This is a genomic window from Mesorhizobium sp. B2-8-5 (assembly GCF_006440675.2).
Classification (GTDB): domain Bacteria; phylum Pseudomonadota; class Alphaproteobacteria; order Rhizobiales; family Rhizobiaceae; genus Mesorhizobium.
This window is the reverse complement of record NZ_CP083951.1, coordinates 845,963-958,373: the sequence shown is the minus strand read 5'-3', so window position 1 is coordinate 958,373 and position 112,411 is coordinate 845,963. Positions and strand designations below refer to the sequence as shown.

Below are 112,411 nucleotides of genomic sequence, written 5' to 3'. Positions count from 1 at the left end.
ACATGGTCGGCTCCGGCGTCCACATCAATGCCGTCGGCGGCGACTGCCCCGGCAAGACCGAGCTGCACCGCGACATCCTGCTGCGCTCCGACATCTTCGTCGAGTTCCCGCCGCAGACCCGCATCGAGGGCGAGATCCAGCAGCTCGACGCCGATCATCCGGTGACCGAGCTGTGGCAAGTGATGACCGGCCAGGCCGAGGGCCGCAAATCGGCCAAGCAGATCACGCTGTTCGATTCCGTCGGCTTCGCCACGGAAGATTTTTCCGCGCTCCGCTACGTCCGCGACCAGCTCCAGGCCACCGGCCTCTACGAGGAGCTCGACCTGCTCGCCGACCCCGACGAGCCGCGCGACCTGTTCGGGATGTTGTTGCGGGCCGCCATGCAGCCGGCGGCCTGAAGCCAATCGCATAGGGCGTCCCCCTCTCCGTCTTATGTAGCGCTGGTCGACCCCCACTCCGTCTCGGCTTCGCCGAGCCACCTCTCCCCCGTTCGACGGGGGAGAGGAAAGGCGCCAAGCTTCTTGCCGTCAACGCTCGTCCAGCAACGCTCCCTTCCTTTCCCTCCGGAGGGGGGAAAGGTGGCGCTGCGAAGCAGCGACGGATTGGGGGAACCACCTGGCAATCAAGCCTCCGCCTGATCAGTCACGCCAGTCACAGAAGGTGTGCATAGCAGTGGGGGGAGGTGGATCGGCGCGCAGCGCCGAGACGGAGCGCGGGCCAGCGCCAGCGTCGGCGATTGCCAGCACCTAGCGGCGCGCCGCGCAGCTTTCCCTTTCGACCAGCACCGGCGCCAGCACCTCGCGGCGCGAGGGCGCGGCCGGATCGCCGAGCCGCTCCAGCAGCAGGCTCACCGCCCGCGTGCCGATCTTTTCGACCGGCTGCGCGATCGTCGTCAGCGGCGGCCAGGTGGTGACGGCATAGGGGATGTCGTCGAAGCCGACCATCGACATGTCGTCGGGAACCCGCAATCCGCGCGAGCGCAGCACAGTCAGCGCGCCCATCGCCATCAGATCGTTGCAGGCAAACAGCGCCGTGATGTCGGGCGCCTGCGCCATCAGCTGCTCCATCGCCAGCCGGCCGCCGGCGAAATGATAGTCGGAATCGACGATCGAGGACGGCGGCAGCTCGAGGCCTGCCTCCTCGAGCGCGCGGACAAAGCCGCGCAGGCGGGCCGGGCTGGAGCTCGAATCCCGCGGCCCGCCGATGACGCCGATCTTCCTGTGGCCGAGCCCGGCCAGGTATTTCCCGGCGAGATAGCCGCCATGGTCGTGGTCGACCAGCACGGAATCAACATTGACCGACTGGATCTCGCGGTCGAGCAGCACCGCCGGCACGCTGGGCAGGAGGCGGGCGAAGACCCGCGCATGATCGGACGAGCCGGCGAAGATCAGCCCATCGATCTGCTTGGCCATCAGCACCGAGAGATAACGCTCCTCCTTCTCGGCATTGCCGTCGGAGTTGCACAGGATCACCGTGTAGCCGGAGACGAAGCCGGCATCCTCGATCTGCCGCGCGACGCTGGCGAAGAACGGATTGGAATTGTCCGGAAGCAGCAGGCCGATGGTCTTGGTCTCGCCGCGCCGCAGGCTCCGCGCCACCGAGTTCGGGCTGTAGCGCAGCGCCGCGATCGCGGCGCGCACGCGCTCTGCCGTTTCCGGCTCGACATGGCGGGTATGGTTCATCACATGCGAGACGGTAGCGACGGATACCCCCGCATGGCGCGCGACATCGGCGATCGTCGTCATGGCCCGTTCCCCTCAGCGGATCCTCCGCAACAGCCTCTCCCGGTACGCGTCTAGGATGACCGCGAGCACGATGACAAGGCCGATTACGATGGGTTTGAAATTGTCGCCGACGCCGAGCAGCTGCAATCCGGTGGAGAGCACCTGCAGGATACAGGCGCCGACCAGCGTGCCGATGATCGAGCCCTTGCCGCCGCTGAGGCTGGTGCCGCCGATGATGACGGCGGCGATCGCATTGAGCTCGTAGCCGACGCCGGCGATCGGACTGCCGATGTTGAGGCGCAGAAGATAGACCATGGCCGCGATGCCGGCGGTGAGCCCGCTGATGGTGAAGGCGGCGACCTTGTAGAAATCCGGGTTGTGGCCCGACAGCCGCACCGCCTCGTCATTGGTGCCGACGGCGAAGATCATGCGGCCGAAGACGGTGAAGCGCAGCACGAACCAGCCGGCCGCGATCACCAGCACCGCCACCAGAAAGATCGACGGCAGGAAGCCGCCGATGATCAGGTTGCCGAAATCGACGAAACTCTGCGGCAGACCGGTGATGGTGGAATTGTCGCTGACGACGCGGGCAGCGCCCGCGGCCATGTTGAGCATGCCGAGCGTGACGATGAAGGAAGGGATCTTCCAGCGCGTCGAGATCCAGCCGTTGAGGAAGCCGCACACCGCGCCCGTGGCCATGCAGGCGAGCAGCGCCAGCGTGATGGCGACGGCCGGCGACAGGCTCTCGTCGATCATCACGGTGGCGCCGACGACCGTGCACAGCGCCAGCACCGAGCCGACCGAAAGATCGATGCCGCCGGTCAGGATGACGAAGGTCATGCCGGCAGCCAGCACCGTGTTGATGGCGATCTGCACGAAGATCTTCAGCGCGTTGCCGGAGGTGGCGAAATAAGGCGCGGTCGCCGAGAAGAACAGCGTGATCAGCACCAGCGCCAGCAACACGCCTGCATCGCGCACGAGGAAGCGCAGGAATTTTGCCCTTGCGGGAGAAACCGGCGCCGCCACGGCTATCTCGGACGTCTCGCTCATGGTCGCACATACTCCTGATAGGCGAGCGACAGGATGCGCTCCTGGTCGAATTCGGATCGCGGCACTTCGCCGACGATCCTGTTCCTGGAAAAGACGACGATGCGGTGGCACATGCCCATCAGCTCGGGCAGGTCGGAAGACACCATGATGATGCCCTTCTGCTGCGCCGCCAGCATCCACAGCAGCTGGTAGATCTCGCGCCGCGCGCCGATGTCGACGCCGCGCGTCGGCTCGTCGAGGATCAGCGTCGAGGTGCCGCGGAACAGCCATTTGGCCAGAACCACCTTCTGCTGGTTGCCGCCGGAAAGGTTGCGCACCGCCTGCTCGATCGAGCTTGCCTTGACGCGCAGCTGCCCGACCAAATCGTTTGCCGCCGCGCTCTCCGCCCGGCGGTTGAGCAGCCCGTTGCGCGAGACCTTGGCGAGATCGGTGATGGTGATGTTCTTGTCGACGGCCATGTCGAGCAGCAGGCCCTGGCCCTTGCGGTCCTCGGTGAGCAGGCTCAAGCCGTGCCGCACCGCGTCCTTGGGCGCGGCGATCGCCACCGGCTTGCCGTCGATCTCGACGACGCCGTCGAGCTTGGGATCGGCGCCGAACAAGGCGCGCATGGCCTCGGTGCGGCCGCTGCCCACCAGGCCGGCGACGCCGAGGATCTCGCCATGGCGCACGGCGAAGGAGATGTCCGGCGTCGCGGCGTCGCGCTTCAGATTGGCGACGCTGAGCGCGACCTTGCCCGGCACGATCGAAGCGTCGAAACCGTATTCGTCGGCGATGTCGCGGCCGATCATCATGCGCACAAGGTCGGGCACGGTGAGACCCTCGAGATCGCGGGTCGCGACCAGCCTGCCATTGCGCAGCACCGTCACCCGGTTGCCGATCTCGAACACCTCGTGCAGCCGGTGCGAGATGTAGATGATGGTGACGCCCTTGGCCTTGAGCCGCCTGATGATGGAAAACAGCCGCTCGATCTCGGGCGGCGTCAGCGTCGCCGTCGGCTCGTCGAGCACCAAGAGCTTCGAGTCATAGCTCAGCGCCTTGGCGATCTCGACCAGCTGCATCTGCGCCACGCCCAAGGCCTCGACGCGCGTGCGCGGATCGATGTCGAGGCCGACTTCCTTCAGCAGCGCCACGGCGCGGCTGTTGAGCGCCCTGCGGTCGACGATGCCGAAGGCGCGGCGCGGCAGGCTTTCCAGCATCAAATTCTCGGCGATGCTGAGATAGGGCAGGAGGTTCAGCTCCTGATGCACGACGCGGATGCCGCTCTGTTGCGCGTCATGCGGTGTCTTCGGCCGGTAGGGCTGGCCATTGAAGGCGATCTTGCCCGAGTCCGGCTGGTAGATGCCGGCCAGGAGCTTGATCAGCGTCGACTTGCCGGCGCCGTTCTCGCCCAGGATGATATGGGTCTCGCCACGCGCGATCGACAGCGACACATCGCTCAGCGCGACGGCGCCGGGAAAGATCTTTCCGACCCCTTCAAGGGAAAGAATCACGTCGTTCATGCGGCAATCCTGAACAGCGCTCTTCTACCGCAACGGCGGTACGAGCGCGCGGTCATCGTCGCCGGCAGGTGGCCGGCGACGATGACGAGACGAGCAGAACACCGGAGGGAGTCCCGGCGGCGGCTCGCCTCAGGCGGTGATCAGCTTGATGTCGGTCTTGACCCAGCCGGAGAATTTCTCGCCGGCAAGCTCGCGCAGGCCGTAGTCGATGCCCATGGCGGCCATCTGGGCGCCATACTGCTCGACGGTGGCGAGCATCTTGCCGTCCTTCAGCAGCGGGCCGACGGCCGGGATGTTGTCGAAGCCGACGACCTTGATCTGGCCGGACTTGCCGGCCGCGTCGATCGCCTTGACGACGCCGAGCGCCATCGAGTCGTTGGCCGCCATCACGCCCTGGATATCCGGATGCTGGGTGAGGAAGTTGGTCATCAGCGTGTTGGCTTCCTCGGTCTCCCAATGCGCGGTCTTGGAATCGAGCAGGTCGAGGCCGTTTTCCTTCACCGCGTCGTCGAAGCCGAGCTTGCGTTCCTTGGCGTTGTCGGCCTCGGGATTGCCTTCGAGGATGACGACCTTGCCGCCCTTGCCCAGCGCCTTGCCGAGCGCGTCGCCGGCGAGTTTGGCGCCGGCGCGGTTGTCCGGCCCGAAGAAGGCGAGGTCGATGCCGGCCTTCTTCTTGGCCTCGGTGTCGAGCGAGACGTCGATGTTGATCACCTTGATGCCGGCCTTCAGCGCCTTGGCGATCGGCGTGACCATGGCCTTCGAATCGGCCGGCGCCACGACGATGATGTTGTAGTTCTGGGTGATGAAGTTCTCGATCGCGTCGACCTGGGCGGCGAAGTCGCGCTCGTCCTTCATGCCGACGGCGGCGAAATCGAACTTGTCCTTGTTTTTGGCCGCGTAGTCCTCCGCGCCGGCCTGCATCTGCTTGAAGAACTCGTTGGCCAGCGACTTCATGACCAGGCCGACCTTCGGCTTGTCGGCTGCAAGCGCCGGGCCGAGCGGCAGAGCGAGCGCGCCTGCAGCCAAGGCGCTGGTCTTCAGGAACTGGCGGCGTGAGAACGGGCCAAACCCGTGCGTGTCCGAAATCTTGCTCATTAGTCTCCTCCACTTGATTGAGCCGTAATCGGTTACGTAACCGATTACGCGACAAAGTAGATTGTTATTTTATCAGATGTCAACGTCGAGGGTAAGGACGGGAGGAGCGCCGGCGCCGAAGCTGCCGATCTCCCCACTTGCGGGGGAGATTACGCCTTTTGCGGTTTTCGCGACCTCACCGCCACCCCAGCGCCGGCGAGACGTGCTTCAGGATCGACTCGATGACATGGGCGTTGTAGTCGACGCCGAGCTGGTTGGGCACGGTGAGCAGCAGCGTGTCGGCCTCGGCGATCGCCTCGTCCGCCTTGAGCTGTTCCACCAGCTTGTCCGGCTCGTCGGCATAGGTGCGGCCGAACACGGCGCGCTTCTCCGGCTCGATATAGCCGAAATGGTCCTCGCCCTCGCTGCCGCCGAAATAGGCGCGGTCCATGTCGTTGACGAGGGCAAAAATGCTGCGGCTGACCGAGACGCGCGGCTCCCTTGTATGGCCGGCTTCCTTCCAGGCGGCGCGGTAGGCTCTTATCTGCTTGGCCTGCTGGACATGCAGCGGCTCACCGCTCTCATCGAATTTCAGCGTCGAGCTTTGCAGGTTCATGCCAAGCTTGGCCGCCCATACCGCGGTGGCGTCGGTGGCCGCGCCCCACCAGATGCGGTCGCGCAGGCCGGCCGAGAAGGGTTCCAGCCTGAGCAGGCCGGGCGGGTTGGGGAACATCGGCCGCGGATTGGGCTGGGCAAAGCCCTCGCCGCGCAACAGGTCGAGGAAGATCTCCGAATGCCGGCGCGCCATGTCGGCGTCGCTCTTGCCGTCTTCGGGCACGTAGCCGAAATGGCGCCAGCCATCGATCACCTGCTCGGGCGAGCCGCGGCTTATGCCCAACTGCAGACGCCCGCCGGCGATGAGGTCTGCAGCGCCCGCGTCCTCGGCCATGTAGAGCGGGTTCTCGTAGCGCATGTCAATGACGGCGGTGCCGAGCTCGATACGCCGGGTTTTGGCGCCCGCCGCGGCAAGCAACGGAAACGGTGAGGCGAGCTGCCGGGCAAAATGGTGGACGCGGTAATAGGCGCCGTCGGCGCCGAGCTCCTCGGCCGCGACCGCGAGGTCGATCGACTGCAGCAGCGCGTCGGCGCCCGAGCGCGTGCCCGATTGCGGCGAGGGCGACCAATGCCCGAACGACAGAAATCCGATCTTCTTCATGGTTCCATTCCTGCTGCAGCGGCCCATCGACCGCTCGAACTCCCTGTTGCTCCAGCACATAGCCAGGGCAGTGGCGCGATACAACGGACACCGAACGGATACAGACCGTCAACGGGTAAGGCCCTCCAGCGCGCCGATCGGTCCCGTCATCCACGACCGGCGTTGTCACACAGATGTGTCAGTGCCGTAGCGATTGCTACAGAACCTCTTGGCGAATGGCCGACCATCATGACATCCGACGATTCCGAAGACAGGCCGAGCGCTTTCGACGATCGCGTCGAGGCAGCCTTCGAAACCCTGCCGCCAGCCGAGCAGCGCATGGCGCGTTTCTTCGTCGGCCAGAAGCAGGCGGTGCTGCTAGGATCGGCGGCCGAGATCGCCGCCCTTGCCGGCGCCAGCGACGCAACCGTGGTGCGCACCGCCCGCTCGCTCGGCTTCGACAGCCTGTCGGCGCTGCGCCAGATGCTGCTCGCGGACCTGACCGGCACGGCCTCACCCGGCAGGCGGCTGGCCCGCACCTTGCAAGAGACCGGCGGCGACAGCGCCGCGGCGCTGCGCCATGTCGTCGGCCTCCATGAAAGCGCGCTCGAGGCGCTGAAGCGGCCGGAGATGGAAGCGGCCTTCGCCAACGCCGTCGATCTCCTGGCCGCCGCCCGTCGCCGCCACATCTTCGGCATCGGCCCCTCGGGCGCCATGGCCGAATACGCGGCCCTGCAATTCAACAGGATCGGCCTGCCGAGCAGCGCGCTTTCTGTGTCGGGCGTAGCGCTTGCCGACCGCCTTCTGTGGCTGGAAAGCGGCGATGCCGTGTTGATGATGGCCTACGCACCGCTTTACCGCGAGGTCGAGATCGTCCTCGAGCAGGCCGGCCTGCATGACGTGCCGGTGGTGCTGATCAGCGACAATCTGGGGCCGCTCGTCTCCGACAAGGTGGCTGCGACGCTGCCGGTCCCCCGCGGCAAGGCCGACCACCTCGCCACCCATGGCGGCACCATGGTGCTCATCGAGGCAATGATCATCGCCCTGGCCGCCAAGGCCGGCGAGACCGCGTTCGACAGCCTGGACCGGTTGAGCGGCCTGCGCGGCGCGATCGACAAGGCATGGATAAAACGCGGGACGCGCAAGAAGTAAATGCCACTGACATAAAAATGTCAGCCAAAGAGGTATAATATACAATTGGCATTACTTTGCCTTCTCGAAACAACAGGAGAGCGAGATGACTATAAAGACAACGCTTGGACTTGCGTTGAGTTTGACGGTTCTATCCATCGCCGCGCCGGCCTGCGCCGCGGATCTGGTGCTCTATGACGCGCTCGACTTTGCCGGCCCGGTCGCCAAGGCCTTCCAGGCCAAGACCGGGCTGACCGTCGACATCGTCGAGCCCGGCAGCACCGGCGAAACGCTGGGCAAGATCGCAGCTGAAGGCAATAACCCGCAATTCGACATCGTCTGGCTCGACGGCTCCGCCGTGATGGAGCGCATGGCGGCCGACCACGTGCTGCAGCCGGTGCCGACCGATGAATTCGACAAGATCGCCTGGACCGATCTCGGCAAGTCGCTGATCCCGCAGAGCCACGCCTTCCTGCCGACCGGCACCAGCACCACCGCGATCGAGGTCAACACCAAGAAGGTCAAGGCCGACAAGATGCCGAAATCCTGGGCCGACCTGCAGGGCTTCGCCGGCAGCGTCGCCGCCAAGGACCCGAACCTCTCCGGCCCGGCCTATCAGTGGCTTGCCGGCCTGTTCCAGACCAACGGCGTCGATGCCGGCAAGGAGCTGCTCGCCAAGACGCTGACCAACAAGTCGCTCTCGGGGCTCTCCAGCGGCGGCAAGGTCAACAAGGCGGTGCTGACCGGCGACGCCTCGGTCGGCATCAACCAGGACAGCGCCATCTTCTCCAAGATCGCCGCCGGCGAGCCTGTCGTCGCCGTCTATCCGAGCGAGGGTTCGGTCTCGCTGCCGCAGGGCCTCGGCATCAGCGCCAGGACGCAGCATATGGATGCCGCGCGCAAGTTCATCGAATTCGTCACCAGCGCCGATGGCCAGGCCGCGATGCAGAACGGCGACGACACCGACTTCTTCTACATTCCGATCGTCAAGGGCGTGAACCCCAAGCCCGGCCGCGAGACCAGCATCGCCTACACCCATCTCGACGACGCGACGGCCTCGGCGCACGAGACGGAGTGGAAGCAGTGGTACAAGGAAAAGTTCGTCCAGTGACCGCGCTCGCCTGGCAATGACGATGGTGCAGAAATTCGATGCCGCCGCCGGCGGCATCGGCTCGAGCGGGTGGGCGCGCGGACGCCTGCCCGCGCTGGCGCGCCTTGGCGGGCCGCTGGCGGTCTATGCCGTCTTCGCTCTGTTGATCGGCCTGCCGCTGGCGCTCGTGCTGCTGCAGGCCGTGGTGCCTGGGCTGTTCGCGGTCGACGGCGCGCAAGGCCTCTTCAGCGCCGAGCCGCTCGCGCGCGTCTTCTCCTCACCCTATGTCGCCGGCTCGATCCTGCATTCGCTGGAGCTCGGCTTGCTTGCGGCCCTGACGACGACCATGCTCGGCGGCGCCTTCGCCGTGCTGGTGCAGCGTTGCGACATCCCGCTGCGCGGCCCGCTTTCGCTGGTGCCCTGGCTGGTGTTCCTGACGCCGTCCTATCTGAAGGCGCTGGCCTGGGTGCTTTTGATGTCCTCCGGCGGCTACCTGGCGCAGCTTGGCCTTTTGCCGCCTTGGCTCGGCGCTTCCTTCTTCGGGCTGGCCGGCCTGGTCTTCGTGCACACGCTGAGCCTCTTCCCGCTCGCGGCTTTCATCATCGGCAGCGCGCTGGCGGGGCTCGGCAGCGAGCTGGAGGACGCGGCGCGCCTGTCGGGCGCCGGGCCGCTCAGGATTTGGCTGCGCGTCAACGGCCCCTTGCTGGCGCCGGCGATTGTGCTGAGCTTCATCGCCACCTTCGCCGAAGTGCTCTCCGATTTCGGCCTGGCCTCGACGATTGCCAGGATGTCGAGCTTCGGTGTGCTGACCTATGGCATCTATGCCGCCGCGAGCGACTATCCCGTCGACTTCCCGGCCGCCGGCGCGCAGGCGCTGGTGCTGCTGGCGCTGGTTCTGCTCGTCGTCGTGGCCGACAGGCTGCTGCGCCGCCGCGCCGATCCGCGGCTGATTTCCGGACGAGCCAGGCCGGCCCGGCGCTATCGGCTCGGCGCCTGGCGCTGGCTCGCTTTTGCGATGGCACTGCTGGTCGCCTTCCTCGCGCTCATATTGCCGCTCGGCGCCATCGCGGTGCGGGCGCTCACCAGCACGCTTGGCAACGGTCTGGCGCCGGACAATTTCACCCTCGCCAACCTCGGCGCGGCGCTTAGCCTGCACACGGCGGCCAATGAAGGGCTCATGCGCAGCCTCTTTTACGCCGGCTTTGCGGCGGTCATCGCCAGCACGCTGGCCTTGCTGCTTTCGGCCCAGCTCGATCGTTCGAGCCCGGTCATGCGCACCGCGGTGCTTGGCCTGTCGCTCGGCGCGGTCGCGATCCCCGGCATCGTGCTCGGCTTCGGCTACATCCTGGTCTGGAACCGCCTGCCCGGTTTCCGCAACTGGCCGTTCCCGCATTACGGCGACGGCTCGCTGCTGGTCATGGGCTATGTCGCGGCGGCGCTGCCCTATTGCCTGGTCGTCATCCTCTCGGCCGTCGGCCAATTGGCGCCGAGCCTGACCGACGCCGCGCGGATCTCCGGCGTCGGCGCGGTCCGGCGTCTCATCTCGGTGACCTTGCCGCTGATCCTGCTCAGCGTCGTCACGGCCTTCCTGCTTACCTTCATCCGCACTGTGTTCGAATTGCCGATGTCGCAGATGCTGATCCCGCAAAGCGGTCCGCCGGCCCCGACGCTCATCCTGAAATTGTTCAGCCATGACCGCGACGGGCTGGCCTGCGCCATCGCGCTCGCCGCCATGGCCGCCGCCGGCGGCGGCGCGGCGTTGATCTGGTATCCGCTCAAGCGCTTCATTGCATTTGGCCGGCCGCAAGGCACTCCGGCCGCGTCGGGAGAGCCGGCATGACCGCTTCGCTCCATTGCGCCGGCATCTCGAAGTCGCTCGGCGGGCGCGCCGTGCTCAGCAACCTCGACCTCGCCATCAGGGCCGGCGAGGTGGTCTCGCTGCTCGGCCCGAGCGGTTCCGGCAAGACCACGCTGCTGCGCAGCATTGCCGGGCTGGTCGACCCCGACAGCGGCACGATCGCGCTCGGCGACCGTGTCGTCTGGAGCGAACGATCCGTCCTGCCCGCTGAAAAGCGCAGGATCGGCATGGTGTTCCAGGACTACGCGCTGTGGCCGCATATGACGGTGGCGGGCAACCTGTCGTTCGGGCTGCGCGCGCAGCGGCTCGCCGAACCGGAGATCGCCGTCCGCGTCGGCCATGCGCTGGAGGTCGCGCGGCTCGCACCCTATCGCGATCGCTACCCCTCGGAACTGTCGGGCGGACAGCAGCAGCGCGTCGCCATCGCGCGCTGCCTTGCGGCGCGGCCGGCGCTGATGCTGTTCGACGAGCCGCTCAGCAATCTCGACGCAGCGCTTCGCGAGGACATGCGCATCGAGATGATGGAGCTGGTGCGGCGCGAGGCGGCCACCGTAATCTATGTGACGCATGACCAGGCCGAAGCCATGGCCGTTTCGGATCGCATCGCGGTGATGCGCGACGGCCGCATCGCCCAGTTCGACACGCCTCGGGCGATCTACGAGAAACCGGCCAATTCCTTCGTCGCCGGTTTCATCGGCGGCTTTTCGGTGGTGCCCGGCACCGTGCGCGACGGGCTGTTCAGCGTGCGGGGCGCCGCCACCGACAGCCTGCGCACGCCCGGGGCGAAATCCGGCGACGGCATGCTTGTGATCCGGCCGGAAGACGCACGGCCGGCCGAGGCGCATCCCGGCAACCGGCTGCAGGGCAAAGTGCTGTCGAGCGCCTTCCAGGGCCGCTGCTGGCGGCTGGCGGTGGAGCTCGGCCCGCAACGCGTCCGCCTCGACTGGCCGGAAGCGCCGCCGGTCGGCTCCTCGCTGGCGTTCTCGCTGCCGCCCGAACGCTGTATCGTTCTCGCCAACTGATGATTCCGAACTATAGGATGCCTGCATGCATGGCCTGACACCCATACTTTCCACCGTGACGGCCTCTTTCCTGGCCTCCTTCGTCGAAGTGGTCGAAGCCTTCACGATCGTGCTCGCCGTCGGCGTGACGCGCAGCTGGCGCCCGGCGCTGACCGGCGCGGCGCTGGCGCTTGCCGTGCTGGCGGCGCTGGTGCTGGCGTTCGGACCGCTGCTGGCGCTCGTCCCCATCACCGTCCTGCAATTCGTGGTCGGCGTGCTTTTGATCCTGTTCGGCATGCGTTGGCTGAGGAAGGCGATCCTGCGCAGCGTCGGCGTCATCGCGCTGCATGACGAGGAGCAGGCCTTTTCCAAGGAGACGGCGGCGCTGCAGCGGCAGGCCGACGACCGCCGCGCCGACTATCTGGCGGCCGTCGCGTCGTTCAAGGCGGTGCTCCTCGAAGGCGTCGAAGTGGTGTTCATCGTCATCGCCGTCGGCGCCGCGCATGGCCAGACGCTCTATGCCGGCCTCGGCGCGCTGGCCGCCTTCGTGCTGGTGATGCTGATCGGCCTCGCCGTGCACCGGCCTTTGGCGCGCGTGCCGGAAAACGCCCTGAAATTCGTCGTCGGGCTGATGCTGACCAGCTTCGGCGTGTTCTGGACCGGCGAAGGCCTTGGCGCCGAATGGCCAGGCGCCGACCTCGCTCTGCTCGCCATCTTCGCCATCATTGCCGCCGCATCCTTCGCCATCGTGCGCTGGCTGCGCGGCGCCTATCCGACGCCCGCCGAAGGAGTCGCCCGATGACCATGATCCGTCTTGTCTTCAAGGAGCTCGTCGGCATGTTCGTCGACGACGGCAGCCTGGCGCTGCTGGCGCTGATCCTCATTGCACTGGTCGCCGCCGCGGTGAAGTTCCTGGGGCTGCCGCCGCTCGCCGGCGGCTGGCTGCTTCTCGCCGGCTGCCTGGCAATTCTTCTGCAGAGCACGCGCCGCGCCGCGCGCGGCAGGCCGCGCTGATCGCGTAACGCTGGAGATTGGCGGAAGCTTCCCAGCTTCGTCATTCCAGGGCGGAGCAGCCGCGAAGCGGCGTCGCGGAGACCCTGGAATCCATGCCGTGCCCTCAGCCGTGGAATGCAGCGAGGCAGAATTCTGCACCGTTGTGACGCTTCAAAGTAATGGCATGGATCCTATGGTCTGCGCGCGTCGCTTCGCTCCTTGCTCCGCCATAGGATGACGATCGCGATGGGCGCTTCAGACAATCTCAAAGCATGCCGCCTGCCAAGGCAAAGCATAGCCGCCGGCCAAATCCGCGCCGGAGACCTAATAAACGGTGAAAAGCGTCGGCAGGTCGCCGCTGAGGCGGAAATACTCGACCGCCTCGATGACCGGGAACAGCGCCAGGAAATAGAGCCCGTCGCGGAACGTGTTCCGCAGCGCGCGCGTCGAAAACAGCCATTGCGCCTCGTCGCGGTAAAGCAGCGGATTCGGCCAGAAGTGCGGCGTGCGGTCGGCATAGGCCGCGTAAGCCGCACCGAACTTGCCGGCGAGGTATTCGGCCTCCTTGCGCGCGGTGAAGCGGAAGACGAGGAAGCTCGCCAGCCCGAGCATGACGGCCGCCAGCAGCGAGCCGAACATCAGGCCGATGCCGGCAGCGCCGACGGTCGAGAAGAAATAGAGCGGGTTGCGGGTCATCGAGAACGGGCCGGACATGATCAGCTCGTCATTCTTCCTGCCGCCGACGAAGAGGATGCTCCACAGCCGGCCAAGGAAACAGATCAGCACCATCGCGAACCCGATCGTCTCGACGATTTCGTGCCCGTCCGACCCTTCGGCCAGCGCCGGCTTGCTGAACAGGAGCAGGATGACGGCAAGCACGGCGGCCGCCTGCACGACGATCAGGCGCTTGTGCTGGTCGAACGCCTTCGGCGCCGATTTGAGGGACGTATAGGCCATTCTTCTCACGCTCCGGCGCCGACAGGGGCGCCGAGGCTTCTCTAGCTGTTCCGCCGCGGGAAGACGAGGCCCGATGGAGGTTTTCGGCCGACCTTACGAATTTGTAAGCGGGCGGACAGGCTGCGGTGAATTCACCTGCCTAGGCTGATGATCGCCGCCAAACGCGATTTCAGGCTGCGAATGGATCATCAACCTCGGGATAATGTCATGAACAAATTTGCCCTTGCCTTCGCGTTTGCCGCTACCGCGATCATCGTTCCCTTGGCTTCGGCCGTTGCCGCTCCGACGCCTTGCGAGACCGCGTTGAAGGACCTGCGCGCCGCCGAGGCCAAGGCGACACCCAACGATGCCGACAAGAACAAGGTTTCCGAACTGGAGACGAAGGGCATCGAGCGTTGCAACGCCGACGACGACAAGCGCGCCGACGACTTCTTCGCCCAGGCCATGAAGATTCTTGGCAAGTAAGCGGCGGAGGAACCGGAAATGGATATCGCCATGACCGTAGCAAGCCACGCACACGAGTCCGAATTGAACCGCGTCCCGGACGTCGCCATCGATTTCTGGCTGATCAAGATCATGGCGGTGACCATGGGCGAGACGGCGGCCGACTACCTGGCCGTCAATCTCGGCCTCGGCCTTACCGTCACATCCTTGATCATGAGCGGCATCCTGGTGGTCGCGCTTGTCCTGCAGTTCGCGCGCAAGCGCTACGTGCCCTGGGCCTATTGGCTCGCGGTCGTGCTGATCAGCGTCGTCGGCACCTTGGTCACCGACAACCTCGTCGACAATTTTGGCGTGCGGCTGGAGACGACGACGATCGTCTTCTCGGTCGCCCTCGCGCTGACTTTCGCGGCCTGGTACACCAGCGAAAAGACGCTCTCGATCCACACCATCTTCACCACCAGGCGCGAGATCTTCTATTGGCTGGCGATCCTGTTCACCTTCTCGCTCGGCACGGCCGCCGGCGATCTGGTCGCCGAGCGTTTCGACATGGGTTATCTCACCACCGGCGTGATCTTCGGCGGCGTGATCGCGGCGATCGCGCTCGCCTGGTTCTTCCTCGGCCTGAACTCTATCCTCGCCTTCTGGCTCGCCTATATCCTGACCCGGCCGTTCGGCGCCTCCTTCGGCGACCTGCTGTCGCAACCGGTCGAGTATGGCGGCATGGGCTTCGGCACCACCGCCACCAGCCTGACCTTTCTCGGCTGCATCGTGGTCATCGTTCTCTATATGACGCTGAGGAACCTGATCGACGAAGACGAACAGGCCCTCCTCGACTAAAACGCTTCTCGCAAAAATGTGTTGCGGCCTTCGCTCCGGCAGCGCTTAAAAACAGATGGTTAGAGCAATTCCAGCAACGGGTGGCGCGGGATTTCCGTCAGGAACCGCGTCAAACGAAGAGATACACCGGCCAAGAAAAAGCCGCAGCCGGCGCTACCATGCCGGTGAGGTTGAGGCGGCAAGGACAGCACGGGGCGATGCGACTTCTGCTTGTTGAAGACGATCCGAGAACCGCCGACTACATCGTCAGGGGACTGACCGAGGCCGGCCATGTCTGCGATCTGCTGCGCGACGGCCATGACGGCCTCTTCGCCGCGACCCGCAACGCCTATGACGTGATCGTCGCCGACCGCATGGTTCCCGGCCTCGACGGCCTGTCGATGATCAAGGCGGTGCGCGCCGCCGGCATCCGCACGCCGGCCATTTTCCTGACCTCCATCGGCGGCGTCGACGACCGCGTCGAGGGCCTCGAAGCGGGTGGCGACGACTATCTGGTCAAGCCCTTCGCCTTTTCCGAGCTGCTCGCCCGCATCCATGCGCTCGGCCGCCGGCCGGCGGCGCAGGAGCAGAAGACGGCGCTGCGCGTCGCCGACCTCGAAATGGACCTGATCCTGCGCCGCGTGACCAGGCAGGGCCAGCCGATCGACCTGCAGCCCCGCGAATTCAGCCTGCTCGAGGTGCTGATGCGCGGCGAGGGCCGCGTCATCACCCGCACCATGCTCCTGGAGCGCGTCTGGGATTTTCATTTCGACCCCAAGACCAGCGTCGTCGAGACGCATATCAGCCGGCTGCGGGCCAAGGTCGACAGGCCCTTCGACGTGCCGCTGATCCACACCGTGCGCAACACCGGCTACAGCCTGCATGTTCCGGCCTGATCTTGCGTCCACAGGGTGGCCAACCGCGCTCGCCATCGCATGAGCGAGACACGCTCCAGCCTGCTGCGCAGCACGCCGTTCAGGCTGGCGCTGACCTTTGCCTTCCTGTTCCTGCTGGCCTTCATCCTGTCCGGCGCGATCGTCTATCAACTGATGAGCGCCTCGCTCGCCAGGCAGCTCGATCAATCGATCAAGGAGACCTATGCGCTGATCGCCGCCACCTATGCCGAGAGCGACGAGGAGGATCTCGTCTCCACGGTCAGGGACCATGCCCAGTTCAGCCAGGACAAGGACGAGATCTTTTCCCTCACCGATCGGAACGGCAACCGCCTCGCCGGCGATTTCGCCGCCTCCGCGCTGCCGGATGGCTTTTCCATGTTCGCCGCCAATCTGCCGGGTGTGCCGCCCGACACCGAGTATCGGGCCTATTCGGGCAGGGTCGGCGACAACAATTTGACGGTCGCCTTCTCGCTTTCGGAAACCGAGGATCTGGAAAGGATCGTGCTGATGAGCTTCGGCTGGGCCACGCTTTTCATCACCGTCCTGGCGATCGTCGGCGGCGCCGTGCTTGCCTCGCGCGTCCAGCGGCGCCTCGACGGCATCGCCAGCACCATGGTCGATGTCTCGCATGGTCGCCTCGATGCGCGCATTCCGCTGATCGGCAGCGGCGACGACATCGACGCCGTCTCGGCCCAGGTGAATGCGGCGCTCGAGCGCCTGTCGGCGCTGGTCGACGGCATGCGCGAAGTGAGCGCCAACATCGCCCATGACCTCAAGACGCCGCTCAACCGGCTGCAGATGATCCTGGAATCGGCCGCCGACAAGACGGTGTCGGGCGAGGACGTCTCGACCGAGCTGACCGACGCCCGCGCTGAGAGCCAGCAGATCAACAGCACCTTCGACGCCTTGCTTCGCATCGCCCAGATCGAAGCCGGCGCCCGCAAGGCGCGCTTCGTCGACCTTGATGTCGGCCCGGTCGTCGAGACCATCGGCGAAGTCTATGCCGACGTCGCCGAGGACGACGGCAAGTCCTTGTCCACAGGGATTATTCCGGGTACGAAATGGTATATTCACGGTGACCGCGACCTGCTGATGCAGATGCTCGCCAATCTGGTCGAGAACGCGCTCAGGCATTGCCCACCGGGCACCGCGATCGAGCTCTCGGTGACCAGGGAAGGCAGCCATGTCCTCGTCCATGTCCGCGACAATGGTCCGGGCATCCCCGCCGAGGAGCGCGAAAAGGTGTTCCGCCGGCTCTACCGGCTGGATGCGAGCCGCACGACGCCGGGCAGCGGCCTGGGCTTGAGCCTGGTCAAGGCGGTGGCCGACCTGCATGGCGCGGCAATAACGCTCGAGGACCGCAACCCCGGTCTCGGCGTGACAATCAGCCTTCCGGCCGTGCGAGTTCCAGATGCCTGAGGCAGGCGGAGCCCGCGTCCCGGCCGCCTTACGCATTTGTATAGCCTCCGCCAGCCGCACGAAAACTCCGGTCTCTAGGCTTGTGCCGTTCCCGCCGGATCGGGAGCGCGGCCCGACGAGGTTCGGGCCAGCAACCTCACAGAAGAAAGGAAAGAAGATGAAAAAATCCGTCATCGCAGTCGCAGCGATCGTGGCTCTCGCCTCCGCGACCGGGGCCTATGCCAAGGCGGCCAGCGGCACCATCGCCAGCGTCGACAAGAAGGGCGATTCCTTCACGCTGAGCGACGGCAAGACCTTTGCCCTGCCCGAAGACATCGAGGTTGAGACCCTGAAGGTCGGCGAAAAGGTCACCGTCATCTATTCCGCCAAGGGCGGCAAGCTCATGGTTTCGGCCGTCCAACCGGCCAACTGAGCCGACAAGCACGACACGTCGGCAGGGTTCTCCCTGCCGGCGACGCCATTCGGCGATGCTACCGCGCGGCGCCCGCCCGGCGGAAATCGGAAGGCGACATGCCGGCGAGCTTGCGGAAGGATTTGTTGAAGGCGCTGAGCGAACCGAAGCCCGATTCCATGGCGACCCTCAGCACATTGGCGTCCTCATGCATCAACAGCGCCTGCGCGTAGCTCAGGCGCAGCAGATTGACATATTCGTTGAGCGTCATGCCGGTCGATTTCTTGAACAGGCTCATGGCGTATTTGGGATGGATGTCGGCGGCCGCGGCAATGGTCACGCAGTCGATGTCGTAGAGGAAATTCTCGGCGATGTAATCGCACATGCGCCCGACATTGCGCGAGGATTGCTGGTCGAAGGGATTGCCCGCCCCTTGCCCGGAGGCCGTTCCCGGCACCAGGCGGTAGGGCTCGAAGCGCACCCGCTCGAGCCTCAAGAGCAACTCGTTGACAGCGTGCTCGGCTCTGGCCGGATCGCCCGAGCGCGCATATTCGTTCCAGCGCCTGAAATTGTCGTTGTCCGACTGGTCGGTGGCGTTGGTCACCAGGGTCGCGCCGGTCATCAGCCGATGGCGTATATCGGCCGGCAGATGCAGGCGGAAGAAATGCACCAGCGGCAGATGCGCGCCGGCATAGACGGCGTCGTCGGAGAGGTCGTCCATCTGGTGCGGCAGGCCGCCCCAGAACAGGCACATCTCGCCGGCCGACAGCGCAATCTCGTGCTCGGCCATGCGGTAATGCACAGAGCCCTGGACGATGAAATTCACCTCGACCTGGGCGTGCCAGTGCGGCTTCAGCATCACCAACGGGTGGTTGTGGAACATCTGCAAAACAAGCGGCAGTCCTTCGACGCTGCTCGCGCCAGGCTGGTAGAATGGACGCCCCGGCATCTTACTTTCCGCCAACTTCTTATTCCCTCTGACGGCGACAAGCCTTCCGCGCCGCATAGTCTAGCCACGCTCACAGTGAGAGAGCAAATGAAATGGGAGGATTTCAATGCGCACTACACTGACCTGCGCCGCGCTTATGCTTGCCCTGGGCTCCGGCCCGGCGCTGGCGCAGTCCGGCGAGATCACCATCTGGAGCTGGAACATCGCCGCCTCGTCGTTGAAGGCGACGGTCGAGGGCTTCAACAAGAAGTACCCCGACATCAAGGTCACGGTTCAGGATCTCGGCAACCAGCCCACCTATGACAAATCGATCGCCGGCTGCGCCGCCGGCGGCGTCGGCCTGCCCGATATCGTCACGATCGAGAACGGCGAGGCGGAGAATTACTGGAGCCAGTTCCCGGACTGCTTCGTCGACCTGCACACGCTGGGTTACACGGCGGAAGACCAGAAGAAATTCCCCGACTTCAAGCGCACCGAGCTCGAAGTCGGCGACAAGGCCTATGCGATGCCTTGGGATTCCGGCCCGGTGGCCGTCTTCTACCGCCGCGACTTCTACGAGAAGGCAGGCGTCGACCCGGCCTCGATCAAGACCTGGGACGATTTCATCGCCGCCGGCAAGAAGATCCAGGACGCCAATCCGGGCGTGTCGATGACCAATGCCGATTTCAACGGCGACACCGAATTCTTCCGCATGATCTCCAACGAGCAGGGCTGCGCCTATTTCGCCGAGGATGGCCAGTCGATCACCGTGGCCGAGCCGAAATGCGTCGACGCCATGACCAAGGTCAAGGAGATGAAGGACGCCGGCATTGTGTCGTCGGCGGACTGGTCGACCAAGATCACCAACAACACCGCCGGCACCGTCGCCAGCCAGGTCTATGGCGGCTGGTATGAGGGCACGATCCGCACCGAATCGCCGAAGGAGAGCGGCAAGTGGGGCGTCTACCTGATGCCGAGCCTGACTGCCGACGGCCCGCGCGCGGCCAATCTCGGCGGCTCGTCCCTGGCCATCACCTCGGCTTCAAAGAACAAGGAAGCGGCCTACGCCTACCTGAAATACACGCTTGAGACCAATGACGGCCAGATCACCATGCTGAAGGATTTCGGCCTGGTGCCGTCGCTGATCTCGGCGCTCGACGATCCTTACGTCTCGCAGCCGCAGCCCTATTGGGGCGGCCAGGCGGTGTGGAAGGATATCCTGGCGACGCTGCCCAAGGTGGTGCCGAGCCGCGGCACGCAGTTCCAGAGCGATGCCGAGATCATCGTCCGCGCTGTGCAGACCAAATACCTGGCCAACGGCTATCCCGACGCCAAGGCCGCGCTCGACGACGCCGCCAAGCAGATCGCCGCCGCGACAGGTTTGCCGGTGAAGTAGGGCGACGCCTCACCTTCTCCCCTTGTGGGAGAAGGTGGATTGGCGCGCAGCGCCAAGACGGATGAGGGGTGTTGGACGGATTGCCGTCGTTGCCAAGCTGGAACACCCCTCATCCGGCCGCTTCGCGGCCACCTTCTCCCACAAGGGGAGAAGGGAAAGAAAGACGAAAGGAGGAAGCGAAATGCGCACCCAGAACGCCACCGCGTACCGCTTCCTCACGCCTTACCTCTTGATCTTCGCCATCTTCTGGATTTGGCCGATCATCTCGTCCTTCCTGATCTCCTTCCAGGCGACGCGCACCGTGCCGTGGCGCTTCGCGCCCGCCTTCAACTGGGGCCGCCTGATCGGCGACCCCGCCTTCTACAATGCGCTGAAGAACACGCTGCTGATCCTGGTCATCCAGGTGCCGGTGATGATTGCGCTGGCGATCGTCATGGCGGTGCTGCTGAACTCGCCGCTGCTCAAGGCGCGCGGCCTCTACCGCTTCGCCTTCTTCGCCCCGGTGGTGGTCGGTGAGGTCGCCTATTCGGCCGTCTTCCGGCTGATGTTCAGCCTCGATTTCGGCATCGTCAACAAGCTCTTGAACAGCGTCGGCCTGCCCAAGATCGACTGGTTCTCCAACGTCACGCCGGCCATGGCGCTGATCATGATCGCCGTGACCTGGCGCTGGGCCGGCTACAACGCCATCATCATCCTGGCCGGCCTGCAGTCTATCCCCGAGGATGTCTACGAGGCGGCGACACTCGACCGCGTCAGCCGGCTGAAGCAATTCTTCTACATCACCTTGCCATTGCTGAAGCCGGTCATCGTCTTTTGCGCCGTGCTGTCGATCATCGGCACCATGCAGCTCTTCACCGAGCCGTTCCTGATCACCGAGCGCGGCGGACCGGGCGGCGGCACCGAGACGCTCGGCCTGCTGCTCTACCGCCAAGGCTTCCGCTCGCTCAATTTCGGCTACGCTTCCGCCGTCGCCTACACCATGGCCGGGCTGGCCATCGCCATCACCCTGGTGCAGCTCTGGCTGATGAGGGAGCCGAAATGACCTCGCGCTCGCAAGCAAGGCTCGGGCGCGTCATTGCGCTGCATCTTTTCCTGACGCCGCTGGCGCTGGTCTGGCTGTTTCCGCTGTGGATGATGGTGGTGTTTTCCACCATGCCCGACAACGGCATCTTCAGCCCCGGCATCGAGCTTCTGCCGCACGACAATTTCCTCGACAATGTCGCCAACCTGCAGCGTGACACCAATTTCATCGGCGCCATCGGCATCTCGGTCTCGGTCGCGGTGACCTACACGATCCTCTCGGTGCTGCTCACCTCGATGGCCGGCTGGGCGCTGGCGCGCTACGAATTCCACGGCAAGGGCGCGGTGGTGGCGATCATCTTCGGCACCATCACGCTGCCCTACGCGGTGGTGCTCATCCCGCAATTCATCATGGTGGCGCGCGACTTCGCTCTGGCCAACACCTGGATCGCGCTGATCGTGCCGCCACTGTTCAATTCGCTGGGCGTGCTCTTCATGCGGCAGGCCTTCTCGATGATGCCGGCGGAGCTGTTCGACGCGGCGCGCGTCGAGGGCGTCAAGGAATGGCGCATCTTCCTGTTCGTGGCGCTGCCGCTGGCCCGCCCGATGCTCGCGGCGCTCGCGATCATTCTCTTCCTCGCCTCGTGGAACAACTATCTCTGGCCGCTGCTGATCAACAGCCAGCCGGGCGCGATGACGGCACCGGTGGCGCTCGGCACGCTGATCGGCCTGACCAAGGTTTCGTGGGGCGGCATCATGGCCGGCGCCGTCATGCTGACGGTGCCGATGCTCGTTGTCTTCGTGCTGTTGCAGCGTCATTTCATCGCCGGCATCGCCGCCGGCGCGGTCAAGTAGGAAGGAGCGCAATGGCGGCCGTCACCCTCACCAATGTCGTCAAACGCTTCGGCGTCTTCGAAGTCGTCCACGGCGCCAACATCGACATCGCCGACGGCGAGTTCGTCGTCTTCGTCGGCCCCTCCGGCTGCGGCAAGTCCACGCTTCTGAGGATGATCGCCGGGCTGGAGGACATCAGCGGCGGCGACATCGCCATCGGCGGCAAGGTGATCAACGATGTCGAGCCGGCCGAGCGCGGCATCGCCATGGTGTTCCAGTCCTACGCGCTCTACCCGCATATGACGGTCGAGCAGAACCTCTCCTTCGGCCTCAGGATGAACGGCAACCCGAAGGCCGACACCGAGCGCCGGGTCAGGAAAGCCGCCGAAATCCTGCGCATCGACGAATTGATGCAACGCCGGCCGAAGCAACTCTCCGGCGGCCAGCGCCAGCGCGTCGCCATCGGCCGCGCCATCGTGCGCGAGCCGCAGGTCTTCCTCTTCGACGAACCGCTCTCCAATCTCGACGCCGAGCTCCGGGTCCAGATGCGCGTCGAGATCTCGCGCCTGCACAAGGAGCTCGGCGTCACCATGATCTATGTGACGCACGACCAGACCGAAGCGATGACGCTGGCCGACCGGATCGTCGTGCTGAAGGCCGGCAATGTCGAGCAGATCGGCGCGCCGCTCGATCTTTATGACGACCCGGCAAACCGTTTCGTAGCCGGCTTCATCGGCTCGCCGAAGATGAATTTCCTCAGCGCCAAGGTCGTGGAGATCTCCAACAGCGCGGCAATCGTCGAGCTCGTCAATCATGGCGGCGCGCGGTTACGCAAACCGCTCGCCGAAGCGTTTCCCGCCCTTGATGCCGAGGTCGTGCTCGGCGTCAGGCCGGAGCATTTCTTCGAGGCCGGCGAGGGCGATTGCGACATACCGGTCAAGGCCGACGTCGCCGAGCATCTCGGCTCGGTGAGCTACGTCTACGCCAATGCCGGGCCGGAGGAGCTGATCGTCGAGCGCGAGGCCTCGCGCCAGCGCGCCAGCGGCGATCATTTCACGGTCTCGATCAAGGCGGAACGCGCGCTGCTCTTCGACAAGAAGGGCGCAAGGATCCGTTGACCCGCAAGTTTTCTTTGCCGGCATGCCAGGCGTGGCGGCGACCCATGGAGTATTTGATATGACATCCTCATCCAAGAAAATCCGCTGGGGCATCCTCGGGCCCGGCAGCATCGCCAAATCCTTTGCCGGCGGCGTGGCGCGGTCGCGCACCGGCGAACTGGTCGCGCTCGGCGCCCGCAATCCCGCCAAGCCCGGCCTTGCCGAGACCTTTCCGGGCGCACGCATCCTCGACGGCTATGACGCGCTGCTTGCCGACAAGGACGTCGACGCCGTCTACATTTCGATCCCGCATCCCGGTCATGCCGAATGGGCGATCAAGGCTGCCGAAGCCGGCAAGCATGTCTTATGCGAAAAGCCGCTGGCCCTGACCGCCTTCGAAGCCGACGCCATGATGCATGCGGCGCGCAAGGCCGGCACCTTCCTCGGCGAAGCCTTCATGTACCGGCTGCATCCGCAGACGCTGCAGCTGGTCGAGCTGATCAAGTCCGGCGCCATCGGCGAGGTGCGCATGATCAAGTCGAGCTTCGGCTTCGCCATGCCGGGCTTCATGCCGGAGCACCGGCTTTACGCCAACGAGCTCGCCGGCGGCGGCATCCTCGATGTTGGCGGCTATCCGGTGTCGATGGCGCGGCTGATCGCGGGCGCTGCAGCGGGGCAGCCTTTCCTCGAGCCCGACAAGGTGACGGGCACCGCTCATCTCGGCCAGTCCGGCGTCGACGAATGGGCCTCGGCGCTGCTGCACTTTCCCGGCGGCATCGTCGCCGAAATCTCCTGCAGCATCTCGCTCGACCAGGACAATGTGCTGCGTATCCTCGGCACCAAGGGCCGCATCGAGGTGCCCGATTTCTGGTTCGCCGGTGGCAACCGCGATGTCGGACCGGGCCGGATCGAGGTGATCCGGTCCGGGGCCGCTCGCGAGGTGATCAGCCTCGGCGAGACCCGCCACCTCTATTCCTTCGAGGTCGACGCCGCCGGCGAGGCGATCCTCGCCGGACGGCAGGAATTCGCCTGGCCCGGCATGTCCTGGGCCGACAGCCTCGGCACGCTGCGCGTCCTCGACAGATGGCGCGCCGCTGTCGGGCTCGAATACGAGATCGAGAAGCCCGCTAAGCGTGTCAACACCATTTCCGGCCGACCGCTCAGCACCAACGGCGCCGCCATCGGCAAGCGTGACATTCCCGGCCTGTCGATGCCCGTCTCGCGGCTGGCGCTCGGCTTCGAGGATTTCCGCAGCTTCTCCTCCGGCTCGATCCTGCTCGACGCCTATTTCGAGGCCGGCGGCAATCTGTTCGATACGGGCTTTGTCTATGGCGCCGGCTACACCGAGACGCTGCTTGGCCAATGGCTCGCCAATCGCGGCGTGCGTGCGCGATCGGTGATCATCGCCAAGGGCGCGCATTCGCCGCTCTGCTATCCCGACGTCATCGGCAAGCAGCTGGCACAGTCGCTCGACCGGCTGCAGACCGACCATGTCGACATCTATTTCATGCATCGCGACAATCCGGACGTGCCGGTCGGCGAATTCGTCGATGCGATGGACGCGGAGGCCAAGGCCGGCCGCATCCGCGGCCTGTTCGGCGGCTCCAACTGGACGATGGAGCGCATGGATGAAGCGATTGCCTATGCCGAAAAGCACGACAGGCAGAAGCCCGGCGCGCTGTCCAACAATTTCTCGCTGGCCGAGATGCTGGAGCCGATCTGGGCCGGCTGCGTCACCTCGTCGACCGACGCCTGGAAAGCCTGGCTGGCGGCGCGGCAGATGCCCAACTTCGCCTGGTCGAGCCAGGGCCGCGGCTTCTTCACCGACCGCGCCGGCCGCGACAAGCATGACAGCGAGGAGCTGGTGCGGGTCTGGTATTCGGAAAAGAATTTCGGCCGCCGCGACCGCGCCATCGAACTGGCCCGAAAGCTCGGCAAGAGCCCGATCCATGTCGCGCTGGCTTACGTGCTGGCGCAGCCCTTTCCCTCGGTGCCGCTGATCGGCCCGCGCACGCTGGACGAGTTGGAGGACAGCCTCAAGGCGCTGGATATCAAGCTGACGCCGGAGGATGTGGCGTGGCTGGACGAGGGGCCGGAAAGGCGCAGGGCGTAGGGGATAGACCACGAGCGAAATGACGGACGTCGCGTCCCTTCGCCCCCCTCTCTGCCCTGCCGGGCATCTCCCCCTCAAGGGGGGAGATCAGATGTCACGCCGGCTTTCGCCAATCACCAATGTTGCAGAAAAGGTGCCAGCGTCGAAGCTGCCAATCTCCCCCCTTGAGAGGGGGGCCTCGCGCCGGCGCCTCCTTCGTCATTCTAGGGCGGAGCAAGGAGCGAAGCGACGCGCGCAGACCCTAGAATCCATGCCGTGACGGTTGAGCGCCGCCACGGTCCAGAACGCTCACCAGCCAATTCCGCGAAACAGCTCGAACCATTCCGGATTGGTCTTCTCGATCAATTCGACCTTCCATTGGCGTGGCCAGCGCTTCAATGACGTCTCACGCTGGATGGCGTCGGTGAATGCTCTTCGTACCAGACGAGACGCTGCACGCCGTAACGGCCGGTGAAGCCGGAGCCTTGGCCGGTCTTGTGCTCGGGCATCCGACGAGCAAGATCATTGGTGACGCCGATATAGATCGTGCCGCCTTTCTGGCTCGCGGTCATGTAGACGTAGCCTGTCACGTGGCGATCTTACCTGGCGCTACTACCAACGGCTATTCTGGGCCGCTGCATTCTATGGCTAATGTCACGGCATGGATTCTAGGGTCTGCGCGCGTCGCTTCGCTCCTTGCTCCGCCCTAGAATGACGAAGGAGGCGTCGGCGCTCTACGGGAGGCGAACCCCCTCTGGCCTGCCGGCCATCTCCCCCGCAAGGGGGAAGATCGGCAGCTTCGCCGCCCCGCGAACATCTGAGGCGTTGCTACCGATCCACCCGCGTCGACAGGATGATCGACGACGAGGTCCGCTATCGCGCCGATCTTGTCGAGCAGCGCGTCGAGATCCCGGATCGACGGCGCGTCGACGATGACGATCATGTCGAAATTGCCGCTCACCGAATGCACCGTGCGGACCGGCGCCATCGCTTCCAGGCTGCGCACCACCTTGTCGGCGAGCTTCGGCGTCACGGTGAGCAGCACATGCGCCTTGACCAGCCCTTGCTCATAGTCGGGCGACAGCCTCACCCCATAGCCGGCGATGATGCCGCGCTGCTCCAGCCGCTCGATGCGGCTCTGCACCGTCGTGCGCGACACGCCGAGCTGTCTGGCCAGCTCAGCCGTCGAGGCGCGGGCGTTGGCGCGCAGCAGGGTGAGCAGGGCTTGTTCGGCTTCACTGATCATTTCGACGAAACCTTTCGGCATATCGCTTGAAGTTCGGCGTCATATTGCCAGATTCCACGCTTCCTTTCGACAGGCAAGTTGCGAAGATTCTCGCCAATCGAATTGGCCAAATCAGGATTGGCCCAAATCAGGATAGGCAGGGGATATTGATCATGAAGAACATCGTTGTCGTCGGCGCCGGTAAGATCGGCTCGACCATCGCCGAAATGCTGAGCGCCACGGGCGACTATCGCGTCACGCTCGTCGACCGCTCGGCCGCCCAGCTTGCCGCCGCCGAACTGCCGGCCGGCGTCGAGACGCAGGAGCTCGACATCGCCGCCGCGGGCGAGCTGGAAAAGGTGCTTGCCGGCAAATTCGCCGTGCTGAGCGCCGCGCCCTTCCACCTCACCACCCGCATCGCCGAGGCGGCCGCCGCCACCGGCGTGCATTATCTCGATCTCACCGAGGACGTGGTCTCGACCCGCCGGGTGAAGGAGCTGGCGCGCGGGGCGAAAAACGCCTTCATCCCGCAATGCGGCCTGGCGCCGGGCTTCATCTCGATCGTCGCCAACGATCTCGCCAGCCGCTTCGACACGCTGGAAAGCGTGCGCATGCGCGTCGGCGCGCTGCCGCAATATCCGTCCAACGCGCTGAACTACAACCTGACCTGGAGCACCGACGGCGTCATCAACGAATATTGCGAGCCCTGCGAGGCGATCGTCGAGGGCGAGCTGATCGAAGTGCCGCCGCTGGAGGAGCGCGAGGAATTCTCGCTCGACGGCGTTACCTACGAGGCCTTCAACACCTCCGGCGGCCTCGGCACGCTCGCCGAGACGCTGAAGGGCAAGGTGCGCACGCTGAACTACCGCACTATCCGCTACCCCGGCCACGCCGCGATCATGAAGGCGCTGCTCAACGATCTGGGGCTGCGCCATCGCCGTGATGTGCTGAAGGACATCTTTGAAAGCGCCCTGCCGGCGACGATGCAGGACGTGGTCATCGTCTTCGTCACCGTCTCGGGCCGCCGCAACGGCCGCCTGCTGCAGGAGACCTACGCCAACAAGATCTATTCCAAGCGCGTCGGCAACATCGTGCGCAGCGCCATCCAGATCACCACCGCTTCCGGCATCTGCGCCGTGCTCGATATGCTGGCCGACGGCTCGCTGCCGGCGAAGGGTTTCGTGCGCCAGGAAGACATCGCCCTCGACGCCTTCCTCGCCAACCGCTTCGGCCGCGCCTACGCCCAGCACGAGATGGCGAGCCGGCTCGCGAGCTGAGGGCGCCTTTCCTCTCCCCCGTCGATCGGGGGAGAGGTGTCGAGCGAAGCTCGACGGAGTGGGGGTCGACCGGCGCCGGACTCAAACATGCAGCGCGTGGCCGAGCGCCTTCAGCGCCGCTTCTTGGAAACCTTCGCCCTGCGTCGGATGCGCATGGATCGTGCCGGCGACGTCCTCCAGCCGCGCGCCCATCTCGAGCGCGAGACCAAAGGCTGCCGCCAGTTCCGACACGCCTTGCCCGACCGCCTGGATGCCCAGCACCAGGTGGTTGTCCGCGCGCGCCACGACCCGCACAAAACCGTCCTCGCCCTGCTTGGTCATCGCCCGGCCGTTGGCGGCGAAGGGGAACTGGCCGATCTTGACCTCGCCGGCGAGCGCCTTCGCCTCTTCCGGTGACAGGCCCACGGTGACCAGCTCCGGATCGGTGAAGCAGATCGCGGGAATGGCGCGCTTGTCCCAGCTTCTTTTGTGGCCGGCGACGATCTCGGCCACCATCTCGCCCTGCGCCATGGCGCGATGCGCCAGCATCGGCTCGCCGGTGACGTCGCCGATGGCAAAAATGCCGCGCATCGAGGTGCGGCACTGGTCGTCGATGCGGATGAATTTTCCCGCCCTGTCGAGGTCGATCTGCTCCAGGCCCCAGCCCTCGGTCAGCGGCTTGCGCCCGACCGTCACCAGGATGCTGTCGGCGGTGAGTTTGGCATTCTTGCCGTCTGATGTCTCGACCAGCAGCGCGTCGCCCTTGGTCGACAATCCGTTCGCCTTTGCTCCTGTAATCATCTCGACGCCGAGCTCGCCGAGCCGCTTCAGCACCGGCCGGGTCAACTCGGCATCATATTGCGCCAGCACGCGCGGCAAGGCCTCGACCACGGTGACCTTGGCGCCCATCTTGGCGAAAGCCATGCCGAGCTCGAGCCCGATATAGCCGCCGCCGACGACCGCGAGCTTCTTCGGCACGTCGGTCAGCGCCAGCGCCTCGGTGGACGAGATGACCGGCCCGCCGAAAGGCAGGAACGGCAATTCGACCGGCGCCGAGCCGGTGGCGATCACCACCGTCTCGGCGCGGATCACTTGCGTGCCCGTCTCGGTCTCGACCTCGACCGTCTTGCCGTCCCGGAACGTCGCCCAGCCTTGCACGGTCTTGACCTTGGCCTTCTTGAGCAATCCGGCAACGCCGCTATTCAGCCGGCTAACGATCCCGTCCTTCCAGGCGACGGTTTTTGCGAGTTCCAGCGTCGGCGCGGCGACCTTGATGCCCAGCGGATCCTTGCCGCCGGCCATATGCGCGACCTTCTCGAACTCTTCCGCCGCATGGATCAGCGCCTTGGACGGGATGCAGCCGACATTGAGGCAGGTGCCGCCCGGCTTGCCTGCCTCGACGATGACCGTGTCGACGCCGAGCTGTCCGGCGCGGATGGCGCAGACATAGCCGCCCGGACCGGCGCCGATGACCAGCAACTTGCAGGAGATTTCTTTCATGATGGCACCTTATGTTGCGGCCTGGGGAACATAGGTCGCGATCCTTCGCGCCCCCCTCTGTCCTGCCGGACATCTCCCCCACGAGGGGGCAGATCAGCAGCTTCGGAGCGCCGCCCATTCCTGCTGCGTCGGAGATTGGCGAAAGCCGCGGCAACGTCTGATCTCCCCCCTCGTGGGGGAGATGCCTGGCAAGGCAGAGGGGGGCGCTGTCCCGCCGGCATCTCGGTCGTTTCGCCCTAATCCACGAAGATCAGCGCCGGCGTCTCGAGCAGCGCCTTGATCCGCTGCACGAACACCGCGGCATCCCAGCCGTCGATGACGCGGTGGTCGAAGCTGGGCGACAGGTTCATCATCTTGCGCGGGATGAACTGCGTGCCGTCCCATACCGGCCGCACCATTATCTTGTTGACGCCGATGATCGCCACTTCCGGATAGTTGATGACCGGCGTGGTCGCGACGCCACCCATGGCGCCCAGCGAGGTGATGGTGATGGTCGAGCCTGAAAGCTCCTCGCGCGTCGCCGTGCCGGACTTCGCCGCGTCGGCCAGCCGGTTGACCTCGACAGCGCAGTCCCACAGATCGCGCGCCTCGGCATGCTTGATCACCGGCACCACAAGCCCGTTGGGCGTCTGGGCGGCGATGCCGATATGGATGCCTTCGTGCTGGTGGATGATGCCGGCATCGTCGTCGAACAGCGCGTTGAGATTGGGCTGCTCGGCGATCGCCTTGACCATCGCCCGCATCAGGAAAGGCAGCAGCGTCAGCTTGGGCCTTTCCGTCCCCTTGGCGCCGCGTTTCTCCTTGTTGAGGGTGGCGCGCAAGTCCTCCAACGCGGTGACGTCGATCTCCTCGACATAAGTGATATGCGGAATGCGCGATTTCGCCAGCGACATCTTTTCGGCGATCTTGCGCCTGAGGCCGACGACCTTGGTGTCCTCGACGCCGTCCTTCCGGGCAAGCCCGGTCGCGCGGGCCAGTTGCGGGCCGCGCGCGACGAACGCATCGATGTCCTCATGGCTGATGCGCCCCGCCGGACCACTGCCCGCGACCTGTCGCAGATCGATGCCGGCCTCCCTGGCGCGCAGCCGGACGGCCGGCGAGGCCAAGGGCTTTTCGCCTTCCGCGCGCGGCGCGGCTGAAACGGAGGCAGGGCGCGTGGCCTTCGGCGCGGGGGCGGTCGTCTTCGGCGCCTCTGTCGGCTTTGATGCCGCCTTCGGCGCGGCCGGCGCCGGCTTTGCCTCGGCCGGCTCAGCCGGCGCTTTCTCCCCGGATGGGGCCTCGCCGACCGCATTCACATTGCCCTCGCCGGCTACCTTCAACCGCACGATCGGCGAGCCGATCGCCACCGTGTCGCCGATCTCGGCGCCGAGCCAAAGGATTTCGCCATCGACCGGCGACGGAATCTCGACGGTCGCCTTGTCGGTCATGACGGCGGCGAGGACCGTGTCCTCGCGCACGAGGTCGCCGACCTTGACATGCCATTCGACGAGCTCGGCCTCGGCGACGCCTTCGCCGACATCGGGCAGCTTGATGATATGTTCGCCCAACCAGGCCTCCCCGCTCTAAGCTTCCAATGTTTCGATAAGCGCGCGCCCGACCCGCGCCGGGCCGGGGAAATAGTCCCATTCCTGCGCATGCGGATAGGGCGTGTCCCAGCCGGCGACCCGCGCCACCGGCGCTTCCAGATGATAGAAGCAGTTTTCCTGCACCAGCGAGACCAGCTCGGCGCCGAAACCGGAGGTGAGCGTCGCCTCGTGCACGACGACGCAGCGGCCGGTCTTCTTCACCGAGGCGACGATCGTGTCGAGGTCGAGCGGCAAAAGCGTTCTCAGATCGATCACCTCGGCGTCGATGCCGGTCTCCTCGGCCGCGGCCTGCGCGACATAGACCATGGTGCCGTAGGCAAGCACGGTGATCGCGCCTCCTTGCCTGCGTATCGCCGCCTTGCCGAGGGGGATCGTGTAATGGCCGTCGGCGACTTCGCCGAGCTCGTGTTTCGACCACGGCGTCACCGGCCGGTCGTGATGGCCGTCGAACGGTCCGTTGTAGAGCCGCTTCGGCTCAAGGAAGATCACCGGATCCGGATCCTCGATCGCCGCGATCAGCAGCCCCTTGGCGTCGTGCGGATTGGACGGCACCACCGTCTTCAGGCCGGAGACATGGGTGAACAGGGCTTCCGGGCTCTGGCTGTGCGTCTGGCCGCCAAAAATGCCGCCGCCGGTCGGCATGCGCACCACGATCGGGCAGGTGAAATCGCCGTTCGAGCGGTAGCGCAGCCGCGCCGCTTCCTGCGTCAGCTGGTCGTAGGCCGGATACATGTAGTCGGCAAACTGGATCTCGACGCAGGGCTTCAGCCCGTAGGCGGCCATGCCGATGGCCGAGCCGACGATGCCGGACTCGTTGATCGGCGCGTCGAAGCAGCGGCTGCGGCCATACTTCGCCTGCAGGCCCTGCGTAGCGCGGAACACACCGCCGAAGAAGCCGACATCCTCGCCATAGACGATGACTTTGTTGTCGCGCCCCATCGAGACGTCGAGCGCGTCGCGGATCGCCTCGATCATGGTCTTCCTGGGCATGATCAGACCCCCGCCTGCTGGCGCTGGCGCCTCAGATGCGGCGGCATCTCTTCGTAGAGCCCTTCGAACATGTCGCGGGTCGATGGTTTGCCACCGGCATGCAGCGTGCCGTGGCCCTCGGCCTCCTTCTGCGCGGCGATCACCATTTCGAGGATCTCGGCTTCGGCCTGGGTGTGACGATCCTCCGACCAGACGCCCTTGTGGATAAGATGGTTCTTCAGCCGGATGACCGGATCGCCGAGCGGCCAGGCATCCGATTCCGCCTTCGGCCGGTAGGCCGACGGATCGTCCGACGTCGAATGCGCGCCGGTGCGGTAGGTGACATATTCGACCAGCGTCGGCCCGAGATTGGCGCGCGCCCGCTCCGCCGCCCATTTCGCCACGGCGTGCACCGCGAGATAGTCATTGCCGTCGACGCGCAACGCCGGAATGCCGAAGCCAAGGCCGCGCGCTGCAAACGTGCCGGAGCCGCCGCGCGCGATGCCCTGGAAGGTCGAGATCGCCCACTGGTTGTTGACGACGTTGAGGATGACCGGCGCCTTGTAGGTCGAAGCGAAGACCAGCGCGGAATGGAAATCGGACTCGGCGGTCGAGCCGTCGCCGATCCAGGCGGCGGCGATGCGCGAATCGTTGGAGATCGCCGAGGCCATCGCCCAGCCGACCGCCTGGATATATTGCGTCGCCAGATTGCCGGAGATCGAGAAGAAGCCGTGCTCCTTCGAGGAATACATGATCGGCAGCTGTCGGCCCTTCAGCGGATCGGCCTCGTTGGAATAGATCTGGTTCATCATCGTGACCATCGGATAGCCGTCGGCGATCAAAAGGCCGGCCTGCCGGTAGGTCGGGAAGTTCATGTCGCCGGGCTTCAGCGCCTTGCGGAAAGCGCAGCTCACTGCCTCTTCGCCCAGATGCTGCATGTAGAAGGAGGTCTTGCCCTGGCGCTGCGCCATCTGCATGCGCGCATCGAAGGTTCTCAGCGTCATCATATGGCGCAGGCCTTCGAGCAGTTCCTGGTCGCTGAGCAGCCCGGCCCAGGGTCCGACCGCCTCGCCGGCGCGGTTCAGCACCCGGATGATGGAGAAAGCCATGTCGCGGATGGTGCGCGGATCGACGTCGATCTCCGGACGCGGCACCGAGCCCGCCTTGGGAATGGTCACATTCGAGAAATCGGGCGTGCCGCCGGGCCGAACCTCGGGCTCGGGCACATGGAAGCGCAACATTCCAGCATCGGCCATGAGCTCACATCCTCCAATGTTGCCGGTGCGATCTTTGCACATCCGCGCCGCCAGACCAGTGCCAATTCGCCGGGTCTGGGCACGGCCTTCCCCTTCGGCCGTCGGCTCGTGGCACCGATGCGGCACGCAAGCGCCAAGATGCAGATATGGCGGCGAAATTTCTTGTCGATGTTTTTGCGCTGCGCGCAATTTGGCGGAAGTTTATGGGGCGATTGCCGCCAGAAAAAGTAAGCGGGATATGGCGTCGGCCGTAGCAGCTAATCTCCCCCCTTGTGGGGGAGATGCCCGGCAGGGCAGAGGGGGGCGTGACAGAACGCCAACTCTCCGTAGTCATTCGTCGTCATAAGGCAACGGAGGGTGCAAACCCGGCTTCCGAAAGTCGACATTCGGTCAAGGCCAAGGATCAAACATCAAGACGCCGGCGGGACAGCGCCCCCCTCTGGCCTGCCGGCCATCTCCCCCACAAGGGGGGAGATCACGCTCTCTGCCCGCCGCTTCTCCGTTCACTCGGCCCCCGCCCCGTGCTAACCCACCCGCATGGCACAGAAGAAGGGATACGAGGTCGATTCGTGGCTGGCGAGGCCGGATCCGGCCATGGGAATCGTCCTGCTTTACGGCCCCGACCGCGGCCTCGTCGCCGAGCGGGCGAAGACCTTCGCCGCGAAAACCGGCCTGCCGCTCGACGACCCATTCTCCGTGGTCAGGCTGGACGGCGCGGAAGTCGACCGCGACGAGGGCCGGCTGCTCGACGAAGCCCGCACCGTGCCGATGTTTTCCGACCGGCGGCTGCTTTGGGTGCGCAATGCCAGCGGCCAGAAGGCGCTTGCCGACGACATCAAGGCGCTGACCGCCGAACCCGCGCGCGACGCCATCATCCTCATCGAAGCCGGCGACCTGAAGAAAGGCACCGGTCTCAGGGCCATCGTCGAGGCCGCCGGCAACGCCATCGCACTGCCCTGCTATGCCGACGAGGCCCGCGACCTCGATACGGTGATCGACGACGAACTGCGCAAGGCCGGCATGTCGATGACGCTCGACGCCCGCCAGGCGCTGCGCCGCAATCTCGGCGGCGATCGCCTCGCCTCGCGCGGCGAGATCGAGAAACTGGTGCTTTATGCGCACGGCCAAAAGGAGATCGACGTCGGCGACGTCAACGCCCTGTCCGGCGATGTCTCCGGCGCGTCTTTCGACGCCGCGGTCGACGCCATGCTGGACGGCAAGGTCGGCGACTTCGACATCGCCTTCAACCGCCATTGCCAGTCGGGCGGCCATCCCTTCCTGGTCCTGTCCTCGGCGATGCGGCAATTGCAGGCGATCCAGGCGATGCGCGGCCAGATGGAGACCGGCGGCCGCAACGCCGCCTCGGTCGTCGCCGGCGCCCGTCCGCCCGTCTTCTTCTCGCGCCGCAAGCTGGTGGAAAAGACGCTGGAGCGCTGGACTGTCGAGGCGCTCGGTCGCGCGCTCGGCCGGCTGCAGACGGCGGTGCTGCAGACGCGCAAGCGGCCGGATCTGTCGGAAGCGCTGGCGCGCCAGGCGCTGCTCGGGATCGCGATCGAAAGTGCGAGACTGGGGCAAAGGTAAACGCCGGCGATTGGCGACGGCCGGGCGACAGCTAACTCCCTCCTTGTAGCGGAGATGGCCGGCCCATCCTCCGGAGCTGCTGCGAAGGACGGGCAGGCCAAATGAGTGCTGTCCCACCAGCGTATCCTTCGTCATTCTAGGGCGGAGCAAGGAGCGAAGCGACGCGCGCAGACCCTAGAATGACGAAGGATACGTCCTGCAATATCGTTGCTCAATTCTCAATTCATCATCATCGCGTCCATCGGCTGGAAGGTCGGCAGCGCCTGTGGAAAGACCAGCACCGCCGCGCCGTAAAGGAGCAGAGCGATTCCCGAGACCTTGGCTATCCGCTCTCCCGACGGGAGGGTCTTTTCCGCAAAGATCAGCAAGGTGACCACGGCCATTGCGGCGACATTCATGATCCCGAGCGGAAAGAGGGCGAGAAACAGGAGCCAGCAGCAGCCAAGACAAAACGCCCCATGCTCGATGCCCATGCGTGCCGCGCCCCAACGACCGTCGCGCCATGAGGTCAGGATGAAACCGATGGGCGTGCGGCATTTGGCCAGGCAAATATCCTTCAATGGGGAGAGCTGATAGGCACCCGCAACGATCAGCAGCACGCCACCGATGCGCGCGGCCGTCGCGGCGGACATTCCCATCTGCCCGCCAAGCATCTCCGCGCCGGCCGCGCCGGCAAAGGCGAGAACGCCAATCGCGCCCCAAACCAGCATGTAGCCGGCCACGAACACCCAGGTGGAGACGAAGGTCTCGCCGCGCCCCCGCTTGGCCGCTTGAACCTGGTGAAACGTCAGGATCATCGGGGCGGCCGTCGGAAACATCATGGCAATCATCATGACGATCCAGACGGCAAGAAAGAGCGGCGCCGTCATGCCCATGGTGGGCGAGTAGATTTCCATGCGCATGTCCGCGGCCATGCCGATCTGCTGTCGGATGAGCACAGTCCACGACGCCGCGGCGCTCGCAATCAGCAGCGCGAGAACGATGTTTCGCTGCAGTGTCAGCGTCATGGGCGAGCCCGTCCGGCCATGCGGTCAAGGACTATTGCTGGCCGGACCAATTGATCGGCGCGTAGTGCGCGTTGCGGCGCGAATTATCCCAACTCATGCCATGGTCGCTGAACGTATTGCCTTCCACGCCCATCGCCAGGCCTAGCCAGTCTGGATTGACGGGATGGCCGGTGGCCGCCCACATCTCGCCGTCCTCGCGCATTGTCGGCAACGGTTCGACCGCCAGCTGCATCACGCTGGCAACCTCCACCGACCGCTTCTTGCCGTCGACCTGGTATTTGATCGGCGCCTTCTTCGCTCCGAGATTGGTGCTGATCATCGGCGCGAAGGCAGCCATCGGCCCACCCGCGGCGCCGGTGAAGATGGCGCCCAGCGCCTCTGTTTGCCGGTCATCCGCCCGTTCGTCGATATAGGCCGCCGCCGTCCAATTGCCGTCCGCCATCGGGCCTGGCGTGTGAGCAACCATCGCGACATTGAGCCCGTCCAGTCGAACGTCGCCGAAACTGCCCTTGTCGATATGAAAGACCAGGGCGACGTCGCAAACGCCTTTCGTCGGCTTCGACGTCAGCTGCGCCTGGGTGGACAGCAGACAGGGACATACGACATCGCAGCTGCAGTTCTCGAAGTAACTTCCAGACAATTGCCAACTGACCGCCATTTGCACCTCCCATTTGCGTCAGGCGCGTCGGGCATATCGCTTTGGCGAGGCGGTGCCGTTTCACGAACACGATCGGAACGGCAGAGAGCCCTCATCGCGACTGATCGGCACGCCGGGGCATAACTTAAGTTCGAGCTAATAGAAGGTACGCCGTTGCCCCGGACTGTCAAGCGGAGGGCGCCGGCGCTGGAACGTCGGGTCGCTCGGCCGCGTGCGGCTGCAGACAGCGGTGCTGCCGACGCGCAAACGGCAGACCTGTCCGATGCACTGGCGCGACAGGCTGTGTTTCGCGATTGTGCTGCAAAACGGCTGTGATTGGCGAAACCGACGCGCCGGCTGATCCCCCCGTGGGCCTTTGTGAGGGAGATGTCGGGGAGGACAGAGGGGGCGCGGAGGAACGCCGACGATCTCCGTCGTCATTCTAGGGCAGAGCAAGGAGCGGAGCGACGCGCGCAGACCCTGGAATCCATTCCGTGACGCTAAGGCATTGCAACGTTTACAGAATTTTGTACCGCTGAGCCCTTCGGCGTCGGTCACGGAATGGATCCTCGGGTCAAGCCCGAGGATAACGACGCGTCGGTTGCGGCTAGAGAAGCGCTGGTGCGCTAACCGGACAGCGTCCCTGCTGTCCTGCCGGGCACTCCCACCGCCTTCGCCAATGAGTGGCGCGCGACAAAAAGGGCCGGCATATCGCCCAAAGGCCTTCTGTCTATCACCGATATATCAGGCATAGCCAGCCTTAAGCCAAAACCTCAGGTTCCGGCAAATACCGTTGCACCGCAGCGGCCTACCGCTCGTCCTTCAGCCGCCGGCACAACTCGTCGAGCTGGTCCAGCGAGCGATAGTTGACCCTGAGCGTGCCGCCCTTGCCCTTGTGCTCGATGCTGACGATCATGCCGATCGTATCGGTCATCAGCTTCTCGAGCGCCAGCGTGTCGGGGTCCTTGTCCGGCGCGCCCGCCGTGGACTTGGTCTTGGCCGGCGTTGGGCCGGCGGGCATCTGCGCCAGCGCTTCCGCCTGGCGCACCGAAAGCCCTTCCTTGACGATGCGCTTGGCGAGCCCGGCCGGGTCCGCCGCGGTTACCAGCGTGCGGGCATGACCGGCCGAGAGATCGCCATCGACCAGCATGTCGTGAATGACATTGGGCAGCTTCAGAAGCCGCAGCGTGTTGGCGACATGGCTGCGGCTCTTGCCGATCACCTGGCCGAGATCGGCCTGGGTGTAGCCGTGCTCGTCGATCAGCTGCTGATAGCCTTGCGCCTCCTCGACCGGATTGAGGTCGGCGCGCTGCACGTTCTCGATGATCGCCAGCTCCAGCGCGGTGCGGTCGTTGACGTCGCGCACGATCAGCGGGATCTCGGTCAGGCCGGCGCGCTGCGCCGCCCGCCAACGCCGCTCGCCGGCGATGATCTCGTACCGGCCGGGCTGCGAAGGCGAGGGGCGCGCCACCACCGGCTGCACCACACCATGTTCGCGGATCGATTGCGCGAGGTCGGTGAGCTCGGCATCGCCGAAATGCCGGCGCGGATTCTTCGGGTTCGGGCTGACGAATTCGATCGGCACCTTGCCGTCCGCCGCGACCGCCGCGCTTGGCTTTTCCGGCGCCGCCGGACGGTCGATTTCGCCGATCAGCGCCGCGAGGCCACGGCCCAGTCTTTTTCTTGATTGGTCTTCGCTCATTGGTTTGTCCAGATCGTTTCGGAATCGAATTGGCTAATTAACCAAAGCTGCTGCCGCGCCTACGGCTCAGGCGGCGCGCAGCTTGCGCTCGCGGCGGATCACCTCGGAGGCGAGCTGCAGATAGGCCTGGCTGCCCGAGCATTTCAGGTCATAGAGGATCGCCGGCTTACCATAGGACGGCGCTTCGGAAACGCGAACATTGCGCGGAATGATCGTCTCATAGACCTTGTCGCCCATATGGGTGCGCACATCCTGCACCACCTGGTTGGCGAGGTTGTTGCGCCCGTCATACATGGTGAGCACGATGCCCTGGATGGTGAGATCCGGGTTGATGCTGCTGCGCACCTGCTCGACCGTCTCCAGCAATTGGCTCAGACCTTCGAGCGCAAAGAACTCGCATTGCAGCGGCACGAGAACGGAATCGGCCGCGGCCATTGAATTCAAAGTCAAAAGATTGAGCGAGGGCGGGCAGTCGATCAGCACATAGCCGAACGGCGCCGAGCGCTCGGCGGCGGCGCGCAGCGCGTTGCGCAGCCTGAGCACGCGGTCGGGCGCCGAGGCGATCTCCATCTCGATGCCGAGCAGGTCGAGCGTCGAGGGCACGATGGACAGACCCGGCACCGCCGTCGGCACCGCAGCCGCTTCCAGATCGAGTTCGCCGGTCAGCACGTCATAGGACGAGACGGTGCGGTCCTTTCGGTCGATGCCGAGGCCGGTGCTGGCATTGCCCTGCGGGTCAAGATCGACGATCAGCACGCGCTCGCCGATCGCGGCCAGCGCCGTGGCCAGGTTGATGGCCGTCGTCGTCTTGCCGACGCCGCCTTTCTGGTTGGCAACAGTGATGATACGCGGTGCTGTGCTCATGGGCCTATGCCAGTAATTCATTGCTGTTTCGCCGGGCGCAATTCGGTGATTTCAAGGATGACGCCGTGTGGGTCGGTCATGCTCGAATGTTCTACCAGATCGAAGCCCCAGCGGTGAGTGCTTTCTTCCACCTCGGCACGGTAATCCCGGCCTTTATGGAAAAGCGCGCGTGACCCTTTGGTCAGCCACGGCGCAGCCAGGTCGAGCAGATCCGGAAGGGCGGCCAGCGCTCTGGCGGTTACGATTTCCGGTGCGGAAACAAGCGCATAGCTGTCGTCGATGCGCTTGGCCAGGACCCGTGCCGGCAAATTGAACTGGCCGATGACCGATTGCAGAAACGAAGCCTTCTTGCGGTTGCTCTCGACCAGGTCGATCGACGCGCCGGCCCGCTCGGCCAGCAGAAAGCCGAGCACCAATCCCGGAAACCCGCCGCCCGAACCAAGGTCGACCCAGCGCGTGGCAGTGGGTGCGATTCGCGCGAGTTGGGCGCTATCCAGGATGTGGCGGCGCCAGACATCGTCCAGTGTCGACGGCGCCGCCAGATTGATGCTGCGGTTCCATTTCAGGAACAGCTCTTCGAAGGCCCGAAGCCGCTCGAATGTTTCACGTGAAACCGGACCTGCCGCCTTTTGCAGATCGTCCCAGTCGCTCACGCCACGTCCCTTCGCGCGGCGAGCTCGGCGTTGCGGACATGAGCCACGATGATGGCCAGCGCCGCGGGCGTCATACCTTCCATCCGCTGAGCATCGGCGATCGAACGCGGCTGGCGCGTCTTCATCTTCTGCTTCAACTCGTTCGAAAGTCCAGGAACATCAGAGAAATCGATCGCCTCGGGGATGAGCCGCGATTCCTCATGCCTGATCTGCGCGACATCGGCCTGCTGCCTATCAAGGTAAACCGAATATTTCGCTTCCGTTTCGAGCCGCTCCGCCGTCCTCGCGTCAAGCGCGGCAAAGCGCGGCTCGACGCGTGTTAGCCACGCCATGTCGACGCCCGGATGCGCCAAAAGCGCATAGGCCGAGCGGCGCACGCCGTCCTTGTTGATCTCCAACCCATGCCGCGCCGCTTCGTTCGGCGTCAGCGTCACCGACTTTGCCAGCGCGCGGGCCTGATCGAGTTTCAGCGCGATCTCGCCGAACCGCTGCATCCGCGGCGGGGCCACGATCCCGAGCTTGTCGGCCAGCGGCGTCAGCCGCTCATCGGCATTGTCGGCGCGCAGCGACAGCCGGAACTCCGCCCGCGAGGTGAACATCCGGTAAGGCTCGGCGATGCCGCGGCTGGTCAGGTCATCGACCATCACGCCGATATAGGCCTCGGTGCGGCTGAGCACGACCGGCTCGCTTGCCGAAGCCTTGCGCGCCGCGTTGATGCCGGCGAGCAGACCTTGCGCGCCGGCCTCTTCGTAACCCGTCGTGCCGTTGATCTGCCCGGCCAGGAATAGGCCGGCCACGCGCTTCGTCTCCAGCGTCGTCCTCAGTTCGCGCGGATCGACATGGTCGTATTCGATGGCATAGCCCGGCTGCAGCATCGTCGCCTTTTCCAACCCGGGAATGGTCTTCAGGATGTCGAGCTGCACATCCTCAGGCAGCGAGGTCGAGATCCCGTTCGGGTAGACGGTGTCGTCGTCGAGGCCTTCCGGCTCAAGGAAGATCTGATGACCCCCGCGGTCGCCGAACTTAACGATCTTGTCCTCGATCGAGGGACAATAGCGCGGCCCGACGCCTTCGATCGAGCCGGAATACATGGCCGAGCGGCCGAGATTGGCCCGGATCAGGTCATGCGTCGCCGGCATGGTCCGTGTGATGCCGCAATGGATCTGTGGATTAACGATTACGTCCGTCATCAGCGAGAACGGCACCGGATCCTCGTCCGCCGCCTGGCTTTGCAGCAACGCCCAATCGATGGTGCGGCCGTCGAGGCGAGGGGGCGTGCCGGTCTTCAGGCGCCCGAGCTTGAAGCCCGCACGCGCCATGGTGGCCGAAAGCCCATGGCTTGCCTGTTCGTTCATGCGGCCGGCGACGATCTTCCTCTCGCCGATATGGATCAGCCCGCGCAGGAAAGTGCCGGTGGTCAGCACGACCGCGCCGCAGGCCAAGTGCCGATCACCCGAGACCAGCACGGCCGCCACGTGCCCGTCTTCGATTGCGAGATCGAGAACCTCGCCCTCGACCACGTCGAGATTGGCCTGGTCGCCGATCGCGGCCTGCATGGCAAGTCGATAGAGCTTGCGGTCGGCCTGAGTGCGCGGACCGCGCACGGCCGGCCCTTTGCGGCGGTTGAGCAGGCGGAACTGGATGCCGGCGGCATCCGTGATGCGGCCCATGAGCCCGTCCATGGCATCGATCTCGCGCACGAGATGGCCCTTGCCGAGGCCGCCGATCGCCGGATTGCAGGACATGACGCCGATCGTATCGAAGCGCAGCGTCACCAGCGCGGTCCTGGCGCCAGCGCGCGCCGCAGCGCTCGCCGCCTCGCAGCCGGCATGGCCGCCGCCCACCACCACCACATCATAGTGATCGGTCATTTTTCCAAGAATCCGCTTTCAGAGATTGCCCGACACATGTCCCCGTCATCACGCGCTGTCAAGGACGAAGGCCCGACTCGTTTCACGTGAAACATGTATCCGAAGCCCGAATGTTTCACGTGAGTCATCTCCGCACAGATCCCGCGTCGTGTTTCACGTGAATCATTTACCGATGCAGAACTGCGAAAAGATGACGTCGAGCAGATCCTCGACATCGACCGCGCCGATGATCCGGCCGAGGCGATCCGCCGCCAATCGTAATTCCTCGGCCCTCAGTTCCTGGCTGTGTCCGGCCAACGCCGCTCGCAAGAAGTCCGTCGTCTCCTTGAGCAGCTCGACGTGCCGCAGCCTCGACGGGAGGACTTCACTCGCGTCCCCGGCTGTCTTGGCGGCACGGGCTCCGATCTCGTCGAGAAGAGCGCCGAGCCCGGTGCCGTCCCTGGAAGAGATCGCCAGATCATAAGCGCCAGCGCCGACACCGGCGATATCGGACTTCGTCCCGACACGCAGCAACGGCGCCCCGCTCGCAACATCGCCGACCGGAACAGGGTCAGCCATGTCCTCCAACAGCAGGATCAGGTCTGCCTCCCCGGCCCTGGTCCTGGCACGCTCGATGCCTATCGATTCGACCTTGCCCGCGGCGTCCCGCAGGCCGGCCGTGTCGACAATCCGCACCTTCAGCCCGTTGAGGTCCATGGAGACCTCGAGCAAATCGCGAGTCGTGCCCGGTTCGTCGGTGACGATCGCTGCGTCGCGCCTAGCCAGCGCGTTGAACAGGCTGGACTTGCCGGCATTCGGCGCGCCGAGGATCACAACCTCGAACCCGTCGCGGATGATCTCGGCTGCCTTGAAGCCTTCAACATGCCGATCGATCTCACCGATCATTGCCGACACGTCGGACCAGACCGCTCCCGAAACGGAACCCGGCACGTCTTCTTCGTCGGCGAAGTCTATTTCCGCCTCGATCATGGCGCGCGCATGGATCAGCCGGCGGCGCCAGCTCGAATAGAGCTCGCTCTGCGTGCCTTCCGCGTTGCGCAAGGCGAAGCGGCGCTGCGCTTCCGTCTCGGCATTGACCAGATCGGCGAGCGCCTCGGTCTCGACCAGGTCGAACTTGCCGTTGAGAAAAGCGCGCCGGGTGAATTCGCCAGGCTCGGCATGCCTCACGCCTTCGAAGCCCGTGATCGTCTCCAGCATCTTGGCCGCAACGGCGCGGCTGCCATGGACCTGGAACTCGGCGACATCCTCGCCGGTGAAGCTGCCGGGCCCTGGAAAGAACAGGACAAGCCCGTGATCGATGACCGAGCCGTCCGCGGCCTTGAGCTTGCGCAACGTGGTAAACCGGTCCTTAACGGCGCCCGCAATCGTTTCGACCACGAATCGAGTCTTCGGGCCAGAGACGCGGATGACGGCAAGCCCGGCAGGCAGGCGGCCGCTGGACAGCGCTACGATCGAATCCTTCGAAGCCATTGGGGAAACCATTTGCCGGACCTGCCGAACCGCCTAGATTAAAGGTAAGAGCATGTCGGCCGAAGACCGCCTCACGGTTTTCGGCATCATGCTTTGCCGCATCAAACCCAAATGCCGAGCCCGCCCATCGTGACCTTGCCCGCGCGAAACCTGCTTGCCAAAGAGGCCAGCCCCTATCTGCAGCAGCACAGCGACAATCCCGTGCATTGGCGCGGCTGGTCGCCCGCTGCCCTTGCCGAAGCCAAGCAACTCGGGCGGCCGATCCTGCTCTCCATCGGCTACGCCGCCTGCCACTGGTGCCATGTCATGGCGCATGAGAGCTTCGAGAACGACGCCGTGGCGGCCGTCATGAACCGGCTCTACGTGAATATCAAGGTCGATCGCGAGGAACGGCCGGACATCGACCAGATCTATATGGCCGCGCTCCATGCCATGGGCGAGCAGGGCGGCTGGCCGCTGACCATGTTCCTGACGCCCGATGGCAAGCCTTTCTGGGGCGGCACCTATTTCCCGCGCGAGGCGCGTTACGGAAGGCCGGGCTTCATCCAGGTGCTGGAGGCGGTCCACAAGGCCTGGCGCGAAAAACGGCAGAGCCTCGCCGAAAGCGCGGACGGGCTGACCGCCCATGTCGAGCAGCGCCTTGCCGGCGCGACGGGCAAGGCCGTGCTCGACCGCGGCACGCTGGCCGATCTCGCGACCCGCATCGACGGCATGATCGACCGCGAACTCGGCGGTTTGAAGGGCGCGCCAAAATTCCCCAACGCGCCGTTCATGCACGCGCTTTGGCTGTCCTGGCTGCGGAACGGCCAGGCGGAACATCGCGATGCCGTGCAGCTGAGCCTCGAAAAAATGCTCGCCGGCGGCATCTACGATCATGTCGGCGGCGGCCTAAGCCGCTACTCGACCGACGCCGAATGGCTGGTGCCGCATTTCGAGAAGATGCTTTACGACAACGCCCAGCTCATTCGCCTGTGCAACTGGGCCCATGCCGCCACCGGGAACGACTTGTTCCGGGTACGAATCGAAGAAACCGTCGGTTGGCTGCTGCGCGAGATGCTGGTCGAAGGCGGCGCCTTCGCCGCCAGCCTCGATGCCGACAGCGACGGGGAGGAGGGGCTTTTCTACACATGGAACCGCGAGGAGGTCGAAGCCGCGCTCGGCGACGATGCGTCGACCTTCTTCCGGTATTTCGAGCTGGCCGCCCCGCATGGCTGGGAAGGCAAGCCGATCATTCGCCAAACCGAAGCACAGCAAAGTCAGGGCATCGCCGACTATCGTCAGCTCGTGCCGCTGAAGGCCAAGCTGCTGGCCGTCCGCGAACAGCGGATCAGGCCTGGCCGCGACGGCAAGGCGCTCACCGACTGGAACGGCCTGATGATCGCGGCCCTCGCCGAGGCGGGCCGCTCACTTGGGCGCCGTGAGTGGATCGATGCCGCAGCCAAGGCTTTCGCCCATATCGTCAAGGCCAGCCAGGATGGCCGCCTGCCGCATTCCATGCTCGGCGCGAAGAGACTGTTCCCGGCGCTGTCCAGCGACTATGCCGCCATGACCAACGCGGCGATCGCGCTGTTCGAGGCGACCGGCGATCCGATCTATTCCGATCGCGCCAGGCAGTTCATCGGCGAACTCGAGCGCTGGCACCTGGATGACGAAAAGACCGGCTACTGGCTGACGGCGTCGGACAGCGGCGACGTTCCGATCCGCATCCGCGGCGATGTCGACGAGGCGATCCCGTCGGCCACCAGCCAGATCGTCGAGGCGCTGGTGCGGCTGTCGTCGCTCACCGGCGACCTCGATCTCTGGGAAAAGGCCTGGACGGCCGCCGAGCACGCCATGGGCCGCGCGTCCCAGCTGGCCTATGGCCAAGCCGGTATCGTCAACGCCTGCGCCCTGGCGCTCGAGCCATTGAAGCTCGTGATCATAGATAGGCAAGATTCCCCAAACCTCGTTCCGGTTGCGAATCGGAATCCCGATCCACGCCGGGTGGACATCGTCGTGCCGATCGGAACGGAAGCGAATCGACCGCTATTGCCGGGCGGCGTGCTGCCGCCGACGGACAAGACAGGCGCCTGGTTCTGCAGCGGGCAGGTGTGTCTGCCGGTGCTGACGGATGCGGGTGAGTTGGAGAAGTTGCTGCGGCGAAGCTAAAAAGCCAGCGAGGCCAAGACCGGTTTCTTCGTCATCCTCGGGCTTGACCGAGGATCCATGCCGTGACGCTCGCCGAAGAACGCAGCGGACCAGATTACTCTGCACCGCTGCAAGGCCCAAAAGTAACGGCATGGATTCTAGGGTCTACGCCGCGTCGCTCCGCTCCTTGCTCCGCCCTAGAATGACGAAGCCTAGACCGGCTCGGTATCCCGACTACGTATTCATCGAATCAAAGAAGTCCGCGTTGGTCTTGGTCTGCTTGAGCTTGTCGATGAGGAACTCGATCGCGTCGGTCGTGCCCATCGGCGCGAGGATGCGGCGCAGCACGAAGATCTTCTGCAGGTCCGCGCGCGGCACCAGCAGGTCCTCCTTGCGGGTACCCGACTTGAGGATGTCCATCGCCGGGTAGATGCGCTTGTCGGCCACCTTGCGGTCGAGCTGGATTTCGCAGTTGCCGGTGCCCTTGAACTCTTCGAAGATGACTTCGTCCATGCGGCTGCCCGTATCGATCAGCGCGGTGGCGATGATGGTCAGCGAGCCGCCTTCCTCGATGTTGCGGGCGGCGCCGAAGAAGCGCTTGGGGCGCTGCAGCGCGTTGGCGTCGACACCGCCGGTCAGCACCTTGCCGGATGACGGCACGACGGTGTTGTAGGCGCGGCCGAGACGCGTGATCGAATCGAGCAGAATGACCACGTCGCGGCCGTGCTCGACCAGGCGCTTGGCCTTCTCGATCACCATTTCGGCGACTTGCACGTGGCGCGCCGCCGGCTCGTCGAAGGTCGAGGAGATGACCTCGCCCTTAACCGAGCGCTGCATGTCGGTCACTTCCTCCGGACGCTCGTCGATCAAAAGCACGATCAGATAGCATTCCGGATGGTTGGCGGTGATCGAATGGGCGATGTTCTGCATCAGCACCGTCTTGCCGGTGCGCGGCTGCGCGTTGATCAGCGCGCGCTGGCCCTTGCCGATCGGCGCGACCAGGTCGATCACGCGCGGCGAGATGTCCTTGGAGGTCGAATTGTCGATCTCCATCTTCAGCCGCTTGGTCGGATAGAGCGGCGTCAGATTGTCGAAGTGGATCTTGTGACGGATCTTTTCGGGATCGTCGAAATTGATGGTGTTGACCTTGAGCAGCGCGAAATAGCGCTCGCCCTCTTTCGGGCTGCGGATCGGCCCTTCGACCGTATCGCCGGTCTTGAGCGAAAAGCGCCTGATCTGCGACGGCGAGATGTAGATGTCGTCGGGACCCGGCAGGTAGTTTGCGTTGGCGGAGCGCAGGAAGCCGAAACCGTCCTGCAGCACCTCGACCACGCCGTCGCCGATGATCTCGATGTCCTGGGCGGCGAGCTTCTTCAGGATCGCGAACATCAGCTCCTGCTTGCGCATGACGCTGGCGTTCTCCACCTCGAGCGATTCGGCATAGGCGATCAGCTCTGGCGGCTTCTTGTTCTTGAACTCTGCGAGTTTCATTTCTTGCATCAGATAGACTCTGGGTAGGCTTTGGGGAGGAAAATCGGCTGAATACGACAAATGCCGGGCGCGGCCGAAAGCGAGTGAAAGGGGCGGCGCATGACGGGAAGGAAGACCCGTCTTTTATCGTCGGTCGCCTGAAAGAGCAAGCCGCCTTTTGCTGGGCTTCTGCTGGATTGAAGGAAGCCTAGAGCATGATCCTCGGAAAGATCATGCTCCCGATCTAAAACGGCTTCACGATGACCAGGATGACGATGACGATCATCAGCAATGTGGGGATCTCGTTGACGATCCGCCAGTGCCGCGCTGGTTTTTCGTTCTTGTCCTCGGCGAATTTCCTGACCGCCGCGGCGAGATAGCCATGCAGCCCCGACAAGGCGAGCACCAGCGCGATCTTGGCGTGCAGCCAACCGCCCTGGAAGCCAAAGCCCTTCCAGGCCAGCCAAAGCCCGAACACCCAGGTCACGATCATCGCCGGATTGATGATGCCCCGCAGCAGCCGGCGTTCCATCACCTTGAAGGTCTCGGACTGCACCGAGCCTTTCTCGGCATCGACGTGATAGACGAAGAGCCGCGGCAGATAGAGCATGCCGGCCATCCAGGCGATGACGGCAATCACATGGATCGCCTTGGCCCAGGGGTAGAAGCCGTCGCCCGCCACGAAATAGAGCAGCGCGCTCAGCATGACGAGCACGGCAATGCCGATCGCCATGCGCTTCATCGCCTGGCCAGTGCTGTTCCCACTGCTCGCGCTGTTCTCGTTGCTCATCGGCGGCTCCTCACCATTTTCACCATCGCCTCGACATGCGCCACCGGCGTCTCCGGCGTGATGCCGTGGCCGAGATTGAAGATCAGCGGTCCACCACCCAACGTTCTTAGAATCGCATCGACGCCGTCGGCCAGCGCCTTGCCGCCGGCGACCAGGCGCAGCGGATCGAGATTGCCTTGCACCGCTCCGTCGCGTTGCAAGTCCTTCGCCATCGACAGCGGCACGGTCCAGTCGAGGCCGAGACCGGTGATGCCGGTCTTCCTCCTGTAGTCGCGATAGCGCTCGCCGGCGCCCTTCGGAAAGCCGATCACTGGCACGTTCGGGTGAGCCGCCTTCACCTGCCGGACGATCTCGGCCACCGGCTCGACGCAGAAGGCCTCGAAGGATGGTTCGTCCAGCACGCCCGACCACGAATCGAAAATCTGCACCGCATCGGCGCCGGCTTCGATCTGGCGAATGAGATAGGCGGCCGAGTGGTCGGCCAGAATCTTCAGAAGCCGTGCGAAGGCCTCGGGCTCGCGATAGGCGAAAAGCCGGGCAGGGCCCTGGTCGGGCGTGCCGTGCCCGGCAATCATATAGGTCGCCACCGTCCAGGGCGCTCCGCAGAAGCCGAGCAGCGTCGTCTCGTCGGGCAGTTTTACGCGCAACCGGCGCACCGTCTCGTAGACCGGTTCGAGATTCACGTGAAACATACCGCCGTCCAGCGCGGGAATCTCCGATGCCGAGATCGGCTTCAGGATCGGGCCGCGGCCCTCTTCGAAGCGGACATCCCGACCCAAGGCGTTGGGCACGACGAGAATGTCGGAGAACAGGATCGAGGCGTCGAAGCCGAAGCGTTCGATCGGCTGCAGCGTCACCTCGACGGCAAGGTCCGGGTCGTAGCAGAGATCGAGGAAGGATCCGGCCCGCTTCCTGGTCTCCCGGTATTCGGGAAGATAGCGGCCCGCCTGACGCATCATCCAGAGCGGCGGCGGTGCAACCGTCTCGCCCTTGAGGACGTCCAGCATGATCCGTTTCGCAGCCATTTGGCGCTGTCCCCTCCGGGTGTCTCTTAAATCAAATATCTATTTTAAAAGAGTCTTCTGATTCTAAGAGTCTGTTGGTTGTGATGATTGCGACCTGTCCAGCCTGCGGCTCGAAAAGGCCAGTCAGCATATTGTCGCGTACTCGCTTTCGCAATTTGGAGGGATCTGGGGACGAAGCGGATTCAGGCTTTCGAGTCAAAAGCTTGGCCTTTCGGGTCTGGACTTCCCGCTGTGGACGAAATCGGCCAAGAAAAATTGATCCCCAGTTTTGTCCCCAGCGCCGCGACAAAGCCTACAGCGGGTCGAATTGTGGACAAGCGGCCATCTGATACAGTCGCTTCCCGACCCGAGGCCTGCCCATCCAGCCTTGTCCACAATTGCCCACAGCCTGGACCCATCCCCTGTGAACAAACCTCAGAGCTTCTTCCACCTGCATCTGATCTCCGACGCCACCGGCGAGACGCTACTGGCGGCCGGCCGCGCGGCGTCGGCGCAATACAAGGATGCGCGCGCCATCGAGCACATCTATCCGCTGATCCGCACGGAAAAGCAGATCGCCAAGGTCTTCGAGGATATCGAGGAAGAGCCCGGCATCATTCTCTATACGGTGGTCGACCAGAAGCTGGCGCGCTCGATCGACGAGCGCTGCGCGGCGATGGGCCTGCCTTGCGTGTCGGTGCTGGAGCCGGTGCTGACGGTCTTCCAGTCCTATCTCGGCACGCCGGCCGGCCGGCGCGTCGGCGCCCAGCACGTGCTCGACGCCGAATATTTCCGCCGCATCGATGCCTTGAACTTCACCATGGAGCATGATGACGGCCAGCTGCCGGCCAATATGGACGATGCCGATATCGTGCTGATCGGCATATCGCGCACCTCGAAGACGCCGACCAGCATCTATCTTGCCAATCGCGGCATCAAGACCGCCAACATCCCGATCGTGCTCGGCGTGCCGCTGCCCGAAAGCCTGATCGCCGCCAGGACGCCCTTGGTCGTCGGCCTGATCGCCACGGCCGAACGCATCTCGCATGTGAGGCAAAATCGCATCCTCGGCAACAGCGCCGCCTTTGTGCCGACCGCCTATGTCGACCGCGCCGCCATCAACGAGGAGCTCGCCTATGCCCGCCAGCTCTGCACGCGGCATGGCTGGCCGATGATCGATGTCAGCCGCCGCTCCATCGAGGAAACGGCGGCCGCCATCGTTGCCCTGCGGGGAAAGACGCGCTAACTGGGATTTGCCGAGACGCCGGCCGCTTCGTCATCCTAGGGCGGAGCAAGGAGCAAAGCGACGCGGCGTAGACCCTAGGATCCATGCCGTGACGTCGAAGTGTTGCGACGGTGTAGAATTCTGCTCCGCTGCGCCCCTCGGCTGAGGTTATGGCATGGATCCTAGGGTCTTCGCGACGGAGCTTCGCTCCTGCTTCGCCCTAGGATGACGAAGTTCGTAAGGCTTTGGCCATTCTCCAAAGTTTGTGCTGGACCCCCAGACAAACGATGGGTCAACAGCGTCAGGGAGCTAGTTGGGCGAAAAATCATGGCCGAGAAAATCATCCTCGCTTCAGGCAGTCCCTACCGCAAGGCGGTGCTCGTCAATGCCGGCCTCGACATCGAGGCGGTGCCGGCAAATGTCGACGAGCGCGCGCTCGAGGCTCCGCTGAAGGACAGCGGCGCTTCGCCCGAGGATGTCGCGTCGATCCTGGCCGAGGCCAAGGCGACCGAGGTCAGCGAGCGCAAGCCAGGCGCCCTGGTGCTCGGCTGCGACCAGACCCTGTCGCTGGGCGACGAGGTCTTTCACAAGCCCGCCGACATGGAAAGCGCGCGGCGTCATCTCCTAACGTTGTCGGGTAAGACTCATCAGCTCAACAGCGCCGCCGTGCTTTGCCGCGACGGCGAGGTGCTGTGGCGCCATGTCGGCGTTGCCAGCCTCACCATGCGCAAGCTCGATCCCGCCTTCATCGGCCGGCATCTGGCGCTGGTCGGCGCCAAGGCGCTGTCCAGCGTCGGCGCCTACCAGATCGAGGGCGAGGGCATCCAGCTGTTCGAGAAGATCGAGGGCGATTATTTCACCATTGTCGGCCTGCCGCTTTTGCCGGTGCTGAAGGAGCTGCGCGCATTGGGAGCCATCGATGGCTGAGAAAAAGGCCTTCGTCGCGGGACATCCGATCGCGCATTCGCGCTCGCCGAAGATCCATGGCCATTGGCTGGCGCAATACGGCATCGACGGCAGCTATGAAGCGATCGACGTCGCGCCGGATGATTTCGCGTCCTTCCTGAAGGCGCTTGCCGACAATGGTTTTCGCGGCGGCAATGTCACCATCCCGCACAAGGAGGCGGCCTTCGCCAGCGTCGCCCGCCGCGATCATGCGGCCGACGCGATCGGCGCGGTCAACACCTTGTGGTTCGAGGATGGCATTCTGTGTGGCGGCAACACCGACGGCTACGGCTTTGCCGCCAACCTCGACCAATATGCGCCCGGCTGGGCGGCCAATGGCCCGGCCGTGGTGCTCGGCGCCGGCGGGGCTTCGCGCGCGGTCATCCATGCGCTGAAGGAGCGCGCGGTGAAGGATATCCGCATCGTCAACCGAACGCTCGCGAGAGCCGAGGAACTCGGGCGCCATTTTGGCGCCGGGATCTCGGCGCATGGCGCCGATGCGCTCGGCGAGCTGCTTGCCGATGCCGGCCTGCTCATCAACACCACTTCGCTCGGCATGCATGGCAATGAAACCTTGGCCGCCGATCCGGGCGCGTTGCCGGACCACGCCATCGTCACCGACATTGTCTATGTGCCGCTGGAGACGCCTTTGCTCGCCGCCGCCAGGGCGCGTGGCCTGAAGACCGTCGATGGTCTCGGCATGCTTCTGCATCAGGCGGTGCCCGGTTTCGAACGCTGGTTCGGCCGGAAACCCGACGTTACGTCCGAGCTGCGAAGCGTGATCGTCGCCGATATCGGGGGCCATTGATGATCGTGCTCGGCCTTACCGGATCGATCGGCATGGGAAAGTCGGCGACGGCGAAAATGTTCGCCGAGGCCGGCGTGCCGGTGCATGATTCCGACGAGACCGTGCATCGCCTCTATTCCGGCAAGGCCGCCCCCCTGGTCGAGGCGGCCTTCCCGGGCACGACGCAGGCAGGCGTGGTCGACCGCGTCAAGCTCGCCGGAAAAGTGCTCGCCGATCCGGACGCGCTGAAGAAGCTCGAGGCAATCGTCCATCCGCTGGTGCGCGCCGATGCCGACGCGTTCCTGGCCAAACACCGCGCCGCCGGCGCGCCGCTCGCCGTGCTCGACATCCCGCTTTTGTTCGAGACCGGCGGCCGCGGCCGCGTCGACAAGGTCGTGGTCGTCACCGCCTCGCCCGAAATCCAGCGTGAACGCGTGCTCGCCAGGCCGGGCATGAGCGCGGAGAAGTTTTCGTCGATCCTCGCCAAGCAGGTGCCCGACGCCGAAAAGCGCCGCCAGGCCGATTTCATCATCGACACTGGCCACGGCTTCGATGCCGCTCGAAAGGCGGTCGAGGCGATCGTCGCCGAACTGGCGGGGGATAAGAAGGAGACACCACCCTCCTGACTCTTGCTGTCAGCAGCCGCCATTGCCATTTTTCGCCGAAGCACGATGCTGCCCGTGCCAAGGACAACTGATTCGAATGCGTGAGATCATCTTCGATACGGAAACCACCGGCCTCGATTTGCGCGACGACCGCATCATCGAGCTCGGCGGCATCGAGCTGGTCAACCGCTTCCCGACTGGCCGCACCTTCCACAAATTCATCAATCCGCAAGGGCGCGCCATCCATGCCGAGGCGCAGGCCGTGCATGGCATCAGCGCCGCCGACCTTGTCGGCAAGCCGACCTTCGCCGAAATCGCGCAGGAATGGCTGGACTTCACCGACGGCGCCAAGTTGATCGCCCACAACGCCACCTTCGATATCGGCTTCCTCAATATCGAGTTCAGCCGGCTCGACCAGGCGGCCATCGATCCCGGCCGCATCGTCGACACGCTGGCGCTCGCGCGCCGCAAGCATCCGATGGGGCCGAACTCGCTCGATGCGCTTTGCCGTCGTTACGGCATCGACAACACCCGCCGCACCAAGCACGGCGCGCTGCTCGACTCCGAACTGCTGGCCGAGGTCTATATCGAACTGATCGGCGGCAAGCAGGCGGCGCTGGTGCTCGAGGCCGTGGCGGTGCGGATGAACGGCGCCGGCGAGGTGGCCGACATCGACATCTCGATCGGCGCCCGGCCGATCGCCCTGCCGTCGCGGTTGAGCGAAGCGGATCGCGCGGCGCATGCCGGGCTGGTTTCGACGCTGGGTGAAAAGGCGCTGTGGCTGAAAGTGGCGGTCGGTTGAGCGGGCGCGCTGGCGCTGACGTTGGAGATTGGCCGAAATCCCCCGTGACGTCGTCATACTCGGGCTTGACCCGAGTATCCATGCCGTGACCTCGGCCGTAAGATGCAACGGTGCAGAATTCCGTAACCGCCGCAACGCCTTGGCGTAACATGGTTTCCAGGGTCTGCGCGCGTCGCTTCGCTCCTTGCTCCGCCCTGGAATGACGAACGGGAAGGCGGCCACGGCCAATCGCGAAGGTTGGCAACTGCCGCTGGGCCCTGATCAAACAAAAAAGCCCGGCGCGAAGCCGGGCTCTCCATACGGTGTGGCGCCGATTCGCCTCAGCTCACCTGGATCTTGCTCGCCGCCGCCTGGTCCTCGGCTATGCGCTGCTGGAACATCTGCGCGAAATCGATCGGGTCGAGCATCAGCGGCGGGAAGCCGCCATTGCGGGTGGCGTCGGCGATGATCTGGCGGGCGAACGGGAACAAAAGCCGCGGGCATTCGATGAACAGCAGCGGCAGCATATGCTCCTGCGGGAAGCCGTTTATGGCGAAGACGCCGCCATAGACCAGCTCGACATTGAACAGCACTTCCTGGTCGAAGGAGGCCTTGGCGTTCAGCGTCAAATTGACGTCGAACTGCTTGTCCGAGAGCGGATTGGCGTTGACGTTGACATTGATCGCGATACCCGGAGCCTTGTCACGGCCGCGCAGCGAATTCGGCGCGCCGGGGCTCTCGAAGGACAGGTCCTTCACATATTGCGCAAGCACATTGAGCGAGGGCTGGTTCTGGGTGCCGTTGCCGTTGGCGGCGCCGGTCGCCGCGTCATCGTTGCTGGCCATTAGCCTTTAAGTCCTTTTGCCTGGGCAGCATTGCTGACCGGATTGAAATCGCGGGTTCGCTACCATGGTCGGCCGGACAAAACAAGTTTTGCCGCCCTTATCGGCAGGAGGAACAGGACAGCGCAAACGCTGGGGATTGGCTGAAGCTCCTCAACCTCGTCATTCCAGGGTCTTCGCGACGGAGCTCCGCTCCTGCTTCGCCCTGGAATGACGATCGCGATGGGCGTTTCGGCCAATCTCCAAGGCATGCCATCTGCCAGAGCCGGCCGGTCAAAGTCCCCGTCGAGGACTAGTCGTTCTTCAGCCGCCGCCAGGGTGAATTGTGGTCCGGCCGGTTCGGATAGTCGTCGCGCGAATAGTCTGTGTCGTCGAGGTCGATGACATTGTCGCGCCGGCGGGCCGAAAAGCCGCTGCTGAAGCTGGTCGCCATGACGATGCGGTTCTTGAGCGCGCGCCAGGCGAAGTCGCGCACCGGCGGCAGCAACAGAAGAATGGCGAAGATGTCGGTGATGAAGCCCGGGATGATCAGCAGGATCGCCGCCAGCACGATCATAGCGCCATGCGCGAGCTGGCGGCTGGGGTCGCGCCCGGCATCCATCTCCGTCCGCACCCGCGCCATGACGCCAAAACCCTGGTGCCGGAGCAACAGGCTGCCCGCGACGGTGGACAGGATGACCAGGCCGACCGTCGCCAAAGCGCCGATCTCGCGGCCGACAACGACGAAGCCGGCGATCTCCAGCAGCGGCAGCAGGAGCAGGAACAGCGGGATGAACGAAATGCGCAAGTCTCGACCGATCGCTTTCTTCTTTTGCGGCGCTGGCGGACAATCGCCGCTGGCCTTGGCGCCCTTAGATAGGTATGGCTGCCTTTGATTTGAATGATTGCGCCTGCCGTTCTATATGCTTTGGGTGTTGAACGCTATGCGACCGCGGTCCCGCAGGGGTTACGCCGGTCCGGCACGGACAGGGATCGGTTGGCGGAAAATATGGGTTTCTTCGACTTCGGCACGATTTTCTTCCTGATTGCGGCGGTTGTGATCTTTTTCCAGCTGCGCAACGTGCTTGGACGTCGCACCGGAAACGAGCGTCCGCCCTTCGATCCCTATTCGGCGAGCCGCACGCGCGAGGCCGATGCGGCGCAGAAGCCTGAAAATGTCGTGTCGCTGCCGCGCAAGCGCGCGCCGGGCGAAACCGCGCCCGAGACCTATGCCGATATCGACGCCTTCGCCAAACCCGACACCGATCTCAACAAGGGCCTGCGCTCCATCAAGGACAATGATGCGTCGTTCGAGCCGAAGGGCTTCGTCGACGGCGCCAAGATGGCCTACGAGATGATCGTCATGGCCTATGCCGATGGCGACCGTAAGACGCTGAAGAACCTGTTGTCGCGCGAAGTCTATGACGGTTTCGTCGCCGCGATCGGCGAACGCGAGGCCAAATCCGAAAAGATCCAGTCTTCCTTTGTCGGCATCGACAAGGCCGACATCGTCGCCGCCGAAATGAAGGGTTCGGAAGCGCATATCACGCTGCGCATCGTCTCCGAGCTGATCTCGGCGACCCGCGACAAGGCCGGCGCCGTCATCGACGGCGACCCGGAAACGGTGGCCGAGGTCAAGGATGTCTGGACCTTCGCCCGCGACACCCGCTCGCGCGACCCGAACTGGAAGCTCGTCGCCACCGAAGAAGAAGATTGAGATCAAGCGGCGGGGCCCCAGTCGTGCCGCTCTCTCCCGCATTCAGCGAAAAATCCTTTACCGACCTCCCGGGCTGGGGCGAAGACGACCACGCTGCGGCATTCGCCGCGTTCCGCCGCTCGGCCTTCCACGTGCCGATAAAACCTTACCGCACCGGATCGCTCGGCGTCGATTTCAATGCTTTTGCCGAGGCCTATGCCGAGGCGCGTGCCGTTTCGGCGCCGAGCAGGTCCGAGGCGCGATCCTTCTTCGAACGGCATTTCGTTCCCGCTCTGGTCGTACCCGACAATGGCGGCGCCGGCCTTGTCACCGGTTTTTACGAACCCGAGGTCGAGGCCTCGCCGGTCAGGACCGAGCGGTTCACCGTGCCGCTGCTGTCCCGCCCCGCCGACCTGATCGACATCGACGACGGCAACCGGCCGGCCGGCATGGATGCCTATCTGGCCTTCGCCCGCCGGACGGATGCTGCTCCGGTCGAATATTTCGACCGCGGCGCGATCGAGCGCGGCGCGCTCTCCGGCCGGAACCTCGAGATCGCCTGGCTCGCCGAAAAGGTCGATGCCTTCTTCATCCATGTGCAGGGCGCAGCTAGATTGAAGATGGCCGACGGCAGGCTCGCCCGCGTCACTTACGCCGCCAAGTCCGGCCAGCGCTTTTCTGGCCCCGGCAAAACCTTGAGCGATCTCGGCGAGATCCCGCTGGAAAAGGTGACGATGCAGTCGATCCGCGCCTGGTTCAAGGCGCATCCCGACCGCGTCGACGAGATCCTGTGGCGGAACCGCTCCTACATCTTCTTCCGCGAAGCCGCCGTCGACGATGCAGCGCTTGGGCCCATCGCCGCCGCCAAGGTGCCGCTGACGCCCGGGCGTTCGATCGCGGTCGACCGCCTGCTGCACACATTCGGCACGCCTTTCTATATCGACGCGCCGACGCTCACCGCCTTCGACCAAAAGCCGTTCCGGCGGCTGATGATCGCGCAGGACACCGGCTCGGCCATCACCGGCCCGGCCCGCGGCGATCTCTTCGCCGGCTCGGGCGACGCCGCCGGCGAGATCGCCGGCGTGGTGCGCAACGCCGCCGACTTCTACGCGCTGGTGCCCCGCGGCCTGTTCGATGGAGCGCGCCGGTGAGCCGCCGCGACGATCAACTCAGCGACGACGACCGCATCCTGTGGAACCTGGTGGCGCGTTCGGCCCGGCCGCTGAAAGGTAAGACCGCCGTCGAGATCCCCGACATCGTCGAGCCGAAACCGGCGCCGGCCGCCGCTCCGGTCAACGGCGTTCCGGCCGCTGCCGCAAAACCCAAGCCGCAGCATGTCTCGCACGCGCTCGACGACCAGACGCTGCACAAGCTGAAAAAAGGCCGGCTGCCGATCGAAGGCCGCGTCGACCTGCACGGCATGACGCAGGACGAGGCCTATTCGCTGCTGCTCACCTTCCTCAACCGGGCGCATGCCGGCGGCATCCGTTACGTGCTGATCATCACCGGCAAGGGCTCGTCCTCCGGCGGCGACGGCATCCTGCGCCGCGCCGTTCCGGCCTGGCTGTCGACGCCGGCCTTCCGGCATCTTGTGTCCAGCCACGATCACGCCGCCCGCAACCATGGCGGCTCGGGCGCGCTCTATGTGCGGCTGCGGCGGACGCGCCTATGAGGGACCTGGTATGACCCCGTTCGGCGAGAAGCTCAGGGCGCTGCGCGCCGAACGCGGCGTCAGCCAGAAGGCGATGGCCGAAGCCATCGGCGTCAGCGCCGCCTATCTGTCGGCGCTCGAGCACGGCCGCCGCGGCGCGCCGACCTGGACGCTGATCCAGAAGATCATCGGCTACTTCAACATCATCTGGGACGACGCCGAGGAACTTGCCCGCCTCGCCGAAAGCTCGCACCCAAGGGTCAGGATCGACACGTCCGGCCTGTCGCCGGCGGCCACCGAGCTGGCCAATCTTTTGGCCGAGAGCATCGAGAGGCTCGATGAAGCGGAACTGAGGAAGATCACGGCATTGGTCCGAGCTGCGCTGAGGGGATAGTTTGCCCGCATAAAACGGGATGCCGCTAGCCGAAGCCGCCCGAACTTCGTCATCCACGGGCGGAGCGGGAGCGAAGCGGACGCGGAGACCCGAGGATCCATTCCGTGACCTCGCGCGAAGGGTAAAGGCGGTGCAGAACAGAGGTTTTTCTGCACCGCCGCGACGCTCTTAGGTCACGGAATGGCAACTGTGTTCATGCGAATGCGGTTTTGTCGCGCATGATGGCGTTGAGGACGACCAGGAGCTTCCTTGCGACGGCGATGATGGCGAGCTTCTTGGAGCCGGAGCGGGCAGCAAGTGCGCTGTAGAAGGTCTTGAAGCGCTCACAGGTTCGAATGGCGGTGAGGGCTGCCATGTAGAGAGCGCGGCGCACGCGTGATCGCCCGCCCTGGATCTGGCTCCTGCGGTTGAGCTTGCCGCTTTTGTTGTCGAACGGGGCCAGGCCGACCAGTGCCGCGATCGCCTTGGGTGAGCGCTGGCCGAGCTCGGGCAGAAGCGCCAGCAGCGAGAATGCGCCGACCTTGGAGACACCGGGCACGGAGACCATGAGCGTGTAATCGCGGGCGGTGTCCTCGGCTTGACGAATGACTTCGGCAATCTGGCTCTCGATCGCCTTGATGCGCGTGTCGAGGTAGGCGATCGTTTCTTCCAGATCGGCAATGACGATCTCATTGAAGGCCTCGGCGAGGTGCTTCTTCGCCGTTGCCCGCATCTCGACCAGTTGATCGCGGTAGCGGGCAAGCGATTGAAGCCGCTCGACTTCTTCGCGCGGCGCCGGCTCGGCCTCAGGCTGATAGCGACGGCCGTAGTCGCTCAGCATCCTGGCGTCGAGAGGATCGGTCTTGGCCCGCCGTCTCGTCGACTTCGCATAGTGGTGGGTATGCGCTGGGTTGTGCCGCGAGAACGGCACGCCGGCCTTGGCCAGCGCATGGCGCAGAAGCCGGTCATGGACGCCCGTCGCCTCCATGACGACGAAGTCCCGACTGGGATCAAGGCCCGCCACATACGCCGCGATCGCGTCGGCCTGGTTGTCGATGCGCCGAAGACGGCCACTTGTCTCATCAAAAAAATCGAGCCACTGCTTTGAGATGTCGCAGCCGACATAGTTCTGGGCTATCATGTCCACGCCTCTTCCTGTGGTGCGGGGTCTGCTTAGAACAGCCCCGTGCAACTGTTCAGGTTGATGGTTCACCGGTGGGAAGGGACCGGGCCATGCCACGGCCTGTCCGAAAGGACGACCAGGATTCATTCGGTCTCCTTCCCACTTCAAACCATACACCAGAACCAACACACAGGATTCTATGGTCTGCGCTGCGTCGCTTCGCTCCTTGCTCCGCCCTGGAATGACGAAGGCGCGAAGCCAAGGCTTCCATGTGCGACGCTGTGGAAAGCCCTCACCTCTAAATTAGAGCTTGCCGGCGCCGTTCGTGCTGCCGCCATTGGTGCTGCCCCGGCCGCCATTGCCTTGATGGCCCTGATGATCACGGCCATTGCCGCCGCCCGGGCAGTTCGCGGAACCGACGCTGCAGCAGCGACCGCTCCACAAATCATTGAAGTTGGTCTTGGCGCAGCTTTTGACAGTCTCGTCCGCCAGGGCCGATCCGGTCAGGGCCGATACCGCGACGGCGGCAAGCAGGGTGTTCCGCAGAAAAGCAGTCATTTGAATTCTCCATGGTTTGGTTTCCGTCCACGGCCGTGTGTCGCCGTCCGGGAGGAAATGGTTCATGGAGCTGTGAGACTTCGTCATCCACGGGCGGAGCGGGAGCGAAGCGACGCGGCGCAGACCATAGAATGGTTTGAGGAGGATAGGGTAGTTTGGCGGCCGGGACCGCGGCGCATCGCTGCGCTCTGGCTTCGCCCTACAATATGACGAAACCGAAGTTGGCGCCTACTGCACCGAGCCGACCAGCACCGCCTGGCCGTCGCGGATCGAGACCCAGCGTCCGGTGTTGTCGATCGCCTGGCGCTTGAGGAAGCGGTAGCCGGTCGCGTCCCAGGCTTTGACCTTGTCGGTCAGGTTGTCGAGCACGTAGTCGCCCTTGTCGGTGCGCACCGTCAGCACCGAATGGCCTTCCCCGTCCTGCTTGCGTACGACGGTGATCAGAAGATCGGCGAGCGACATGCCCATGCGGTAGAGCTGGCGACGCTTTTCCAGCACATAGTCCTCGCAGTCGCCATAGCCGTCGTCCGGATAGGCCCAGACTTCGTCCTTGCCGTAGTGATCGAGATCGCTCAACGGCTTGACGGCGGCGTTGACCTTGGCGCTCACGCTGGTCAGCCGGCGCCACAGACCGTCGGTCATCCTGGCCGGATCGAGATTGGCCGGGCGGATGTTGCATTCGTTCGGATGCGATTTGCAGAAATCATAGTGGCCGATCGGCTGCGAGGTCAGCCCGCCCGTGGCCATCGCGCCCGCCGCCCAGGCAGGCACGGCCCAATGCGCAGAGATCGTCAGCCCTGCGACCCCACACAAACGCAGAATCCGCGTCATCGCTGAGGAAGTCATTGTCCCCGCCGCCCTGTTCTTTATTAACGAAACGTTAAAGGCGATTTACAGTCCGTGTCAATTGGAGACGACGGCCAGTTTGACGGCATGGTTACCTGGACGATCCCGTAGCGGCACTTTCGCAACAGAGGCGTGGGCGCAACACGGCCGGCCGCCGGGCGGCGGCAGGGCTGATCCGGGCTCCGGCGTTCAGCTTTTGGCTGAACGGACCAGCTTCGGCCTCACCGCCACCCGCTGCTGGCGGCCATAGCTGGAGATGAAGTCGGCGATGCGCGGCACGATCTCGGAGCGGAAGCGCGAGCCGTTGAAGACGCCGTAATGGCCGACGGCCGGCTGCATGTAATGGACATGCTTGTCGGCGGGAATGTTGACACACAGATCATGCGCGGCCTGGGTCTGGCCGAGCCCGGAAATGTCGTCGTTTTCGCCCTCGATGGTGAGCAGCGCCACGTTGCGGATCGCCTTCGGATCGACCGGCTCGCCGCGATGCGTCATCTCGCCTTTCGGCAGAGCATGGCGCACGAACACGGTGTCGACCGTCTGCAGGTAGAATTCCGCCGTCAGGTCCATCACCGCCAGATATTCGTCATAGAAGTCGCGGTGCTTTTCGGCGCTGTCGCCGTCATGCTTCACAAGGTGCATGAAGAAATCCTTGTGCGCGATGATGTGGCGGTCGAGATTCATGCTCATGAAGCCCGAGAGCTGCAGGAAGCCCGGATAGACCAGGCGGCCGAAGCCCGGCACCGGCCAGGGCGCCTGCATCACGACATTGTCGCGGAACCAGTCGATGCCCTTTTCCTTGGCCAGAAGATTGACCGCGGTCGGGTTGCGGCGCGTGTCGACCGGGCCGCCCATCAACGTCATGGTGGCGGGCACGAAGGGATCGCCGCGCTTTTCCATCAGCGCCACCGCCGCCAGCACCGGCACCGAAGGCTGGCACACGGCCATCACATGCGTGTCGGGGCCGAGCGCGTGGAACATCTCGATGACATAGTCGATGTAGTCGTCGAGATCGAAGCTGCCTTGCGCCGCCGGTACCATTCGGGCATCGACCCAGTCGGTGATGTGCACGTCGGCATAGGGCAGCATCGCCTCGACCGTGCCGCGCAGCAGCGTCGCGTAATGGCCAGACATCGGCGCCACGATCAAAAGCTTGGGGTCCGGCTTGCGGCCGGCGGGCAGCGCGCGCTCGAAACGGATCAGGTTGCAGAACGGCTTCGACCAGACCGTCTTTTCCGCGACGGCGACGCTTTTCCAGTCGACCACGGTCTTGTCCAGGCCGAATTGCGGCTTGCCGTAGCGGCGGGTGGTCCGCTCGAAGAGCTCCGCGGTCGCCGCGACCGAGCGGCCGAAGGGGGTGTGGGAAATCGGATTGAGCGGGTTGGAGTAGAAGAGCCGTACCGCGTCGGCATAGAGGCGAGCCGGCTGCAGCGCCGCATGGTTCATTTCATAGAGCTGGTAGAACATCGCGAACCCCGCTGCCGTCCAACGACCAAAAGGACGACGGACAGCGCCGAGCCTTGAATGTCTCCTGGCGAGGCTAACAAGATATTTTTGCGATGCAATACGTCATTTTGTCTGACGAATGCTTCTTTGGTTCAACCTGTTGAAAATCGGGCTTGAGCGGGCGAGCCGGCTCAATGTGCGCTGCGGAAATGTGAAGGATATGTGTCCGGCCCTCATGCCGGACACCGCCCATGATCCCGAACCACTTGGTCCGCATTGGATCATGGTCCGACGGACAATGCATGTCGCCCTAAAGTGTGCAGCGGTTTTGGGGCAACGACATGCATCAAAACAAAGCTCAGACGCGCGCCATGCAGACGGCGGTATGGCCCGAACCGATGAAGCCCAGCTGGCCGGCGGCGCCGCGGGAGAGATCGAGCATGCGTCCCTTCACGAACGGACCGCGATCGTTGATGCGCACGACGACGCTGCGGCCGTTGTTCTTGTTGGTGACCCTGAGCTTGGTGCCGAAGGGCAAGGAGCGATGGGCGGCAGTCAGTGCCGAGGGGTTCATGCGTTCCCCCGAGGCGGTTCTGGAATGCAGCGCATACCAGGAAGCGCGGCCGCACTGCGCGGCGGCGGAGGAGGCGGAAGAGGCGCCGGCCATCAGGCCAGCCGCGATCGTTACCGCGACAAGCGCGGTCTGGTTGGTTTTCTTCATGCTTTGGGGGTGGCTCCGTTAGAGGTAGGCCCCGCCGATATGTGCCGAATGAGGCGGGAAATGCGGCATTGATCTGGCGGTTCCATGGCGACGGCACACGTTTGGAGTCGCCGCGAAACAGTTTGTCATGATATTTCCGGCACCGGGAAGGCGTATTCTCAATGAATATCGGACCGATATCCGGATCGTTCCGGCCAACATCGGTCGTCAGGATGCAAGTACAGAGGAACGGAACTGCTTCGGTTCCTCCGCGTCTTTTGTTGCGTCCCCATTGCCGTTCAGGATCGACTTCCGGAGAGGGTCAAGCCGATGCGATTGATCAGGTTTGTGCTGGCGCTGATTGTGCTGGGGTTGGGTGCGCTGTGGTCGCTGCAAGGTCTCGGCCTCGTCACGGGCAGCTTCATGACCGGCCAGACGCAATGGCTCTATATCGGCCTCGTCACCATGCTGGTCGGCGTGGTCGGGCTGCGCTGGGCGAACCGCTCGCGCATCTGACCTTGCCGGCCGCGCGGAGACGGCTGGCGACAAAGGTTAGTCTGCGACCCGATCCTTGCGACCGGTACCTGCCAGGCCCGGTAGAAGCTCTCGCCGCGCGGCGGCAAGCGGTCGGGTTCGCCGGCAAGCACCACCCTTGCGCGTTGGCTGAGCGTCTCTCGTGTCGTCATTCTGAGGTCTACGCTCCGCTCCCGCGTCGCTCCGCCCTGGAATGACGAAGGCGCGCAAGGTGCCGGACGCCGATCGAACGAAAATCCTTCTGTCACGCCATCCGGGCAAATTCGTGCTTCAAAAGGCGCGGCAATTGGAACTCTGGTTTCGTGCCCGGCTCGGTTAGTATAGTAATCTTATCAACATTGGGAGTGAGAGAACGATGCGCGACCTTCAAAAGCCCGTTCCGGCGATCGTTCGTGGCTTGCGGCCAAGGCCGTTCGCGGCGCGCTGATCGCTCCGTTTCGGCGAGCAGTCATGGTTGGACGCGCCAATTCCATCATTATTGTCGGCGGCGGCGCCAGCGGCGTCGTGCTGGCCGCGCATCTGTTGAAATCGCCCAATCCGGACCTGCGCGTCACCTTGATCGAGAAGCGGCCGCATTTCGGCCAGGGCATGGCCTATTCGACGCTGCTTTCGGCGCATGTGCTCAACGTCAACGCCTCCGGCATGAGCGGCTATGCCGACGACCCGACGCATTTCGCGCGCTGGGTGCTGGAACGCGGCCTCGCCAGGCCGGACCAGGGGCCGTTCTATGCGCCGCGCAGCCTCTATGCCCGCTATCTGCAGGAATTGCTCGACGGCCTCGTGGAGCGCGAGCGCGACACCGGCCGGCTCAGGCTGATCCGCGAGGAGAGCCTGTCGATCGCGCCGACCGCGTCGGGCGTCGAGGTGGCCTTGGCCAACGGCACCAGCGTCGTCGCGCATCTTGCCGTCCTGGCCACCGGTCACGACGAGCAGCCCGGCGCCTTCCAGGGCCACGCCGTCCGGATGGGGACGGAGGCCGACACCACGCTCGATCCGCAAGCCCAGGTGCTGCTGCTCGGCACCGGCCTGAGCATGGTCGACGCGTTTCTCTCGCTGGAACAGCGCGGCCATCGCGGCGCCATCGTCGCGGTGTCGCGGCGCGGGCTGCTGCCGTCGCCGCACCGCAAGGGCAATCCGATCAAGCTCGATATCGCCGACATTCCGCTCGGCACGGAGCTTTCCTATTTCGTCGGCTGGTTCCGCAATCTGATCCGCGAGACCCAGAAGGCCGGCGGCGACTGGCGCGACGTCGTCGATGGCCTGAGGCCGTTCAACCAGACGATCTGGCAGAATTGGCCATCCTCGGCCAAACGCCGCTTCGTCGAGCACACCAAGGCCTGGTGGGACATCCACCGCCACCGCATGGCGCCGGAAATCTACGCGCGCGTCACCGAGGCGGTCAGGTCGGGCCGCATCCGCCTCGTCGCCGGAAGGGTCGTGAACGTCGAGGCGAACGGTGGCTTCGCCGTGAAAATCCAGCCGCGCGGCACGCAGGATGTCGAGACCCTGGATGTCGCCCGCATCTATGATTGCATGGGCATCGCCCGCGATATTTCGAGAACGTCGAACGGCGTCGTGCGCTCGCTGGTCGAGCGCGGCGTGGCGCGGCCCGATCCGCTGCGCCTCGGCCTCGATGTCACCGCCAAATGCGAGCTGATCGCGGCCGACGGCACGGTGTCGTCGAAGCTGCTCGCCGTCGGGCCGCTGACACGCGGCACCTTCTTCGAGATCGACGCCATTCCCGACATCCGCGTGCAATGCGCGAAGCTGAGCAAGCAATTGCTGGGGTGAATTTCTGCCGAGGTCGGCGCTCTACGGCGCCCCCCTCTGGCCTGCCGGCCATCTCCCCCACAAGTGGGGAGATTGGCTGTCGCCTCGGCTTTCGCCAATCGCCGACATTGCAGAAGAAGACGCTGCGGGCGGAGCTGCTGATCTCCCCCCAAGTGGGGGAGATGTCCGGCAGGACAGAGGGGGGCGCTGTCCCGCCAAGTTCAACAGGAGAGGCGATAGAGCGCGCACCCCGTGAAATTCCATTCCCCCACTCGCCGCGGGATTGGCACGATCTATCTTCTTTCCAGACGAAAAGGGCTTGAAAAGACGGTTCGCGCGATCCGCGAACCGGAATGGATTCCGGCGGCTAGAGCATGATCCCAAAAAGTGGGAACCGGTTTTTGGAAAAGATCATGATCCAACAAGGATGCGCGCAAGATTGCGAGCACCCGCATCGAACTGCTTTCATGGAGCATCTGAGATGAGCGAGCAGAGACAACCGGCGGCCGGCGGCGTGGACGCCAATCTGTCGAGATTGCGTCCGCCTTATGCCTCAGTGCTCGACCTGATCGGCCAGACGCCGGTCGTCGAGCTGACCAAATTCGACACCGGCAAGTGCCGGCTGTTCATCAAGCTCGAAAGCCAGAATCCCGGCGGCTCGATCAAGGACCGCATCGCGCTGTCGATGATCGCGGCGGCCGAGAAATCGGGCGTGCTGAAGCGTGGCGGCACCATCGTCGAAGCGACCGCCGGCAACACCGGCCTCGGCCTTGCCCAGGTCGGCATCCCGAAAGGCTACCGCATCGTCCTCGTCGTGCCCGACAAGATGTCGCGCGAAAAAATCCAGCATCTGCGCGCGCTCGGCGCCGAGGTGCGCATGACCCGCTCCGACGTCGGCAAGGGCCATCCCGAATATTACCAGGACATGGCCGAGAAGATCGCCGCCGAACTGCCCGGCGCCTTCTATGCCAACCAGTTCGCCAATCCCGCCAATCCGCTGGCGCATGAGACGACGACCGGACCGGAAATCCTTTCGCAGCTCGAAGGCGACGTCGACGCGGTGGTCGTCGGCGTCGGCTCCGGCGGCACGCTGACCGGCCTCGGCCGCTATTTTGCGAAACACTCGCCGAAGACCGAGATGGTGCTCGCCGATCCGGTTGGATCGGTGCTGGCGCCGCTGATCAAGACCGGCAAGATGGAAGAGGCCGGAAGCTGGACGGTCGAAGGCATCGGTGAGGATTTCGTGCCGCCCAATGCCGACCTGTCGCTGGTGAAAAAGGCCTATTCCATTCCCGACAAACAAAGCATGCTGGCGGTGCGCGATCTGTTGTCGCGCGAAGGCATCCTGGCCGGCTCGTCCTCCGGCACGCTGTTGTCGGCGGCACTTCGCTACTGCCGCGAGCAGACGGTGCCGAAGCGAGTCGCCACCTTCGTCTGCGATAGCGGCAACAAATACCTGTCGAAAGTCTTCGACGACATCTGGCTGGCCGAGCAGGGCCTCGCCGACCAGGAACAGCATGGCGATTTGCGCGACCTGGTCATGCGCTCGCCGCGCACCGGCGACATTGTGACCGTTGGTCCGGAAGAAACCCTGCTCAACGCTTATGGCCGCATGCGCCGCTCCGACGTCTCGCAGCTGCCGGTGCTGGACGAAGGCAGGCTGGTCGGCATCGTCGACGAGAGCGATATTTTAGCCAAGGTCGACGGCCCCTATGACGGTCGCTGGGACCGCTTCAACGGCCCGGTGCGATCGGCCATGACCTCCAACCTGCACACGCTGCAGGCCAGCCAGACGCTCGACACGCTGCTGCCGGTCTTCGACCGCAACGAGGTCGCCATCGTCTTCGATGGCGAAGAGTTCATCGGCCTGATAACCCGTATCGACCTGATCAACCATCTGAGGCGCCGCGCAAAATGACCTCGACCGGCAAGAACCGCCTGGCCTTTTCCACCCGCGCCATTCATGGCGGCCAGAGCCATGATCCGCTGACCGGCGCGGTGATGGTGCCGATCTACGCCACCTCCACTTACGGCCAGCAGTCGCCCGGGGTGCACAAGGGTTTTGAGTACGCCCGCAGCCAGAACCCGACGCGCTTCGCCTTCGAGCGCGCGGTCGCCGACCTCGAGAGCGGCAGCAAGGCTTTCGCCTTCGCCTCCGGCCTGGCCGCGATCGGCACCGTGCTGGAGCTCCTCGATTCCGGCGCCCATATCGTCGCCACCGACGACATCTATGGCGGCTCCTTCCGCCTGATGGAGCGGGTGCGCAAGCGCTCGGCAGGCCTGCAGGTGAGCTTTGCCGATTTCACCGACCTTGCCGCGGTCGAGGCGGCGATCCGTCCGGAGACCAAGCTGCTCTGGGTCGAGACGCCGACCAACCCGCTGCTGCGCATCGTGGATCTCGAAGCGGTGGCGGCGCTGGCGAAGCGCAAAGGCCTGCTCACCATCGCCGACAACACGTTTTGCAGCCCCTATATCCAGCGTCCGCTGGAGCTCGGCATCGACATCGTCGTGCATTCCACGACGAAATATTTGAACGGCCATTCCGACATGGTCGGCGGCGTGGCGGTGGTCGGCGACAACAAGGATCTCGCCGACCAGCTGAAATTCCTGCAGAACGCCATCGGCGCCATCTCCGGCCCGTTCGACAGCTTTCTGGCCTTGCGCGGCATCAAGACCCTGGCGCTCAGGATGGAGCGTCACTCGGCCAACGGCCTGAAAATAGCGCAATGGCTGGAAACGCGAAAAGATATCCGCCGGGTCATCTATCCCGGCCTCGCCAGCCACCCGCAGCACTCCATCGCCGTCCAGCAGATGCATGCCTTTGGCGGCATGATCTCGGTCGACCTCGACCGCGACCTGGCCGGCACCAAACGCTTCCTCGAACGCACGCAGCTCTTCACGCTCGCCGAAAGCCTGGGCGGCGTCGAGAGCCTGATCGAGCACCCGGCGCTGATGACGCATGGCTCGATCCCGGCGGAAAAGCGCGGCGCCATCGGGATATCGGATTCGCTGGTGCGGCTGTCCTGCGGCATCGAGGACGGCGATGATCTGGTCGCGGACCTGGATCAGGCGTTGGGAGGATAGTGGTAGAACGCCTAGAGCACCTTAGCTCAGACCATAGTATTGGATCGGCAACTGCCATAAGTTTCCATCCTTGGGCGAGGCCGCTACCGGCCGGCAATGGGGGGGAAACATGGCAATCGACACTCTTGAAAAGGTACCGCTGCTCTATCACTTCACTGATCGAAGGAACCTCCCGATGATTAAAGAAATGGGAGGACTCTATCCACTCGCACAGCTTGACCAGAAGAAGGTTAAGGTTCCGGCACCGGGCGGCAATGAATGGAGCCGAGACGCGGACGCGTTGAAGGGAATGGGCAACTACGTCCACCTTTGCTTTCGCAGTACCCATCCAATGGAGTACGTTGCCAGGCAGGGTGGCAGGATCACGGACACGATCTTTCTGCAAATACACCCCTCGGTGATGCAGTTCACGGGTGTCCGTTTCACCAACGATGTTGCGAACAAAGCTGGCGTCGAATCGGTTCCCATCGGAGAGGCTGACCCGCTAATCGATTTCGAGGTACTTTACACTCGCACAGACTGGAAGGACCCGACAATTAAGGCACGTCTCACACAGGCGGAGAAATATGAGGTGTTGGTCCCCCATGTCATTTCGCTCGGCTTAATAAGGAACATTTAAATGGCTGAGAGACCAGTCTTTATTCCTGCGACCGAGCAGGAAGGCTACGTCAGGCAATTGGATTTCGAAATTCCGTGGGCTGGTGGCTTCGCTGAAATTCAAAAAAAGAAGAATATCCGGTCATTGCACGAGGCCGCCAAGAAAGCTGGATACGCGCCGTTGCTAGAAGTGTCTAGCAAGTCTGATGAAGTAGCCGGCCGCCATCTTAGCGCTTTTCATCTGCGCGTGATGACCAGCGTCGGCGAGATGCCCCTGGAGAACGCCTTTCAGGGAAGTAAGGTATTCGAGCGCGGCGGGCCGTACACCGATCTGTACGAGGTCGAGCCACGCAATGCTAAGCGCGATCCGCGACTTCGCGAGTCCGGCGCGCTGGTGGGTTTCAAATTCGACGGCTTCGATTTCCCATTGGAACCTACGACCGTGTTCTACGATTGGCTCTATCTCAACGCCATCTTCCCGCACCGTGTATGGCTCAAAAATCGAGTGGACGGCGAAATGCGGTATGCCGGGTTCACGGACATAGAGTTCAACCCTAGCAAATCGGTCAATTGTCAGGCGAAAACGTGCGCTTTATTCGTAGTGCTAATGAGGGAGAACAAGCTGGAGCGCTACCTGAAAACGCCCGAGGGTTTCATCGCTGCGATGGCTGCTCATTCGCTTCGGCCGACTGAGCATCAACCTCATTTGAAGCAAGCCAGACTTAGGGTCGGGTAAACAAGCGGTATGAAAAGCGGCAGCGTGGCCGCTGAAGCAGCGCCCCGACAAAATTTGGACAGGCACTGCGGCATTTGAGGTTTGGTTGGTTAGCTGGCCTTCGCTGCACAGCGCTGGCCCAACCAACCAGCCTTTGCAAATCCCGATTCCCCTCTAAACTGCCCCCAGCTTGCGATCTCCGGAGGCGTGATGCGCGTGACCGTGTTGGGTGGCGGCGTTGTCGGCGTCACCACCGCTTATCAGCTGCAGAAGGACGGGCACGAGGTCGTCATCCTCGAGCGCCAGCCTCAGGTCGCCGCCGAGACGAGCTGGGGCAATGCCGGCATGATCGCGCCGGGGCACTCCTTCGTCTGGTCCTCGCCCAAGGCGCCGATGATCCTCTTGAAATCGCTGGTGCTGAAGGACCAGGCGCTGCGCTTCAGGCTTTCTGCCGACCCCCGACTCTACTCTTGGTCCTGGCTGTTCCTGATGGAATGCACGGCGGAAAAGGCCAAGCGTAACACGCTGCTCAAGCATCGGCTGGCCGTCTATTCGCAATCGGTCCTGCAAGAGGTCGTCGCCGACGAGGCGATCGAATACGACCGCAACGATCGCGGCATCCTTTATTTCTATCGCAGCCAGCAGGCGCTCGACAAAGGCGTCGAGCATATGCGGCTGCTCGAATCCGACGGCCAGCTGATCAAGGTGCTCGATCGCGACGCCATCGTCGCGCTCGATCCGTCGCTGGCTTCGGCCAGGGAAAAAATCGCCGGTGGCATCCATTGCCCGACCGACGAGACCGGCGACCCGGCGAAATTCACCCGCGCGCTTGCCGCCAAGGTGGCCGAGCGCGGCGGCGAGATCCGCACCGGCACCACCATCACCGGCATCGAGACATCCGGCGACGGCGTAGTCCAGGTGACGACCGACAAGGGCGCGGTCAAGGGCGACGCCTATGTGCTGGCGCTCGGCTCCTACAGTCCGCTGATCGCCAGCACGGTAGGCATCAGCCTGCCGATCTACCCGATCAAGGGCTATTCGCTGACCATTCCGGTCGGCAACCGCCCGGCGCCGCCGACCATCGCCGCCATCGACGAGCACAACCTGGTCGCCGTGTCGCGCTTCGGTGACCGGCTGCGCGTCACCGCCACCGCCGAGTTCGCCGGCTACGACACCAGCCACAAGCCGGCCGATTTCGCCTTCATGAAGGGCGTGACCGCGGAGCTTTATCCCGAAGGCGCCGACTACGACCGCGCCGAGATGTGGGCGGGCTTGCGGCCCATGACGCCCAACAATTTGCCCGAATTCGGCCAGCGGCGCCTGCGCAACCTCTATCTCAACACCGGGCACGGCCATATCGGCTGGACCATGTCGCATGGCTCGGCCCGCATCACCGCCGACCTGATCGCCGGCCGCAAGCCGGCCATTTCGATGGATGGACTTTTGAACTGAGAGCGGGATCGATCCCGCTCCGACAAGAAAGGGAACGCCATGTCCGCCGATCTCGCCGCCGCGCCGCTTGCCGCTTCAGGGCCTGTCGGTCCCATGCCAGTCGATCTGGGTGTGCTGCCATCGGAGATCGACGGCGGCCTCGCCTCACGCGCGGCGATCGGGCTGGCGATCCTCGCCACCGATCAGACGCTGGAGCATGAATTCCGCGCGCTGGTGCGCATTCCGGGCGTCGCCTTCTACGAGGCGCGTCTGTTCAACGACAACGACATCACGCCGGAAACGCTGCGCGCCATGGGCCCGCGCATCGCGCCCACCGTCGACCTCATCCTGCCCAGCATCCCGCTCGACGTCGTCGGCTTCGGCTGCACCTCGGCCACCATGACGCTCGGCGAGGAAGCCGTCTTCGCCGAGATCAGGAAGGCGCGGCAGGGCGTCGCCTGCACCACGCCGGTCACCGGCGCCTTGGCCGCCTTCAAAGCATTGGGTGCCAAGGGCATCGGTCTGCTGACGCCCTATGCGCCCGAGATCAACCAGGGCCTGGTCCGCTATTTCACCGGACGCGGCCTCGACATCGCGGCCGTCGCCACCTTCGACCGCCGTGACGACCGCGAGGCGGCCCGCATCTCGCTCGCCTCGATCGAGGCGGCGGCCGAACGCATGGCTGAAGTGCCGGGGGTGGAGGCGATCTTCATCTCCTGCACCAGCCTGCGCGTCGCCGAGGCGGTCGCCGATCTGGAGCGGCGCATCGGCATTCCCGTCACGTCCTCCAATCACGCCATGGCCTGGCACTGCCTGCGGCTTGCCGGCATCGACGACGTCGTGCCGGCCGGCGGCCGGTTGTTTGCGCTGAAAACCGTTTGAGCGTTGGTTTTCTCGACACAGGAATTTTGAAAAGTCGCCGTTTGCCGAAGGGCTTTCACCGTGTGAAATTGGTGCAAACACTGGGCATTAGCCGAAGCCCCTCAGCCTCGTCATTCCAGGGCGGAGCAGCCGCGAAGCGGCGTCGCGCAGACCCTGGAATCCATTCCGTGACCTGAGCCGTGGACTGCAGCGGAGCAGGAGTCTGCACCGCAGCGGCGCTCGGAAGTCACGGAATGGATACCCGGTTCGCGCGTCCGCTTCGCTCCCGCTCCGCCCGTGGATGACGATCGCGATGGGCGTTTCGGCCAATCTCCAACGCATGCCGAAGCCGCGGCCCTTCGCAAGCTAGGGTTCCTCGCCCCCGCCAAAGGCGGGGGAGAGGTGGCTCGGCGCGTAGCGCCGAGACGGAGCGGGGGCCAGCGCTACCCTTCGCGATTCCAGCAGATCGTCCCGCATTAACCGAATCGGAAGGAGATGTTTAACGCTTCGTCTCTATGTCCCCTCGCCGGGAGGCACCACAGAGCGAGCATGATGAACGACGAAAAGCGAAATGAATGGCGCGCCATCTTTTACGTGCAGGCGCGCGTCGCCATCCTGTTTGTGCCGGTCGTGCTCAGCCTGCTCCTCATCGGCATCTTCGCCGGCAACGATCGCAAATCCGTGCCCGACGCCATCGATCAGACCGTGACGGGTTCGGTGCGCTGAAAGCGTACCCTCAAACAAACTTCGGGATCGGCCCATTCTGCGGCGTCGTATCGCCCTCGAGGTCGACAAAAACCTCGTCGACGAAGCACCAGCCCCAGCCTTCCGGCGGGTCGTAGCCTTCGATGATCGGATGCTGCGTGGCATGGAAATGCTTTGTCGCGTGGCGGTTGGGCGAGTCGTCGCAGCAGCCGACATGACCGCAGGTCCGGCAGAGTCTCAGATGCACCCACCAGGAGCCGCTCTTCAGGCATTCCTCGCAGCCCAGCGCGCTCGGCGTGACCTTTTTGATGTCCTTCGTATGCCGGCATTCATCCATCACGCTCTCCTCGCCAATTCGCCGTTTCGCGCCAGATAGGCATGCAATGCCGCGACCACCTGCGCGCCTTCGCCGACGGCGGCGGCGACCCGCTTGGTCGAGCCGCAGCGCACGTCGCCGATGGCGAACACGCCGCTTCGGCTGGTCTCCATCAGCCCGTGCCCGGGTGTCGTCTCCGGTCCGGTGCGCACGAAACCCTTCGCATCCAGCGCCACGTTGCAATTCGCCAGCCAGTCGGTGTTCGGATCGGCGCCGATGAACAGGAAGAGGTGGTGGATGGCGCGCGTCGTCTCTTCGCCGCTCGCCCGGTTGCGCCAGCGCAGCGCTTCGAGATTGCCGTCATGGCCCTCCAGCGCCGCGACCTCGGTCTCGGGCAGCACCTCGATGTTCGGCTGCGCCGCGATGCGCTCGACGAGATAGCGCGACATGGTGGCGTCGAGGCTGTCGCGGCGCGCCAAGAGCGTCACCTTGCGCACCTGGCTCGCCAGATAGACGGCCGCCTGTCCCGCCGAATTGCCAGCGCCGACCAGCGCCACTTCCTGGTCTTGGCAAAGCCTGGCCTCGATCGGCGAGGCCCAGTAATGCACCGAAGTGCCCTCGAACTGCGCCAGGTTGGCGATATCGAGGCGGCGGTAGCGCGCGCCGCTGGCGATCACGACGGCGCGCGTGCGCACGCTCTCGCCGTCGCCGATGGCAAGACTGTAGCGGGCGCCGTCGCTGGCGTCGTCGAGCAGCTTCGCCTCGTCGGGGATCACCATCTCGACGCCGAATTTCTGCGCCTGGTTATAGGCGCGCGCCATCAGCGCCATGCCGGTGATCCCGGTCGGGAAGCCGAGATAGTTTTCGATGCGGGCCGAGGCGCCCGCCTGTCCGCCGAAGGCGCGGCAATCGAGCACGATGGTCGACAGCCCTTCCGAGGTGGCATAGACCGCCGCCGCCAGCCCCGCCGGCCCGGCGCCGACGATCGCCACGTCATAGACCTTCTCGGCATCGATCGGCCGCAGCAGGCCGACGCAGCGGGCGAGCTCGGTCTCGCCCGGATTGTGCATCAGCTTGCCGTTGGGGCAGAGCACGATCGGCAGATGATGCGGGTCGACATGGAACCGCTCGATCAGCGTTTTCGCGCAAGGGTCGGTGTCGGAATCGAGCGCGCGATGGGGAAGCCCGCTGCGCCGCAAAAAGCCCTGCAGCCGCAGCACGTCGCCATTGCCGGCCGGGCCGATGACGACCGGCCCGCTGGCGCCGCTTTCGAGCAGGCCGACGCGGCGCAGGATCAGCGCCCGCATGACGCGCTCGCCGAGATTGGCCTCCTGCACCATCAGGTCGCGCAGCCGCTGCGAGGGGATGACGATCGCCTCTACCGGTCCCTTCGCTTTGGCGTTGACCAGCGACGGCCGGTTCGACAACTGCGCCAGCTCGCCGACGAAGCTGCCGGGGCCGTAGGTGATGATCGGCTCGCGCGGCCCGATCCCGCCGGCCTGGGTGATGTCGACCTTGCCCGACAGGATGAGGATCAACCCGGGCGAGACCGTGCCGGCCGTCACGATATGATCGCCGGCGGCATAGGCCGTGGCCTCGCCAAAGCGGCGCATGCGCTCGATATCCGCATCGGTGAGCACGGGAAACATCTGGTCGCGGCGGTTGGCAATGGTCGGGCTGACAACAGGGGCCATGGCCGGAGCGTAGCGCCGAGGTCGCAAGGTTTGAAGCGGTTTGTTGAGGGACCGGCCGGAAGGGGAGATTGGGCCAACGGCCACATGTCGTCATTCTCGGGCTTGACCCGAGAATCCATGGCGTGAAGCGGGTCATATAGTGCAACGGAGCGGAATTCTGTAACCGCTGCAACGCCTCGACGTCACGGTCTGCGCGCGTCGCCTCGCTCCTTGCTCCGCCCCTGGAATGACGAAGTTCGGAAGCTTACGGCTGATCGCGAAGGTTGAGACTTGCACCCCGTTGGCAGTCGGGAATCAAATGGCGACCCCTTCGCTCTCGGAGCTCCGGGATGGCCTGCCATCCGAAGCTCGAAGAGCGAAGGATCGGCTTCATGGCTCTTCATGCGTATAGCGTCGGCAGGCCAGCTTAAAACCAAACCGGTCGCCGGGTTTGGAGCGGCTTGTTCGGAGACGGACCGGAAGGGGAGATTGGGCCAACGGCCACATGTCGTCATTCTCGGGCTTGACCCGAGAATCCATGCCGTGACGCGGGTCATATAGTACAACGGAGCGGAATTCTGTAACCGCTGCAACGCCTCGACGTCACGGCATGGATTCCAGGGTCTGCGCGCGTCGCTTCGCTCCTTGCTCCGCCCTGGAATGACGAAGTTTGGAAGCTTACGGCTAATCGCGAAGGTTGAGACTTGCATCCCGTTGGCAGTCGGGATGAATGGCGACCCCTTCGCTCTTGGAACTCCGGGATGGCCTGCCATCCGAAGCTCGAAGAGCGAAGGATGGTGCCCAGAAGAGGACTCGAACCTCCACTCCTTGCGGAACACGGACCTGAACCGTGCGCGTCTACCAATTCCGCCATCTGGGCTGGTGGGCGCTGATGTAAGCGGGCAAACGATATGTGTCAACGCGCTTTTTTCGTTGCATGTCGCCCAAAGTGCCCAGCGGTTTTGGGATATCGACATGCAACAAAACAAAAATAGACCGCATTGCCTGAGCCGGCTTGCCTTACCCCTCCAGCACGTCCTTCGACGCCACGGTGGAATCGGCGTTGAGCTTGTAGACGATCGGCACGCCGGTGCCGAGCTCGAGCTTGACGATCTCCTCGCCGCTCTTGCCGTCCAGCGCCATGATCAGCGCGCGCAGCGAGTTGCCGTGCGCGGCGACCAGCACCGTCTCGCCGCGCAGCACATGCGGCTGCACTTCGTGCAGGTAATAGGGCCAGACGCGCGCGCCGGTGTCCTTCAGGCTTTCGCCGCCGGGCGGCGCGATGTCGTAGGAACGGCGCCAGATATGCACCTGTTCCTCGCCCCACTTCTTGCGCGCGTCGTCCTTGTTGAGGCCGGAGAGGTCGCCATAGTCGCGCTCGTTGAGCGCCTGGTCGCGGATCGTCTTCAGGTCGCCCTGGCCGACGATGTCGAGGATGTGCTGGCAGGTCACCTGCGCCCGCTTCAGGGCAGACGTGTAGGCGATGTCGAACTTCAGGCCGCGCGCCTTGAGCTTCTCGCCGGCGGCATGCGCCTCGGCTGTGCCCTGCTCGGTCAGCCCGACGTCGCGCCAGCCGGTGAACAGGTTCTTTAGGTTCCATTCGCTCTGGCCGTGGCGCACGAGCACGAGAGTTCCCGACATGTCAGCTCCTATAGAATGTTTGGATAGGGATCAGCTCAGGCCGAGCACGTCCCGCATGGAATAAAGCCCCGGCTTCTTCGCGCGGGCCCAAAGCGCGGCTTTCACCGCGCCGCGGGCGAAGATCGCCCGGTCCTCGGCATGGTGGGAAAGCGTGATGCGCTCGCCGGTGCCGGCAAGGATCACGCTGTGGTCGCCGACGACGGAGCCGCCGCGCAGCGTGGCAAAGCCGATCGAGCCCGTCTTGCGCACGCCGGTATGGCCGTCGCGCACCCGCACGCTGTTGTCGGCAAGATCGATGCCGCGCCCTTTCGCCGCCGCTTCGCCGAGCAGCAGCGCCGTGCCGGACGGCGCGTCGACCTTGTGCCGGTGGTGCATTTCCAGGATCTCGATGTCGAAATCGTCGGGGTCGAGCGCCTTCGCCGCCTGCTCGACCAGCGCCGTCAGAAGATTGACGCCGAGGCTCATATTGCCGGATTTGACGATCGTGGCATGGCGCGCGGCGGCGGCGATTCTGGCATTGTCGTCGGCCGAGCAGCCGGTGGTGCCGATGACATGGACGATGCGCGCCTGCGCGGCATAGCCGGCGAATTCGACGCTCGCGCTTGGAGCCGTGAAATCGAGCACGCCATCGGCCTTGGCGAAGGCCGGCAGCGGATCGTCGGCGATCGGCACGTTGATGATGCCGATGCCGGCGAGCTCGCCGGCATCCTTGCCGAGATGCGCCGAGTCCGGCCGCTCGATCGCGGCGGCGACGCGCACGCCGGGCATGGTGTGGATGGCGCGGATCAGCGTCTGGCCCATGCGGCCGGCGGCGCCCACCACAACCAGGCCCATATCGCCGGCTTCGCTCATGCGCTTCTCCTGACGGTCTTCTTGGCGCGGCTGCGCGGCGCCGGAGTTTGGCCCGAAGTCTGGCTTGCCTTGACGTCGTCGACAAGCCCCAACCCCTTCTTGCCCTGGATCCGGTGGAAACGGGCATAGATGCTGTGCGGGTCGGCCATCAGCGTCGCATGCGTGCCTTCCTCGACCAGCCGCCCCTCTTCCAGCACGATGATGTGGTCGGCATTGACCACGGTCGACAGCCGGTGCGCGATCACGATCGTCGTGCGCCCTTCCATGACATGGGTCAGCGCTTCCTGCACGCGCGCCTCCGCCTCGTTGTCGAGCGCCGAGGTCGCCTCGTCGAGCAAGAGGATCGGCGCCTGGCGAACGATCGCGCGCGCGATCGAGACGCGCTGGCGCTGGCCGCCGGAAAGGGTCGAGCCGCCTTCGCCGACCGGCGTGTCGTAGCCTTCCGGCTGCTGGCGGATGAACTCGTCGGCCGCCGCTTGTTTCGCCGCCTGCTCGATCTCGGCGTCGGTGGCCGAGAGCCGGCCGTAGCGGATGTTGTCGCGGATCGTGCCTTCGAAGAGATAAGGCGCCTGCGCCACATAGGCGATCGATTGGCGCAGCGAATGCTTGGTCACCTTGGCAATATCCTGGCCGTCGACCTCGATCGAGCCCTCGTCGACGTCGTAGAAGCGCTGCAGCAGCGCCACCATCGTCGACTTGCCGGCGCCCGATGCGCCGACGACGGCCGTCACCTTGCCGGCGGCGGCGGTAAAGCTCAAATCCCTGAGCACCGGCATGTCGGCGTTGTAGCCGAATGTCACATGGTGGAAGCGCACCTCGCCGGTAGTGACCTTCGCCTCGACCGCGTCGGGCGCGTCACCCTGCTTCGGCTCGAGGTCGAGCAGTTCGTAGATCATGCGCGCGTTGACCAGGGCACGTTCCATGCCGACCTGTGTCCGGGCCAGGCGTCTTGCCGGGTCATAGGCCAGGATCAGCGCGGTGATGAAGGAAAACACGGCGCCCGGCGGCTGTCCGAGCACCAGCGCCCGATAGCCGGAATAGGCAAGCACGGCGGTAATGGCGAGACCGCCCAGGATTTCGGAAATCGGCGACAGCCGCTCCGCGACGCGGGCGATCTTGTTGTTACGCTGCTCGGCCGTGTCGGCCATGATGCCGATGCGGCGCGCCAGCTCGTCCTCCAGGGTGAAGGCCTTGACGATGGCGATGCCTTGGGTGGCCTCCTGCACCGATCCGTTCAGCCGCGAGTTGATCAGCACGGATTCCCGGTTGATCTTGCGCAGGCGGCGGGTGATGTAGACGACGGCCCAGATCAACGGCGGCCCGATCAGCAGCGAGCTGAGCGACAGCACCGGATCCTGGTAGATCATCACGCCGAGAAGGGCGACGAGCGAGACCGCGTCGCGGCTGATGGAGGTTAGCGTCAGCGACAGCAGGTCTCGGATGCCGCCGACATTCTCGTTGACCTGTGCCGCCAGCCGGCCGGAACGGGTCTCGTTGAAGAAGTTGACGCCGAGCTTCATCAGATGGTCGAAGCTGCGCTTCTGGTAGCGGGCGACCAGATTGTTGCCGATCGTCGCCAGCGCCACTGCCTGGCCATAGCCGGCGAAGCCGCGCAGCAGGGAGGCGCCCATGAAACCGGCGCAGATCCACACGATCATGTCGCTGCGCCGTTCGTAGAAGATCTGGTTGATCATCGGGGCCATGATCCACGCCGTGAAGGCGGTGGTGCCGGAAACGATCAGCAGGCAGGCGACGGCGACGACATAGGTCCAGCGATATTCCTTGCCGTTTTCGGCCAGGATGCGGCGCAGCACCGCGCTGACCTCGGTGGGCTGGACTTTCAGTTTGAGGGAAGTTTGAACAGTCAAATCAGGGCGCTTCGTGGTTTTCCGCGTGTCGGATGGGCCGCATTTCGGCATCCTCTTAGCGCCCCGGCTACGGCTTGCCTATGGCGAAACTTCGTCGCGCCGGCCGATCGCCAGCCCTAACGCTGGCGCGATCAAGCCCGCCAGTGCCGGCCCGCCGTCTGCACGCCGAACAGCGAAGGCGTCCTGGCATAGGCGGCGAGCCCGAGCAGCGCCGCCAGCGGATGGGTGATGACATAGACCGGCATTTCGCGCATCAGCGCGCTGTGCGGCGCCTTGTCCTCGAACGCGGCGCGGAAATTGCCGGCTTTCAGCGCCGGCACGATCTTCTGCGCGATGCCGCCGGTCAGGAACACGCCGCCGCGGCCCATGAACACCAGCGCGAGATCCCCCGCGGTGCGGCCGAGGCAGGTGACGAACAGCGCCAGCGCCTCCTCTGCCACCGGATCGGATTTGGCGAGCGCGGCCGCCGTGACCTCGGCCGGCGTCGTGAAAGGCGTCGGCTTGCCGTCCGTCCTGGCCACGGCACGATAGACGTTGACCAGCCCGCGTCCGCACAGGATCTGCTCGCCGGAGATGCGGCCTTCGAGCTTGTCGATATGCGGGAACACCTCGAAGTCGCGCGGCGTGCGCGGGCCGATATCCATATGCCCGCCCTCGCCCGGCACCGGGATCCAGTGGTTGAGCGCATGGATCAGCCCGGCGACGCCAAGGCCGGTGCCGGGGCCAAGCACGACCCGGCTCGCATTGGGTTCCGGCGTGCCGCCGCCGATCTTTTCCATGTGCTCTTCGCCGAGCGCCACCACGGCCAGCGCCTGCGCCTCGAAATCGTTGAGCACGACGACCTCGCTCAGGCCCAGATTGGCGAACATTTGCCGGGGCTTCACCACCCAGGGGCAGTTGGTGAGCGGGATCTCGTCGCCGTCGACCGGCCCGGCGATCGCCAGCACCGCCGAGTTCGGCTGGATGGACGAGCGGTCGAGCACCGCCGCCTGGATCGCCTCGTCGATGGTCTTGAAATTGGCCGTCTGGACGATCTGCGGCTCGGTCGCTTCCGAATTGGCGTCGAGCACGATCGAGAAGCGCGCATTGGTGCCGCCAATATCGCCGATCAGGACCGGAAACCGCAGCCCTGTCTCGTTCTCGCCTGCCATGCTCTTGATCGTCCTCGTTGCGGCGCCGCTGTGCCGCTTCCATCGCCCATTTCAATCGATTGACTAGCGCATGAGCCCGCAAAGGGGAAGCCCGCTTGCGCTTGGAGCAATTCCAGGAAAAGTGTGAGCGGTTAAGCTCGGCGCCTTCGCCGTAACCTTCCGTCCGGAATTGCGTCAAAGCAAAGAGATAGGGCGTTTCGCCGCTTCCGTGAACGGTGAAACGCGCTAGTTCCCCGACACAGGGATTTTGAAAGGTTGCCGTTTGTCTTGGTGCAGGATTTTCCGTTCATTTCCGTGAATCAGCGCAAACGCTGGAGATTGGTTGAAGCCACCCCAACCTCGTCATTCTATGGTCTTCGCGACGGAGCTTCGCTCCTGCTCCGCCCTAGAATGACGATCGCGAAGGGCGTTTCGGCCAATCTCCAACGCATGCCACCTGGCAACGCAAACAGAGCCGACCGGTCAAAATCCCTGTGCAGTGCCACTAGTTCCCCGGCCGTGGGCGCGGCAACGGGATGCCGATCTTGGGCGTCGGCGCGAAGGCGCTTGCCGCCGACGAAACCGAGGCGTTGCCGCTGGAGATCATCTCCGCCGGCTCGGTCGGCTGCGGCTCGGCCACGGCGACCGCTGCGCCGACGCCATGATAGGTCACCGCCTCCAGCGAAGGCGCGTCCGGCGCATTGACCACGTCCTGGCATTGCTTCGGCAGATTGGCCATCGTCATCACGTCGCGCGCCTTGGGCGCGTCCGGGTTTTTGTTCGGCCGCCACGGCTCCTCGGTGAACCACTAGGCCAGCGCCTTGCCGCAGCCATCGTCCTCCAGCGTCGTCTCCTGCGCCTTGCAGAAAGGCGAGCCCGGCTGGCAGCCGATGCGCATGTGAAAATGATAGTCATGGCCCCAGAATGGCCGGATCTTGCGCAGCCAGGAGCGGTCGCCGGTGACGGTGTCGCAGAGCTTCTTCTTGATGCCGGCATTGACCAGGATGCGCTCGACCTCCGGATAGCTCGCCGCGCGCTTCAAAAGCCGCGTATGCGCCGGGGTCCACAGCGCGTCCTTCACCAGATGCGTCTTGTCGTCGACCATCAGCGTCGCGCTCATCGATTCGCGCTGCGCCATGGTCAGCGGCCGCCTTGGCATCGGCGTCAGCCATATGTCGGCATCGAGACCGATCTGGTGCGAGGCATGGCCGGTCATCATCGGTCCGCCGCGCGGTTGCGAGACGTCGCCGACCAGAAGCCCCGGCCAGCCATCGGCTACCGCGTCGCGCGAAAGCTTCTCGATCAGCGCGATCATCACCGGATGGCCCCAGCGGCGGTTGCGCGACGGGCGCATCACTTCCCAGGTCGGCCCGTCCATCGGCAGCGCCACGCCGCCGGTGAAGCAGCCCTTGGAGTAGAAGCCGAAGGATTGCGCGGGTGCCACGGCCGGCAGTTTCCGGGCGCCGAACAGGTCATTCGCGCGGGGTTCGGCTGAAATGGCGACAGCCGCCAGCGCGGCCAGGGCCACCAGCGCCAGCGCCGCGGTCAGGAACGGCTTGCGGTCAGGCAGCGATCGCAAATTCATCAGGCTGGGGTCCCTCTCCAGTCTATCGATTTGCCGCCCGGTCAGGCGAACCCGATCAGGAACGAATCGTACCACGTCGTGCGTCCCGCATCGATCATGCGGCTCTGAATCAAAGAAGGATGATGTCGTCCGAAAACCGCTTCACACTTTTCGGCATCATCCTCAAAATCAGGATGACGTTCGTCGAATCGTCATCCTGATCTAACTCTTGTTGGAGCATGATCTTTTGCGAAAACCGGTTCCCACTTTTCGGGATCATGCTCTGATCGGGCTGCGCGGCGCTCCGTCCCGCCAGTTGCCCTCGGCCCACATCCGCTCCAGCGCCACCCGATAGTTCGGAAACCGGAAGCGATAGCCAGCCGCCTTGATCGCCTGATTCGCGACGCGCTTGTTCTCGCCATAGAAAGACCGCGCCATGGGCGAAAGTTGGGCGGTCTCGAAGGGAATTTCCGGCGGCGGCGTGACGCCCATCAGCCTGGCGGCATAGGCGACGACATCCTGCGGCGGCGCCGGCTCGTCATCGGTGACGTTGAAGATGCCGCCGAGATTGTTTTCAGCCAGAAGCCAAAGCGCGCCGGCGATGTCGTCGCAATGGATGCGGTTGAACACCTGGTCCGGCTTGACCAGCCGCCGCGCCGTGCCGTCCTCGAGATTGGCCAGCGCGTTGCGGCCCGGTCCGTAGATGCCGGAAAGCCGCAGGATCGCCACCGGTTTGCCGATCTCCCGGCCAAGCCTCAGCCATTCCTGTTCGGCCGCCACCCGCATCACCGAACGCTTCGACACCGGCCGGCAGTCGCTGGTCTCGTCCACCCAGGCGCCGCCATGGTCGCCATAGACGCCGACGGTCGAGAGATAGCCGATCCATTCGAGCGCCGGCATCTTTGCCCGGATCGTCTCGCCGGTGGCGTTGAGCACCGGGTCGCCGGCGTCGTCGGGGCCGACCGAGACGATGAGATGCGTGGTCTGTGCAAGCGCATCGCTGAGCTCGGGCGACAGCGCGCCGTCGAACCGCAGCGGCTCGATGCCGGCCGACCGCAGCGCCTCGAACTTTTTCGGCGCCCGGGTCGTGCCAAAGACCGGCGCGCGGTACGCGTTGGCCAGTGCGAAAGCCTTGGCCGAATAGCCGGCGCCGAAGATGAAGAAGCGTCTTTCGCTCATCGATGAACCCCCTTCAATCGGCCTTCGCCGGATACGCCGGCGCCGCCAGCCATTCCTCGCGCACCGTCGCATCCGTTTCGGTCTTCGAGGCCGTGGCGGCGAGGTCGCCAAATTCGCGATCGGACAGCAATCGCGACAGGGCCCAGATTGCCGCACCCCGCACCAGCGGCGAGGCGTCGTCGAGCAGGCGGCGCGCAATGGGCGTTAGCGATGCATCGCCCGAATTGCCGGCGGCGGTCAGCACGTTGCGGATGAAACGGTCGCGGCCGATGCGCTTGACCGGCGAGCCCGAGAAGAATGACCGGAAGCCCGCGTCGTCGAGAAGCAACAGTTCCGACAGCTTCGGCTCGCGCAGATCGGCGCGCGCGGCAAGCTTGGCCTCCGAAGCGGCGCTGGCGAATTTGTTCCACGGACAGGCGGCCAGGCAGTCGTCGCAGCCATAGATGCGGTTGCCGATCTTGTCGCGGAATTCGCGCGGGATCGGCCCCTTGTTCTCGATGGTCAGGTAGGAGATGCAGCGCCGCGCATCGAGCCGGTAAGGCGCCGGGAACGCGTCGGTCGGGCAGGCGTCGAGGCAGGCGCGGCAGGAGCCGCAATGGTCGATCTCGGCCTGGTCCGGTTCAAGCTCTGCGGTGGTGAAGATGGTGCCGAGGAACAGCCACGAGCCATGCGCGCGGCTGACCAGATTGGTGTGCTTGCCCTGCCAGCCGAGCCCGGCGGCTTCCGCCAGCGGTTTTTCCATGACAGGCGCGGTATCGACGAACACTTTTACGTCGCCGCCGGCGCGCGCGACGATCTTGCCGGCGATCTCCTTCAGCCGGCCCTTCATCACGTCGTGATAGTCCCGGTTTTGCGCATAGACCGAGATCGCGCCGCGGTCGGTCTTCGCGAGGAGATCGCGCGGATCGCGGTCCGGACCGTAATTCATCGCCAGCACGATGATCGAGCGGACCTCCGGCCACAGCGTCGAGGGTTCGGCCCGCCGCTGAACCGTCTCGGCGATCCACTCCATCGAGCCGTGGAAACCGTCGGATACGAATTCGGCGAGTCTCGCCGGCGCCAGCGGGATCGCGTCCGGCCGGGTCACGGCGACCGCCTCGAAGCCGGCGCGGCGCGCCTCGGCGTCGATCAGCGCGCGCAGGCTCTCAGAAATCGAGGTCCGCATAATGCGACACCGGCGACAGGCCGCGCACCCGGTCGGAAAGCAGCGGCCGGAACGACGGCCGCGATTTCACCCGCGTGTACCATTCGCGCGCGGCGGCATGCTCGCGCCAGTCGATCTCACCGAGATAATCGAGCACCGAAAGCGTCGCCGCCGCCGCGAGGTCGGCATAGGTCACCTTGTTGCCGGCCAGCCAATGGCGCGTGCCGGCCAGCCAGTTGGTGTATTTCATGTGCTGGCGGATGTTGGCGCGCGCGGCGCGGATCGCCGCCGAGTCCGGCGAGCCGCCGCCGGCGGTCTCCGGCATGACCGGCTTCAGCACCCGCTCGCGCACCAGATGCCGCGTCACTTCGCTTTCGGCCTTGCTCAGATACCAATCGGTCAGCCGGCGGATCTCGGCGCGCTGCATCGGGTCCTCGGCGAACAGCCGCTTGTCGCGCTTCAAGACGCCTCGCGTCTCGTCGAGATATTCGGCGATCACCATGGCGCCGACGATCGGCACGTCGCCTTCGGCAAGCAGGATCGGCAGCGTGCCGGCCGGGTTCAGCGCCAAAAACTCCTTGCGCCGCGTCCACGGCTTTTCCTCGATCAGCGCCAGTTCCTCGCCATACTCGCCGAAGGCGAGGCGCGCGAAGCGGCAGGTGGCGAACATGGGATGATGGAAAAGCGTCAGCATGGTTCCGCGATGAAAAGGCGCACTGGCAATTGGCCGACCGCGCCGGTAAGTCTTGGCCGCCCGATTCCTGGGGCTGTCATGGGTGTTGCGACCTATAGGGACACTTCCGCCCCATGACAAGCAAGCCCTTCCCTTGGAGCATGATGTCGTCCGAAAACCGCTTCACACTTTTAGGCGTCGTGCTCTAGCCGTCATCCGAGATCAGAGGTTGCCATGGAAAGCCAGACCATCGTCGAAGCGCTGCTGCTCGGGCTTTTGGAGGGCCTGACCGAGTTCATTCCGGTGTCGTCGACCGGCCACATCCTGCTTGCCGGCCATTTCCTCGGCTTCCATTCCACCGGCAAGGCCTTCGAGATCCTGATCCAGCTCGGCGCGATCCTGGCGATCCTCAGCGTCTATTTCAGCAAGCTCTGGCAGATGCTGATCAAGCTGCCCACCGATCCGCAGACCCGGCATTTCGTCATCGGCATCCTGATCGCCTTCCTGCCGGCGGCGGTCATCGGCGCGCTGGCGCATGATTTCATCAAGACCATATTGTTCGAATCGCCGCAGCTGATCTGCATCATGCTGATCATCGGCGGCGTCGTGCTGCTCGTCGTCGACCGCATCAACTTCAAGCCGGTCCATCACGACGTCGAGCTCTTTCCGACCAGCCTTTATCTGAAGATCGGCCTGTTCCAGTGCCTGTCGCTGATCCCCGGCACCTCGCGCTCCGGCTCGACCATCGTCGGCGCGCTGCTGATGGGCGTCGACAAGCGGGCGGCGGCCGAATTCTCCTTCTTCCTCGCCATGCCCACCATGGTCGGCGCCTTCGCCTTCGACCTTTTCAAGAACCGCAACGTGCTGACCTCGGCCGACCTGCCGATCATCGCCGTCGGCTTCGTCGCCGCCTTCGTCACCGCTTTGTTCGTGGTGCGCTTCCTGCTCGATTATGTCTCGCGCAACGGCTATTCGCTGTTCGGTTGGTGGCGGCTTGTGGTCGGTATCGTCGGGCTGGTGGCGTTGATGGCCTGGGGGTGATTACACTAAGGCGGCGCACCAAACGCCTTCGTCATCCACGGGCGGAGCAAGGAGCGAAGCGACGCGCGCAGACCCGAGGACCGTGACGCGGACCGTAGAACGCGGCGGTCGCGAATAGCTTTCGTTAGACGCGACGCTCTTTGATCCAGATTCTGCACGGTGGCAGCGCGTCTAGGTCACGGCATGGATCCTAGGGTTTCCGCGACGTCGCTTCGCGACTGCTCCACCCTAGGATGACGAACGAAGGGGATCAACTCCGCCCATAGAACGCGTTCTGGACATGCACCGGCCAGCGCCAGGGCAGCACCGCCACCATGTCGAAACGCATCGAAAGTTTTCCGTAATCCGGTTGGCGCGACAGCCAAAGATCGGCAGCGCCCTCGATCCGCCGCTCCGATTCATGGCCGATCGCTTCCATCGCCTCGATCAGCGTGCGGCGCGCCTTGACCTCGACGAACAGCACGAGGTCGCCGCGCCTGGCGATCAGGTCGATCTCGCCGAGCCTGGTGCGGTGGCGGCGGGCAAGGATGCGGTAGCCTTTCAGCATCAGCGCCAGCGCCGCCAGCCATTCGCCGCGATGGCCGCGCCGATAGGCTTTTCGGCGATGACCGGCCGTGCGCTCAGGCATCTCTTTGTTTGACCATGATCTTTTCCAAAAACCGGGTTCCACTTTTTGGGATCATGGTCTGTCCCTCAGCTCCAGCAGCCGCCGGTAGAGCGCCTGCTTCTGCCCGCCGGTCATTTTCGCCGCTTCGGCCGCGGCCTTCGAGGCCGGCATTTCGGCGGCAAGCGAGAGCAGGAGTCGGTCGATGTCGGCCGGCTGGTCCACCGCCGCCTCCGGCGGGCCGACGCAGACGACGATCTCGCCCTTCGGCGTGTCGGCCGCGGCATAATGGTCGGCCAGCTCGGCCAGCGTGCCGGTGCGCATCTCCTCGAACGTCTTGGTCAGCTCGCGGCCGATGGCGGCTTTGCGTTCGCCGCCGAGCGCCTCGACCATGGCGCCAAGCGTCTCCGCCAGCCGGCGCGGCGATTCGAAGAAGATCAGCGTCGCCGGCACCGCCTTGAACGTTTCGAGCTTGGTCAGCCGTTGCCCGGTCTTCACCGGCAGGAAACCGGCGAACAGGAAGGCATCGGACGGCAGGCCGGAAGCGGTCAGGGCCGCGAGCGCCGCCGAAGGCCCGGGGATCGGCACCACACGAATACCTTGTTCCAGCGCTTCGCCGACCAGCCGGTAGCCCGGATCGGAGACCAGCGGCGTGCCGGCGTCCGAGATCAGCGCCACGCTCTGCCCGGCCGCCAGCGCCTCGATCAGCTTCGGCCCGGCCTCGCCCGCATTGTGCTCGTGATAGGCGGTGGTGCGGCGGCGGATACCGTAGCGCTCGAGCAGCACGCGCGAGACGCGCGTGTCCTCGCAGGCGACGATATCGGCGGCGGCCAGCGTCTCCAGCGCGCGCAATGTGATGTCGGCCAGGTTGCCGATCGGCGTCGCCACCAGATAAAGCGCCGGCTGAAGCGGCCGCGCCGCGACCTCGCTTTGCCCGATCAGATAGCTCCGTTTGTCGCCGGTCACCGAATGCCCCTCATTCCGAGTAATTCCAGGAAAAGTGCGTCGCGGTTTTCCGTCCGGAATTGCGTAAGAACCAAGTCTGTTTCGCATGGCTGACGCCCCGTTGCAAAACGTGAGGTCGAGGCAACGAAATCGCCTTGCCTTTGCCACAGTGCGGAACGAAACCCACATCGGCGAATTTAACCCCTGATTCCCCGGGAGGAGGCAGGACCGAACGATGCCCAATCGCTTCGATATTTTTATCAGCCGACTTGAAAGCAAGACCGCCCGCGAGGGCATCCCTCCACACCCCATCGCCGCCGAGTCCGGCGCGCGCCGCGACAAGGCCGACCAGAAGCCTGTCCGTCACGGCGAGGCGCATGGCGAGAAGCACCGCGGCAAGCACCGCCAGAAGCACGACGCTTGAACTAACTGGCAACCTTTGCGACCTCGCGCCTCGTCATTCCAGGGCGGAGCAAGGAGCGAAGCGACGCGTGCAGGCCCTGGACTCCATGCCGTTACATCGACGTTCTGCCAGCGGTGCAGAATTCTGCACCGCTGTGCCCTTCGCACCGGTCACGGCATGGATTCTCAGGTCAAGCCCGAGAACGACGAACGCGCGGGAAGCGCCACATCTTCAGAGGTACCTGCTGACCCTCTCTTCCAGCCGCCGCACCAGTTCCGGATCCATGAACGCGTAGTTGTCCGGGATATCGAGGCAGATCACCCTGGCGCCTCTAAGGCTTGACCGGAATTTCTTCTGCAGCTTGGCGCGGTGCGCCTTCTCCATCACGAAGATGATGTCGGCCCAGGCGACCATCTCATGCGTCAGCGGGTTGTCGGCGTCGTGATTGGTGCCGGCCGATTCGACCTCGATGTCGCGGCGTTTGGAAAACACCTGCTCGGCGGTGGGGCTACGCAGGCGGTTCTGGCTGCAGACGAAGAGGACGCTCTTCAAGACCTGCCACTCTTGATTCGCCGCAGTTATTCATCCCACATATCTCGGATCGTCTTGGTCAGAGGTATGTACTGATCGAGAGTGAGTCCGTTTAGGTCGAATTCTATCGAATCGTCTTTTGCGACCGCCCTCAAATTTATCCCAACATAGGTCATGAAGTTGCGCACAACATCAAACTCGCTCAAGCCCGATGTTTTATGCTTTTTCGATTTTTGGTTCCTTGCGAACACGATCACTGCTTCATAGAGATCGGGATACTCACGGGACTTCGAAATCTCGGTCAATCCAAACTCAAAAACGTCATCCGTGTTTAAAGTTCGCAGCGTCTCATGGATCAGGAACTTCATTGCACGTCCCATTGGATGCGTGGCATTCGGCTAGGCAATCCGAATATCTAGCATCATCGTACAGACTGACAAATCCGTTGGCCGCTGCTCTACCGCGCCAGATCCGCCACCACCGCATCCAGCACGATCATGCCGGCGGTCGTGGCACGCAGGCGAGCGTTGCCGACCGGCGCCACCAGTCCCTCCTCCTGCAGCACCGAGAGCCGCGCGCTCGAAAGACCGCGCCCGGCGAGCGCCTCGTAGCGCTGCAGGTCGATGCCTTCGGCGAGCCTTAGGCCCATCAGCAGGAACTCGTCCGCCTCTTCGGAACGCGTCAAAATCTCGCCGCCGGTGACGCCGTGCCCTCTGGCCTCGACCAGATTGGCCCAGGTCTCCGGCATTCTTTCCGCTATCGTCACCGTGCGGCGGCCGTTCTCGACGAAGCGGCCATGCGCGCCCGGCCCGACGCCGACATATTCGCCGTAGCGCCAATAGGTCAGGTTGTGCCGGCTCTCGGCGCCGGGTTGGGCGTGGTTGGAAATCTCGTAGGCCGGCAGGCCATGCGCCGCCGTCACCTCCTGCGTCAGCGCGTAGAGGTCGGCGGCATGGTCGTTGTCGGGCAGCGTGAATTTCCGCGCCGCGTAAAGCGCGTGGAAGGGCGTGCCCTCCTCGATGGTGAGCTGATAGAGCGAAAGATGATCGACGGCATAGCCGATCGCCTGCTCCAGCTCCGCCTCCCACGCCTCCGGCGTCTGGCCGGGCCGCGCGTAGATCAGGTCGAAGGACAGACGCGGAAAGATCTCGCGCGCCAAGCCGATGGCGTGCAGCGCCTCCTCGACATTGTGCAGCCGGCCGAGGAAGCGCAGATCCTTGTCGTTCAGCGCCTGCACGCCGAGCGAGACGCGGTTGACGCCGGCGGCGCGGTAGCCGCGGAAACGCTCGGCCTCGACCGAGGACGGGTTGGCCTCCAGTGTCACCTCGATGCCGGCTGGCATCGTCCAGTTCTTCGCCACCGCCTCCAGGACTGCGCCCACCGTTTCCGGCTTCATCAGCGACGGCGTGCCGCCGCCGAGGAAGATGCTGGTCACCTCGCGCGGCCCGGTGCGGTCGCGCATGGTCGCAAGCTCCGTCTCGAAGGCGCGGGCAAAACGCTCCTGGTCGACCGGCTGGTGGCGGACATGGCTGTTGAAGTCGCAATAAGGGCACTTGGCCGCGCAGAACGGCCAGTGGATGTAAACGCCGAAGCCGGGGCTCCGGTCGAGCGGTATGGTGACCGCGCTCATGCCGATCCTGGTCGCGCCAGATCCAGACGTGCCAAATCCAGGCGCGCTTGCGCGAATTTCTGGAAGGCGCGGGCGCGGTGCGACAGCGCCGTGGCCTGGCCGGGCTTCCAGCCATGCTTTTCTTCCGCGCTCATCTCGCCGAAAGTCTTGTCGAAACCGTTGGGCAGGAACACCGGATCGTAGCCGAAGCCGAGCGTGCCGCGCGGCGGCCACACGAGCGTGCCTTCCGCTTCGCCGCGATAATATTCGGCTTCGCCGTCCGGAAATGCCAGGCAGATGACGGCGACGAAGCGGCCGGTGCGCTGGACGGGCTCGGTCGCGCGGGCTTCCTGCAGTGCCGTTTCCGTCTTTTGCATGGCCATGCCGAAATCCCTGCTGCCATCGGGCTTCTCGGCCCAGTTGGCGGTGTAGACCCCCGGCGCGCCGTCGAGCGCGTCGACGCAGAGGCCTGAATCGTCCGACAGCGCCGGCAGGCCGGTGGCCTTGGCGGCTGCGTATGCCTTGATATAGGCGTTCTCCTCGAAGGTGGTGCCGGTCTCGTCGGGCTCGGGCAGGCCGTATTCCTTGGCCGATTTCGCCTCGAAGCCGAACGGCGCCATCAGGTCGGCGAATTCGCGCAGCTTGCCTTCATTATGGCTGGCGACGACGATCTTCTGTCCATTCAGGGAATGCATCAAAGACCCCAGATCCTTGGCTCGGCGAACTCGATCGAATTGCCCGACGGGTCGCGGATATAGATCGAATGCCCGCCCTGCGGCCACTCGAAATCGCTTTCGATGGCGATGTTCCTGGCCGCGAGATGCTTGCGCCATGCGGCGATCTCATCGGCGGTCGCGGCGAAGCAGAGGTGCCCTTCGCCGGCCGTGCCGTGCGGCGGCACCTTCAGCCTGGCGTCGGGCGCCGGCGGGATCTTCGTCGCCTCCGCGTTGAAGAGAAGCAATACGCCGTTGCCGCAGCGGAAAAAGACGTGGCGGCCTTCGATCTTGCCCAAGGCTTCGAGGCCGATGATGTCGCGGTAGAAGGCTTCGGCGGCATTGAGATCCGTCACATAGAGCGCCGATTCCAAAATTGCCGAGGGAGTCACGAGGCACCCCCCTCTGGCCTGCCGGCCATCTCCCCCGCAAGGGGGGAGATCAGCAGCTTCGGCGCCGCCGCAAACCTTTCAGCGTTGGAGATTGGCGAAGGCCGAGACAACACCTGATCTCCCCCCCTGCGGGCAGGGGAATCGCATATGGCGTTTTTTGGGTTGAGTTTAGGCTGAGAAAGGATTCTTTGGAGAGGCAGTTGAGCGAAGGAGCGACTGCCATTTCCTGCCTTGAGAGCTACTTTGGCGCGGTGCCTGATCCCCGCGCGCCCAACGCCACGCACCGGCTTGGCGACCTGATCGTGATGATGATCGCGGCAAGCCTGTGCGGTGCCAGTAATGCGACGGAATTTGCCTTGTTCGCACAGGAGCGCAAGCAAGCGCTGTCGCGGCTGATCGACTATGACGCAGCTCCCAGCCACGACACTTTCTCGCGGCTGCTGCGCCTGCTCGACCCGGAGGCCTTCGGTCGCGCTTTTGCCGCCTTTGCCGCCGCTTTCGCCCGAGCCAGCCGAGAGACGCCCGAGGTGGTATCGCTTGACGGCAAGGCTTTGCGGCGGGCCTACGAGAAGGGCTTGGCAGCCAGTCCGCCGTTGACGGTGTCGGCCTTCGCAGCCGAGACCCGGCTGTGCCTGGCGGCAGTCTCGCCGAGTGATGGTGAGAACGAAGTCGAGGCCGCGCTCAAAGTCGTCGAACTCATTGATCTTACGGGCAGATTGGTCACCGCCGACGCGCTCCACTGTCATACCCAATGGCTGCGGCCATTACCCAAAGAGGTGGCGATTACCTGCTTGCGCTGAAGGGCAACCGGCGTCATTGGCTGCGCCGTGCCAACTTGAAACTGGCCGACGCGACCCCTTCCATTGCCGAGCGGACCGAGACCAGCCACGGCCGCAACGAATGGCGGCAAGCCGAGATCGTGGCGGCGGCCGAGCCGCTGATGCCTGGTCACCTGGCCTTCATCCGCATCACCAGCCGACGCGATCAGGCCAAGCCGTTGATGCGCCTGTTCATGGCCTCCACGCTCATGTCGCCTCAGCAGGCGCTCGACCTCACTAGAGCTCATTGGCAGATCGAGAACGGCCTGCATTGGATGCTCGATGTCCATCTTGATGAGGATCTCAGCCGGGCCCGCAAGGACAATGCTCCCGCCAACACAGCCCTTCTCAATCGCCTCGCTAGAAACATCCTTCAGGCCGCCGATGCTGCCAAAGTCCCCATCAGCCATCGCATCAAGAAATGCGCCTGGAACGACGACTATCTCATCAATGCAATCACTCATATGCGATAGCCCTGCCCCTGCGGGGGAGATGGCCGGCAGGCCAGAGGGGGGTGTGAAGGATCGCCGACCTCATCTCATTCAACGTCAGGCCACCGCCATCTGCTGCAAGCTCACCAACCGCTGGATCCCCTTCTTCGCCAGCCCCATCAGCGCCGCGAACTGCTCCTCGGAAAACGGCTCGCCTTCCGCCGTACCCTGGATCTCGACGATGCCGCCCTTGCCCGTCATGACGAAATTGGCGTCGGTGCCGGCCGAGGAATCCTCGAGGTAATCGAGATCGATGACCGGCTGGCCGTCATGGATGCCGCAGGAAATCGCCGCGACATGGTCCTTCAGCACCTTGGAGACGCTCACCATCTGGCGCGCTTCCATCCAGCGCAGGCAATCGTAGAGCGCCACCCAGCCGCCGGTGATCGAGGCGGTGCGGGTGCCGCCATCGGCCTGGATGACGTCGCAATCGACGGTGATCTGCTGCTCGCCCAGCGCCTGCAGGTCGACCACGGCGCGCAAGCTCCGGCCGATCAGCCGCTGGATCTCCAGCGTGCGGCCGCCCTGCTTGCCGGCGGAGGCCTCGCGCCGCATGCGCTCGCCGGTCGAGCGCGGCAGCATGCCGTATTCGGCCGTCACCCAGCCCTTGCCGGAATTGCGCATCCAGGACGGCACTTTTTCCTCCAGGCTTGCCGTGCACAAGACATGCGTGTCGCCGAACTTCACCAGGCAAGAGCCTTCGGCATGCTTGGAGACGCCACGCTCGAAGGAGATGGCGCGCATTTCGTCGGCTTGGCGTTTGGAGGGGCGCATTCGGCCTTCTTTCTTGTCGTTTTGCGGAATCGTGGCCGGCTTGTAGACGCATGCGGGGCAAGTCGCAAAGGAAAAGGACGCCGCGCAGGAAAACGGGCCGGGCGGCCGCAAACGCGGCGCCGTGACCGCAAACGCGGCACCGGGTTGCGCCGCTGTGGCTTAAGTCTATATCTTTCGGAAGGAGGTTTCTCGCCGGAATGAACAAACCAGTCGATCCGACGTCGCAGTCGCCGGTACTTCAATCACTCGACATGCGCTCGCGCGATATCTTCCGGCGGATTGTCGATTCCTATCTGCGCGACGGCGAGCCGGTCGGCTCGCGCAGCCTGTCGCGCATCCTGCCCTCCTCGCTGTCGCCCGCCACCATCCGCAACGTGATGAGCGATCTCGAGCATCTGGGGCTGATCTACGCGCCGCATATTTCCGCCGGGCGGCTGCCGACCCAGACCGGCCTGCGCTTTTTCGTCGACGCCTTCATGGAGCTCGGCGACCTTTCCGACGACGAGCGCCGCGTCATCGAGGCGCAGGTGCGCGCCTCCGGCTCTGGCGCGACGCTGGAGCATATGCTGACCGAGGCCAGCCAGATGCTGTCCGGCATGTCGCGGGGCGCCGGCCTCGTGCTCGCCTCCAAGAACGAAGTGGCGCTGAAGCACATCGAATTCATCCAGCTCGAGCCAACCAAGGCGCTTGCCGTGCTGGTGTCGCAGAACGGCGATGTCGAGAACCGCGTCGTCGACCTGCCGGCCGGCATCACCGTCTCGCAGCTGCACGAGGCCTCGAACTTCCTCAACGCCCATATCAGGGGCCGCACGCTTGCCGAGGCGCGCATCGAGATCGCCCGTATCAAGGACGAGACCAGAACGGCGCTCGACACGCTGTCGCAGGATCTGGTCGAGAAGGGGCTGGCGGTCTGGGCCGGCGCCGAGAGCGGCCTGCCGGCGCGCCTCATCGTGCGCGGCCGCGCCAACCTCCTGGAAAACGTCACCGCCCAGGCCGATCTCGAGCTCCTGCGTCATCTGTTCGAGGATCTGGAGACACAGGACGGGCTGCTGCAGCTGCTCGACCTCGCCGAGGAAGGACCTGGCGTGCGCATCTTCATCGGCTCGGAGAACAAGCTGTTTTCGCTGTCCGGCTCGTCGCTGGTCGTTGCGCCCTATCGCGACAAGGACGCCCGCGTTATCGGCGCGCTTGGCGTCATCGGCCCGACCCGCCTGAACTACGCCCGCATCGTGCCGATGGTCGATTACACCGCGCAGCTGATTTCACGAATGCTGCGCTAGGTGTATCGGTATACAGGTGATGTCGGCCCGACCTGAATCTCGACACACACCTGAGGGCGCAAAGGAGAAAAACATGGCGCTGGAATCGCTCAAGGCCCAGATCAGCCTGCTGCTTGAGGAGATGGTGAACCAGCCCGGGGACGAGCACGAGATCCAGGAGCAGCTGCGCGAGAAATTGCGGGAGTTGCGCGCAATGGGTATGCCCTTGCCGGCTGACCTCGTCGAGTTGGAAAAGCGCCTCGACGACGATCTGGATGCCGAAGAGGCCTGAGCCCGAGGCCCGTCAAATCCGCGTGCGCAAGCTTCTCTTTTCGATCGTTTGCCCAATATGTCCTTGCTCTGGGCGCCTGATCGATTGAGGCGCGCTGGCAGACGACGGAGGACAGCCATGATGCGGATCGCCGGCCTTGCGGGCCTTGCGCTGGTCTTTGCCACCGGCGCCTTTGCGCAGCAGGCCGATCAACCCCTGCTCAGCGGTGAAAAGGCCTTCGGCGATTGGAAGGCCGACCGCCCGGGCGTGCGCCGGCTGCTGAAACCTGAGGATTTGCCGAAACCCGATGTGACGGAGTCCGCCTCGAACGGCGGCGGCGTCACCGATCGCCCCGAAGGTGCCAAGCCGAAACTTCCGCCCGGCTTCTCCGCCGAGCTGGTCGCTTCCGGTATCGACAGTCCGCGCGTCGTGCGCGTGGCGCCGAACGGCGACCTCTTCGTCGCCGACAGCCGGGCGAACCAGGTCCGCGTCTATCGCCTTGCGGAAGGCGGCGCGAAGCCCGCGCAAAAATCGGTCTTCGCCAAGGGCCTGGCCCGGCCTTACGGCATCGCCTTCTATCCGCCGGGCGACAAGCCGCAATGGGTCTATGTCGCCAACAGCAACAGCGTCGTCCGCTTTGCCTATCGCGACGGCGACCTCGAGGCGTCCGGCAAGCCGGAGACCATCGTCGCAAAGATCCCCGCCAGTCATCACTGGACGCGCGACATCGCCTTCTCGCCCGACGGCAAGACGCTCTATCTGTCGATTGGTTCGGGCTCCAACATCGCCGAGGACATGGGCGCAAAGCCGAAGGGCGGTGTCGAGGCGTGGGCGAAATCGCAGCCGCTGGGCGAGGCCTGGGGTCCTGAACAGGGCCGCGCCGACGTGCTGGCCTTCGATCCCGACGGCAACAACCGCAGGACCGTCGCCACCGGCCTGCGCAACTGCTCCGGCATGACTGTGCAGCCGGCGACGGGCGCGCTCTGGTGCGTCGTCAACGAGAGCGACGAGCTTGGCGACAACATCCCCTTCGAATACGCGACCGCCGTGAAGGAGGGGGCCTTCTATGGCTGGCCCTGGTATTACATCGGTGACAACGAGGACCCGCGCCACAAGGGCGCGCGCCCCGACCTCGCCGGCAAGGTCACGGTTCCGGATGTGCTGATGCAGGCGCATTCGGCGCCGCTCAACATCGCCTTCTACGACGGCGGCAATTTCCCGGCTGACTACAAGGGCGATGCCTTCGTCGCGCTGCACGGCTCGTGGAACCGCAACGTCCGCACCGGCTACAAGGTGGTGCGGCTGAGATTCAAGGACGGCAAGCCGACCGGCGAATACGAGGACTTCGCCACCGGCTTCGTCATTTCCGACGACGCGGTCTGGGGGCGGCCGGTCGGTGTCGCCGTAGCCAGGGACGGCGCGCTGATCCTCACCGAGGATGGCAACGGCACGATCTGGCGCATTACGCATGGCGGGTAGGTCCCCGACCTCGTCATTCCAGGGTCTGCGCGCGTCGCTCCGCTCCTTGCTCCGCCCTAGAATGACGACAGGACTGATCGTTTCGGCCAATCTCCAAGGTATGCGGCCTCCCACAAAGGAACCAACTCCCGGTCGAACTGGCGCAACGAATCCCATTGTGAGGGAATTACCCTCGAACTGGCATCATGATAAAAGCCTGGCTCTCGACAGCGGTCCCCGCAGGACTATACGCCAGGCCAGAACCATGACACTCACCGGATTCCTCGCTTACAGCGCCGCCCTCGGCGTCGCCGCCGCCATTCCCGGCCCGGGCGTCACGGCGCTTGTCGCCCGCGCGCTCGGCTCCGGCTTCCGTTCGTCGCTCGCCATGTCGTTCGGCCTGATGCTCGGCGACCTCACCTATCTCACCGCCGTGGTGCTCGGGCTTGCTTTCGTCGCCCAGACCTTCGGCATGGTTTTCCTCGCCATCAAATGGGCCGGCGTCGCCTATCTCGCCTTCCTCGCCTGGCGCTTCTGGACCAGCGGCATCACGCCCGAGACCGTCGAGGCGCGGAAGGCCAAGGGCGGTCTCGTGTCGAGCTTCATCGCCGGGCTGACGGTGACGCTCGGCAATCCCAAGACGATGATCTTCTATCTCGCCATCACGCCGACCATCGTCGACCTGAAGACGATCACGCTCGCCGACTACGCCATCCTTGCGATGCTCACCGTGGCGGTGCTGTTTGTGGTGCTGGTGCCTTACCTGGCGTTGGCCGCCAAGGCGCGCTGGTTCCTGAAATCGCCGCGCGCGCTGAAGGTTCTGAACCGCACCGCCGCCGGTTTCATGATGGGCGCGGCCGCGGCTATCGCGGCGAGGCAGTAGGCTCCAATCTCAACCCGTCCCGGATTCAGCCAAACCATTCCTGAAACCCGCCGCGGCGGAAAATGCTTTTCCGGTCGTGGGTGCTTTTGAGCAACCGCCCCACTCGGATATTTTCGGTCGCCGGCCTATCTTGCGCGTCTGAAAGCCCTATTCTGTTTTTGCCTATGCCATTGCCTTGGGAGCGAACCAATGAACAAGCCCGTCACCTCCGCGCGCGTGCCCGGCCGCGGCCGCGTCTTCAATTCGATCACGGAGACGATTGGCGACACGCCGCTGGTCAGGCTGGACAAGTTCGCCAGGGAGAGGGGCATCGTCGCCAATCTCATGGCCAAGCTCGAATTCTTCAACCCGATCGCTTCGGTCAAGGACCGCATCGGCGTCGCCATGATCGAGGCGCTGGAGGAGGCCGGCAAGATCGCGCCAGGCAAGACCACGCTGATCGAGCCGACCTCCGGCAACACCGGCATCGCGCTCGCCTTCGCCGCCGCCGCCAAGGGCTACAAGCTGATCCTCACCATGCCGGAGACCATGTCGGTCGAGCGCCGCAAGATGCTGGCGCTGCTCGGCGCGGAGCTGGTGCTGACCGAAGGCCCGAAAGGCATGAAGGGCGCCATCGCCAAGGCCGACGAGCTCGCCGCCACCCTGCCCAACGCCATCATCCCGCAGCAATTCGAGAATCCGGCCAATCCCGAAATCCACCGCCGCACCACGGCCGAGGAAATCTGGAACGACACCAATGGCGAAGTCGACATTTTCGTTTCCGCCATCGGCACCGGCGGCACCATCACCGGCGTCGGCCAGGTGCTGAAGAAGCGCAAGCCTTCGCTGCAGGTCGTGGCTGTCGAGCCGGAAGCCTCGCCGGTGCTGTCGGGCGGCCAGCCCGGTCCGCACAAGATCCAGGGCATCGGCGCCGGCTTCGCCCCGAAAATCCTTGACACGTCGATCTATGACGAGGTCGTCAGGGTTTCGAACGAGGATTCGGTCGCCAATGCGCGTCTCGTCGCCCGCCTCGAGGGCGTGCCGGTCGGCATCTCGTCGGGCGCAGCGCTCCAGGCGGCCATCGTCGTCGGCTCGCGGCCGGAGAACAAGGGCAAGAACCTCGTCGTCGTCATTCCCTCTTTCGCCGAGCGCTATCTCTCGACCATCCTGTTCGACGGGCTGGGGGCTTAGGGCGCGCAAAAGCCCCAGCGCCGAGATCCTTCGCGCCCCCCTCTGCCCTGCCGGGCATCTCCCCCACATGGGGGGAGATTAGCAGCTTCGGCGCCTGGTTCGATTTTACAACGTCGGAGATTGGCGAAAGCCGGCGTGGCGGCCAATCTCCCCCCTCGTGGGGGAGATGTCCGGCAGGACAGAGGGGGGCGCTGTCCCTCCGGCCTCAACAGATTGCCTAACCCCCAACAAGCTTCGCCTTCTCGCCCTGCAGGAAACGCCGCAGCGCCGGGTCGCGCTCGAGGCCGATCGCCCGGTCGTAGGACTGGGCCGCCTGCTTGATGTTGCCGAGCCTGGCCAACAGCCCGGCGCGGGCGGCCCAATAGGGCTGGTAGTCCTGCAGCCGCTTGTCCTCGCCAAGCACGTAAAGCGCCGCCAATCCAGCCGTCGCGCCCTCGGTTTCGGCGATCGCCACCGCGCGGTTGATCGCCACCACCGGCGAGCCGGCCACGGCCTGCAGCGCTTCGTAAAGTTGGCGGATCGCCGTCCAGTCCGTGCCGCCGCCGCGCCGCCGCGCCGTATGGGCGGACTGCACGGCGGCCTCGAGCTGGTAGCGGCCGATGATGCTCCTTTGCGCGGCGCGCACCAGCAAGGCTTCCGCCTCGTCGATCAGGCCGTCGTCCCAGAGCGCGATATCCTGCTCGGCCAAAGGCACGAAATCGCCTTCCGGGCCGCGCCTCGCCGAGCGGCGCGCCTCGGCGAACAGCATCAGCGCCAGCAGCCCGAGCGCTTCCGGCTCGTCCGGCATCAGCGAGGCAACCAGCCGCCCGAGCCAGATGCCTTCGGTGGCGAGGTTGCGCCGCCGGCTGTCGGTGCCGGTCGGGTCCGACCAGCCTTCGGCGAAAGTGGCGTAGATCGCTTCCAGCACGGCGCCCAGCCGCTCGCCCAGCTCCGCCTGCTCCGGCACGCGGAACGGAATCCCGGTTTCGCGGATGCGCGCCTTGGCCCGCACCAGCCGCTGTCCCATCGTCGCCGGCGAAACCAGGAAGGCCGAGGCGATCGTCGCGGCGTCGAAACCGAGGATCGCCTGCAGGATCAGCGGCGCGCGCACGCTCGATTCGATCGCCGGATGGGCGCAGGCAAACATCAGCCGCAGCCGGTCGTCGGGCAGCTCCTCGCCGCGCATGCGCGCCTCCATTTCCTCGGCCATCAGCTGCAGATGATCGCGGGCCGCCTCGCCGGTCAGCCGCCGCCGCACCGCGTCTACGTCGCGCCGGCGTGCCACCGCGAGCAGCCAGGCTTCCGGCTCCGCCGGGACGCCGGTTCGCGGCCAGCGTTCGAGCGCGGCCGCGAAGGCGTCGGCCAGCGCGTCCTCGGCGCCGGCGACGTCGCGCGTGCGGGCCGCGAGCCAGGCGACCAGCTTGCCGTAGCTGCGCCGGGCGGCCGCCTCGGCCGCCGCCCGCGCGATCTCGGAGCGATCATCCATCACAGGGTTCGCTATGCGGCGGCTATGTACTCGGCCATTTCCCAGATCGGCCGCACCTCGACCGTGCCGCTGCTGGACGCGGGACAACGCGCGCCCCACTCGATGGCCGTGTCGATGTCGGCCGCCTCGATCATGTAGAAACCCGCCAACTGCTCCTTGGTGTCGGCATAGGGGCCGTCGAGCACGTTGGTCTTGCCGCCGGCCAGCCGCACCGCAGTGGCCGCCTGGGTCGGGCGCAGCCGCTCGCCGGCGATATAAGCGCCGGATTTCTTCAGCGCCTCGGTATAGGCGCCGTAGGCGGCGAGGGTCTGCTGGGTCTGCTCTTTTGGCGCATTCGCCATCGCGGTTTCGTCATTGTAGATCAAAAGCATGTATCGCATGGTCTTCTCCCGTTTTGTTGAAGGCCGCATCGTCGCGTGCCGACCTATGTCGTGCGGCCGCGGCCGATTTCGACAGGCGCCTCGAAAATCTTTTCGTCCCCAAAGCAAGCGAGCGCAAGCCGGCGCTTTTCGCCGCCACTCAACCGTTCGTCCAGACCATGATCCCGAAAAGTGGATTCCGGTTTTTGGAAAAGATCATGGTCAAGCAGAAAGGTCTGCAATTGCGGGTTGGCATTTGGCTCCTCCCGTTTAAACTCACGAGCTTCGCGCCGGGGAGGCGACGCGGCCGTTTCAGGAGGAGGAAACCATATGCTCGATTTCAGGACGAAATTTGTTGCCGCCGGCGCGCTGGCGCTGTCGCTTGGTCTCGGTGTCGCGACGGCCGGGGCGCAGGAATTCATCAATGTGCTCACCGGCGGAACGTCGGGCGTCTACTATCCGCTCGGGGTTGCCCTGTCGGAGATTTACGGCAAGGGCATCGAGGGCGCGCGCACCCAGGTTCAGGCGACCAAGGCATCGGTCGAGAATCTCAACCTGCTGCAGCAGGGCAAGGGCGAGATCGCCTTTGCGCTCGGCGATTCCGTCAAGATGGCCGCCGAAGGCAACACCGAGGCCGGCTTCCCGGGCAAGCTCGACAAGCTGCGCGGCATTGCCGCGATCTATCCCAATTACATCCAGATCGTCGCCAGCCAGGAATCCGGCATCAAGACGCTCGCCGACCTCAAGGGCAAGAGCCTGTCGGTCGGCGCGCCTGCCTCCGGCACCGAGCTCAACGCGCGCGCCATCTTCGCCGCCGCCGGTCTCAAATACGAGGATCTCGGGCGGGTCGAATATCTGCCCTTCGCCGAGTCGGTCGAGCTGATCAAGAACCGCCAGCTCGACGCCACCTTGCAGTCGGCCGGCCTCGGCGTCGCCTCCATCCGCGATCTCGCGACCTCGCTTCCCATCAACGTCGTCGCCGTGCCGGCCGAGGACGTCGCCAAGATCGGGGCGCCCTATCTTTCCGTGGTTATCCCGAAAGGCACCTATGAGGGCCAGACGGAAGATGTCGCGACCGCCGCGGTCGGCAATTTCCTCATTACCCGCGCCGACGTCTCCGACGAGACCGCCTACCAGATGACCAAGCTGCTGTTCGAACATCTCGACCAGCTGGCTGCCGCGCATGCCGCCGCCAAGGCGATCGATCCGGCCAAGGCGCTGGACGGTATGCCTGTGGCGCTGCATCCCGGCGCGGAGAAATATTACAGGGAAAAAGGATTGCTGAAGTAGGGGGGCCGCGCGGCAATCCGACATGTCTTCACCAAGCGCCCCCTCTCTTCCAATGCTCATCCTGGAGCGCATGGGATGAGCGATCCAGCGTCTGGAACGGCAGCCGACGGCAGCCCGCCCACTTTCCATCTCCCGGTCGCCGAAGAACAGGTCGAAGGCCTGCCGCCCGGTTTTGGCGAAGGCCTCGCCGGCAAGGCGGCCTTCCTGATTGCGGTCGCTTTTTCCGTCTTCCAGATCTACATCGCCGCCTATGGCAGCTTGCCCAGCCAGGTGGTGCGGGCCATGCATGTCGGCTTCCTGCTGCTGCTCGGTTTCGGCCTGATCGCCAACCTGCGCGCCAGGAGCACCGCGGCGAAGGCGGGCTTCTGGGTTCTCGGCCTGCTCGGCTTCGGCACCGGCCTCTACAACTGGGTCTTCTACGCCGACCTCATCCGCCGCTCCGGCTTCCTCACCACGCCGGACCTGATCGTCGGCACGTTGCTTGTGGTGCTCGTCTTCGAAGCCGCCAGGAGGCTGATGGGCCTGCCGCTGGCCGTCATCGCCTTCATCTTCCTCGCCTATTGCTTCGTCGGCAACCACCTGCCGCCGCCCTTCATCCATCGCGGCTATGATTTCGCGCAGCTGGTCGACACCTTCGCCTATGGCACCGAAGGCATATACGGAACGCCGGTCTATGTCTCGGCCGCCTACATTTTCATCTTCGTCGTCTTTGCCGCCTTCCTCGAACGGGCCGGCATGATCGCGCTGTTCAACGACTTCGCGCTCGGCCTCGTCGGCTCGTGGCGCGGCGGCCCGGCCCAGGTCTGCGTGCTGTCCTCCGCGCTGATGGGCACCATCTCCGGTTCGGGCGTCGCCAATGTCGTCGCCAGCGGCCAGTTCACCATCCCGCTGATGAAGCGCTTCGGCTTCCGCTCCGCCTTTGCCGGCGCGGTCGAGGCGACCTCCTCGATGGGCGGCCAGATCATGCCGCCGGTGATGGGAGCCGTCGCCTTCATCATGGCCGAGACGCTGAACATCCCTTACGCCGAGGTGGTCAAGGCGGCGGTCATCCCGGCGCTGCTCTATTTCGGCGCCTGCTTCTGGCAGGTGCATCTGGAGGCCGGCAAGGCCGGCCTGCACGGCATGGCCAAGGCGGAATTGCCCAATCCGTGGGAAGCGGTCAGGAAGCACTGGCCGCTGGTGCTGCCGCTCGCCGTGCTGGTCTATCTGCTGTTTGCCGGCTACACGCCGATCTTCGCCGGCACGATGGGGCTCGCGCTGACCATCGTGCTCATCCTCGGCACGCCGCTGGCAGCCTTGATCGGGCCGCTCGCCTTCCGCTTCGTCTTCTGGCTGGCGCTCGGGCTCGCCGCGGCGTCTTTCATGCGCTTCGGCGTCAATGTGCTCAGCCTCGTCATCGCGGCGCTCGTCATCGCCTGCTTCGCCTTCAGAGGCGGGCGCGAGACGCTGTGCATTTGCGTCGACTCGCTTGCCGAAGGAGCGAAGAACGCCCTGCCCGTCGGCATCGCCTGCGCCATCGTCGGCATCGTCATCGGCACGCTGACGCTCACTGGCATCGCTTCCACCTTCATCGGCTGGATCATCTCCATCGGCGAGAACAATCTGTTCCTGTCGCTGGTGTTGACCATGCTCACCTGCCTGGTTCTCGGCATGGGCATTCCGACCATCCCCAATTACATCATCACCTCCTCGCTCGCCGGCCCGGCGCTGCTGTCGCTCGGCGTGCCGCTGGTGGTCAGCCACATGTTCGTCTTCTATTTCGGCATCATGGCGGATCTCACCCCGCCGGTGGCGCTGGCCGCCTTTGCCGCAGCACCCATGGCCAAGGAAAGCGGCCTCAAGATCGGCATCCAGGCGACCAAGCTCGCCATCGCCGGCTTCGTCGTGCCGTTCATGGCTGTCTACACGCCGGCGCTGATGCTGCAGGACGCGGGCCCGATCGCGGCTTCGTTCGGCTATCCCGTCGAGGTCGCCTACATCGTCGTCAAGGCCTGCATGGGCATCGTGCTCTGGGGCGCCGCCGCCGTCGGCTTCCTCGCCCGCCGCATAGCTTGGTGGGAGCGTCTCGTCGCGTTCTGCGCCGGCCTGCTCCTGATGGCCGCATTGCCGCTCACCGACGAGACCGGCTGGGTGCTGGCGCTGGCGTGGATCGGCTGGCACTGCTGGCGCGCCCGCCGGCTGTCCACGGCCGGCACCGCATGAGCCTGTGTGTCCTCGCCGCCGGCAAGACGGTGGCGCTCGCCGTCGCCGCCTTCACGCTGTCCTGGACGCATTCGGTGGAGCGGACGCGCTGGCAGGAGGACTGGACGGTGACGTCGGCCGGGCTGCGGGTCGTTGAGGCGCGGGTCAAGGGCTCCGGCGCCGGCATGGAGCCGCCGGAGGACTCGGCATTGCGGAGCGGCTGGTGGGTCTATGCGCCACGGATCGGACCCCAGCCGCGCCTGGTGCTCGCGGCATCCGGCGCCACCGGGGAAGGCTGGACGCTGTGCACGGCCGCCGGCTGCCGGGAACTGGGCGAGATAGCCGGCGAACCCACCGTGCTCGAACCGTGCGCCGGCTCGAGCCAGCCACGGTAGCGCACGATCAGCCCGACGACCGGGTGCGATATCCCGACATGGAAGCGGAAGCGGCCGTCCTCGACGGTTTCGTACGCGTTCGACCGCGGGCAAAGCCACATCGGCAATGGCAGGCCGAGAAAGCTCCAGCGCCGCAGCACGAGCGACAGGCGGTCCTCGCCGGCCACCAGCGCCATGGCGAAGGTGAGGGGGCCGAAGCGCTCGCAAAGCAGCCGCTCCGAGCGGCCACGTCCGGCAAATTGCCGGCTCGAAAAACCGTGAGTTCCGAAAGTCCGCGTCCAGGTCTCGCCTTGCCCGTCGGTAACGAAACGCACCTTGACGGGGACATCGGCTGCGGCAGGCGGGAAGCCGGCCATGCGCGCGGCAAGCCGGCTAAGAATACCGCCGCCGCGCTCCACGCTCGCACTTCCTTCCGCCATAGCCGCTCCCTCATGCATGGCGCGGATTTCAGCGGGAAGGCTTTTCCACGCATCGCCGAGCAGGTCGGGATAGAGAGCCTTGCCCTTGTCGGTGTCGTCCCTGAAGCCGGTGTGGATCGTCTTGCCGGCAAACAGCGCTTCATAGTCCGCGAGCTCGACGTCGCGCACCGCCGCCCGGGCGCCTGGTGCTGGCATGCGGCCGTCGAGCGCCTTGCGGACGATCGCCTCGACCGCCATGGACGGGATCAGCGGGCCGTCATCGCCTTCGGCCAACAGGTGCCAGGACCGTTTGCTTGGTCTGCCCTCTGCATCCACGCAGTCGACCTCGACGAACATGCCGCCGCGATGCTCACCCCATGACAGCCGGTTGGTCGCCCAGCGCATCAGCGGCGCCAGCGGCGACAGCGATCGCGCCAGGCCGGCGCGGACCATCCAGGCCAAGCCGATCAGCGCGCGGTGCAGCACCTCGGGCACCGGCCCGGCGCCCATCCAGATCGTGCTCGCTTCCGGCCACAGCGCTTGCAGCGCGCGCAGGTCCGGCACGTCGACCAGCGAGAACAAGGTGTTCCTCACCGGCACGCGCCCGGGCGGCGCGATCGTGTACCGCATCTGCTCCGTGAGCGGGTAACCCTCGGCCGGCCTGCCGCCGCGCTGCAGCCGCACCGCCCGGCCGGCATAGCTCGCGATGGCGCGGATGACGTTCTCGCCGACGCCGGCGAAAGGCGACGGCGCGATGCCGCCACGGATAGTGTCGACGCGGGCCATGCCGGTCGAAAGACGCCGCACCACGGCGGCCGTCAGCACCGGGAAGCTCGATGCGCCGGACAGCACGACGACGCCGGCCGCCCTGGCTGCCGTGTCGAAAGCGGATACCCCGGCGACGAAGTCCGAACCGTCGGCGAGGTCGAGATAGTGGATGCGCGCGGCGATGCAAGCCTCGGTCAGCCGGTAGCGCCCCTCGCCATAGGCCTGGAACGGACCGCTGGCGTCGACGACGATGTCGGGCAGCATGCCGGCGAGTTGCGCGCCAAGCTCGCCGTCGCGGTCGAACGTCGCCGGCACCAGTCTCGCCTTGGTCGGGCCTCGCTCTTTGCAATACGCCTCGGCCTTGGCGAGCGACCGGCCGGCGATGATCAGCTCGAGGCGAGGCTCGTCCTCCAGGAGTTGGACGATGCGTCCGCCGAAGGTGCCGTAGCCGCCGACGATGAGAAGCTTCATACCATGCCCCCAAGCCAATCGCCGTCAGCCGATCAACCGCTCCCGCAACTCGGCCGAAGGAATGTCGCAACTGTCCTTGCGGCCGAACAGCGCGTAGCGGTTCTTGGCGACGCGGTCGTAGAGCCAGTCGCGCAGCGGCCGCGGCAGGATGAGCAGCGTCTTCGCAATGCGCCATGGCCAGCCAAGCGCGGCCATGACCGCGACGAAACTGTCGAGCTTCGTAAAGGCCGCGCCGTCGATGATGGCGAGGTTGCTGTCATAGTCGTCGGTCGGCAGGCCGTGCTGGCGAAACAGCGCCTCGCCGAGCGGCGATTGCGCCGTGGCAAAGCGGAAGCGTTTTTTCCGGTCGAGCTTGAGGATGAGCTGGGCGAAGCCCGAGCAGAACACGCAGACGCCGTCGAAGACGATCAGCGGCTGGCTGGCGTCATAGGCCTGGCGCGGGAAGGTGGGACGTTCGGGCAGGTCGGTCATGGCGGCCTCGGCTGCTTGTGACCCCCTTACGCTATACTAAGGGGGCACTAAGCCAGGGGAGACACTAAGCCAGCCGGCGGCGGCGTCAAAGTCGCGGCGTTGTCGCACGCCATGTGGCGGCGAGCGCAAGGCGTTCGGCGCGATAGGTGGTGGTGCGCTGGTCGGCGGCCGGCCGGCAGATGCGACTGTGGTGGGCGCGTTCGCGGGTCATGATCAGTTCGCGCTGACGCCCAGCGAATTGCCGCGGCGCGCGCAGGCAGGGCCCGGGCCGCGCATGTAATAGCGCTCCGGCCGATAGGTCGGCGCGACGAATTCGCGAATGGCGGCGGCGTAGCCGGCGATGTGGTTCCAGAAGTTCATTTTACTGTCCCTGTCCCGCTTTCGGATGTCCGTCCGAATTGTTCGAGAGCATAGCGTCGAGGCGTGAATAGTCGGTGAACGTGATGTTAATTTCTGGTCCGAAACACGTTGCATCGTGGCTGGATTGCGGCTGATTCGCGGTCTTTCGGTGCCTTTCGTCGCCTTTCCAGGCCGTGTGACTTTTGCATCACATATGTTTCGTTCCGATGTCGCTTGCGCGCGCTTCTGTTTCACGTTCGGGTGGCGCCGGGAAATATCATTGCTTGCCGCAAAGCGGCACCGGCCAGGTTCCCTCTCGGAACCCGAGCAAGCCTCCGCCCGTTGCGGTAAAGTTGCATCGCAGAAGTTCGCCGCAGGAGTTTCGCCATGGCGCCACGCCCGGCCTGGAAGGGCTATCTCAAACTGTCGCTGGTCACCTGCGCCATCGAGCTGACCAACGTCGTGACCCATGCCGAGAAAGTCTCTTTCCGCATCCTCAACCGCAAGACCGGCAACACCGTCAAACGCATCTATGTCGATGCCGGGACCGGCAAGCCGCTTGAAGAGGGCGACGAGATCAAGGGCTATGAGGTGAGCGACGGCGATTTCGTCCATATCGAGGAGGACGAGATCGAGGCGGTGCAGATCGAATCCTCGCACACGATGAGCCTCGACGGCTTCGTCGAGAAATCCTCGATCGAGCAGATCTACCTCGACACGCCCTATTATGTCTCACCGGCCGACAAGGTCTCGGAAGAAGCCTTTGCCGTCATCCGGGACGCCATGGCGGCCCGGAAGATGGCTGGCCTGGCGCGCATCGTGCTTTATCAGCGAGAGCGCCCGGTGGTAATCGAGCCGCTCGGCAAGGGCATGGTGCTGACCACCTTGCGCTATGACGACACGGTGCGCCGACCGGCGACGGTGTTCGAGGACATCGCGGCGGCGAAGACCGACAAGGAAATGATCGACCTCGCCCAGCACATCATCGACGGCAAGAAGACGAAGTTCGATCCGTCGAAATTCGACGACCGCTACGAGGATGCGCTGCTCGAGCTGATCCGCGCCAAGAAGGCGGGCAAGAAGGCCCCCAAGGCCAAGGCGCCGCCGAAGCCGTCCAATGTGGTCAACCTGTTCGATGCGTTGAAGAAGAGCCTCAACACGGAAGGCGGCGGCAAAGCGGGCAAGTCTTCAAAGACTTCGGCGCGGCGGCCGAAAGCCAAAGCGTCCGCGCCAAAACGCAAATCCGCATAGGAGGATGGCGGCATGGCCGGCCTCGAGCAATATCACGCCAAGCGCGACTTCAGGAAGACCGCCGAGCCGGCCGGCAAGGTCGGCAGGCAAAAGCAAGGCGGAGGCATCTTCGTCGTCCAGAAGCATGCCGCGACGCGGCTCCACTATGATTTCCGGCTGGAGCATGACGGCGTGCTGTGGAGCTGGGCGGTGACGCGCGGCCCGAGCCTCGATCCGCATGAGAAGCGGCTGGCCGTGCATGTCGAGGATCATCCGATCGACTACGCGTCCTTCGAAGGCACCATTCCGAAGGGCCAATATGGCGGCGGTTCGGTCATCGTCTGGGACGAAGGCAAGTGGATGCCGGATGGCGATCCGGCCAAGGGCATGAAGAAGGGCCATATCGACTTCGAGCTCGAGGGCCACAAGCTCAACGGACGCTGGCATCTGGTCAGGCTGCGGCCCCGCCCAGGCGAGAAGCGCGATAACTGGCTGCTGATCAAATCCGACGATGCCGCCGCCCGGCCCGGCGAGGATGTTCTCGAGGAAGAACCGAAATCGGTGAAGTCGGGCCTGACCATCGAGGAGGTGGGCGAAGGCAAGGCCGCCAGGGGCGAGAAGCCGAAAGTCTGGCAATCCAACAGGCCGGCTGCCTCCAAGACCAAGGCCGGGCCTGGCAAGCGTCTCGACTTCATCGAGCCGCAGCTGGCGACGCTGGAAAGGGATGCGCCCGCCGGCGAAGACTGGCTGCACGAGGTGAAATTCGACGGTTACCGCATGCAGGCGCAGATCGCCGGCAGCGAGGTCAGGCTGCTCACCCGCGCCGGCCTCGACTGGACGGAAAAGTTCGACGGTCCGGTCACAGGTGCACTGGCGGGGCTGAAATGCCGCGACGCCATCATCGACGGCGAGATCGTGGTGTTGGCCGACAGCGGCGTGTCGTCCTTCCCCTTGCTGCAGGCGGATCTGTCGGCGCGACGCGCCGACCGCTTCGTCTACTATGTCTTCGACCTGATGCGGCTCGACGGCAAGGACCTGCGCCGCGAACCCTTGGTCGAACGCAAGCAGGCGCTCGCCGAACTGCTCGGCGACCAGCCCGACCATTCGGGGCTACGCTTCAGCGACCATTTCCACGAGCCGGGCAAGGTCATGCTGCAGCATGTCTGCCGCATGGGCCTGGAAGGCGTCGTGTCGAAACGCGCCGACGCGCCCTACCGCAGCGGGCGGGGGCTCTCCTGGATCAAGTCCAAATGCACGCTGCGCCAGGAATTCGTCATCGGCGGCTATCTGCCCTCGGACAAGACCGGACGCGGCCTGCGCTCGCTGCTGGTCGGGTTCAACGAAGGCGGCAAGCTGCACTATGCCGGCCGTGTCGGCACCGGCTTTTCCGGCAAGGTGATGACTGATTTGAAGAAAAAGCTCGATGGCCTCAAGGCGAAGGGCTCGCCGTTCTCGGCCGCCGTGCCCAAGGGCAAGGGCCTCACCTTCGTCAAGCCGGAACTTGTCGGCGAGGTGGAGTTCCGCAGCTGGACATCCGACCGTATAATCCGCCACGCCTCGTTCCAGGGGCTTCGCGAGGACAAGCCGGCGGAGGAAGTCGTGCAGGAAAAGCCGAAAAAGGCCGAAACCGGAGCGAAGCCGGGTACAAAGACCGCGCCGAAAGCCTCGGCCGGAACGGTGAAGACCTCGATAAAGCTCTCGCATCCCGACAAGCTGCTATGGCCGGACGAGAAGGTGTCCAAGCGGGACCTGCTCGATCACTACGCGCTGGTCTGGCCGCGGATGGAGCAATTCGTCGTCAACCGGCCGCTGAGCCTGGTGCGCGCGCCGGACGGCATCGACGGCCAGCGCTTCTTCCAGAAGCACGCCTCGCCCGGCATGAGCGACAAGATCGCCAGGATGAAGGATCCGACTGACGGCGAGGAGATCCTGTTCATCAAGGATTTCGATGGGCTCGCCGCGCTTGTCCAATACGGCGTGGTCGAGGTCCATATCTGGGGCTGCACTCTCGACGCGCTGGAGAAGCCGGACCAGATCATCTTCGACCTCGATCCGGACGAAGGCGTCGATGTCGGCAAAGTGCGCGAGGCGGCGCTCGACATCCACAAGCAGCTCGACGAGCTGTCGCTGCCCAACCTGGTCAAGACCTCCGGCGGCAAGGGCTATCATGTGCTGGTGCCGCTGAAACCCTCGGCGGAGTGGGACGCGGTCAAGGATTTCGCCCATGATTTCGCCCGCGCGCTGGAGCAGGCCGCGCCCGACCGCTACACGGCGACGCTGTCGAAGAAGGCGCGCACCGGCAAGATCTTCGTCGACTATCTGCGCAACGGCAGGGGCTCGACCACGGTCGCGCCCTATTCCTCGCGCGCCAAGAAGGGCGCAACCGTGTCGATGCCGGTGACCTGGCCTGAGATCGAAAAGGGCTTGGCGCCGAATGCTTTCCCGCTGGGGGACGAGACGACGCTGAAGCAATTGAAGAAGGCGGATCCGTGGGCGGAGTTCTTCAAGCTGGGGAAGCCGCTGAAGCGGGGGTGATCGCGGGCAAGACGCAAAGTAGCCTATGCCGAGATCCTTCGCCCCCCCTCTCTGTCCTGCCGGACATCTCCCCCTCAAGGGGGGAGATTGGATGTCGTCTCGGCTTTCGCCAATCTCCAACGTTAGGAGAATGGCGGAGGGCCAGAACTGCCAATCTCCCCCCATGCGGGGGAGATGCCCGGCAGGGCAGAGAGGGGGGCCTCGCGCCGACATTGCACGTTATCGGCACAGGCTTTCAGTTATCGGCACCGGGGCTTCAAGACAAAAACACCCTCTCGAATTCCTGCCTGCCCGTCGGCGAGAACACCACGGCGCGGCTGTCCTTTTCGCGCCGGGCCCATTTCTCGGCGATGATCTTGTCGAGGATGGCGGCGCCCAGCGTGCCGGCGAGATGCGAGCGCCGCACGCTCCAGTCGAGGCAGGCGCGGCACACCGGCCGCCGCGCCTTGGCATGGGTCTCGATGCCGAGCGCGGAAAAATGCGAGACGCCGGATGACGAGATCCTGATCTCGTTGTCCTCGCGCAGCAAAACTTTCCTGTCGAAGAGCCGGTCGAGCATCGCTACCGCCTGCTCGCCGGCGAGGTGATCGTAACAAACGCGCGCCACTCGCATGGCCACGTCGCGCGGGCCGGGCCGCACACGCTTCGGGCCGACCGCCTCGGCGACGCCGATGATCGCCTCGATCATGCCGGCCACCTGCGCGCTGGCAAGGCCGTAATAGCGGTGGCGCCCCTGGCTGGCCAAGGTCAGCAGCCCGCCATCCATCAGCTTGGACAGATGCGAGGAAGCGGTGGGCAGCGATACGCCGGCCTCGAGCGCCAGTTCCGACGCCGTCAGCGCCGTGCCGCCCATCAACGCGTTCAGCATGTTGGCGCGGGCCGGATCGCCGACCAGGCTGGCGATGCGGGCGATGTCCGGTCCTTCACGCATGGTTCGATCCTTATCGAAGCATTCCCGTCAGGGAAGCATTATTCTGGGGTCATCTCAAGCAGCGCGGCAAACTCTCCTGACAGGAAGCTGCCTGGCACAATGACGCAAGCGATGTTTCGACCGGTATCGAACCCTCGTCGTCGAAAAACCAACCCGACGAGGACACCGACATGACCATCACCTGCTTCATCCGCTACGAGATCGATCCGTTCGGCAAGGCGGCGTTCGAGCAATATGCGCGCGCCTGGGGCCAGGCCATTCCGCGTTGCGGCGCCGACCTGATCGGCTATTACGCCCCGCACGAAGGCTCGGCCACCACGGCCTATGCCGCCTACAACATCGAGAGCCTCGCGGCCTATGAAGCCTATCGCGCGCGGCTTGCCGCCGACCCGGCCGGCAAGGCAAACTACGAATTCGCGCGGCGCGAGAAATTCATCCTCAAGGAGGACCGCGTCTTCCTGAAGCTGGTGTCCGGCCCGCATGGCCCGCGGCAGGTCTTTCGCACCGATGTGACGGTCAGGGAAGGGATGGAGGCATGATCGCAGTCATCTTCGAAGTGGAGCCGGCGGAAGGCAAGCGCGATGCCTATCTCGGCATCGCCGCGGAGCTTAAGCCCCTGCTCGACGGCATAGACGGTTTCATCTCGGTCGAGCGCTTCCAGAGCCTTGCCGATCCCAGGCGGGTGCTGTCGCTGTCCTTCTGGCGCGACGAGGAAGCGGTGAAAGCCTGGCGCAACACCGAGGAGCACCGGCAGGCGCAGAAGGCGGGGCGCGGCGGCATCTTTGCCGGCTACCGTTTGCGCATCGCCCATGTCGTGCGCGACTACGGGATGACCGAAAGGGCGGAGGCGCCAAGGGACAGCCGAGCGGTGAATGGGTGAACCGCGCCTTCCCTTATCCCCTTGCGGGAGAAGGGAAAACCTAATGCATGTCGCGCAAAAGTGTGCAGCGGTTTTGCGATCACGACATGCATGAAAACAAAGCCTTAAAGCGCGTCGCCTGGATCCACTTCAGCGCGACGCGCTTTAAGCGTTCCCGATCAGCACGCCCGCCCCGAACACCAGCGCGCCGCCCAGCACCACCTGGAAGGCGGCGCGCCAGAACGGGGTCTGCATGTAGCGGTTCTGGACGAAAGCGATCGCCCAGAGCTCGAAGAACACCACCACCGCCGCCACGGCGGTGGCCGTCCAGAAGTGCGGGATCAGATAGGGCAGCGCGTGGCCGAGGCCGCCCAGCGAAGTCATCAGGCCAACCGTCAGCCCGCGCTTGATCGGCGAGCCGCGCCCCGACAGCTTGCCGTCGTCGGAGGCGACCTCGGTGAAACCCATCGAAATGCCGGCGCCGATCGAGGCGGCGAGGCCGACCAGAAGCGTCTGCCAGGTGTCGTGCGTGGCGAATGCCGCGGCGAAGATCGGCGCCAGCGTCGACACCGAGCCGTCCATCAGCCCGGCCAGCCCGGGCTGCACATAGGTGAGGATGAACTGGCGCTGCTCGGCGCTCGCTTCCTCGACCTTGACCGTGCCCGGCACATGCTCCTGCTCCAATTCATGCGCCGAGCTCTCATGGCCCTGCTCGGCCACGGCGAGATCGTCGAGCAGCTTTCGCGTCGAGGCGTCGGTGGTGCGCTTGGCCGCCTCTACATAGAAGCGATAGGCCTGCCGCTCCATTTCCTCGGCTTGCCGCCGCACATGCTCGATGCCGAGCGGCTTCACCAGCCAGTCGGGCTTGCGCTCGAAATAGCCTTTCACATGCTCGCGCCGGATCAGCGGGATGCGCTCGCCGAAGCGCTTGCGGTAAAGCTCGATGAGCGAATCGCGATGACCATCCTCTTCCTCGGCCATCGCCTCGAACACTTTCGCCGATTGCGGAAAGTCCTGCGCCAGGCCATCGGCATAGGCGCGGTAGATGCGTCCGTCATCCTCCTCGGAAGAGATCGCCAGCGCCAGGATCTCCTGCTCCGACAGCGAATCGAACGAACGGCGGCCGAAGCCGAAAACACGGGAAAGCATGATGGGATCACTCTAGTTTAGAATTATTCTAAACTAGGATCTTGCTTGCCCAACGTCAATTGCGAACGGCACGGGCCGCGACGCCAATGGGTGATCCAGCGGAACCCGGCCCAACTCTTCATTATTGCCGAATGTTCGCCTATATAGCTTGCAACCACCGAAATTGAAGGAATCCCCGGCATGACGAACAAAAAGCCCCCGCACACATTCGATGCCAAACCGGTTCTCGATCTTATCGCCAGCATCGAGGCCGACCTGCAGCGCCTGAAGGGCCTCGTCGAAGAACAGCTCGAAAAATTCGACCCGGCCAACCCGCACAACAAGACGCCGGATGGCAAGCTGACCGAGGAAGGTGCCGAGTGCTGCTACCGCATGTTCGACGAAGGCAAGTCGCGCTACACGGTTTCCCAGCAGATGAAGATATCCTTCGCCGCCGCCACCCACCGCTTCAACTCCTGGCGCAAGCTCGGCGGCAGCAAAAGGACAAAGACGCTGCTGGGATGAGCGGTCGCCGACAGGGCGAAAGTCGGCGGGACAGCGCCCCCTCTGGCTTGCCGCCCATCTCCCCCGAGGGGAAAGATTAGCTGTTTCGGCGCCCCGCCCATTCTTGCGACCTAGGAGATTGGCGAAAGCCGGCGTGACGTCTGATCTCCCCTTGTGGAGGAGATGGCCGGCAGGCCAGAGGGGGGCGCGAAGGAACGCCAACTTCCAAAACTGCCAAACCAACCTTGTCTCCGTCACATTTTTTCGTTGGCGCGCCGGGATGATTTCCGTGCACCATGGCGGGACTCATCCTGCGAGGCCCTCCATGACCACCCTCCCCGGCATCTCCGACATCCGCGCCGCCGCGGCGCGGCTTTCCGGCTTGACCGTCGAAACGCCGCTGATCGAGTCGCCCGAGCTCAACAAGCGCTATGGCGCCCGCATCCTGTTCAAGCCCGAGACGCTGCAGCGCACCGGCTCCTTCAAGTTCCGCGGCGCCTACAACAAGCTGTCGAGCCTGAGCGAGGAGGAGCGCGGCCGCGGTGTCGTGGCCTTCTC

105 protein-coding genes, 1 tRNA gene and 5 pseudogenes (2 of these 111 cut by a window edge) are annotated in these 112,411 nt (G+C 64.8%); 55 read left to right on the top strand and 56 right to left on the bottom strand.

The annotated features are described in order from the left end of the window. Positions 1-398 carry the end of an ornithine cyclodeaminase gene (locus tag FJ430_RS04545; protein ID WP_140707323.1) on the top strand. The gene continues 661 nt to the left of window position 1, outside the view, so 398 of the gene's 1,059 nt are visible here — the last part of the coding sequence; its start codon lies beyond the left edge, outside the window; the stop codon is at positions 396-398. Positions 399-746: 348 nt separating this feature from the next. Here the strand turns inward: FJ430_RS04545 and FJ430_RS04540 are convergent, their stop codons facing one another. The 5 genes from FJ430_RS04540 to FJ430_RS04520 all read right to left on the bottom strand — a co-directional run bounded on the left by FJ430_RS04540 (position 747) and on the right by FJ430_RS04520 (position 6,563). Beyond that, on the bottom strand, positions 747-1,745 hold the full coding sequence (locus FJ430_RS04540) for a LacI family DNA-binding transcriptional regulator (protein WP_140707325.1): 999 nt from the start codon (positions 1,743-1,745) through the stop codon (positions 747-749). Positions 1,746-1,757: 12 nt separating this feature from the next. Continuing rightward, entirely contained in the window at positions 1,758-2,774 is a 1,017-nt protein-coding gene (locus FJ430_RS04535) for an ABC transporter permease (RefSeq protein ID WP_140647220.1), read from the bottom strand. After that, positions 2,771-4,273, bottom strand: coding sequence for a sugar ABC transporter ATP-binding protein (locus FJ430_RS04530; protein WP_140707327.1), 1,503 nt, complete (start codon positions 4,271-4,273; stop codon positions 2,771-2,773). Before FJ430_RS04530 ends, FJ430_RS04535 begins: the two co-directional genes overlap by 4 nt. A 129-nt stretch (positions 4,274-4,402) precedes the next feature. Next, the gene (locus tag FJ430_RS04525) at positions 4,403-5,368 is read right to left on the bottom strand and encodes a sugar ABC transporter substrate-binding protein (RefSeq protein ID WP_140707329.1); all 966 of its coding nucleotides are present in this window, start codon (positions 5,366-5,368) and stop codon (positions 4,403-4,405) included. A 175-nt stretch (positions 5,369-5,543) separates the two neighbouring features. After that, a complete protein-coding gene (locus FJ430_RS04520; protein ID WP_140707331.1) occupies positions 5,544-6,563 on the bottom strand; it encodes an LLM class flavin-dependent oxidoreductase in 1,020 nt (339 codons plus the stop codon). 228 nt (positions 6,564-6,791) lie between these two features. Between FJ430_RS04520 and FJ430_RS04515 the strand changes: the two genes are divergently transcribed. The 6 genes from FJ430_RS04515 to FJ430_RS04490 all read left to right on the top strand — a co-directional run bounded on the left by FJ430_RS04515 (position 6,792) and on the right by FJ430_RS04490 (position 12,636). Further along, a complete protein-coding gene (locus tag FJ430_RS04515; RefSeq protein ID WP_140707333.1) occupies positions 6,792-7,694 on the top strand; it encodes a MurR/RpiR family transcriptional regulator in 903 nt (300 codons plus the stop codon). An 85-nt stretch (positions 7,695-7,779) separates the two neighbouring features. After that, positions 7,780-8,784, top strand: a complete 1,005-nt coding sequence (locus FJ430_RS04510) for an ABC transporter substrate-binding protein (protein ID WP_140707335.1) — start codon at positions 7,780-7,782, stop codon at positions 8,782-8,784. Positions 8,785-8,806: 22 nt separating this feature from the next. Further along, entirely contained in the window at positions 8,807-10,603 is a 1,797-nt protein-coding gene (locus FJ430_RS04505) for an ABC transporter permease (RefSeq protein ID WP_181175478.1), read from the top strand. Continuing rightward, complete coding sequence (locus FJ430_RS04500) at positions 10,600-11,643, top strand: ABC transporter ATP-binding protein (RefSeq protein WP_140707339.1); 1,044 nt, start codon at positions 10,600-10,602, stop codon at positions 11,641-11,643. Before FJ430_RS04505 ends, FJ430_RS04500 begins: the two co-directional genes overlap by 4 nt. A gap of 25 nt (positions 11,644-11,668) precedes the next feature. Then, positions 11,669-12,424 (top strand): COG4280 domain-containing protein, encoded by a 756-nt coding sequence (locus tag FJ430_RS04495; RefSeq protein ID WP_140647227.1) that lies wholly within the window; start codon positions 11,669-11,671, stop codon positions 12,422-12,424. After that, positions 12,421-12,636, top strand: a complete 216-nt coding sequence (locus FJ430_RS04490) for a hypothetical protein (RefSeq protein ID WP_140707341.1) — start codon at positions 12,421-12,423, stop codon at positions 12,634-12,636. The genes FJ430_RS04495 and FJ430_RS04490 overlap by 4 nt, the downstream gene beginning before the upstream one ends. Before the next feature lie 303 nt (positions 12,637-12,939). On the opposite strand, the gene FJ430_RS04485 is transcribed toward FJ430_RS04490, so the two are convergent. Beyond that, positions 12,940-13,572 carry a methyltransferase family protein gene (locus FJ430_RS04485; protein WP_140707342.1) on the bottom strand — a complete coding sequence of 211 codons (633 nt, stop codon included), beginning with the start codon at positions 13,570-13,572 and terminating at the stop codon, positions 12,940-12,942. 207 nt (positions 13,573-13,779) lie between these two features. On the opposite strand from FJ430_RS04485, the gene FJ430_RS04480 reads away from it, so the two are divergent. The 5 genes from FJ430_RS04480 to FJ430_RS04460 all read left to right on the top strand — a co-directional run bounded on the left by FJ430_RS04480 (position 13,780) and on the right by FJ430_RS04460 (position 17,559). Next, positions 13,780-14,037 (top strand): hypothetical protein, encoded by a 258-nt coding sequence (locus tag FJ430_RS04480; RefSeq protein ID WP_140707344.1) that lies wholly within the window; start codon positions 13,780-13,782, stop codon positions 14,035-14,037. 30 nt (positions 14,038-14,067) lie between these two features. Then, positions 14,068-14,853 (top strand): hypothetical protein, encoded by a 786-nt coding sequence (locus FJ430_RS04475; RefSeq protein ID WP_140707346.1) that lies wholly within the window; start codon positions 14,068-14,070, stop codon positions 14,851-14,853. Between the two features lie 197 nt (positions 14,854-15,050). Then, positions 15,051-15,728 (top strand): winged helix-turn-helix domain-containing protein, encoded by a 678-nt coding sequence (locus FJ430_RS04470; RefSeq protein ID WP_042645381.1) that lies wholly within the window; start codon positions 15,051-15,053, stop codon positions 15,726-15,728. Between the two features lie 39 nt (positions 15,729-15,767). Next, entirely contained in the window at positions 15,768-17,147 is a 1,380-nt protein-coding gene (locus FJ430_RS04465; RefSeq protein WP_140707348.1) for a sensor histidine kinase, read from the top strand. A gap of 157 nt (positions 17,148-17,304) precedes the next feature. After that, positions 17,305-17,559 (top strand): DUF1344 domain-containing protein, encoded by a 255-nt coding sequence (locus FJ430_RS04460; protein ID WP_140707350.1) that lies wholly within the window; start codon positions 17,305-17,307, stop codon positions 17,557-17,559. A 58-nt stretch (positions 17,560-17,617) separates the two neighbouring features. Here FJ430_RS04460 and FJ430_RS04455 read toward each other — a convergent pair whose 3' ends face one another. Then, the gene (locus FJ430_RS04455; RefSeq protein WP_140707352.1) at positions 17,618-18,487 is read right to left on the bottom strand and encodes a helix-turn-helix domain-containing protein; all 870 of its coding nucleotides are present in this window, start codon (positions 18,485-18,487) and stop codon (positions 17,618-17,620) included. A gap of 106 nt (positions 18,488-18,593) precedes the next feature. Here FJ430_RS04455 and FJ430_RS04450 point away from each other — a divergent pair, with 106 nt between their 5' ends. The 5 genes from FJ430_RS04450 (at position 18,594) to FJ430_RS04430 (ending at position 24,926) form a co-directional block, all read left to right on the top strand. Further along, positions 18,594-19,862 (top strand): ABC transporter substrate-binding protein, encoded by a 1,269-nt coding sequence (locus tag FJ430_RS04450; protein WP_140707354.1) that lies wholly within the window; start codon positions 18,594-18,596, stop codon positions 19,860-19,862. Between the two features lie 181 nt (positions 19,863-20,043). Further along, positions 20,044-20,904 carry a carbohydrate ABC transporter permease gene (locus tag FJ430_RS04445; protein ID WP_140707358.1) on the top strand — a complete coding sequence of 287 codons (861 nt, stop codon included), beginning with the start codon at positions 20,044-20,046 and terminating at the stop codon, positions 20,902-20,904. Continuing rightward, entirely contained in the window at positions 20,901-21,737 is an 837-nt protein-coding gene (locus FJ430_RS04440; RefSeq protein WP_140707360.1) for a carbohydrate ABC transporter permease, read from the top strand. Before FJ430_RS04445 ends, FJ430_RS04440 begins: the two co-directional genes overlap by 4 nt. A gap of 11 nt (positions 21,738-21,748) precedes the next feature. After that, positions 21,749-22,834, top strand: coding sequence for an ABC transporter ATP-binding protein (locus FJ430_RS04435; protein ID WP_140707362.1), 1,086 nt, complete (start codon positions 21,749-21,751; stop codon positions 22,832-22,834). A gap of 58 nt (positions 22,835-22,892) precedes the next feature. Continuing rightward, positions 22,893-24,926: an aldo/keto reductase gene (locus FJ430_RS04430; RefSeq protein ID WP_140707364.1), complete on the top strand. Its 2,034-nt coding sequence runs from the start codon at positions 22,893-22,895 to the stop codon at positions 24,924-24,926. Positions 24,927-25,214: 288 nt separating this feature from the next. On the opposite strand, the pseudogene FJ430_RS04425 reads toward FJ430_RS04430, so the two are convergent. Beyond that, a pseudogene (locus FJ430_RS04425) lies at positions 25,215-25,495 on the bottom strand (GIY-YIG nuclease family protein). Between the two features lie 238 nt (positions 25,496-25,733). Beyond that, positions 25,734-26,151: pseudogene (locus FJ430_RS04420) on the bottom strand (Lrp/AsnC family transcriptional regulator). Between the two features lie 152 nt (positions 26,152-26,303). Between FJ430_RS04420 and FJ430_RS04415 the strand changes: the two are divergent. Then, a complete protein-coding gene (locus FJ430_RS04415) occupies positions 26,304-27,407 on the top strand; it encodes a saccharopine dehydrogenase family protein (RefSeq protein WP_140707366.1) in 1,104 nt (367 codons plus the stop codon). A gap of 81 nt (positions 27,408-27,488) precedes the next feature. Here the strand turns inward: FJ430_RS04415 and lpdA are convergent, their stop codons facing one another. The 4 genes from lpdA to FJ430_RS04395 all read right to left on the bottom strand — a co-directional run bounded on the left by lpdA (position 27,489) and on the right by FJ430_RS04395 (position 32,697). Continuing rightward, a complete protein-coding gene (lpdA, locus tag FJ430_RS04410) occupies positions 27,489-28,886 on the bottom strand; it encodes a dihydrolipoyl dehydrogenase (RefSeq protein WP_140707368.1) in 1,398 nt (465 codons plus the stop codon). Positions 28,887-29,122: 236 nt separating this feature from the next. After that, positions 29,123-30,433 carry a dihydrolipoamide acetyltransferase family protein gene (locus FJ430_RS04405; protein ID WP_140707370.1) on the bottom strand — a complete coding sequence of 437 codons (1,311 nt, stop codon included), beginning with the start codon at positions 30,431-30,433 and terminating at the stop codon, positions 29,123-29,125. Between the two features lie 15 nt (positions 30,434-30,448). Beyond that, positions 30,449-31,462: an alpha-ketoacid dehydrogenase subunit beta gene (locus FJ430_RS04400; RefSeq protein ID WP_140707372.1), complete on the bottom strand. Its 1,014-nt coding sequence runs from the start codon at positions 31,460-31,462 to the stop codon at positions 30,449-30,451. A 2-nt stretch (positions 31,463-31,464) separates the two neighbouring features. Continuing rightward, positions 31,465-32,697 (bottom strand): 3-methyl-2-oxobutanoate dehydrogenase (2-methylpropanoyl-transferring) subunit alpha, encoded by a 1,233-nt coding sequence (locus FJ430_RS04395; RefSeq protein WP_140707374.1) that lies wholly within the window; start codon positions 32,695-32,697, stop codon positions 31,465-31,467. A 537-nt stretch (positions 32,698-33,234) separates the two neighbouring features. Here FJ430_RS04395 and holA point away from each other — a divergent pair. After that, positions 33,235-34,278, top strand: coding sequence for a DNA polymerase III subunit delta (holA, locus tag FJ430_RS04390; protein ID WP_140707376.1), 1,044 nt, complete (start codon positions 33,235-33,237; stop codon positions 34,276-34,278). A 218-nt stretch (positions 34,279-34,496) separates the two neighbouring features. Here the strand turns inward: holA and FJ430_RS04385 are convergent, their stop codons facing one another. The 7 genes from FJ430_RS04385 to mnmE form a co-directional block, all read right to left on the bottom strand. Continuing rightward, entirely contained in the window at positions 34,497-35,285 is a 789-nt protein-coding gene (locus FJ430_RS04385; RefSeq protein ID WP_140707378.1) for a DUF2182 domain-containing protein, read from the bottom strand. 31 nt (positions 35,286-35,316) lie between these two features. Next, on the bottom strand, positions 35,317-35,949 hold the full coding sequence (locus tag FJ430_RS04380) for a DUF1326 domain-containing protein (protein WP_413467825.1): 633 nt from the start codon (positions 35,947-35,949) through the stop codon (positions 35,317-35,319). Between the two features lie 781 nt (positions 35,950-36,730). Continuing rightward, positions 36,731-37,624 carry a ParB/RepB/Spo0J family partition protein gene (locus FJ430_RS04375; RefSeq protein WP_140707382.1) on the bottom strand — a complete coding sequence of 298 codons (894 nt, stop codon included), beginning with the start codon at positions 37,622-37,624 and terminating at the stop codon, positions 36,731-36,733. A 66-nt stretch (positions 37,625-37,690) separates the two neighbouring features. Further along, positions 37,691-38,488, bottom strand: coding sequence for a ParA family protein (locus FJ430_RS04370; RefSeq protein WP_140645985.1), 798 nt, complete (start codon positions 38,486-38,488; stop codon positions 37,691-37,693). A 17-nt stretch (positions 38,489-38,505) separates the two neighbouring features. Beyond that, positions 38,506-39,141, bottom strand: a complete 636-nt coding sequence (gene rsmG, locus FJ430_RS04365; protein ID WP_140707384.1) for a 16S rRNA (guanine(527)-N(7))-methyltransferase RsmG — start codon at positions 39,139-39,141, stop codon at positions 38,506-38,508. Continuing rightward, positions 39,138-41,012, bottom strand: a complete 1,875-nt coding sequence (mnmG, locus tag FJ430_RS04360; RefSeq protein ID WP_140707386.1) for a tRNA uridine-5-carboxymethylaminomethyl(34) synthesis enzyme MnmG — start codon at positions 41,010-41,012, stop codon at positions 39,138-39,140. The genes rsmG and mnmG overlap by 4 nt, the downstream gene beginning before the upstream one ends. Positions 41,013-41,174: 162 nt before the next feature. Continuing rightward, positions 41,175-42,482 carry a tRNA uridine-5-carboxymethylaminomethyl(34) synthesis GTPase MnmE gene (gene mnmE / locus FJ430_RS04355; protein WP_140707388.1) on the bottom strand — a complete coding sequence of 436 codons (1,308 nt, stop codon included), beginning with the start codon at positions 42,480-42,482 and terminating at the stop codon, positions 41,175-41,177. Between the two features lie 111 nt (positions 42,483-42,593). On the opposite strand from mnmE, the gene FJ430_RS04350 reads away from it, so the two are divergent. Next, positions 42,594-44,630 carry a thioredoxin domain-containing protein gene (locus tag FJ430_RS04350; protein ID WP_226892075.1) on the top strand — a complete coding sequence of 679 codons (2,037 nt, stop codon included), beginning with the start codon at positions 42,594-42,596 and terminating at the stop codon, positions 44,628-44,630. Positions 44,631-44,843: 213 nt separating this feature from the next. Here FJ430_RS04350 and rho read toward each other — a convergent pair whose 3' ends face one another. From rho to hemE, 3 genes are all read right to left on the bottom strand, one after another. After that, entirely contained in the window at positions 44,844-46,109 is a 1,266-nt protein-coding gene (gene rho / locus FJ430_RS04345) for a transcription termination factor Rho (RefSeq protein WP_140645981.1), read from the bottom strand. Positions 46,110-46,323: 214 nt separating this feature from the next. Next, positions 46,324-46,869, bottom strand: a complete 546-nt coding sequence (gene hemJ, locus FJ430_RS04340) for a protoporphyrinogen oxidase HemJ (protein ID WP_140707392.1) — start codon at positions 46,867-46,869, stop codon at positions 46,324-46,326. Next, positions 46,866-47,894, bottom strand: coding sequence for a uroporphyrinogen decarboxylase (gene hemE, locus FJ430_RS04335; protein ID WP_140707394.1), 1,029 nt, complete (start codon positions 47,892-47,894; stop codon positions 46,866-46,868). Before hemE ends, hemJ begins: the two co-directional genes overlap by 4 nt. 403 nt (positions 47,895-48,297) lie before the next feature. On the opposite strand from hemE, the gene FJ430_RS04330 reads away from it, so the two are divergent. The 5 genes from FJ430_RS04330 to dnaQ all read left to right on the top strand — a co-directional run bounded on the left by FJ430_RS04330 (position 48,298) and on the right by dnaQ (position 52,237). Then, positions 48,298-49,119: a pyruvate, water dikinase regulatory protein gene (locus FJ430_RS04330; protein WP_140659568.1), complete on the top strand. Its 822-nt coding sequence runs from the start codon at positions 48,298-48,300 to the stop codon at positions 49,117-49,119. A gap of 306 nt (positions 49,120-49,425) precedes the next feature. After that, positions 49,426-50,025 carry a Maf-like protein gene (locus FJ430_RS04325; RefSeq protein ID WP_140707396.1) on the top strand — a complete coding sequence of 200 codons (600 nt, stop codon included), beginning with the start codon at positions 49,426-49,428 and terminating at the stop codon, positions 50,023-50,025. Then, positions 50,018-50,851 carry a shikimate dehydrogenase gene (locus FJ430_RS04320; protein WP_140707398.1) on the top strand — a complete coding sequence of 278 codons (834 nt, stop codon included), beginning with the start codon at positions 50,018-50,020 and terminating at the stop codon, positions 50,849-50,851. Before FJ430_RS04325 ends, FJ430_RS04320 begins: the two co-directional genes overlap by 8 nt. Continuing rightward, positions 50,851-51,456: a dephospho-CoA kinase gene (coaE, locus tag FJ430_RS04315; protein ID WP_140707400.1), complete on the top strand. Its 606-nt coding sequence runs from the start codon at positions 50,851-50,853 to the stop codon at positions 51,454-51,456. The genes FJ430_RS04320 and coaE overlap by 1 nt, the downstream gene beginning before the upstream one ends. Before the next feature lie 76 nt (positions 51,457-51,532). Beyond that, positions 51,533-52,237, top strand: a complete 705-nt coding sequence (dnaQ, locus tag FJ430_RS04310; protein WP_140659565.1) for a DNA polymerase III subunit epsilon — start codon at positions 51,533-51,535, stop codon at positions 52,235-52,237. Between the two features lie 320 nt (positions 52,238-52,557). Here dnaQ and secB read toward each other — a convergent pair whose 3' ends face one another. Next, positions 52,558-53,061, bottom strand: coding sequence for a protein-export chaperone SecB (secB, locus tag FJ430_RS04305; RefSeq protein ID WP_140645973.1), 504 nt, complete (start codon positions 53,059-53,061; stop codon positions 52,558-52,560). 289 nt (positions 53,062-53,350) lie between these two features. After that, positions 53,351-53,845: an FxsA family protein gene (locus FJ430_RS04300; RefSeq protein ID WP_140707402.1), complete on the bottom strand. Its 495-nt coding sequence runs from the start codon at positions 53,843-53,845 to the stop codon at positions 53,351-53,353. A gap of 201 nt (positions 53,846-54,046) precedes the next feature. On the opposite strand from FJ430_RS04300, the gene FJ430_RS04295 reads away from it, so the two are divergent. Genes FJ430_RS04295 through FJ430_RS04280 form a run of 4 tightly spaced genes read left to right on the top strand, consistent with a single transcriptional unit; the run spans position 54,047 to position 56,778 of the window. Then, positions 54,047-54,754 carry a Tim44/TimA family putative adaptor protein gene (locus FJ430_RS04295; RefSeq protein ID WP_140659563.1) on the top strand — a complete coding sequence of 236 codons (708 nt, stop codon included), beginning with the start codon at positions 54,047-54,049 and terminating at the stop codon, positions 54,752-54,754. 23 nt (positions 54,755-54,777) lie between these two features. Then, positions 54,778-55,884, top strand: a complete 1,107-nt coding sequence (locus tag FJ430_RS04290; RefSeq protein WP_140707404.1) for a murein transglycosylase A — start codon at positions 54,778-54,780, stop codon at positions 55,882-55,884. Next, positions 55,881-56,405, top strand: coding sequence for a Smr/MutS family protein (locus tag FJ430_RS04285; RefSeq protein WP_140707406.1), 525 nt, complete (start codon positions 55,881-55,883; stop codon positions 56,403-56,405). Before FJ430_RS04290 ends, FJ430_RS04285 begins: the two co-directional genes overlap by 4 nt. A gap of 10 nt (positions 56,406-56,415) precedes the next feature. Beyond that, positions 56,416-56,778 carry a helix-turn-helix domain-containing protein gene (locus FJ430_RS04280; protein ID WP_140707408.1) on the top strand — a complete coding sequence of 121 codons (363 nt, stop codon included), beginning with the start codon at positions 56,416-56,418 and terminating at the stop codon, positions 56,776-56,778. A gap of 193 nt (positions 56,779-56,971) precedes the next feature. Here the strand turns inward: FJ430_RS04280 and FJ430_RS04275 are convergent, their stop codons facing one another. The 5 genes from FJ430_RS04275 to FJ430_RS04255 form a co-directional block, all read right to left on the bottom strand. Further along, the gene (locus FJ430_RS04275) at positions 56,972-57,898 is read right to left on the bottom strand and encodes an IS110 family transposase (RefSeq protein ID WP_226892211.1); all 927 of its coding nucleotides are present in this window, start codon (positions 57,896-57,898) and stop codon (positions 56,972-56,974) included. A gap of 285 nt (positions 57,899-58,183) precedes the next feature. Then, a complete protein-coding gene (locus FJ430_RS04270) occupies positions 58,184-58,438 on the bottom strand; it encodes a hypothetical protein (RefSeq protein WP_140659987.1) in 255 nt (84 codons plus the stop codon). 228 nt (positions 58,439-58,666) lie between these two features. After that, on the bottom strand, positions 58,667-59,284 hold the full coding sequence (locus FJ430_RS04265; RefSeq protein WP_140711197.1) for a transglutaminase-like cysteine peptidase: 618 nt from the start codon (positions 59,282-59,284) through the stop codon (positions 58,667-58,669). Between the two features lie 189 nt (positions 59,285-59,473). Beyond that, positions 59,474-60,751: a polyhydroxyalkanoate depolymerase gene (locus FJ430_RS04260; RefSeq protein ID WP_140711198.1), complete on the bottom strand. Its 1,278-nt coding sequence runs from the start codon at positions 60,749-60,751 to the stop codon at positions 59,474-59,476. A 337-nt stretch (positions 60,752-61,088) separates the two neighbouring features. After that, on the bottom strand, positions 61,089-61,451 hold the full coding sequence (locus FJ430_RS04255) for a septal ring lytic transglycosylase RlpA family protein (protein WP_095767965.1): 363 nt from the start codon (positions 61,449-61,451) through the stop codon (positions 61,089-61,091). Between the two features lie 309 nt (positions 61,452-61,760). Here FJ430_RS04255 and FJ430_RS04250 point away from each other — a divergent pair, with 309 nt between their 5' ends. The 9 genes from FJ430_RS04250 to FJ430_RS04210 all read left to right on the top strand — a co-directional run bounded on the left by FJ430_RS04250 (position 61,761) and on the right by FJ430_RS04210 (position 71,148). Beyond that, positions 61,761-61,946: a hypothetical protein gene (locus FJ430_RS04250; RefSeq protein WP_140711199.1), complete on the top strand. Its 186-nt coding sequence runs from the start codon at positions 61,761-61,763 to the stop codon at positions 61,944-61,946. 468 nt (positions 61,947-62,414) lie between these two features. Next, positions 62,415-63,755, top strand: a complete 1,341-nt coding sequence (locus FJ430_RS04245; protein ID WP_140711200.1) for an FAD/NAD(P)-binding protein — start codon at positions 62,415-62,417, stop codon at positions 63,753-63,755. 460 nt (positions 63,756-64,215) lie between these two features. Then, positions 64,216-65,652, top strand: a complete 1,437-nt coding sequence (locus FJ430_RS04240) for a pyridoxal-phosphate dependent enzyme (protein WP_140711201.1) — start codon at positions 64,216-64,218, stop codon at positions 65,650-65,652. Beyond that, positions 65,649-66,818, top strand: a complete 1,170-nt coding sequence (locus FJ430_RS04235; protein WP_140711202.1) for a cystathionine gamma-synthase — start codon at positions 65,649-65,651, stop codon at positions 66,816-66,818. The genes FJ430_RS04240 and FJ430_RS04235 overlap by 4 nt, the downstream gene beginning before the upstream one ends. Before the next feature lie 109 nt (positions 66,819-66,927). Continuing rightward, a complete protein-coding gene (locus tag FJ430_RS04230; protein WP_140711203.1) occupies positions 66,928-67,437 on the top strand; it encodes a DarT ssDNA thymidine ADP-ribosyltransferase family protein in 510 nt (169 codons plus the stop codon). Then, positions 67,438-68,151: a DUF6977 family protein gene (locus tag FJ430_RS04225; protein WP_140711204.1), complete on the top strand. Its 714-nt coding sequence runs from the start codon at positions 67,438-67,440 to the stop codon at positions 68,149-68,151. It abuts the gene before it with no gap. 189 nt (positions 68,152-68,340) lie between these two features. Then, positions 68,341-69,582 (top strand): D-amino acid dehydrogenase, encoded by a 1,242-nt coding sequence (locus tag FJ430_RS04220; RefSeq protein ID WP_140711205.1) that lies wholly within the window; start codon positions 68,341-68,343, stop codon positions 69,580-69,582. Positions 69,583-69,621: 39 nt separating this feature from the next. Continuing rightward, a complete protein-coding gene (locus tag FJ430_RS04215; protein ID WP_140711206.1) occupies positions 69,622-70,443 on the top strand; it encodes an aspartate/glutamate racemase family protein in 822 nt (273 codons plus the stop codon). A 528-nt stretch (positions 70,444-70,971) separates the two neighbouring features. Continuing rightward, entirely contained in the window at positions 70,972-71,148 is a 177-nt protein-coding gene (locus tag FJ430_RS04210) for a hypothetical protein (RefSeq protein ID WP_140645956.1), read from the top strand. Positions 71,149-71,158: 10 nt separating this feature from the next. Here FJ430_RS04210 and FJ430_RS04205 read toward each other — a convergent pair whose 3' ends face one another. The 11 genes and pseudogenes from FJ430_RS04205 to FJ430_RS04155 form a co-directional block, all read right to left on the bottom strand. Continuing rightward, positions 71,159-71,464, bottom strand: a complete 306-nt coding sequence (locus FJ430_RS04205; RefSeq protein ID WP_140681002.1) for a UBP-type zinc finger domain-containing protein — start codon at positions 71,462-71,464, stop codon at positions 71,159-71,161. Further along, positions 71,464-73,137, bottom strand: coding sequence for an FAD-dependent oxidoreductase (locus FJ430_RS04200; RefSeq protein WP_140711207.1), 1,674 nt, complete (start codon positions 73,135-73,137; stop codon positions 71,464-71,466). The genes FJ430_RS04205 and FJ430_RS04200 overlap by 1 nt, the downstream gene beginning before the upstream one ends. 774 nt (positions 73,138-73,911) lie before the next feature. Then, positions 73,912-73,996: transfer RNA gene (locus FJ430_RS04195), tRNA-Leu, on the bottom strand. A gap of 140 nt (positions 73,997-74,136) precedes the next feature. Next, the gene (locus FJ430_RS04190; RefSeq protein WP_140711208.1) at positions 74,137-74,757 is read right to left on the bottom strand and encodes a 2,3-bisphosphoglycerate-dependent phosphoglycerate mutase; all 621 of its coding nucleotides are present in this window, start codon (positions 74,755-74,757) and stop codon (positions 74,137-74,139) included. Positions 74,758-74,787: 30 nt separating this feature from the next. Then, a complete protein-coding gene (gene dapB / locus FJ430_RS04185; RefSeq protein WP_140711209.1) occupies positions 74,788-75,609 on the bottom strand; it encodes a 4-hydroxy-tetrahydrodipicolinate reductase in 822 nt (273 codons plus the stop codon). Next, a complete protein-coding gene (locus tag FJ430_RS04180; RefSeq protein ID WP_226892074.1) occupies positions 75,606-77,528 on the bottom strand; it encodes an ABC transporter ATP-binding protein in 1,923 nt (640 codons plus the stop codon). Before FJ430_RS04180 ends, dapB begins: the two co-directional genes overlap by 4 nt. 80 nt (positions 77,529-77,608) lie before the next feature. Beyond that, positions 77,609-78,628, bottom strand: a complete 1,020-nt coding sequence (locus FJ430_RS04175; RefSeq protein ID WP_140645951.1) for a glucokinase — start codon at positions 78,626-78,628, stop codon at positions 77,609-77,611. Between the two features lie 484 nt (positions 78,629-79,112). Continuing rightward, positions 79,113-80,192: pseudogene (mepA, locus tag FJ430_RS04170) on the bottom strand (penicillin-insensitive murein endopeptidase). Between the two features lie 255 nt (positions 80,193-80,447). Further along, positions 80,448-81,350 carry an SDR family oxidoreductase gene (locus tag FJ430_RS04165; RefSeq protein ID WP_140711211.1) on the bottom strand — a complete coding sequence of 301 codons (903 nt, stop codon included), beginning with the start codon at positions 81,348-81,350 and terminating at the stop codon, positions 80,448-80,450. Between the two features lie 13 nt (positions 81,351-81,363). Then, positions 81,364-82,515, bottom strand: coding sequence for a tRNA epoxyqueuosine(34) reductase QueG (queG, locus tag FJ430_RS04160; protein ID WP_140711212.1), 1,152 nt, complete (start codon positions 82,513-82,515; stop codon positions 81,364-81,366). Continuing rightward, on the bottom strand, positions 82,496-83,188 hold the full coding sequence (locus FJ430_RS04155; RefSeq protein WP_140645947.1) for a glutathione S-transferase family protein: 693 nt from the start codon (positions 83,186-83,188) through the stop codon (positions 82,496-82,498). The genes queG and FJ430_RS04155 overlap by 20 nt, the downstream gene beginning before the upstream one ends. Before the next feature lie 213 nt (positions 83,189-83,401). Between FJ430_RS04155 and FJ430_RS04150 the strand changes: the two genes are divergently transcribed. After that, the gene (locus FJ430_RS04150; RefSeq protein ID WP_140711213.1) at positions 83,402-84,208 is read left to right on the top strand and encodes an undecaprenyl-diphosphate phosphatase; all 807 of its coding nucleotides are present in this window, start codon (positions 83,402-83,404) and stop codon (positions 84,206-84,208) included. A 250-nt stretch (positions 84,209-84,458) separates the two neighbouring features. Here the strand turns inward: FJ430_RS04150 and FJ430_RS04145 are convergent, their stop codons facing one another. Together FJ430_RS04145 and rsmI are read right to left on the bottom strand one after the other, a co-directional pair. Further along, on the bottom strand, positions 84,459-84,836 hold the full coding sequence (locus FJ430_RS04145) for a YraN family protein (protein ID WP_140711214.1): 378 nt from the start codon (positions 84,834-84,836) through the stop codon (positions 84,459-84,461). A gap of 51 nt (positions 84,837-84,887) precedes the next feature. Next, the gene (gene rsmI, locus FJ430_RS04140) at positions 84,888-85,778 is read right to left on the bottom strand and encodes a 16S rRNA (cytidine(1402)-2'-O)-methyltransferase (protein ID WP_181175617.1); all 891 of its coding nucleotides are present in this window, start codon (positions 85,776-85,778) and stop codon (positions 84,888-84,890) included. Between the two features lie 214 nt (positions 85,779-85,992). Between rsmI and FJ430_RS04135 the strand changes: the two genes are divergently transcribed. Then, positions 85,993-86,181 (top strand): hypothetical protein, encoded by a 189-nt coding sequence (locus FJ430_RS04135; protein WP_095767932.1) that lies wholly within the window; start codon positions 85,993-85,995, stop codon positions 86,179-86,181. Between the two features lie 210 nt (positions 86,182-86,391). On the opposite strand, the gene FJ430_RS04130 is transcribed toward FJ430_RS04135, so the two are convergent. The 5 genes from FJ430_RS04130 to FJ430_RS04110 form a co-directional block, all read right to left on the bottom strand. Continuing rightward, entirely contained in the window at positions 86,392-86,712 is a 321-nt protein-coding gene (locus tag FJ430_RS04130; protein ID WP_140711215.1) for a low molecular weight protein tyrosine phosphatase family protein, read from the bottom strand. A gap of 26 nt (positions 86,713-86,738) precedes the next feature. Then, positions 86,739-87,059, bottom strand: coding sequence for a hypothetical protein (locus FJ430_RS04125; protein WP_140711216.1), 321 nt, complete (start codon positions 87,057-87,059; stop codon positions 86,739-86,741). 89 nt (positions 87,060-87,148) lie between these two features. Beyond that, the gene (gene hemW, locus FJ430_RS04120) at positions 87,149-88,321 is read right to left on the bottom strand and encodes a radical SAM family heme chaperone HemW (RefSeq protein WP_140711217.1); all 1,173 of its coding nucleotides are present in this window, start codon (positions 88,319-88,321) and stop codon (positions 87,149-87,151) included. Beyond that, on the bottom strand, positions 88,318-88,995 hold the full coding sequence (gene rdgB / locus FJ430_RS04115) for an RdgB/HAM1 family non-canonical purine NTP pyrophosphatase (protein WP_140711218.1): 678 nt from the start codon (positions 88,993-88,995) through the stop codon (positions 88,318-88,320). The genes hemW and rdgB overlap by 4 nt, the downstream gene beginning before the upstream one ends. Further along, a complete protein-coding gene (locus FJ430_RS04110) occupies positions 88,995-89,405 on the bottom strand; it encodes a VOC family protein (protein ID WP_140711219.1) in 411 nt (136 codons plus the stop codon). Before FJ430_RS04110 ends, rdgB begins: the two co-directional genes overlap by 1 nt. 251 nt (positions 89,406-89,656) lie before the next feature. On the opposite strand from FJ430_RS04110, the pseudogene FJ430_RS31735 reads away from it, so the two are divergent. Further along, positions 89,657-90,696, top strand: a pseudogene (locus FJ430_RS31735) (ISAs1 family transposase). A 75-nt stretch (positions 90,697-90,771) separates the two neighbouring features. Here FJ430_RS31735 and rph read toward each other — a convergent pair. Further along, positions 90,772-91,488 carry a ribonuclease PH gene (gene rph / locus FJ430_RS04100; protein ID WP_140645939.1) on the bottom strand — a complete coding sequence of 239 codons (717 nt, stop codon included), beginning with the start codon at positions 91,486-91,488 and terminating at the stop codon, positions 90,772-90,774. 197 nt (positions 91,489-91,685) lie between these two features. Between rph and hrcA the strand changes: the two genes are divergently transcribed. From hrcA to cysK, 5 genes are all read left to right on the top strand, one after another. Then, positions 91,686-92,768 carry a heat-inducible transcriptional repressor HrcA gene (gene hrcA, locus FJ430_RS04095; RefSeq protein ID WP_140658212.1) on the top strand — a complete coding sequence of 361 codons (1,083 nt, stop codon included), beginning with the start codon at positions 91,686-91,688 and terminating at the stop codon, positions 92,766-92,768. Positions 92,769-92,841: 73 nt separating this feature from the next. Continuing rightward, the gene (locus FJ430_RS04090) at positions 92,842-93,039 is read left to right on the top strand and encodes a hypothetical protein (protein WP_140645937.1); all 198 of its coding nucleotides are present in this window, start codon (positions 92,842-92,844) and stop codon (positions 93,037-93,039) included. A 117-nt stretch (positions 93,040-93,156) separates the two neighbouring features. Next, positions 93,157-94,497 (top strand): PQQ-dependent sugar dehydrogenase, encoded by a 1,341-nt coding sequence (locus FJ430_RS04085; protein ID WP_140709424.1) that lies wholly within the window; start codon positions 93,157-93,159, stop codon positions 94,495-94,497. A gap of 244 nt (positions 94,498-94,741) precedes the next feature. Beyond that, a complete protein-coding gene (locus FJ430_RS04080) occupies positions 94,742-95,359 on the top strand; it encodes a LysE family translocator (RefSeq protein WP_140645935.1) in 618 nt (205 codons plus the stop codon). Positions 95,360-95,548: 189 nt separating this feature from the next. Then, positions 95,549-96,529, top strand: a complete 981-nt coding sequence (cysK, locus tag FJ430_RS04075; RefSeq protein WP_140658206.1) for a cysteine synthase A — start codon at positions 95,549-95,551, stop codon at positions 96,527-96,529. 217 nt (positions 96,530-96,746) lie between these two features. On the opposite strand, the gene FJ430_RS04070 is transcribed toward cysK, so the two are convergent. Both FJ430_RS04070 and FJ430_RS04065 read right to left on the bottom strand, forming a co-directional pair. After that, positions 96,747-97,994 (bottom strand): RNA polymerase sigma factor, encoded by a 1,248-nt coding sequence (locus FJ430_RS04070; protein WP_140709422.1) that lies wholly within the window; start codon positions 97,992-97,994, stop codon positions 96,747-96,749. Between the two features lie 11 nt (positions 97,995-98,005). Next, a complete protein-coding gene (locus FJ430_RS04065; RefSeq protein ID WP_140709420.1) occupies positions 98,006-98,374 on the bottom strand; it encodes a YciI family protein in 369 nt (122 codons plus the stop codon). Between the two features lie 309 nt (positions 98,375-98,683). Here FJ430_RS04065 and FJ430_RS04060 point away from each other — a divergent pair, with 309 nt between their 5' ends. The 3 genes from FJ430_RS04060 (at position 98,684) to FJ430_RS04050 (ending at position 102,219) form a co-directional block, all read left to right on the top strand. Then, entirely contained in the window at positions 98,684-99,643 is a 960-nt protein-coding gene (locus FJ430_RS04060; RefSeq protein ID WP_140658200.1) for a TAXI family TRAP transporter solute-binding subunit, read from the top strand. A 75-nt stretch (positions 99,644-99,718) separates the two neighbouring features. Beyond that, positions 99,719-101,845 carry a TRAP transporter permease gene (locus tag FJ430_RS04055; protein WP_140709418.1) on the top strand — a complete coding sequence of 709 codons (2,127 nt, stop codon included), beginning with the start codon at positions 99,719-99,721 and terminating at the stop codon, positions 101,843-101,845. Continuing rightward, positions 101,842-102,219, top strand: coding sequence for a DUF1850 domain-containing protein (locus FJ430_RS04050; protein ID WP_140709440.1), 378 nt, complete (start codon positions 101,842-101,844; stop codon positions 102,217-102,219). Before FJ430_RS04055 ends, FJ430_RS04050 begins: the two co-directional genes overlap by 4 nt. 44 nt (positions 102,220-102,263) lie before the next feature. Here FJ430_RS04050 and FJ430_RS04045 read toward each other — a convergent pair. The 3 genes and pseudogenes from FJ430_RS04045 to FJ430_RS04035 all read right to left on the bottom strand — a co-directional run. After that, positions 102,264-103,856: pseudogene (locus tag FJ430_RS04045) on the bottom strand (DUF4166 domain-containing protein); the annotation flags it as partial. A 24-nt stretch (positions 103,857-103,880) separates the two neighbouring features. Next, entirely contained in the window at positions 103,881-104,327 is a 447-nt protein-coding gene (locus tag FJ430_RS04040) for a thiol-disulfide oxidoreductase DCC family protein (RefSeq protein WP_140709416.1), read from the bottom strand. 213 nt (positions 104,328-104,540) lie between these two features. Further along, the gene (locus FJ430_RS04035) at positions 104,541-104,687 is read right to left on the bottom strand and encodes a hypothetical protein (RefSeq protein WP_108702809.1); all 147 of its coding nucleotides are present in this window, start codon (positions 104,685-104,687) and stop codon (positions 104,541-104,543) included. A gap of 366 nt (positions 104,688-105,053) precedes the next feature. On the opposite strand from FJ430_RS04035, the gene FJ430_RS04030 reads away from it, so the two are divergent. Beyond that, a complete protein-coding gene (locus tag FJ430_RS04030) occupies positions 105,054-105,917 on the top strand; it encodes a Ku protein (RefSeq protein WP_140709414.1) in 864 nt (287 codons plus the stop codon). 12 nt (positions 105,918-105,929) lie between these two features. Beyond that, positions 105,930-108,431 carry a DNA ligase D gene (gene ligD / locus FJ430_RS04025; protein WP_140709412.1) on the top strand — a complete coding sequence of 834 codons (2,502 nt, stop codon included), beginning with the start codon at positions 105,930-105,932 and terminating at the stop codon, positions 108,429-108,431. Positions 108,432-108,687: 256 nt separating this feature from the next. Here ligD and FJ430_RS04020 read toward each other — a convergent pair whose 3' ends face one another. Then, entirely contained in the window at positions 108,688-109,362 is a 675-nt protein-coding gene (locus FJ430_RS04020) for an ArsR/SmtB family transcription factor (protein WP_140709410.1), read from the bottom strand. A gap of 170 nt (positions 109,363-109,532) precedes the next feature. Here FJ430_RS04020 and FJ430_RS04015 point away from each other — a divergent pair, with 170 nt between their 5' ends. Next, positions 109,533-109,901, top strand: coding sequence for an NIPSNAP family protein (locus tag FJ430_RS04015; RefSeq protein ID WP_140709408.1), 369 nt, complete (start codon positions 109,533-109,535; stop codon positions 109,899-109,901). After that, a complete protein-coding gene (locus tag FJ430_RS04010) occupies positions 109,898-110,242 on the top strand; it encodes an antibiotic biosynthesis monooxygenase family protein (RefSeq protein WP_140645922.1) in 345 nt (114 codons plus the stop codon). Before FJ430_RS04015 ends, FJ430_RS04010 begins: the two co-directional genes overlap by 4 nt. Before the next feature lie 144 nt (positions 110,243-110,386). Here FJ430_RS04010 and mbfA read toward each other — a convergent pair whose 3' ends face one another. Beyond that, positions 110,387-111,370, bottom strand: coding sequence for an iron exporter MbfA (gene mbfA, locus FJ430_RS04005; RefSeq protein ID WP_140658185.1), 984 nt, complete (start codon positions 111,368-111,370; stop codon positions 110,387-110,389). Between the two features lie 180 nt (positions 111,371-111,550). Between mbfA and FJ430_RS04000 the strand changes: the two genes are divergently transcribed. Together FJ430_RS04000 and FJ430_RS03995 are read left to right on the top strand one after the other, a co-directional pair. Further along, a complete protein-coding gene (locus FJ430_RS04000) occupies positions 111,551-111,874 on the top strand; it encodes a hypothetical protein (RefSeq protein ID WP_140645920.1) in 324 nt (107 codons plus the stop codon). 304 nt (positions 111,875-112,178) lie between these two features. Continuing rightward, positions 112,179-112,411 carry the beginning of a threonine/serine dehydratase gene (locus FJ430_RS03995; RefSeq protein WP_140709406.1) on the top strand. Its footprint extends 745 nt past the window's final position, so 233 of the gene's 978 nt are visible here — the first part of the coding sequence; the start codon lies at positions 112,179-112,181; the stop codon falls past the right edge of the window.

Excerpts from the sequence above, each read along its gene's own strand:
- FJ430_RS04540 (WP_140707325.1), bottom strand. The coding sequence starts at position 1,745 with ATGACGACGATCGCCGATGTCGCGCGCCATGCGGGGGTATCCGTCGCT.
- FJ430_RS04535 (WP_140647220.1), bottom strand. The coding sequence starts at position 2,774 with ATGAGCGAGACGTCCGAGATAGCCGTGGCGGCGCCGGTTTCTCCCGCA.
- FJ430_RS04530 (WP_140707327.1), bottom strand. The coding sequence starts at position 4,273 with ATGAACGACGTGATTCTTTCCCTTGAAGGGGTCGGAAAGATCTTTCCC.
- FJ430_RS04525 (WP_140707329.1), bottom strand. The coding sequence starts at position 5,368 with ATGAGCAAGATTTCGGACACGCACGGGTTTGGCCCGTTCTCACGCCGC.
- FJ430_RS04520 (WP_140707331.1), bottom strand. The coding sequence starts at position 6,563 with ATGAAGAAGATCGGATTTCTGTCGTTCGGGCATTGGTCGCCCTCGCCG.
- FJ430_RS04515 (WP_140707333.1), top strand. The coding sequence starts at position 6,792 with ATGACATCCGACGATTCCGAAGACAGGCCGAGCGCTTTCGACGATCGC.
- FJ430_RS04510 (WP_140707335.1), top strand. The coding sequence starts at position 7,780 with ATGACTATAAAGACAACGCTTGGACTTGCGTTGAGTTTGACGGTTCTA.
- FJ430_RS04505 (WP_181175478.1), top strand. The coding sequence starts at position 8,807 with ATGGTGCAGAAATTCGATGCCGCCGCCGGCGGCATCGGCTCGAGCGGG.
- FJ430_RS04500 (WP_140707339.1), top strand. The coding sequence starts at position 10,600 with ATGACCGCTTCGCTCCATTGCGCCGGCATCTCGAAGTCGCTCGGCGGG.
- FJ430_RS04495 (WP_140647227.1), top strand. The coding sequence starts at position 11,669 with ATGCATGGCCTGACACCCATACTTTCCACCGTGACGGCCTCTTTCCTG.
- FJ430_RS04490 (WP_140707341.1), top strand. The coding sequence starts at position 12,421 with ATGACCATGATCCGTCTTGTCTTCAAGGAGCTCGTCGGCATGTTCGTC.
- FJ430_RS04485 (WP_140707342.1), bottom strand. The coding sequence starts at position 13,572 with ATGGCCTATACGTCCCTCAAATCGGCGCCGAAGGCGTTCGACCAGCAC.
- FJ430_RS04480 (WP_140707344.1), top strand. The coding sequence starts at position 13,780 with ATGAACAAATTTGCCCTTGCCTTCGCGTTTGCCGCTACCGCGATCATC.
- FJ430_RS04475 (WP_140707346.1), top strand. The coding sequence starts at position 14,068 with ATGACCGTAGCAAGCCACGCACACGAGTCCGAATTGAACCGCGTCCCG.
- FJ430_RS04470 (WP_042645381.1), top strand. The coding sequence starts at position 15,051 with ATGCGACTTCTGCTTGTTGAAGACGATCCGAGAACCGCCGACTACATC.
- FJ430_RS04465 (WP_140707348.1), top strand. The coding sequence starts at position 15,768 with ATGAGCGAGACACGCTCCAGCCTGCTGCGCAGCACGCCGTTCAGGCTG.
- FJ430_RS04460 (WP_140707350.1), top strand. The coding sequence starts at position 17,305 with ATGAAAAAATCCGTCATCGCAGTCGCAGCGATCGTGGCTCTCGCCTCC.
- FJ430_RS04455 (WP_140707352.1), bottom strand. The coding sequence starts at position 18,487 with ATGCCGGGGCGTCCATTCTACCAGCCTGGCGCGAGCAGCGTCGAAGGA.
- FJ430_RS04450 (WP_140707354.1), top strand. The coding sequence starts at position 18,594 with ATGCGCACTACACTGACCTGCGCCGCGCTTATGCTTGCCCTGGGCTCC.
- FJ430_RS04445 (WP_140707358.1), top strand. The coding sequence starts at position 20,044 with ATGCGCACCCAGAACGCCACCGCGTACCGCTTCCTCACGCCTTACCTC.
- FJ430_RS04440 (WP_140707360.1), top strand. The coding sequence starts at position 20,901 with ATGACCTCGCGCTCGCAAGCAAGGCTCGGGCGCGTCATTGCGCTGCAT.
- FJ430_RS04435 (WP_140707362.1), top strand. The coding sequence starts at position 21,749 with ATGGCGGCCGTCACCCTCACCAATGTCGTCAAACGCTTCGGCGTCTTC.
- FJ430_RS04430 (WP_140707364.1), top strand. The coding sequence starts at position 22,893 with ATGACATCCTCATCCAAGAAAATCCGCTGGGGCATCCTCGGGCCCGGC.
- FJ430_RS04415 (WP_140707366.1), top strand. The coding sequence starts at position 26,304 with ATGAAGAACATCGTTGTCGTCGGCGCCGGTAAGATCGGCTCGACCATC.
- lpdA (WP_140707368.1), bottom strand. The coding sequence starts at position 28,886 with ATGAAAGAAATCTCCTGCAAGTTGCTGGTCATCGGCGCCGGTCCGGGC.
- FJ430_RS04400 (WP_140707372.1), bottom strand. The coding sequence starts at position 31,462 with ATGCCCAGGAAGACCATGATCGAGGCGATCCGCGACGCGCTCGACGTC.
- FJ430_RS04395 (WP_140707374.1), bottom strand. The coding sequence starts at position 32,697 with ATGGCCGATGCTGGAATGTTGCGCTTCCATGTGCCCGAGCCCGAGGTT.
- holA (WP_140707376.1), top strand. The coding sequence starts at position 33,235 with ATGGCACAGAAGAAGGGATACGAGGTCGATTCGTGGCTGGCGAGGCCG.
- FJ430_RS04385 (WP_140707378.1), bottom strand. The coding sequence starts at position 35,285 with ATGACGCTGACACTGCAGCGAAACATCGTTCTCGCGCTGCTGATTGCG.
- FJ430_RS04375 (WP_140707382.1), bottom strand. The coding sequence starts at position 37,624 with ATGAGCGAAGACCAATCAAGAAAAAGACTGGGCCGTGGCCTCGCGGCG.
- FJ430_RS04370 (WP_140645985.1), bottom strand. The coding sequence starts at position 38,488 with ATGAGCACAGCACCGCGTATCATCACTGTTGCCAACCAGAAAGGCGGC.
- mnmG (WP_140707386.1), bottom strand. The coding sequence starts at position 41,012 with ATGACCGATCACTATGATGTGGTGGTGGTGGGCGGCGGCCATGCCGGC.
- mnmE (WP_140707388.1), bottom strand. The coding sequence starts at position 42,482 with ATGGCTTCGAAGGATTCGATCGTAGCGCTGTCCAGCGGCCGCCTGCCT.
- FJ430_RS04350 (WP_226892075.1), top strand. The coding sequence starts at position 42,594 with ATGCCGAGCCCGCCCATCGTGACCTTGCCCGCGCGAAACCTGCTTGCC.
- rho (WP_140645981.1), bottom strand. The coding sequence starts at position 46,109 with ATGCAAGAAATGAAACTCGCAGAGTTCAAGAACAAGAAGCCGCCAGAG.
- hemJ (WP_140707392.1), bottom strand. The coding sequence starts at position 46,869 with ATGAGCAACGAGAACAGCGCGAGCAGTGGGAACAGCACTGGCCAGGCG.
- hemE (WP_140707394.1), bottom strand. The coding sequence starts at position 47,894 with ATGGCTGCGAAACGGATCATGCTGGACGTCCTCAAGGGCGAGACGGTT.
- FJ430_RS04325 (WP_140707396.1), top strand. The coding sequence starts at position 49,426 with ATGGCCGAGAAAATCATCCTCGCTTCAGGCAGTCCCTACCGCAAGGCG.
- FJ430_RS04320 (WP_140707398.1), top strand. The coding sequence starts at position 50,018 with ATGGCTGAGAAAAAGGCCTTCGTCGCGGGACATCCGATCGCGCATTCG.
- coaE (WP_140707400.1), top strand. The coding sequence starts at position 50,851 with ATGATCGTGCTCGGCCTTACCGGATCGATCGGCATGGGAAAGTCGGCG.
- dnaQ (WP_140659565.1), top strand. The coding sequence starts at position 51,533 with ATGCGTGAGATCATCTTCGATACGGAAACCACCGGCCTCGATTTGCGC.
- secB (WP_140645973.1), bottom strand. The coding sequence starts at position 53,061 with ATGGCCAGCAACGATGACGCGGCGACCGGCGCCGCCAACGGCAACGGC.
- FJ430_RS04295 (WP_140659563.1), top strand. The coding sequence starts at position 54,047 with ATGGGTTTCTTCGACTTCGGCACGATTTTCTTCCTGATTGCGGCGGTT.
- FJ430_RS04280 (WP_140707408.1), top strand. The coding sequence starts at position 56,416 with ATGACCCCGTTCGGCGAGAAGCTCAGGGCGCTGCGCGCCGAACGCGGC.
- FJ430_RS04275 (WP_226892211.1), bottom strand. The coding sequence starts at position 57,898 with ATGATAGCCCAGAACTATGTCGGCTGCGACATCTCAAAGCAGTGGCTC.
- FJ430_RS04270 (WP_140659987.1), bottom strand. The coding sequence starts at position 58,438 with ATGACTGCTTTTCTGCGGAACACCCTGCTTGCCGCCGTCGCGGTATCG.
- FJ430_RS04265 (WP_140711197.1), bottom strand. The coding sequence starts at position 59,284 with ATGACTTCCTCAGCGATGACGCGGATTCTGCGTTTGTGTGGGGTCGCA.
- FJ430_RS04260 (WP_140711198.1), bottom strand. The coding sequence starts at position 60,751 with ATGTTCTACCAGCTCTATGAAATGAACCATGCGGCGCTGCAGCCGGCT.
- FJ430_RS04255 (WP_095767965.1), bottom strand. The coding sequence starts at position 61,451 with ATGAAGAAAACCAACCAGACCGCGCTTGTCGCGGTAACGATCGCGGCT.
- FJ430_RS04250 (WP_140711199.1), top strand. The coding sequence starts at position 61,761 with ATGCGATTGATCAGGTTTGTGCTGGCGCTGATTGTGCTGGGGTTGGGT.
- FJ430_RS04245 (WP_140711200.1), top strand. The coding sequence starts at position 62,415 with ATGGTTGGACGCGCCAATTCCATCATTATTGTCGGCGGCGGCGCCAGC.
- FJ430_RS04240 (WP_140711201.1), top strand. The coding sequence starts at position 64,216 with ATGAGCGAGCAGAGACAACCGGCGGCCGGCGGCGTGGACGCCAATCTG.
- FJ430_RS04235 (WP_140711202.1), top strand. The coding sequence starts at position 65,649 with ATGACCTCGACCGGCAAGAACCGCCTGGCCTTTTCCACCCGCGCCATT.
- FJ430_RS04230 (WP_140711203.1), top strand. The coding sequence starts at position 66,928 with ATGGCAATCGACACTCTTGAAAAGGTACCGCTGCTCTATCACTTCACT.
- FJ430_RS04225 (WP_140711204.1), top strand. The coding sequence starts at position 67,438 with ATGGCTGAGAGACCAGTCTTTATTCCTGCGACCGAGCAGGAAGGCTAC.
- FJ430_RS04220 (WP_140711205.1), top strand. The coding sequence starts at position 68,341 with ATGCGCGTGACCGTGTTGGGTGGCGGCGTTGTCGGCGTCACCACCGCT.
- FJ430_RS04215 (WP_140711206.1), top strand. The coding sequence starts at position 69,622 with ATGTCCGCCGATCTCGCCGCCGCGCCGCTTGCCGCTTCAGGGCCTGTC.
- FJ430_RS04210 (WP_140645956.1), top strand. The coding sequence starts at position 70,972 with ATGATGAACGACGAAAAGCGAAATGAATGGCGCGCCATCTTTTACGTG.
- FJ430_RS04205 (WP_140681002.1), bottom strand. The coding sequence starts at position 71,464 with ATGGATGAATGCCGGCATACGAAGGACATCAAAAAGGTCACGCCGAGC.
- FJ430_RS04200 (WP_140711207.1), bottom strand. The coding sequence starts at position 73,137 with ATGGCCCCTGTTGTCAGCCCGACCATTGCCAACCGCCGCGACCAGATG.
- FJ430_RS04190 (WP_140711208.1), bottom strand. The coding sequence starts at position 74,757 with ATGTCGGGAACTCTCGTGCTCGTGCGCCACGGCCAGAGCGAATGGAAC.
- dapB (WP_140711209.1), bottom strand. The coding sequence starts at position 75,609 with ATGAGCGAAGCCGGCGATATGGGCCTGGTTGTGGTGGGCGCCGCCGGC.
- FJ430_RS04180 (WP_226892074.1), bottom strand. The coding sequence starts at position 77,528 with ATGCCGAAATGCGGCCCATCCGACACGCGGAAAACCACGAAGCGCCCT.
- FJ430_RS04175 (WP_140645951.1), bottom strand. The coding sequence starts at position 78,628 with ATGGCAGGCGAGAACGAGACAGGGCTGCGGTTTCCGGTCCTGATCGGC.
- FJ430_RS04165 (WP_140711211.1), bottom strand. The coding sequence starts at position 81,350 with ATGAGCGAAAGACGCTTCTTCATCTTCGGCGCCGGCTATTCGGCCAAG.
- queG (WP_140711212.1), bottom strand. The coding sequence starts at position 82,515 with ATGCGGACCTCGATTTCTGAGAGCCTGCGCGCGCTGATCGACGCCGAG.
- FJ430_RS04155 (WP_140645947.1), bottom strand. The coding sequence starts at position 83,188 with ATGCTGACGCTTTTCCATCATCCCATGTTCGCCACCTGCCGCTTCGCG.
- FJ430_RS04150 (WP_140711213.1), top strand. The coding sequence starts at position 83,402 with ATGGAAAGCCAGACCATCGTCGAAGCGCTGCTGCTCGGGCTTTTGGAG.
- FJ430_RS04145 (WP_140711214.1), bottom strand. The coding sequence starts at position 84,836 with ATGCCTGAGCGCACGGCCGGTCATCGCCGAAAAGCCTATCGGCGCGGC.
- FJ430_RS04135 (WP_095767932.1), top strand. The coding sequence starts at position 85,993 with ATGCCCAATCGCTTCGATATTTTTATCAGCCGACTTGAAAGCAAGACC.
- FJ430_RS04125 (WP_140711216.1), bottom strand. The coding sequence starts at position 87,059 with ATGAAGTTCCTGATCCATGAGACGCTGCGAACTTTAAACACGGATGAC.
- hemW (WP_140711217.1), bottom strand. The coding sequence starts at position 88,321 with ATGAGCGCGGTCACCATACCGCTCGACCGGAGCCCCGGCTTCGGCGTT.
- rdgB (WP_140711218.1), bottom strand. The coding sequence starts at position 88,995 with ATGCATTCCCTGAATGGACAGAAGATCGTCGTCGCCAGCCATAATGAA.
- rph (WP_140645939.1), bottom strand. The coding sequence starts at position 91,488 with ATGCGCCCCTCCAAACGCCAAGCCGACGAAATGCGCGCCATCTCCTTC.
- hrcA (WP_140658212.1), top strand. The coding sequence starts at position 91,686 with ATGAACAAACCAGTCGATCCGACGTCGCAGTCGCCGGTACTTCAATCA.
- FJ430_RS04090 (WP_140645937.1), top strand. The coding sequence starts at position 92,842 with ATGGCGCTGGAATCGCTCAAGGCCCAGATCAGCCTGCTGCTTGAGGAG.
- FJ430_RS04085 (WP_140709424.1), top strand. The coding sequence starts at position 93,157 with ATGATGCGGATCGCCGGCCTTGCGGGCCTTGCGCTGGTCTTTGCCACC.
- FJ430_RS04080 (WP_140645935.1), top strand. The coding sequence starts at position 94,742 with ATGACACTCACCGGATTCCTCGCTTACAGCGCCGCCCTCGGCGTCGCC.
- cysK (WP_140658206.1), top strand. The coding sequence starts at position 95,549 with ATGAACAAGCCCGTCACCTCCGCGCGCGTGCCCGGCCGCGGCCGCGTC.
- FJ430_RS04070 (WP_140709422.1), bottom strand. The coding sequence starts at position 97,994 with ATGGATGATCGCTCCGAGATCGCGCGGGCGGCGGCCGAGGCGGCCGCC.
- FJ430_RS04065 (WP_140709420.1), bottom strand. The coding sequence starts at position 98,374 with ATGCGATACATGCTTTTGATCTACAATGACGAAACCGCGATGGCGAAT.
- FJ430_RS04060 (WP_140658200.1), top strand. The coding sequence starts at position 98,684 with ATGCTCGATTTCAGGACGAAATTTGTTGCCGCCGGCGCGCTGGCGCTG.
- FJ430_RS04055 (WP_140709418.1), top strand. The coding sequence starts at position 99,719 with ATGAGCGATCCAGCGTCTGGAACGGCAGCCGACGGCAGCCCGCCCACT.
- FJ430_RS04050 (WP_140709440.1), top strand. The coding sequence starts at position 101,842 with ATGAGCCTGTGTGTCCTCGCCGCCGGCAAGACGGTGGCGCTCGCCGTC.
- FJ430_RS04040 (WP_140709416.1), bottom strand. The coding sequence starts at position 104,327 with ATGACCGACCTGCCCGAACGTCCCACCTTCCCGCGCCAGGCCTATGAC.
- FJ430_RS04035 (WP_108702809.1), bottom strand. The coding sequence starts at position 104,687 with ATGAACTTCTGGAACCACATCGCCGGCTACGCCGCCGCCATTCGCGAA.
- FJ430_RS04030 (WP_140709414.1), top strand. The coding sequence starts at position 105,054 with ATGGCGCCACGCCCGGCCTGGAAGGGCTATCTCAAACTGTCGCTGGTC.
- ligD (WP_140709412.1), top strand. The coding sequence starts at position 105,930 with ATGGCCGGCCTCGAGCAATATCACGCCAAGCGCGACTTCAGGAAGACC.
- FJ430_RS04020 (WP_140709410.1), bottom strand. The coding sequence starts at position 109,362 with ATGCGTGAAGGACCGGACATCGCCCGCATCGCCAGCCTGGTCGGCGAT.
- FJ430_RS04015 (WP_140709408.1), top strand. The coding sequence starts at position 109,533 with ATGACCATCACCTGCTTCATCCGCTACGAGATCGATCCGTTCGGCAAG.
- FJ430_RS04010 (WP_140645922.1), top strand. The coding sequence starts at position 109,898 with ATGATCGCAGTCATCTTCGAAGTGGAGCCGGCGGAAGGCAAGCGCGAT.
- mbfA (WP_140658185.1), bottom strand. The coding sequence starts at position 111,370 with ATGCTTTCCCGTGTTTTCGGCTTCGGCCGCCGTTCGTTCGATTCGCTG.
- FJ430_RS04000 (WP_140645920.1), top strand. The coding sequence starts at position 111,551 with ATGACGAACAAAAAGCCCCCGCACACATTCGATGCCAAACCGGTTCTC.